Source organism: Gilliamella sp. BG2, assembly GCF_046635645.1.
Classification (GTDB): Bacteria; Pseudomonadota; Gammaproteobacteria; order Enterobacterales; family Orbaceae; genus Gilliamella; species Gilliamella bombi.
Genome location: NZ_JBIDFF010000002.1, coordinates 1 through 115,343, shown reverse-complemented (window position 1 = coordinate 115,343; position 115,343 = coordinate 1). Strand labels below are relative to the sequence as shown.

105 protein-coding genes, 6 pseudogenes, 1 CRISPR repeat array and 1 riboswitch (1 of these 113 running past the window's edge) are annotated in these 115,343 nt (G+C 34.0%); of the genes and pseudogenes, 63 read left to right on the top strand and 48 right to left on the bottom strand.

What is annotated here, in order from left to right; genetic code table 11:
• The 3 genes in view from ACGH6Q_RS01585 to ACGH6Q_RS01575 are tightly spaced (at most 35 nt apart) and all read right to left on the bottom strand, a layout consistent with a single transcriptional unit that may run on beyond the window.
• Positions 1-169, bottom strand: partial view of a thiamine diphosphokinase gene (locus ACGH6Q_RS01585; protein WP_296301107.1) — the 5' end (the start) only. It extends 452 nt beyond the left edge of the window; only the first 169 of its 621 coding nucleotides appear in the window; the start codon lies at positions 167-169; the stop codon falls past the left edge of the window.
• A 35-nt stretch (positions 170-204) separates the two neighbouring features.
• Positions 205-666: a ribosomal protein S18-alanine N-acetyltransferase gene (rimI, locus tag ACGH6Q_RS01580; protein WP_085165672.1), complete on the bottom strand. Its 462-nt coding sequence runs from the start codon at positions 664-666 to the stop codon at positions 205-207.
• On the bottom strand, positions 635-1,042 hold the full coding sequence (locus tag ACGH6Q_RS01575; RefSeq protein WP_085165670.1) for a DNA polymerase III subunit psi: 408 nt from the start codon (positions 1,040-1,042) through the stop codon (positions 635-637). Before ACGH6Q_RS01575 ends, rimI begins: the two co-directional genes overlap by 32 nt.
• 88 nt (positions 1,043-1,130) lie before the next feature.
• Between ACGH6Q_RS01575 and rsmC the strand changes: the two genes are divergently transcribed.
• A complete protein-coding gene (gene rsmC / locus ACGH6Q_RS01570; protein ID WP_411591579.1) occupies positions 1,131-2,171 on the top strand; it encodes a 16S rRNA (guanine(1207)-N(2))-methyltransferase RsmC in 1,041 nt (346 codons plus the stop codon).
• Between the two features lie 110 nt (positions 2,172-2,281).
• Here rsmC and ACGH6Q_RS01565 read toward each other — a convergent pair whose 3' ends face one another.
• The 3 genes from ACGH6Q_RS01565 to yihI all read right to left on the bottom strand — a co-directional run bounded on the left by ACGH6Q_RS01565 (position 2,282) and on the right by yihI (position 5,487).
• Positions 2,282-3,091 carry a hypothetical protein gene (locus ACGH6Q_RS01565; RefSeq protein WP_411591577.1) on the bottom strand — a complete coding sequence of 270 codons (810 nt, stop codon included), beginning with the start codon at positions 3,089-3,091 and terminating at the stop codon, positions 2,282-2,284.
• Positions 3,092-3,289: 198 nt separating this feature from the next.
• The gene (gene hemN, locus ACGH6Q_RS01560; protein WP_174799457.1) at positions 3,290-4,660 is read right to left on the bottom strand and encodes an oxygen-independent coproporphyrinogen III oxidase; all 1,371 of its coding nucleotides are present in this window, start codon (positions 4,658-4,660) and stop codon (positions 3,290-3,292) included.
• A 326-nt stretch (positions 4,661-4,986) separates the two neighbouring features.
• Positions 4,987-5,487 (bottom strand): Der GTPase-activating protein YihI, encoded by a 501-nt coding sequence (gene yihI / locus ACGH6Q_RS01555; RefSeq protein WP_411591576.1) that lies wholly within the window; start codon positions 5,485-5,487, stop codon positions 4,987-4,989.
• Positions 5,488-5,657: 170 nt separating this feature from the next.
• On the opposite strand from yihI, the gene coaA reads away from it, so the two are divergent.
• The 6 genes from coaA to ACGH6Q_RS01525 all read left to right on the top strand — a co-directional run bounded on the left by coaA (position 5,658) and on the right by ACGH6Q_RS01525 (position 11,093).
• The gene (gene coaA / locus ACGH6Q_RS01550; protein ID WP_411591573.1) at positions 5,658-6,593 is read left to right on the top strand and encodes a type I pantothenate kinase; all 936 of its coding nucleotides are present in this window, start codon (positions 5,658-5,660) and stop codon (positions 6,591-6,593) included.
• Positions 6,594-6,610: 17 nt separating this feature from the next.
• Entirely contained in the window at positions 6,611-7,060 is a 450-nt protein-coding gene (locus tag ACGH6Q_RS01545; RefSeq protein WP_411591572.1) for a DUF1090 domain-containing protein, read from the top strand.
• Positions 7,061-7,225: 165 nt separating this feature from the next.
• Positions 7,226-7,270, top strand: a riboswitch (PreQ1 riboswitch).
• Between the two features lie 3 nt (positions 7,271-7,273).
• The gene (queF, locus tag ACGH6Q_RS01540; RefSeq protein WP_411591570.1) at positions 7,274-7,747 is read left to right on the top strand and encodes a preQ(1) synthase; all 474 of its coding nucleotides are present in this window, start codon (positions 7,274-7,276) and stop codon (positions 7,745-7,747) included.
• Positions 7,748-7,773: 26 nt separating this feature from the next.
• Entirely contained in the window at positions 7,774-8,430 is a 657-nt protein-coding gene (gene queC, locus ACGH6Q_RS01535) for a 7-cyano-7-deazaguanine synthase QueC (protein ID WP_411591568.1), read from the top strand.
• Positions 8,431-8,477: 47 nt separating this feature from the next.
• Entirely contained in the window at positions 8,478-9,158 is a 681-nt protein-coding gene (locus ACGH6Q_RS01530; protein ID WP_411591567.1) for a 7-cyano-7-deazaguanine/7-aminomethyl-7-deazaguanine transporter, read from the top strand.
• A 315-nt stretch (positions 9,159-9,473) separates the two neighbouring features.
• On the top strand, positions 9,474-11,093 hold the full coding sequence (locus ACGH6Q_RS01525) for a hypothetical protein (RefSeq protein ID WP_411591566.1): 1,620 nt from the start codon (positions 9,474-9,476) through the stop codon (positions 11,091-11,093).
• Between the two features lie 107 nt (positions 11,094-11,200).
• Here ACGH6Q_RS01525 and ACGH6Q_RS01520 read toward each other — a convergent pair whose 3' ends face one another.
• From ACGH6Q_RS01520 to ACGH6Q_RS01505, 4 genes and pseudogenes are all read right to left on the bottom strand, one after another.
• Positions 11,201-11,632, bottom strand: coding sequence for an integrase core domain-containing protein (locus ACGH6Q_RS01520; protein WP_411591564.1), 432 nt, complete (start codon positions 11,630-11,632; stop codon positions 11,201-11,203).
• A 174-nt stretch (positions 11,633-11,806) separates the two neighbouring features.
• Complete coding sequence (locus ACGH6Q_RS01515; protein WP_363319045.1) at positions 11,807-11,884, bottom strand: hypothetical protein; 78 nt, start codon at positions 11,882-11,884, stop codon at positions 11,807-11,809.
• A gap of 89 nt (positions 11,885-11,973) precedes the next feature.
• Positions 11,974-12,318 (bottom strand): annotated as a pseudogene (locus ACGH6Q_RS01510) (hypothetical protein); the annotation flags it as partial.
• A gap of 11 nt (positions 12,319-12,329) precedes the next feature.
• Positions 12,330-12,611, bottom strand: a complete 282-nt coding sequence (locus ACGH6Q_RS01505) for a transposase (protein ID WP_411591563.1) — start codon at positions 12,609-12,611, stop codon at positions 12,330-12,332.
• Between the two features lie 216 nt (positions 12,612-12,827).
• Between ACGH6Q_RS01505 and ACGH6Q_RS01500 the strand changes: the two genes are divergently transcribed.
• Complete coding sequence (locus tag ACGH6Q_RS01500) at positions 12,828-13,922, top strand: hypothetical protein (RefSeq protein ID WP_411591561.1); 1,095 nt, start codon at positions 12,828-12,830, stop codon at positions 13,920-13,922.
• A 280-nt stretch (positions 13,923-14,202) separates the two neighbouring features.
• Positions 14,203-15,411 carry an MFS transporter gene (locus ACGH6Q_RS01495; RefSeq protein WP_411591560.1) on the top strand — a complete coding sequence of 403 codons (1,209 nt, stop codon included), beginning with the start codon at positions 14,203-14,205 and terminating at the stop codon, positions 15,409-15,411.
• Between the two features lie 103 nt (positions 15,412-15,514).
• Here the strand turns inward: ACGH6Q_RS01495 and surE are convergent, their stop codons facing one another.
• Together surE and ACGH6Q_RS01485 are read right to left on the bottom strand one after the other, a co-directional pair.
• On the bottom strand, positions 15,515-16,294 hold the full coding sequence (gene surE / locus ACGH6Q_RS01490) for a 5'/3'-nucleotidase SurE (protein WP_411591557.1): 780 nt from the start codon (positions 16,292-16,294) through the stop codon (positions 15,515-15,517).
• 9 nt (positions 16,295-16,303) lie between these two features.
• On the bottom strand, positions 16,304-17,161 hold the full coding sequence (locus ACGH6Q_RS01485; protein WP_065589262.1) for a neutral zinc metallopeptidase: 858 nt from the start codon (positions 17,159-17,161) through the stop codon (positions 16,304-16,306).
• Between the two features lie 211 nt (positions 17,162-17,372).
• On the opposite strand from ACGH6Q_RS01485, the gene ACGH6Q_RS01480 reads away from it, so the two are divergent.
• Entirely contained in the window at positions 17,373-18,254 is an 882-nt protein-coding gene (locus tag ACGH6Q_RS01480; RefSeq protein WP_065589261.1) for a DMT family transporter, read from the top strand.
• A 346-nt stretch (positions 18,255-18,600) separates the two neighbouring features.
• Entirely contained in the window at positions 18,601-20,106 is a 1,506-nt protein-coding gene (gene proP, locus ACGH6Q_RS01475) for a glycine betaine/L-proline transporter ProP (protein ID WP_065559897.1), read from the top strand.
• Positions 20,107-20,366: 260 nt separating this feature from the next.
• A CRISPR array of direct repeats spans positions 20,367-20,634; the repeat unit is 28 nt; unit sequence GTTTACCGCCGCATAGGCGGTTTAGAAA.
• A 217-nt stretch (positions 20,635-20,851) separates the two neighbouring features.
• Here proP and ACGH6Q_RS01470 read toward each other — a convergent pair.
• Complete coding sequence (locus ACGH6Q_RS01470) at positions 20,852-21,718, bottom strand: helix-turn-helix transcriptional regulator (protein ID WP_411591555.1); 867 nt, start codon at positions 21,716-21,718, stop codon at positions 20,852-20,854.
• Between the two features lie 297 nt (positions 21,719-22,015).
• Between ACGH6Q_RS01470 and fsa the strand changes: the two genes are divergently transcribed.
• From fsa to ACGH6Q_RS01455, 3 genes are all read left to right on the top strand, one after another.
• A complete protein-coding gene (gene fsa, locus ACGH6Q_RS01465; protein WP_411591553.1) occupies positions 22,016-22,678 on the top strand; it encodes a fructose-6-phosphate aldolase in 663 nt (220 codons plus the stop codon).
• Between the two features lie 150 nt (positions 22,679-22,828).
• Positions 22,829-23,635, top strand: a complete 807-nt coding sequence (locus tag ACGH6Q_RS01460) for a siderophore-interacting protein (protein ID WP_411591552.1) — start codon at positions 22,829-22,831, stop codon at positions 23,633-23,635.
• Positions 23,636-23,650: 15 nt separating this feature from the next.
• Entirely contained in the window at positions 23,651-24,232 is a 582-nt protein-coding gene (locus ACGH6Q_RS01455; protein WP_411591550.1) for an ACP phosphodiesterase, read from the top strand.
• 67 nt (positions 24,233-24,299) lie between these two features.
• On the opposite strand, the gene ACGH6Q_RS01450 is transcribed toward ACGH6Q_RS01455, so the two are convergent.
• Complete coding sequence (locus tag ACGH6Q_RS01450; RefSeq protein WP_411591548.1) at positions 24,300-26,477, bottom strand: 3-hydroxybutyrate oligomer hydrolase family protein; 2,178 nt, start codon at positions 26,475-26,477, stop codon at positions 24,300-24,302.
• 119 nt (positions 26,478-26,596) lie between these two features.
• Positions 26,597-27,499 (bottom strand): HTH-type transcriptional activator IlvY, encoded by a 903-nt coding sequence (gene ilvY, locus ACGH6Q_RS01445; RefSeq protein WP_085163939.1) that lies wholly within the window; start codon positions 27,497-27,499, stop codon positions 26,597-26,599.
• A gap of 203 nt (positions 27,500-27,702) precedes the next feature.
• On the opposite strand from ilvY, the gene prfC reads away from it, so the two are divergent.
• The 12 genes from prfC (at position 27,703) to ACGH6Q_RS01385 (ending at position 42,891) form a co-directional block, all read left to right on the top strand.
• The gene (gene prfC / locus ACGH6Q_RS01440; protein WP_411591547.1) at positions 27,703-29,295 is read left to right on the top strand and encodes a peptide chain release factor 3; all 1,593 of its coding nucleotides are present in this window, start codon (positions 27,703-27,705) and stop codon (positions 29,293-29,295) included.
• Between the two features lie 176 nt (positions 29,296-29,471).
• The gene (ptrA, locus tag ACGH6Q_RS01435) at positions 29,472-32,318 is read left to right on the top strand and encodes a pitrilysin (RefSeq protein ID WP_411591545.1); all 2,847 of its coding nucleotides are present in this window, start codon (positions 29,472-29,474) and stop codon (positions 32,316-32,318) included.
• 131 nt (positions 32,319-32,449) lie between these two features.
• Complete coding sequence (locus ACGH6Q_RS01430; protein WP_085163942.1) at positions 32,450-33,322, top strand: helix-turn-helix domain-containing protein; 873 nt, start codon at positions 32,450-32,452, stop codon at positions 33,320-33,322.
• A 21-nt stretch (positions 33,323-33,343) separates the two neighbouring features.
• A complete protein-coding gene (gene aroA, locus ACGH6Q_RS01425; RefSeq protein ID WP_085163943.1) occupies positions 33,344-34,624 on the top strand; it encodes a 3-phosphoshikimate 1-carboxyvinyltransferase in 1,281 nt (426 codons plus the stop codon).
• 1 nt (position 34,625) lies between these two features.
• Positions 34,626-35,306, top strand: coding sequence for a (d)CMP kinase (gene cmk / locus ACGH6Q_RS01420; protein WP_411591543.1), 681 nt, complete (start codon positions 34,626-34,628; stop codon positions 35,304-35,306).
• Between the two features lie 111 nt (positions 35,307-35,417).
• On the top strand, positions 35,418-37,100 hold the full coding sequence (gene rpsA, locus ACGH6Q_RS01415; RefSeq protein ID WP_085163945.1) for a 30S ribosomal protein S1: 1,683 nt from the start codon (positions 35,418-35,420) through the stop codon (positions 37,098-37,100).
• Between the two features lie 98 nt (positions 37,101-37,198).
• Positions 37,199-37,489: an integration host factor subunit beta gene (gene ihfB / locus ACGH6Q_RS01410; RefSeq protein WP_034912930.1), complete on the top strand. Its 291-nt coding sequence runs from the start codon at positions 37,199-37,201 to the stop codon at positions 37,487-37,489.
• 353 nt (positions 37,490-37,842) lie between these two features.
• A complete protein-coding gene (locus ACGH6Q_RS01405; protein ID WP_411591541.1) occupies positions 37,843-40,125 on the top strand; it encodes a DNA internalization-related competence protein ComEC/Rec2 in 2,283 nt (760 codons plus the stop codon).
• A gap of 92 nt (positions 40,126-40,217) precedes the next feature.
• On the top strand, positions 40,218-41,231 hold the full coding sequence (gene lpxK, locus ACGH6Q_RS01400; RefSeq protein WP_411591538.1) for a tetraacyldisaccharide 4'-kinase: 1,014 nt from the start codon (positions 40,218-40,220) through the stop codon (positions 41,229-41,231).
• Complete coding sequence (locus ACGH6Q_RS01395) at positions 41,228-41,413, top strand: Trm112 family protein (protein ID WP_065560220.1); 186 nt, start codon at positions 41,228-41,230, stop codon at positions 41,411-41,413. The genes lpxK and ACGH6Q_RS01395 overlap by 4 nt, the downstream gene beginning before the upstream one ends.
• Before the next feature lie 17 nt (positions 41,414-41,430).
• Entirely contained in the window at positions 41,431-42,195 is a 765-nt protein-coding gene (gene kdsB / locus ACGH6Q_RS01390) for a 3-deoxy-manno-octulosonate cytidylyltransferase (RefSeq protein WP_411591537.1), read from the top strand.
• Between the two features lie 3 nt (positions 42,196-42,198).
• The gene (locus tag ACGH6Q_RS01385) at positions 42,199-42,891 is read left to right on the top strand and encodes a DUF2461 domain-containing protein (RefSeq protein WP_085163948.1); all 693 of its coding nucleotides are present in this window, start codon (positions 42,199-42,201) and stop codon (positions 42,889-42,891) included.
• Between the two features lie 23 nt (positions 42,892-42,914).
• Here the strand turns inward: ACGH6Q_RS01385 and ACGH6Q_RS01380 are convergent, their stop codons facing one another.
• Positions 42,915-43,577, bottom strand: coding sequence for a MarC family NAAT transporter (locus ACGH6Q_RS01380; RefSeq protein ID WP_065589244.1), 663 nt, complete (start codon positions 43,575-43,577; stop codon positions 42,915-42,917).
• Positions 43,578-43,852: 275 nt separating this feature from the next.
• Positions 43,853-44,371: a single-stranded DNA-binding protein gene (locus ACGH6Q_RS01375; protein WP_065589243.1), complete on the bottom strand. Its 519-nt coding sequence runs from the start codon at positions 44,369-44,371 to the stop codon at positions 43,853-43,855.
• Between the two features lie 217 nt (positions 44,372-44,588).
• Between ACGH6Q_RS01375 and corA the strand changes: the two genes are divergently transcribed.
• From corA to ACGH6Q_RS01355, 4 genes are all read left to right on the top strand, one after another.
• Positions 44,589-45,530: a magnesium/cobalt transporter CorA gene (corA, locus tag ACGH6Q_RS01370; RefSeq protein ID WP_034912903.1), complete on the top strand. Its 942-nt coding sequence runs from the start codon at positions 44,589-44,591 to the stop codon at positions 45,528-45,530.
• Positions 45,531-45,717: 187 nt separating this feature from the next.
• Entirely contained in the window at positions 45,718-46,680 is a 963-nt protein-coding gene (locus tag ACGH6Q_RS01365) for a glucokinase (RefSeq protein WP_296302693.1), read from the top strand.
• A 24-nt stretch (positions 46,681-46,704) separates the two neighbouring features.
• Positions 46,705-46,953, top strand: a complete 249-nt coding sequence (locus ACGH6Q_RS01360; RefSeq protein ID WP_081296761.1) for a YcgL domain-containing protein — start codon at positions 46,705-46,707, stop codon at positions 46,951-46,953.
• Complete coding sequence (locus ACGH6Q_RS01355; protein ID WP_034912894.1) at positions 46,950-47,372, top strand: YcgN family cysteine cluster protein; 423 nt, start codon at positions 46,950-46,952, stop codon at positions 47,370-47,372. The genes ACGH6Q_RS01360 and ACGH6Q_RS01355 overlap by 4 nt, the downstream gene beginning before the upstream one ends.
• Positions 47,373-47,405: 33 nt before the next feature.
• Here the strand turns inward: ACGH6Q_RS01355 and ACGH6Q_RS01350 are convergent, their stop codons facing one another.
• Together ACGH6Q_RS01350 and ACGH6Q_RS01345 are read right to left on the bottom strand one after the other, a co-directional pair.
• Entirely contained in the window at positions 47,406-47,963 is a 558-nt protein-coding gene (locus ACGH6Q_RS01350) for a YggT family protein (protein WP_034912890.1), read from the bottom strand.
• A 36-nt stretch (positions 47,964-47,999) separates the two neighbouring features.
• Positions 48,000-48,701, bottom strand: coding sequence for a YggS family pyridoxal phosphate-dependent enzyme (locus tag ACGH6Q_RS01345; RefSeq protein WP_296302691.1), 702 nt, complete (start codon positions 48,699-48,701; stop codon positions 48,000-48,002).
• Positions 48,702-48,738: 37 nt separating this feature from the next.
• On the opposite strand from ACGH6Q_RS01345, the gene ACGH6Q_RS01340 reads away from it, so the two are divergent.
• The 8 genes from ACGH6Q_RS01340 to ACGH6Q_RS01305 all read left to right on the top strand — a co-directional run bounded on the left by ACGH6Q_RS01340 (position 48,739) and on the right by ACGH6Q_RS01305 (position 63,195).
• Complete coding sequence (locus ACGH6Q_RS01340) at positions 48,739-49,680, top strand: type IV pilus twitching motility protein PilT (RefSeq protein WP_085163951.1); 942 nt, start codon at positions 48,739-48,741, stop codon at positions 49,678-49,680.
• 493 nt (positions 49,681-50,173) lie between these two features.
• Complete coding sequence (locus ACGH6Q_RS01335; protein WP_411591535.1) at positions 50,174-51,772, top strand: hypothetical protein; 1,599 nt, start codon at positions 50,174-50,176, stop codon at positions 51,770-51,772.
• Between the two features lie 951 nt (positions 51,773-52,723).
• Positions 52,724-57,880: an alpha-2-macroglobulin family protein gene (locus tag ACGH6Q_RS01330; protein ID WP_411591534.1), complete on the top strand. Its 5,157-nt coding sequence runs from the start codon at positions 52,724-52,726 to the stop codon at positions 57,878-57,880.
• 133 nt (positions 57,881-58,013) lie between these two features.
• On the top strand, positions 58,014-60,311 hold the full coding sequence (pbpC, locus tag ACGH6Q_RS01325) for a penicillin-binding protein 1C (RefSeq protein WP_411591533.1): 2,298 nt from the start codon (positions 58,014-58,016) through the stop codon (positions 60,309-60,311).
• A 19-nt stretch (positions 60,312-60,330) separates the two neighbouring features.
• Positions 60,331-60,753, top strand: coding sequence for a nucleoside-diphosphate kinase (gene ndk, locus ACGH6Q_RS01320; protein ID WP_085163956.1), 423 nt, complete (start codon positions 60,331-60,333; stop codon positions 60,751-60,753).
• A 190-nt stretch (positions 60,754-60,943) separates the two neighbouring features.
• Positions 60,944-61,777, top strand: coding sequence for an ABC transporter substrate-binding protein (locus ACGH6Q_RS01315; protein WP_411591620.1), 834 nt, complete (start codon positions 60,944-60,946; stop codon positions 61,775-61,777).
• A gap of 2 nt (positions 61,778-61,779) precedes the next feature.
• Positions 61,780-62,505 (top strand): amino acid ABC transporter permease, encoded by a 726-nt coding sequence (locus ACGH6Q_RS01310; protein ID WP_034911070.1) that lies wholly within the window; start codon positions 61,780-61,782, stop codon positions 62,503-62,505.
• A gap of 6 nt (positions 62,506-62,511) precedes the next feature.
• A complete protein-coding gene (locus ACGH6Q_RS01305; RefSeq protein WP_065589688.1) occupies positions 62,512-63,195 on the top strand; it encodes an amino acid ABC transporter permease in 684 nt (227 codons plus the stop codon).
• A 603-nt stretch (positions 63,196-63,798) separates the two neighbouring features.
• Here ACGH6Q_RS01305 and fis read toward each other — a convergent pair.
• Genes fis through ACGH6Q_RS01280 form a run of 5 tightly spaced genes read right to left on the bottom strand, consistent with a single transcriptional unit; the run spans position 63,799 to position 67,683 of the window.
• Entirely contained in the window at positions 63,799-64,095 is a 297-nt protein-coding gene (fis, locus tag ACGH6Q_RS01300) for a DNA-binding transcriptional regulator Fis (RefSeq protein WP_034883623.1), read from the bottom strand.
• Positions 64,096-64,102: 7 nt separating this feature from the next.
• A complete protein-coding gene (dusB, locus tag ACGH6Q_RS01295) occupies positions 64,103-65,110 on the bottom strand; it encodes a tRNA dihydrouridine synthase DusB (protein ID WP_065589687.1) in 1,008 nt (335 codons plus the stop codon).
• Between the two features lie 28 nt (positions 65,111-65,138).
• Complete coding sequence (prmA, locus tag ACGH6Q_RS01290; RefSeq protein WP_085163959.1) at positions 65,139-66,014, bottom strand: 50S ribosomal protein L11 methyltransferase; 876 nt, start codon at positions 66,012-66,014, stop codon at positions 65,139-65,141.
• Positions 65,989-67,440, bottom strand: coding sequence for a sodium/pantothenate symporter (gene panF, locus ACGH6Q_RS01285; protein WP_411591532.1), 1,452 nt, complete (start codon positions 67,438-67,440; stop codon positions 65,989-65,991). Before panF ends, prmA begins: the two co-directional genes overlap by 26 nt.
• Positions 67,441-67,446: 6 nt before the next feature.
• Positions 67,447-67,683, bottom strand: a complete 237-nt coding sequence (locus ACGH6Q_RS01280; RefSeq protein ID WP_085163961.1) for a YhdT family protein — start codon at positions 67,681-67,683, stop codon at positions 67,447-67,449.
• Positions 67,684-67,855: 172 nt separating this feature from the next.
• Between ACGH6Q_RS01280 and ilvC the strand changes: the two genes are divergently transcribed.
• Together ilvC and ACGH6Q_RS01270 are read left to right on the top strand one after the other, a co-directional pair.
• On the top strand, positions 67,856-69,334 hold the full coding sequence (gene ilvC / locus ACGH6Q_RS01275) for a ketol-acid reductoisomerase (RefSeq protein ID WP_085163962.1): 1,479 nt from the start codon (positions 67,856-67,858) through the stop codon (positions 69,332-69,334).
• A gap of 302 nt (positions 69,335-69,636) precedes the next feature.
• A complete protein-coding gene (locus tag ACGH6Q_RS01270; protein ID WP_085163963.1) occupies positions 69,637-70,209 on the top strand; it encodes a cell division protein ZapC in 573 nt (190 codons plus the stop codon).
• Here the strand turns inward: ACGH6Q_RS01270 and ACGH6Q_RS01265 are convergent.
• A complete protein-coding gene (locus ACGH6Q_RS01265; protein WP_411591530.1) occupies positions 70,199-71,302 on the bottom strand; it encodes a YcbX family protein in 1,104 nt (367 codons plus the stop codon). The genes ACGH6Q_RS01270 and ACGH6Q_RS01265 overlap by 11 nt on opposite strands.
• Before the next feature lie 102 nt (positions 71,303-71,404).
• On the bottom strand, positions 71,405-71,887 hold the full coding sequence (greB, locus tag ACGH6Q_RS01260) for a transcription elongation factor GreB (RefSeq protein WP_411591528.1): 483 nt from the start codon (positions 71,885-71,887) through the stop codon (positions 71,405-71,407).
• Positions 71,888-72,220: 333 nt separating this feature from the next.
• On the opposite strand from greB, the gene ACGH6Q_RS01255 reads away from it, so the two are divergent.
• On the top strand, positions 72,221-73,660 hold the full coding sequence (locus ACGH6Q_RS01255) for a hypothetical protein (RefSeq protein ID WP_411591527.1): 1,440 nt from the start codon (positions 72,221-72,223) through the stop codon (positions 73,658-73,660).
• Positions 73,661-73,823: 163 nt separating this feature from the next.
• Positions 73,824-76,130 carry a Tex family protein gene (locus ACGH6Q_RS01250; protein ID WP_065609262.1) on the top strand — a complete coding sequence of 769 codons (2,307 nt, stop codon included), beginning with the start codon at positions 73,824-73,826 and terminating at the stop codon, positions 76,128-76,130.
• Positions 76,131-76,444: 314 nt separating this feature from the next.
• On the opposite strand, the gene ACGH6Q_RS01245 is transcribed toward ACGH6Q_RS01250, so the two are convergent.
• The 10 genes from ACGH6Q_RS01245 to ACGH6Q_RS01200 all read right to left on the bottom strand — a co-directional run bounded on the left by ACGH6Q_RS01245 (position 76,445) and on the right by ACGH6Q_RS01200 (position 89,219).
• The gene (locus tag ACGH6Q_RS01245) at positions 76,445-77,311 is read right to left on the bottom strand and encodes a YjjW family glycine radical enzyme activase (protein ID WP_411591525.1); all 867 of its coding nucleotides are present in this window, start codon (positions 77,309-77,311) and stop codon (positions 76,445-76,447) included.
• Positions 77,286-78,833, bottom strand: coding sequence for a YjjI family glycine radical enzyme (locus ACGH6Q_RS01240; protein ID WP_411591523.1), 1,548 nt, complete (start codon positions 78,831-78,833; stop codon positions 77,286-77,288). Before ACGH6Q_RS01240 ends, ACGH6Q_RS01245 begins: the two co-directional genes overlap by 26 nt.
• Positions 78,834-78,847: 14 nt before the next feature.
• Positions 78,848-80,464 (bottom strand): bifunctional UDP-sugar hydrolase/5'-nucleotidase UshA, encoded by a 1,617-nt coding sequence (gene ushA / locus ACGH6Q_RS01235; RefSeq protein ID WP_411591617.1) that lies wholly within the window; start codon positions 80,462-80,464, stop codon positions 78,848-78,850.
• Between the two features lie 99 nt (positions 80,465-80,563).
• On the bottom strand, positions 80,564-81,865 hold the full coding sequence (locus ACGH6Q_RS01230) for a pyrimidine-nucleoside phosphorylase (protein WP_411591522.1): 1,302 nt from the start codon (positions 81,863-81,865) through the stop codon (positions 80,564-80,566).
• Between the two features lie 104 nt (positions 81,866-81,969).
• Complete coding sequence (locus tag ACGH6Q_RS01225) at positions 81,970-82,374, bottom strand: cytidine deaminase (protein ID WP_370738295.1); 405 nt, start codon at positions 82,372-82,374, stop codon at positions 81,970-81,972.
• Between the two features lie 23 nt (positions 82,375-82,397).
• Positions 82,398-84,371, bottom strand: coding sequence for a bifunctional 2',3'-cyclic-nucleotide 2'-phosphodiesterase/3'-nucleotidase (locus ACGH6Q_RS01220; protein WP_411591521.1), 1,974 nt, complete (start codon positions 84,369-84,371; stop codon positions 82,398-82,400).
• A gap of 29 nt (positions 84,372-84,400) precedes the next feature.
• Positions 84,401-85,570 carry an adenosine deaminase gene (gene add / locus ACGH6Q_RS01215; protein ID WP_085163971.1) on the bottom strand — a complete coding sequence of 390 codons (1,170 nt, stop codon included), beginning with the start codon at positions 85,568-85,570 and terminating at the stop codon, positions 84,401-84,403.
• 304 nt (positions 85,571-85,874) lie between these two features.
• Positions 85,875-87,116 carry a nucleoside permease gene (locus ACGH6Q_RS01210; RefSeq protein ID WP_296302465.1) on the bottom strand — a complete coding sequence of 414 codons (1,242 nt, stop codon included), beginning with the start codon at positions 87,114-87,116 and terminating at the stop codon, positions 85,875-85,877.
• A 104-nt stretch (positions 87,117-87,220) separates the two neighbouring features.
• Positions 87,221-87,937, bottom strand: a complete 717-nt coding sequence (gene deoD / locus ACGH6Q_RS01205; protein WP_065589674.1) for a purine-nucleoside phosphorylase — start codon at positions 87,935-87,937, stop codon at positions 87,221-87,223.
• A gap of 52 nt (positions 87,938-87,989) precedes the next feature.
• A complete protein-coding gene (locus ACGH6Q_RS01200; RefSeq protein ID WP_065589673.1) occupies positions 87,990-89,219 on the bottom strand; it encodes a phosphopentomutase in 1,230 nt (409 codons plus the stop codon).
• Positions 89,220-89,619: 400 nt separating this feature from the next.
• Between ACGH6Q_RS01200 and ACGH6Q_RS01195 the strand changes: the two genes are divergently transcribed.
• Entirely contained in the window at positions 89,620-89,871 is a 252-nt protein-coding gene (locus tag ACGH6Q_RS01195; RefSeq protein WP_411591519.1) for a hypothetical protein, read from the top strand.
• 137 nt (positions 89,872-90,008) lie between these two features.
• On the opposite strand, the gene ACGH6Q_RS01190 is transcribed toward ACGH6Q_RS01195, so the two are convergent.
• The gene (locus ACGH6Q_RS01190) at positions 90,009-91,025 is read right to left on the bottom strand and encodes an amidohydrolase family protein (RefSeq protein ID WP_202961539.1); all 1,017 of its coding nucleotides are present in this window, start codon (positions 91,023-91,025) and stop codon (positions 90,009-90,011) included.
• A gap of 561 nt (positions 91,026-91,586) precedes the next feature.
• Between ACGH6Q_RS01190 and ACGH6Q_RS01185 the strand changes: the two are divergent.
• Positions 91,587-91,769, top strand: a pseudogene (locus tag ACGH6Q_RS01185) (putative quinol monooxygenase); the annotation flags it as partial.
• Between the two features lie 47 nt (positions 91,770-91,816).
• Here ACGH6Q_RS01185 and pbpC (ACGH6Q_RS01180) read toward each other — a convergent pair.
• On the bottom strand, positions 91,817-94,156 hold the full coding sequence (pbpC, locus tag ACGH6Q_RS01180) for a penicillin-binding protein 1C (protein ID WP_411591517.1): 2,340 nt from the start codon (positions 94,154-94,156) through the stop codon (positions 91,817-91,819).
• 70 nt (positions 94,157-94,226) lie between these two features.
• Entirely contained in the window at positions 94,227-95,960 is a 1,734-nt protein-coding gene (gene argS / locus ACGH6Q_RS01175) for an arginine--tRNA ligase (RefSeq protein ID WP_411591515.1), read from the bottom strand.
• Between the two features lie 1,042 nt (positions 95,961-97,002).
• Between argS and ACGH6Q_RS01170 the strand changes: the two genes are divergently transcribed.
• The 14 genes and pseudogenes from ACGH6Q_RS01170 to ACGH6Q_RS01105 all read left to right on the top strand — a co-directional run bounded on the left by ACGH6Q_RS01170 (position 97,003) and on the right by ACGH6Q_RS01105 (position 105,719).
• The gene (locus ACGH6Q_RS01170) at positions 97,003-97,587 is read left to right on the top strand and encodes an SMI1/KNR4 family protein (RefSeq protein ID WP_411591514.1); all 585 of its coding nucleotides are present in this window, start codon (positions 97,003-97,005) and stop codon (positions 97,585-97,587) included.
• 315 nt (positions 97,588-97,902) lie between these two features.
• The gene (locus tag ACGH6Q_RS01165) at positions 97,903-98,271 is read left to right on the top strand and encodes a hypothetical protein (protein WP_411591513.1); all 369 of its coding nucleotides are present in this window, start codon (positions 97,903-97,905) and stop codon (positions 98,269-98,271) included.
• Between the two features lie 56 nt (positions 98,272-98,327).
• Positions 98,328-98,810 carry a hypothetical protein gene (locus tag ACGH6Q_RS01160; RefSeq protein WP_411591511.1) on the top strand — a complete coding sequence of 161 codons (483 nt, stop codon included), beginning with the start codon at positions 98,328-98,330 and terminating at the stop codon, positions 98,808-98,810.
• Between the two features lie 417 nt (positions 98,811-99,227).
• Complete coding sequence (locus ACGH6Q_RS01155) at positions 99,228-99,362, top strand: hypothetical protein (RefSeq protein WP_255456993.1); 135 nt, start codon at positions 99,228-99,230, stop codon at positions 99,360-99,362.
• Positions 99,363-99,671: 309 nt separating this feature from the next.
• Positions 99,672-100,010 carry a hypothetical protein gene (locus ACGH6Q_RS01150; protein ID WP_411591510.1) on the top strand — a complete coding sequence of 113 codons (339 nt, stop codon included), beginning with the start codon at positions 99,672-99,674 and terminating at the stop codon, positions 100,008-100,010.
• A gap of 190 nt (positions 100,011-100,200) precedes the next feature.
• Complete coding sequence (locus ACGH6Q_RS01145) at positions 100,201-100,596, top strand: hypothetical protein (RefSeq protein ID WP_085166131.1); 396 nt, start codon at positions 100,201-100,203, stop codon at positions 100,594-100,596.
• A 246-nt stretch (positions 100,597-100,842) separates the two neighbouring features.
• The gene (locus ACGH6Q_RS01140) at positions 100,843-101,289 is read left to right on the top strand and encodes a type IV secretion protein Rhs (protein ID WP_411591508.1); all 447 of its coding nucleotides are present in this window, start codon (positions 100,843-100,845) and stop codon (positions 101,287-101,289) included.
• A gap of 254 nt (positions 101,290-101,543) precedes the next feature.
• On the top strand, positions 101,544-101,837 hold the full coding sequence (locus ACGH6Q_RS01135) for a hypothetical protein (protein WP_085166133.1): 294 nt from the start codon (positions 101,544-101,546) through the stop codon (positions 101,835-101,837).
• Between the two features lie 448 nt (positions 101,838-102,285).
• The gene (locus tag ACGH6Q_RS01130; RefSeq protein WP_065610599.1) at positions 102,286-102,897 is read left to right on the top strand and encodes a hypothetical protein; all 612 of its coding nucleotides are present in this window, start codon (positions 102,286-102,288) and stop codon (positions 102,895-102,897) included.
• Between the two features lie 143 nt (positions 102,898-103,040).
• Positions 103,041-103,187 (top strand): hypothetical protein, encoded by a 147-nt coding sequence (locus ACGH6Q_RS01125; protein ID WP_167370129.1) that lies wholly within the window; start codon positions 103,041-103,043, stop codon positions 103,185-103,187.
• 132 nt (positions 103,188-103,319) lie between these two features.
• Positions 103,320-103,736 (top strand): hypothetical protein, encoded by a 417-nt coding sequence (locus ACGH6Q_RS01120; protein WP_085166134.1) that lies wholly within the window; start codon positions 103,320-103,322, stop codon positions 103,734-103,736.
• A 327-nt stretch (positions 103,737-104,063) separates the two neighbouring features.
• Positions 104,064-104,417: a hypothetical protein gene (locus ACGH6Q_RS01115; protein WP_411591507.1), complete on the top strand. Its 354-nt coding sequence runs from the start codon at positions 104,064-104,066 to the stop codon at positions 104,415-104,417.
• Between the two features lie 140 nt (positions 104,418-104,557).
• Positions 104,558-104,815 (top strand): annotated as a pseudogene (locus ACGH6Q_RS01110) (RHS repeat domain-containing protein); the annotation flags it as partial.
• Between the two features lie 322 nt (positions 104,816-105,137).
• Positions 105,138-105,719, top strand: a complete 582-nt coding sequence (locus tag ACGH6Q_RS01105) for a hypothetical protein (RefSeq protein WP_174799412.1) — start codon at positions 105,138-105,140, stop codon at positions 105,717-105,719.
• A gap of 573 nt (positions 105,720-106,292) precedes the next feature.
• Here ACGH6Q_RS01105 and ACGH6Q_RS01100 read toward each other — a convergent pair.
• From ACGH6Q_RS01100 to ACGH6Q_RS01090, 3 genes are all read right to left on the bottom strand, one after another.
• On the bottom strand, positions 106,293-106,589 hold the full coding sequence (locus ACGH6Q_RS01100; protein WP_411591504.1) for a hypothetical protein: 297 nt from the start codon (positions 106,587-106,589) through the stop codon (positions 106,293-106,295).
• A gap of 12 nt (positions 106,590-106,601) precedes the next feature.
• Positions 106,602-107,381 carry an RHS repeat domain-containing protein gene (locus ACGH6Q_RS01095; RefSeq protein ID WP_411591502.1) on the bottom strand — a complete coding sequence of 260 codons (780 nt, stop codon included), beginning with the start codon at positions 107,379-107,381 and terminating at the stop codon, positions 106,602-106,604.
• A gap of 708 nt (positions 107,382-108,089) precedes the next feature.
• On the bottom strand, positions 108,090-108,680 hold the full coding sequence (locus ACGH6Q_RS01090; protein ID WP_202115344.1) for an imm11 family protein: 591 nt from the start codon (positions 108,678-108,680) through the stop codon (positions 108,090-108,092).
• Between the two features lie 111 nt (positions 108,681-108,791).
• On the opposite strand from ACGH6Q_RS01090, the pseudogene ACGH6Q_RS01085 reads away from it, so the two are divergent.
• Positions 108,792-109,865: pseudogene (locus tag ACGH6Q_RS01085) on the top strand (IS3 family transposase).
• A gap of 13 nt (positions 109,866-109,878) precedes the next feature.
• Here ACGH6Q_RS01085 and ACGH6Q_RS01080 read toward each other — a convergent pair.
• The 6 genes and pseudogenes from ACGH6Q_RS01080 to ACGH6Q_RS01055 all read right to left on the bottom strand — a co-directional run bounded on the left by ACGH6Q_RS01080 (position 109,879) and on the right by ACGH6Q_RS01055 (position 112,245).
• A complete protein-coding gene (locus tag ACGH6Q_RS01080) occupies positions 109,879-110,040 on the bottom strand; it encodes an NTF2 fold immunity protein (RefSeq protein ID WP_174799422.1) in 162 nt (53 codons plus the stop codon).
• A complete protein-coding gene (locus ACGH6Q_RS01075) occupies positions 110,031-110,210 on the bottom strand; it encodes a hypothetical protein (protein WP_065609568.1) in 180 nt (59 codons plus the stop codon). Before ACGH6Q_RS01075 ends, ACGH6Q_RS01080 begins: the two co-directional genes overlap by 10 nt.
• A gap of 30 nt (positions 110,211-110,240) precedes the next feature.
• Complete coding sequence (locus ACGH6Q_RS01070) at positions 110,241-110,603, bottom strand: hypothetical protein (protein WP_065609570.1); 363 nt, start codon at positions 110,601-110,603, stop codon at positions 110,241-110,243.
• Between the two features lie 228 nt (positions 110,604-110,831).
• On the bottom strand, positions 110,832-111,176 hold the full coding sequence (locus ACGH6Q_RS01065) for a hypothetical protein (RefSeq protein ID WP_411591501.1): 345 nt from the start codon (positions 111,174-111,176) through the stop codon (positions 110,832-110,834).
• A 325-nt stretch (positions 111,177-111,501) separates the two neighbouring features.
• Positions 111,502-111,754 (bottom strand): annotated as a pseudogene (locus ACGH6Q_RS01060) (RHS repeat domain-containing protein); the annotation flags it as partial.
• A 140-nt stretch (positions 111,755-111,894) separates the two neighbouring features.
• A complete protein-coding gene (locus tag ACGH6Q_RS01055; RefSeq protein ID WP_065588565.1) occupies positions 111,895-112,245 on the bottom strand; it encodes a hypothetical protein in 351 nt (116 codons plus the stop codon).
• A 380-nt stretch (positions 112,246-112,625) separates the two neighbouring features.
• On the opposite strand from ACGH6Q_RS01055, the pseudogene ACGH6Q_RS01050 reads away from it, so the two are divergent.
• From ACGH6Q_RS01050 to ACGH6Q_RS01035, 4 genes and pseudogenes are all read left to right on the top strand, one after another.
• Positions 112,626-112,871 (top strand): annotated as a pseudogene (locus ACGH6Q_RS01050) (integrase core domain-containing protein); the annotation flags it as partial.
• Positions 112,872-112,975: 104 nt separating this feature from the next.
• A complete protein-coding gene (locus ACGH6Q_RS01045; RefSeq protein WP_065609576.1) occupies positions 112,976-113,404 on the top strand; it encodes a hypothetical protein in 429 nt (142 codons plus the stop codon).
• 440 nt (positions 113,405-113,844) lie between these two features.
• Positions 113,845-114,234: an Imm50 family immunity protein gene (locus ACGH6Q_RS01040; protein ID WP_065609578.1), complete on the top strand. Its 390-nt coding sequence runs from the start codon at positions 113,845-113,847 to the stop codon at positions 114,232-114,234.
• A 569-nt stretch (positions 114,235-114,803) separates the two neighbouring features.
• The gene (locus ACGH6Q_RS01035; protein WP_085166087.1) at positions 114,804-115,097 is read left to right on the top strand and encodes a hypothetical protein; all 294 of its coding nucleotides are present in this window, start codon (positions 114,804-114,806) and stop codon (positions 115,095-115,097) included.
• The last annotated feature ends 246 nt before the right edge of the window (positions 115,098-115,343 follow it).

Below are 115,343 nucleotides of genomic sequence, written 5' to 3'. Positions count from 1 at the left end.
TATAGCTATCTAAATCGCCAATAATAAAGTTTGGTTCGATTGACAAAGTCGACAGATAATTATGATAAGCCCCATCTGTGCAAGCAATATAAGTATAATTATCCAAATGTTGAAAGTCATGTTGTGGTGGCTCGCCATTAATAAAAAGTAAAGCTCTATTTTGTGACATTACACTTTTTTCCTTTTGCTCATTTTATTGGTAAATCATAAAGCCAAAGTATATGCCATGATAATAGCGTCTTCTTGTTTACCATTAGTTGTTGGGTAATAATTTTTTCTAATCGTTATTTGGTTAAATCCCAGCGTGTGATAAAGCTTAAGTGCTGCCGTATTTGATTGTCTGACTTCAAGCCAAAGGGTTGAGATTGGATAGGGCGATTTTATCGTTATTAACGCATCTATTAAATGATTGAGCAGCTCTCTTGCTAGTCCTTGCTTTCTGAAATCGGGATGTATTGCAATGTTAAATAAATTTGCTTCATCTGCTACATGTTGGCAAATACAAAACCCAACTATTTGGTTATTAATCGTTATTTTAAAATTGAGATAACGTTCACCTTGGTTTGAAAAGAATGTTTGTTTTGACCAAGGAATTGCATGGCAAATCTTTTCTAATTCAAAAGCTTTTTTTAAATCATGTTCGGTGAGGATGGAAATAGTTTTCATATTGACATAATTGTTGCCATAGTAGGCGTTTTTGTTGTGGTGCTTTTGCAAGCTGATTTAAACTGGTTGTTTGAATAGTTAATGGGTTAATCCAAGACTCATCCAAGGTAATATCAATAAACCAAATTACTGTATTAATTTCATCAGCAGGAATAATTAATTGTTGTGGCGTTAAAAACAATACTTGTTTTTCAGTTAGATGGATAGCATTTAAAATATCATAATAGATTTTTTGTGTTGGTTTTTGTTCTGCAACTACAATCAATCTAATTTCTTCACTTATTTGTGTCGCTATTTCACCTTTGAAAACATTAGCATTCCTCAAAACGTATTGAGTTATGTTGCACTGTTTTAGATACCAATCTTGTAGTGTCATTATTGACTTACTGTTTTTTATTAGAGATTAAAGATAGTTAATTGTATAATCAATGCATCAATTTATAAAGGTTTTTCATTGAGGAAATATGGCAACATCTGCTTTTACCCCAGCAAGTCAAGTACTTGAGCGTCACCAAATATTTTTTAACGATAAAAATGTGCTGATAGCTGGTGATATTCAGGATAGTTATCCATCTATTATGTCGGCAAATCAAGTTAAGATTCATTGCACACAATTTCATACTTATTTACGTCTAAAAGCTAGTGCACGAGGCAATCACACCTATTTTTCATTATTGCCAGAAGCGGATTTTTACGTAGGAATGAATACACTGATTTACTATTGGCCAAAAACTAAAAGCGAAGCACAATTTCAGCTTTCTTATTTATTGCATAATATGCCAAAAGGTAGTGATATTTTTATCATAGGTGAAAATAAAACAGGTGTAAAAAGCGTGGAAGCTTTATTGAATGATTTTGGTACAATTCAAAAAATCGATAGCGCAAGACGTTGTGGTTTATATCATTTTCAGGCAGATAGCCGTTTAGTATTTAATCTTGATGAATGGTGGTTAAGTTATCATTTAACTATTGAAAATCAGAATATTGAAATAAAAAGCTTACCTGGTGTTTTTAGCCAAAAAGGGTTAGATGCTGGTAGTGAATTATTGTTAAATGCATTGATGGATCGTACTGATATTATTAAAGGTAATGTATTAGATGTGGGATGTGGTTCGGGCATTTTGTCCACGGTGCTAGGTAAATTAAATCCTGATATAGCACTAACGTTATCTGATGTAAGCTGTGCAGCAATTGAATCAAGTAAAGCCACGTTAAACCGTAATCATGTTAATGCCACAGTTGTAGCGAGTGACGTTTTTTCAAATCTAAATGATAAATATCATCTTATTGTTTCGAATCCACCTTTTCATGATGGTAAACAGACTAATTACACGGCCGTTAATACGTTAATCAAAGAAGCAAAAAAACACCTAAAATTAAATGGTTATTTGTGCATTGTGGCAAATTCATTTTTACCGTATCAAACCATTTTAGATGAAACATTCAAAAGCGTTGAAGTGATTGCCCAAACGACGAAATTTAAGGTTTATCTAGCAAGCCATTAATAAGTGCTGTTTATTTTGTTTAAAAAAATAGGGCGATGTTATCGCCCTAGGTATAAAATTTAAATATTTAAAAACAAACTGACTTCACTATTCTTGATATCATATCTGGATTAAGAGAGAGCTTCTTTTAATGCCTGGATTTCATTATAGGTAAAATCACAGCGCATAAATTCTTGGTCAAGAAGAATAGGAACAGAGTTGCTTTCTCCAACTACGGCCAACACATTACATTTATTTCTAATCTTATCACCTATAATGATTGGTCCACCGTTTGAGTCTTTATTAAAATTGGCTGCATATTTAGCATTTATTCCTTGTGCATTGCTTGCACGATATAAGGCAGTTATTATTTTACCATAAGAGACTAGTTTAACTGGTACAATAACAGGTGTTAATTTTTGCCCGTTAATTTCCTTGATAACTTTTATCATTTTATGTGTTCTTAAGAAACATCCTAAACTCATCCATGTAACCAACAACAACAAAAGAATAAGACCAGTAGTAGCCACAAATACAGTCCGCATATTATCAATAGCTAAATTGATTGTTACTAGTGATGGATCATCGGCCGAAGCTACAGTTACAACTTGATAATTTCCTTTTTCCCCCCCAATGAAAGTATAATCACGCTTAATAACTTGTCCTGTATCAGTAGTAATTTTCACTGAACAGTTATCAACCATACGTCTTGCACGACATGTTCCTTCTACATCATAGTCAACCACAACAGGATTCTGTGATATTTTATAATCATCAATTAATCCAGGATAATTTCTTATGGCCATAAATAAAGCTAACGCAAAGAGAATTATTGCTGCAAGTAATCTTCTTATTTGATGCATTGAGCCTTCTTGCTTTAAATTCATGACTTTTAAAGGGCGAGTTGGAAATACTTCTACTAATTTATTCATCAATGCCATTTTATCAATATACTCCTTATTAAAAATAAAAATTTCATGTCTAAGGCTAAAATTGTGAATTTAAAAGCTAACCTTTAATCACAATAAAATAAATAATTTATTTATTATTTTTTATTAAATTAGAATAAATATTATCATAATATTTACTTTGTAGGAATTACTCATATTGTTTACGGCAATTTGACAAACGACTTCAAATTAAATAACCCTAGAAAACTGCTGCTGCCTTGCCATTTTTCGCATATAAATATCAAAGCACATACAAATATTGCGTATCAATAAATGTCCTTTAGGTTGGACTTCGATTATATTGTTATTGATTGTCACTAATCCATCTTTTTGCAATGGAGCTAGTAATTTTAAATCTTCGGAAAAATAATCATCAAATTGAATTTGGTATTGCTGTTCAATGACATTTTTATCTAAATGAAAATGGCAGATAAGCTGTTTTATCACATCACGACGAATTTTATCGTCACGATTTAAGGTGAATCCTTTCCATAATCCATGTCCTTTTTGCTCAACCTGAGTTTGATAGATTTTTATATCTTTCTGATTTTGCGCATAACTATCACCTAACATACTAATGGCCGACACACCAAGTCCAAGTAAATCAGCATCGCCTTGAGTTGTATACCCCTGAAAATTACGATGCAATTTATTTTCTTGTTGAGCAATAGCTAATTCATCAGAGGGCTTAGCAAAATGATCCATACCGATAAAGTGATAACCAGCTTCGGTTAACTTTTTAATGCTAGTTTGTAGGATCTGCAATTTTTGATTGGCATTAGGCAAATCATCATCTTTAATTTTTCGTTGGGCAGCAAAACGGCTTGGTAAGTGGGCATAATTAAATACACTTAAACGATCGGGAGAAATCTCAATCACTTTATTAAGCGTTTCGGCAAAACTTTCAATGGTTTGTTTTGGTAGGCCATAAATTAAATCTAAACTAATTGAGTGAAAATTATTTTTACGTGCTTGATTAATAAGAGACCGTATTAATGTTTCATCTTGTTCGCGATTAATTAGGCTTTGGATTTCGTGATTAAAATCTTGAATTCCCATACTTAGCCTATTAAAACCAACACTTGCTAAATGGTCAATTGTTTGTGGTGTAATTTCACGCGGATCAATTTCGATGGATAGTTCGGCATTAGCAACAAAATTAAAATGCTTTTTTAACGAGGTAATCAATCGAGTAATTTCAGCATCGTTTAAAAAAGTTGGTGTACCACCACCCCAGTGCATTTGTGTTACCGTGCGATGTTTAAATAATTTTGCACGTTCGGCAATTTCAATATCTAAAATATCAAGGTATTTGGTAACTTTTTGTGTTTGGCGAGTAATAAGTTTATTACAACCACAAAAATAACAAAGCTTATGACAAAACGGAATATGTACATAAAGCGACAACGGCTTTGTAGGATAACGAGTTGCTGCCGATAAAAATTCCTGCTCATTAAATTTTTCGTTAAATTCAAGTGCAGTAGGGTAAGAGGTATATCTTGGGCCAGAATAATTATATTTTTCAATTATCGCTTGATCCCATAATTGCGTATCAGTCATGCTTTTTACTTCCACTTATGTCTATCTTTAGTGTTGTTATTTTTATGAATTTTTACTATTGCTTTTTGTTGGTTCTTGATTTTGGTTTTAATTTTGATTCGATTAGTTTTATTTAAATATAACAATGTGCAAATCAACAACCCAAAATATAAACTTAACATAATTAATATTGGCACTATGATTTGCTCACTGTTAATTATTAATTGACTGAATAAAAATAATGGATTCTAAGCTTAAATTATCAGTAGGAATATAATCCAATAGATTATATTCCTACTGATATCAAGACACACACTATCACGATTGCCGATTATATTTTACTATCATTAGTTTCGTTTTAATAAACTAACAATATCTTCTTTCTTTTCGTATAATTCTTCAAAATCATCAAAGTCTTCATCAGTATAACCAAGCTTTTGCATCAGTTCATCGATACGATTCAATTTTCTATCAAGATAAATTTGTTGATCTTTAGTGAGTTTGACATTTTGCTCGACTAGATCAAGTAACATATCTAATTTTGGATCGTTCTCTAACTGTTCTAATTCTTGTTGTGGCGATAAAATCGTTTTAATTGGTTTAGATTGTTTAACAGGTTTTTCTATATTGTTAGAATCTTCAACAATTAAAGAAATAGGTTTTTTGCTACCCACTCTTGGATCTTTGGTTGTTTTTGTCGAATTTTTATTTTTATTATTATCTAGCTTATTAAAGCGATAGCCACTTGGTAAACCTTTGTGTTTGCGTTTACGCTTCAGTTCCCGAGATTCTTCATTAATCTCTTGACGGCTTTTTTTAGCTTTCTGTTTTGATTTATTTTTTAACATAAAATCTCTGTCTAATATTAGGGTTAATCATTTTACAAACGTATTTTATCAGTAAGTCCAAAATATAGCTATGATGATGACGTCATGCTAATTTAAGATTGTAAAAAAAGAAATTTATGTATAATCTGAGTCAAATAAATTTGTTAGATCGAATTAGAGAACAATATAAAATGAAAAATCACTTAAGCCCTTATCTGAAATTTAATCGTCAAGAATGGGCTAGCTTACGTAATACTGTACCAATGACTTTAACTGCAGATGAATTAGTTTCGTTACAAGGTATTAATGAAGATTTATCCATGGATGAAGTGAGTGAAATTTATTTACCTTTATCTAGATTACTTAATTATTACATCAGCAATAATTTTAATCGGCAAGCTGTCTTATCTAAATTCTTAGGTAAAAGTCAAAAGACACCTTACATTATTGGCATTGCAGGCAGTGTTGCTGTAGGTAAAAGCACTACCGCCAGAGTGCTACAAGCATTATTAACCCGTTGGCCTGAACATCGCAAAGTAGCTTTGGTAACAACCGATGGTTTTTTATATCCAAATAGATGCCTTGAAGAACGTGGAATAATGAATAAAAAAGGGTTTCCTCAGTCTTACGATATAAAAAAATTACTTAATTTTGTTGCTGATATAAAATCAGGGCAGGCACAAGTTAAAGCACCCGTTTATTCTCATTTAGTTTATGATATTGTCGAAGATGAAGAAATCGTTATTGATAGTCCTGACATTTTGATTCTTGAAGGTTTGAATGTACTGCAAAGTACGCTGAATTATCCACAAGCGAATAATCGTGTTTTTGTTTCGGATTATGTTGATTTTTCAATTTATGTTGATGCTGATGTGTCATTATTACATGACTGGTATGTAAATCGGTTTTTAAAATTTAGGGAGGGTGCATTTAGCGATCCTAACTCTTATTTTAATCATTACTCAAAACTTTCAGAACATGAAGCTACAAATATTGCCAATCGTATTTGGCGAGAAATTAATGAATTAAATTTAGTTGAAAATATTTTACCTACAAAAGAACGAGCGAATCTTATTCTAACTAAAGGTAGAGATCATAAAGTTGATTGTGTCCAATTAAGAAAATAAACTTAAGGAAAATTTATATGAAATCAGTAATTCGGTTAATAAGTAAATTGAGTGTCATTACATTAGCTATCTCATTATCATTTGGTGCTTATGCTTCAAATGAACAACTAAAGGGACTTACGTGTGAAAGCAAAAAACAGGCTATTGAAAAACAGATTGATTATGCTAAAAAAAATAATAATTCTCATCAAATCCAAGGGCTTGAAAAATCATTACGTAACTTAAATAAGCATTGTTCAAATGATGATTTAGAAGCCAAATATAAAAAAGAGATTAACGAAAAATCAAATAAAGTGGCTGAAAGAACTAAAGAATTAGAACAAGCAAAATCAAAATCAAAAGCGAAAGATAAAGATAATGAACAGAAAATTGTCAAACAACAAACAAAATTAGCTGATGCTGAAAAAGAACTTAATAAAGCTAAAACTAAATTATCTGATTTTTATAAAGAATTGGGAGCGAAATAAACGATATCAGGCAGAGTATTTCCCGATTCTTGATTTATTTGCTCTTCAACGATATTTTATTATTAACACCATCAATAGTTATTGTTGACGGTGTTAGTTTTACATTTTTTATAAATCTATTGTCATACTAGACTTTTTAAAGCAAAAAGAGTATGGTGTGCGCCTTGTTACGTGGTTCGTGAACCTCCCACGCTAAAAAACTAAGGAAAAATAATGAGTAAAATTACACTACTAGGCGATCAGTCTGTTCGCTATCCAACAACCTATTGTCCTGAAATACTTGAAACGTTCGATAATAAACACCCGAATAACGATTATTTTGTTAAATTTAATTGCCCAGAATTTACTAGCCTTTGTCCTATCACAGGGCAACCTGATTTTGCGACAATTTATATTTCGTACGTACCGAATATTAAAATGGTCGAAAGTAAATCATTAAAACTCTATCTGTTCAGCTTTCGGAATCATGGCGATTACCACGAAGATTGCATTAATATCATTATGAAAGATCTAATTAAATTAATGGATCCTAAATATATCGAAGTCTGGGGAAAATTTACACCTCGCGGCGGCATTTCGATTGATCCTTATGCCAATTATGGCAAATTGAGTACTCATTGGGAACAAGTTGCGGCTAACCGATTAGCTAATCACGACATGTATCCAGAAAAAGTGGATAATCGCTAATTTAATCTATCTTAACAGGAACATTAATGCAAATTCGTAAAGCACTAGTTATATTTTCTGGTGGGCAAGACTCAACCACTTGCTTACTGCAAGCCATTGCTGATTATGGACGTGAAAACGTTCAGGCAATCAGTTTTCGCTATGGTCAACGCCACGCAATAGAGCTTGAAAAAGCCAAATGGATCGCAGATGATCTTGGTATTGAGCAAACTGTCATTGATACATCAGTTATCAAACAAACTACAAATAATGCGTTGATTGATGACGCTCAAGAAATTAAAGCCGCTCAAGATGGCGATTACCCTAATACCTTCGTTGATGGGCGTAATATGCTTTTTTTACTTTTGGCTGGCTGTCATGCTAAGCAACAAGGAATTTCTGACATTATTATTGGAGTTTGTGAAACCGATTTTAGTGGTTATCCAGATTGCCGTGATGTCTTTATTAAATCAATGAATGTATCAATGAATTTAGCTATGGACTATGCGTTTAATCTCATCACGCCACTGATGTATTTGACAAAAGCGCAAACGTGGGAAATGGCTGATAAACTAGGTTATCTTGATTATGTCCAAAAACATACCCATACCTGTTATTACGGTGTTGAAGGGGGATGTGGTAAGTGTCCAAGTTGTTTATTGCGCAATAAGGGCCTACAAGAATATATGGCTCAAGCTAAATAAATTCATTCATCATTGGGTTCTCTCACCCCCATTAAAAAGGAAAAAAGATGTACTTAAATGTTCATTCAGAATCGATAGAAAAAAGTTTTACCCGTAAACAAAAGCAAAAAGCGCTTTACTGGTTGGCTTTTTTTCACATATTGGTTATTGCTTCAAGCAATTATTTAGTCCAAATTCCATTCGAAATTTTTGGTTTTCAAACAACTTGGGGGGCATTCACTTTTCCGTTTATCTTTTTAACTACCGATCTGACTATTCGAATTTATGGGGCTAGTTTAGCCAGAAAAATCATTTTTGTTGTAATGATTCCTGCATTGTTATTTTCATACCTGATTTCGGTACTATTTTTTGAAACCCATTGGGTTGGATTATCAGCATTGACGGAATTTAATAGCTTCGTATTTCGAATTGCATTGGCAAGTTTTGCCGCTTATTTAGTTGGTCAACTAATGGATATTACTGTTTTTAACTATTTAAGAAAAAACAGATCATGGTGGGTTGCCCCAACAGCATCGGCAATATTTGGTAATGGTATTGATACTATTGTCTTTTTTGCTATCGCATTTTATCAAAGTAACGATGAATTTATGGCAAATCATTGGATCGAAATTTCGTTAATGGACTATAGTTTTAAAATTCTAATTTGCGGATTATTCTTTTTGCCACTTTATGGTGTCATTCTCAATTTTATCCTAAAAAAGTTAGTTGCAATGCCTAAAAACAATTAATCATTAAAATCTAAATTTTAGTTACTCACCTAAATAAACATAAACTCATTTATTTTTTTGATGAGTTTTATGTTTAATATTGAAAAATACACTAATATTTCACAACACTCAAAGGTCAATATAGCCTTTTATTCTGCGTCGGGCTGCTGAAGGCTTCATTCTGCATTCTGTGCTAGGTTTTTAGAAAATTTTGCCAAAAACTGGCGCTTTAGTATTTAGTTAGCTATAATTTTGATTATTTTATGGCAAAACGCAGCTCATTAAAAAATAAACAACTATAAAAATAAAACACAAATTAACAGGAGGTTAGATATTGTGTGCTATAATAATAACAGGCATTGGCAGTGCTATACCTTAAATCTATTTAAGTTTTACCGTAATCAAAAACAAACTCCATTTTGCTTTTTATTATCAAATCTAGCGAAATCGCCAAGATTGCCGTCGATTTCCAACTTGTTATCCAAATTAGCCATAGTTTTTGCACCATTGTTGTTATTGCCATATTCAGTGAGTTCGCAGGCGTTGTTAGCTCGGACCTCACAGGTTATTAACGGCTCTGCGCCGTATTTGACGCTTGATGGTGGCGTCACTAAATTAACTACAACTGATGATTTAATAAGTATTAAGTTATCGGACGGTCAAGTTTTCACTCCACAAAATAATAACTCAGCGATGACGCCAATTCATTTACCTAATGCAGGTGATACGCTTGCTAATATTGAAATGATAGTTCCACCATCAACCGACTCTGTGAGTATAAGTAGCTTGGTAACACAAGGTAATTGGGGAGATGATGATGGAGATGGACAGGGAGCTAATAGTGTCACTGCGACAGGGAATATATCAGTATCGTTTACTGATAAAAATAGTAATGCCGTTAGTCGCAGTGATATATTAGATATTTGTAATGCACCTTATAGGATAACATTAAGTAGTACGGATGCTACTTTAGAAACAAAGTATGGTGTGCCAAATAGAAGTACTTTAAACGGAAATACGGTGTCATATTATATCAACCCAAATTCACAGCAGCCTAAAGTTTGCTATGTAAGCCCTCGTTTGATATTTGGTGGTACTAATTTTGCTGGAGATAATCCTCGCTTTGCGGGGCCATCTAGTATATGGGATCCTACTAAAGGTTTTTTAACACAGTCAATTAATCCATCTTCTTATAACCTTAATTTTCCTACTACGGGGGCTGATGGATTATATTTTGATTTGGATATAGGTGGGGTAGATGCAAGTCAGTTGACCTGGTCTTCAGAAACTCAAGGAGAGATAACAGCAACAGTGAATTGGGTAAAACCCCGTTCAGACTCATTCACCATTCCATGCCGATGGTGCACGGGCATTACTACATATGATGATTGGATTACAAATAAATCCAAAAACGTAACGCGAGTAACGTTAAATGGCCCTAGGGCGAATAATATCCAAATACAATCAAGTAATCCTAGTCGACTTACTGTGCCATCTTTGCCGCAACTATTTGTGTTGGAAGGGAAGAATAGCAGTGGTGTGGTTGTTAAATATGGATTTGAGCTAAAGCAGTGGTTTGTCCATCGGGGAGAGAAATATACTACTGTTCCTGAGCAAGCAACTTGGTGTAGTAGTTTGGGTTATCGTTTTTCGAAGATAAGAGATTTAAGCAATGCGAAATGTGGTGTGAATGATGCTTATTTTCCATGTATAAGCGACATAGATGGCTCCACGCCGTCGTCCGGTAGTTTATATTACCAACGTCAAATAGGGGCAGGATTTTTAAGTGAATGGAGTGATGTATCCTATTACGGTGATGTGGCAGGTTTTGGTCGTGGTGATATTTGGACAAATGATGCGGTATCAAATACAACTCACTTATATATTCACCGTAATGGTTATGTGGATCAGTGGGGCACCTCTGGAGGTGGCTATGCTGTTTGCACCGTACCTTAGTGTTTAGTTCTTAATCCTTGAACTGTGGGAAGTTTATATGTAAATAGAGAATAATCAACCAAAGAACTGTAAATCCCCCAAACTTAGTACACAACTCACGTAGAAAATTAAGCTGCTTGTTTTAATGTTTTATATTCGAGCAGTGTCATGTTATTTAACGCCTCATGTGGTCTTTCGGTGTTATAAATCGTTAGCCATTCTTCGGTTATTCTCCTTGCTTGTGCTAAGTTGTTAAAAAGATATAAATCGAGTACTTCAGTACGATAGGTACGATTAAATCGTTCAATATAGCCATTTTGATAAGGGCTACCGGGCTTTATATAATCAATGACTATATCATGTGATTTAGCCCAGTTTATAAAGGTTTTTCCTGTAAATTCTGGTCCATTATCGACCCGTATTTTTAATGGATATCCATGATATTCGGCCAGTTTATCTAAGTAACGGGTAATTCTTTCTGCCGGTAAACTGACTGCAATATCAATGCCTAGCGCCTCACGATTAAAGTCCTCTATCACATTGAATGTTCTCAAGTTCACATTGCGTTAATCTTTGCCTCTAGTTAGTATTTCGATTCATTCTATGCTGAACATTTTTCTTAGATACTTCTTTTATCAAAGTAATAATTGATCTTTGCAAAAATATTAGACAGTGCCCACCGCTATCATTTTATTGTTTTGGTAAAATTGCTATTCATATTGCTGCGGCGATATCTAGCCTTTGGCTGAATGACGACGAATACGATTATAATAGATTTCAATATATTCAAATAGTGCTTTATTAGCCTGCATCCTCGTTTTATAGTAACAACAATGAATAATATGGGGTTTGAGTGTATGAAAAAACTTTCAACAACAGCATTATCAAAGCAGTTTCCTCTTCGACTCATGCTTTGCCTTAGTTCATATTGTAACAATAATTGCTTGAAATCAGCACTGGAATATTGAATTCTTTGGTCACTATGAATGAAGACATTTTTAGGAAAGTGACGCCGAAACAAAGTTTGCTTTAATGTATTACACACTAAATAGCCTGTATCCCTAACATCATGAAGCAGGCTTGGTGCACCCAAACGGGCTTTATGTTGCCAATACTGTTTTTGGATATACTCGCTGAGTTTGGCGGATTTGTTTGCTCTTTTTAACCAAGCATAATAACCTGATGAACTGACACAAAGTAATGAGCATATCCTAGTAACCGGATAGCTGGTTAAATGATTTTTCATATAAGTGTACTTCACCGACTTGGATTGTTGATGATATGCACATGCGCCTTTTTTAGTATATCATTAGCCATTTTCAGTTCTTTAATCTCTTTTTCTAACGCCATAATCCGCTGTTGCTCAGCGGTTAACTCCCGACGGCTGGTTTTATTCGGGGAAAGTTGCCTAATCCATTTATCTAGGGTTGATTTACCCACACCTAGATGGTTGGCAAGTTTGCTGATAGAAAGGTGTGCATTAGATAACGCATAATCCACTGATTGTTGTTTAAATTCGATACTAAATTTTTTGACCATGATATTTGTCTTCTATGATTTTGTTTATATCATAGAGGCGACTTTTGTCCACTTTTTTGGCGAGGATCAGTTTTCATCTTTACATTTCTTTACAAAAAAGTCCGCCAAAAAACTAGCCAACTATTTCTTAAACGGCTATACTTTAATCGCTTTAGAAAGACAAGCTTATTAAATAAGCGAGTAGTTATAAAAAATCCAAATAAAACAAAATATTACTTGACTGGTGGAACAAAATGCAGTACCATTTTAGGCACAAGGCACTGGCAAACCTATGTCTTAAATTTATCAAATAATCCTATTCGACGAGTTTTTACACAAAACTTATTTATATCTTCGAAATTATCGCTCAAATCACCTAAAACAGCTTTGCTAGTATTAGCATTGTTATTATTGTCATCTTCATCGAATTTACAGGCATTGAATGGTAAAATAGCTCGAGCGGATAATCGTAGTGATGCGATAATTTTACCTTCAACGATAGTTGCAGTTATTGATTATGCAAGGCCATATCTACGTGATGGTACGGGAAAATTTGCAGGCCCAGCTGACATATGGAATCCTGATAAGGGCTTTTTAGTACAATCAATCAATCCTGAGTCATACAGCCTAAATTTTCCGACTACAGGTGCGCATAATTTATATTTTAATTTACTTATAGCAGCAATAGATGTGAGAGACTTGACATGGGAACCGGTCACGCATGAGGGAATTACAGCAACAGTGACAAATGATGTAGTTTGTGACAGTTGGAATTCTTATGAGGGTTGTAAAGAGTGGGTAGTAGGTGTTAAGTTAACAGGTCCAGAGGCAAGCAATCAATGGAATAATCCAAATCCTAGCCGAATTGCTGTACCAAAGTTACCGCAAACGTTTGAGTTAGTGGGTAGAGATATATATGGCGTTGAGGTAGTAAAATATGGATTTGTATTAAGGCAGTGGTTCGTCAATCGTGGTTTTCAATTGAAAACTTATAGTGACCATTTAGCATGGTGTAATAGTTTGGGTTATCGAATGCCACGGGTAAGAGATTTAACCAATGCAGTTTGTTCTGGTTGGAGTTCAGGAAGTTGGTGTCAAGGCGCAGTAGGTGCCACACCTAGCTCATCAGGTAATAATTACCAGCGTCACATAGGCGCTGGCTTTTTCACGGAGTGGGGCATCACGGTCGGCTACGCTGCGGGCTTCGCCTCCACCTTCTACTGGACGAGCGACGCTACAGGTAGCGACCAGTTCTATGTCTACTCGAGCGGCGGCAGCGCCTACAGCGGCAGTGCCCGCGACACCCGCTATGGCCTTTGCACCGCACCTTAGCTTTTAGCGTTTAGTTCTTAATCCTTAGGGAGCAGAAGGTCTTATGGTGCCTGAGAGGACAATATAGATAAGAATAAAGCCCCCGCGCAAGTTGGGGCTTTTAGCAGGCAAAGCTTGCGAGCCTTGCAAATTTATGGTTCGCCAATAAGTAGTTAAATGTTGATTATTATCCGTAATAAATCAGCAAAAAATTAATCAACTTTATTTTAGCCTTAATTTTGTTACGTTTATGCCGATTTTATGTATATAATTAACGTAAATTCATCTATTGTGTATTATTATGGCTAATGTATCTTCGTTTCGCCAAAAGCAAAGCACTATTTTTGTCGCATTTCTAGTCACAACTTTTATTGTTGGTATTGCTGGTGCTTTACAATCTCCTACTTTAAGTCGATTTTTAACTTTTGAAGTTAATGTTAATTCACGGCTAGTTGGACTTTTTTTTTCTGTTAATGCTTTAGCAAGTATTGTGGGTAGCTTTTTATTGGCTAAATATTCCGATAAAAAAGGCGATAGGCGTTATATTGTTATATTTTGCTGTTTAATGGGCATTGCTAATAGCATTACTTTTGCGTTTACACGTCACTATTTGGTGTTAATCACGCTGGGTGTTTTGTTTGCTGCGTTATCGTCTGCTGCTATGCCACAAATTTTTGCTTTAGCACGCGAATATGCCGTTAAAACTGGGCGTAATGTTGTGGCATTTAATTCACTTATTCGAGCTCAACTTTCGCTTGCTTGGGTATTTGGCCCACCAATTTCTTTTGGCTTAGCTATTAATTTTGGTTTTACGGCAATGTATTTAACGGGCATGTGCATGTTTATGGTCGCGATGCTGTTTGTTGCTATTTTTTTACCTTCGGTTGAAAAAAATCCTACCTCACAACTAAATAACGAAGCAGAGTTACAAGCAGCAAATCAACCACTTTGGAAGAATACAAATGTGCTTTGTTTATTGCTATCTACGGTATTTATGTGGACAGCAAATATGATGTATATTATTGATATGCCAATTTATGTTGATGTTGTATTACATCTTTCAGATTCATTGCCGGGTGTATTGATGGGGCTTGCTGCTGGTATCGAAATTCCAGTTATGCTCATCGCTGGATATTTAGTACCCCATTTAGGTAAACGAAATCTGTTTTTTATTGCGATTGTTTGCGGTTTGATTTTTTATCTTGGTATGATTTTTTGTACTGGTAAATATGCCTTATTAGCATTACAGCTCTTTAATGCTCTATTTATTGGTATTGTAGCTAACATTGGTATTATCTATTTTCAGGATTTATTGCCTACCCGAATGGGAGTGGCTTCTACTTTATTTAATAATGGTGTTATTTTCAGCATAATTATAGCTGGAATGTTGCAAGGATTTGTATCAGAAGCCTATGGACATGAGGTTATCTATTGGATTGCGTTAGTAATGGTTGCGATATCATTGTTATTCTGTACGTTGGTGAAAGATGTAAAAACTAACGTGGGCTGAAAGTAGATGAATAGTTAGATAATTAATAACAAAATCAATAGTAAATAAATAATTAAGTGTAATTTGTCTTCTTAATAGTTAGGAAGACAAATTACTGAAACAATTAAAGATTAGATGTGTTTAACAGTTTTTCATAAAAGGCATAATCGGTCCTTTCATAACCCAATGGCGTAATGGCAATAAAGTTGGCATTAGCGGCATCAAGTTCTTTATTGTCATCAAGTATTTGTAAATTGCGTTTTGCTCTAAACCAAAAGTAATCATTGCCTTCGGGATCTTGTGTTGGTATCACCATAAAACGACTTACATCGCTATTGCCTTGTTTTGTTATTTTCAAACCTTTAATTTGTTGTGCTGTACATGCAGGAAAATTAACGTTAAAACAAATATTTTGCGCAGATGGTAACGAAAGTAATTTAGCAATAACTGTTTGAGCGTGATGTTTAGCACAACTCCAGTCAGTTGGCTGGTTATCTTCACTGGTTAATTGACTCAATGCAATTGCAGGAATGCCCAAAGTCATAGCCATCATTGCCGCACCAACAGTGCCAGATAACACTGTTTCAAATCCTACATTTGAGCCATTATTAATTCCAGATAGTACTAGATTGGGTAGGTTGTTAGCCATCAAATATTTAATTGCAAATAGTGAGCAATCGGCAGGAGTGCCATAAACGGCAAATTCTTGTTTTCCACGTTGAACAACTCTAAATGGCGTTTTTAAGCTCACTGAACAAGATACTCCACTTTGATCTATGGCTGGTGCAACTACCCAAACCTCGTGAGCTATCTTTTTTGCCACTTCTTGCAATAGTTTAATACCTGGTGCATCAAAGCCATCATCATTGACTAGTAAAACGCGATTAACTAACTTTTCTAACATATTATTTCCTTATTGAGCAAATGTATTACATTCGTTAATTGCACCACTATCAAACCCACGTTTAAACCAAGTATAACGTTGCTTAGATGTACCATGGGTAAAACTATCAGGTACAACATAACCTTCACTTTGTTGTTGCAAGCGATCATCACCAATGGCTTTTGCGGTGTTTAAAGCTTGTTCAATATCACCTTCATCCAGCCGATTTTGCTGTTGCATTGCATTGCCCCACATGCCAGCAAAACAATCGGCTTGGAGTTCTAATTTAACCGACAATTGGTTATTTGTGATTGTGGACTGACCTTGTTTTAATTGCTCAACGTGGCTAAATGTGCCCAGCAAATTTTGTACATGATGACCAACTTCATGCGCAATTACATAACCTTGAGCAAAGTCGCCACCACCACCAAGTCGCTGTTTCATCTCTTGATAGAAAGACATATCTAGATAGACAGTTTTGTCAATACTACAATAAAATGGTCCCATAAAGGTTTGACCAGTGCCACAAGATGTTCTTGTAGAGCCTTTATAAAGTACTAACTTAGGGGGAGTATAGGTTTTACCTAAACGTTGAAATTCTTGATGCCAATAATCTTCAGTACTTGCTAAAATGATAGACGTAAATTTGACGGCATCTTCATCATCAATTGAATATTGATTAGTATTTTGTTCGGTACTGTTCGTATCAATTAGTGTTGAATCTAGCAAGCCAGTTAAATCAACACCATAATAGCCAGCAATTAACACTACAATAAATAAAACAATCTTACCTTTACCACCAATTGGAAGTCTTGTTCCTATTTCACTTCCTGATTGTGAGCGACGATCTTCAATGTTATCGCTCTCTCGTTGGTCTCTCCAGCGCATAGGAATTACCTTGTCAGTTTTAGTTTAATTATTTTAATGGATAACAAATAAGTATTCTAGATTAAGTTATTAGCGTTGTTATAAATTGAACCAATTAACTGTATAAAAATAGGTAAAGTATTTGTTTGTAAATTTGGTTATTTCTTGCTTTTTTTAGGTATATAATAGAATTCATACCAGTATATTTTCATATTAATGTTTGGGTATTGTTATGCCATATTTATTTCTTACTTTGGCGGCTTGTTTTTGGGGGGGTAATTACGTTGTTGGACGTGTTTTAGTTACTCAAGCTGATCCTATGGTAATATCCGAAGGTCGTTGGGTTATTACTGCGCTGTTATTATTGTGTTTATATCAACGTCAAGTTCGTAATGACTTATCCAAAATTAGAAAATCAATTGGTCCCATTTGTTTGTTAGCCATTTTCGGGCAGATTTTATTTCCATTAACACTTTATGTTGGATTGCAATATACCTCATCGCTTAATGCATCAATTTACCTTTCTGCAACACCATGTATGGTGTTGGTTATGAATAAATTGTTATTTAATGATACGATTTCAAAAAATAATATTTTAGGCGTGCTATTTAGTACAATTGGCGTTATTTATTTGATTTTACAAGGAAATTTAACCAATTTAAGTGAGTTGAGTAATATTAATAAAGGGGATTTGTGGGCAATGGCATCAGCAATGAGCTGGGCTTGTTATAGTGCATTTATACGGTTAAAAGATAAATCTATATCTGGCAATGCTTTTGTGACTGTTAGTGCCGTGTTAGGTTCGGTCATGTTACTTCCTGTTGCGTTAGTGTATTTTTATTTTTACCCAGTTTCCAACCTAGCGCATTATACCTCAACAAGTTTTTTGCTTGGCTTATTATATATTGCTATTTTTGCGTCTTGGTTATCTTATTTATTTTGGAATAAAGGTATTATGGATATTGGCGCAACACGTGGGCAAATCTATACTCATATTATCCCTTTGTCAGCAGGAATTTTCAGTATTCTATTTTTACATACGCCAGTTGCGTATTTTCATATTGTGTCGATAGTACTAATAGTTATTGGGATCTATTTTTGTTCACGGAAATAGTTAATAGTACAAACAATCGTTTTTAAAATAGCTTTAGTTTTGACTTAGAAATCAAGAAAATTTTACAAAATGAGGTTATTTTGCTATAATTAGCACTCAATTTTCACAAAAAGGAATTGTTTTGTTGTTATTTAGTAGAAATTAAAACAAACAATAAAACATTAGTTTTTGCTTTTTTATTATCCTCTTTTTTTATCTTTGCTGTATTTTGCTTCAATTTTAATTAACTGATAAACACTTTTTCAAAGTGTAATCTAAAAAGTATTGTTCTTTGTGTATTAAAAGGTAACCGTTTACCTTGTTGCATCATTCCTTTTATTATTTGTATGTAAACAGGCGGTATTTTATGAAAAAAATAAGACAGTCCCAAAATAAACCATTAAACATCAACGATATTACTATAATTGATGATAGCAAGTTAAAAAAAGCCATTACCGCAGCAGCACTTGGTAATGCGATGGAGTGGTTTGATTTTGGTGTATATGGCTTTTTAGCCTATGTTTTAGGGCAAGTATTTTTCCCTGATGCATCCCCTAGTGTGCAAATGGTTGCTGCACTCGCCACGTTTTCCGTACCATTTTTAGTTCGGCCGTTAGGCGGTTTAGTGTTTGGGATCCTTGGTGATAAATTTGGACGCCAAAAAGTATTATCAATAACCATCATTATTATGTCGTTAAGCACTTTTTGTATTGGTTTAATTCCTTCTTATGCCTCGATTGGTATTGCTGCACCAATATTATTATTGCTAGCTAAATTTGCGCAAGGATTTTCAATAGGGGGTGAATATTCTGGTGCGGCTATATTTGTTGCCGAATATTCGCCAGATCGCAAACGTGGTTTTATGGGGAGTTGGTTAGATTTTGGTTCGATTGCTGGTTTTTTAGTTGGAGCAGGTTTAGTCGTGCTTTTATCTAGTATTCTTGGCAAAGTTGCATTTCATGATTGGGGCTGGAGAATTCCATTTTTATTCGCTTTACCGCTAGGACTAATTGGGCTTTACTTACGTCATGCGCTAGATGAAACACCGGCATTTCAACAGCATACCGATTTGATGGATCAAAATGTTCGCGATCATATTACTAATCAACCTAAAATGACTTTCAAACAGATTATTATCAAATATTGGAAAAGCCTATTAGTCTGTGTAGGGTTGGTGATTGTTACTAATGTGACTTATTATATGTTGCTTACCTATATGCCTAGTTATTTATCTCATAACTTAAATTACGATACAGATCATGGCGTACTAATTATTATTGCTATCATGATAGGTATGTTATTTGTTCAACCATTAATTGGTTTTATTAGCGATAAAATAGGTCGCAGACCGTTCATTATTGGGGGAAGCTTAGGTTTATTAATTCTTGCTTATCCGTCATTTGTTATGATCAATAGCGATATTATAGGTCTTATCTTTTTAGGATTATTGATTTTAGCTGTATTACTTAACTGTTTTACTGGTGTTATGGCCTCAATTTTACCGGCTATCTTTCCGACTAGTATTCGTTACAGTGCTCTAGCTATATCATTTAATATCTCGGTATTAGTTGCTGGTGCTACTCCAACAGTGGCGGCTTGGTTGGTTGAAGAAAGTAATAATTTATACATGCCAGCTTATTATTTAATGGTTGTAGCATTAGTGGGTTTACTTACAGGCATAAAAATGAAAGAAACCGCAAACCGTCCACTCCGCGGCGCAACGCCTGCAGCATCAGACAGGTCAGAGGCAAAAGAAATATTATCAGATCACTTTGACTCAATAGAACAAAGAGTCGAAGATATAGAACAGCAGATCGAAACATTACAACAACAGCGTCAGAATTTAGTCGATCAACATCCTAAGTTAGATTGATTTTTTTATTTTTTGGGTTTTGTATATTTTGTTTAACATACAAAACCCAAATTTAATAAAATCAAAACGATACATAAGTATTTTTTAACGATAAAATTGACACATCATAGAAATAGCTAAAACACTGCCAACCCTTTTTTTATTAATAAATAAAAGTAAATAAAAACAAAGTATTATAAAACCGCTATAAAAAAGGGCTTTTGAAAACAGAAATCCTATTTGCCTTTTGCTAAACAGGGTTTATAGTATATCGGTTTCTAGTTTACCGCCGCATAGGCGGTTTAGAAATAGTCAATCAGAAGCGGATCTTAGTTTGATGTGTTTACCGCCGCATAGGCGGTTTAGAAAGCTACCCGAGGAGTAATTATGTCAGAAAAAATGTTTACCGCCGCATAGGCGGTTTAGAAATACACGTTCAGGAAAAGGCGTTGGTATTGTAAGTTTACCGCCGCATAGGCGGTTTAGAAACCTTAGAACGTGTGTACCAGTCAAATCTAGGTGTTTACCGCCACATAGGCGGTTAGAAATTCTGGCATTATTATTTTTAACAGCATGACGTTCACAGCTATATAATAGCTTGATTTTATTCAAAATTATTAAGTTAAAAAATAAAATCAATATTCTACCTGATTGATTTTATATAAAAATGTACCGATAATTAAGTGCGCTAAACAAGAGCGATAAATATGTGTAATTTTGGCACAATGTAAAAAATAAAAGAGTTTGAAAGTTTACTGTGAAAAAACTATTTGCGCATTAACTTACTATGATATTGTCGACGATATTCGGTTGGTGTTCGTTCTGTCTTTTTTTTAAAAATCCGACAAAAATAATTACTATCTTTAAACCCCGATGCTAGAGCAATTTCTTTTATATTTAGATCATAATCCTTTAGTAGCGATTTTGCATATTCTAAGCGAATATGATTTAGATATTCATTTACCCCTCTTTTTCCCTCGCTTTGAAATAGATGTGATAAGTAATTGGGTGAAATGTAAAACATATTAGCTAAAAAGTCGCGTGTAATATCTTCACGAAAGTGAGTATCAATATATTGGCGAATGGCTTCATATAGGCAAGTAGTTTTGGATGATGTTTTGATATTGATATTTAACAAATCGAGTGTGTTGCTAAGTAAACTGTGAATAAGATAGTAAGCAGTTTGATTTTGTTTACATGATTGGTTTTGCCAGATAAGTTCGGTCAGCGCTTGAATAATAAATGTACCAACCCGCGGGCCTCGTCTTGGTGTGTTAATTTGCCCAAGCGGAATTAGTTGTGTGCCATCCCAATGCAATAGGCTTATACCAATTTGTTGTTTACCAAACAATATGTTTAATGAAGTAACAGGGTTTGTCCAAATGGGTTTGTTCCAACTTTGAGCGGAAATATATAAAAGATCATTAATTGATAATATTTTTTCAATAACTTTGCCATTACTATCCGCCCATAGCATCTGTTGCTTTCCTTCTAATATAATTTCAATTCTAGGAAAGTTGACTTGGTAGGCAAGTGAAGGCGGACAAGCATTACTATTGGCAAAATAGATATGATTGATTGACTCTTGGTTATTGACTAGTTTGGTTAGTTTTTCGTTAATGATTTTTGTCATAAATTAAGTTAATGATAAATCAAGTGTGTACTATCGTTTAGATTATATACGCATATGGAAAAGATGAAAATAAGTATAAATTTTTCTTTTATTTAATAAGTTAATGTTAATTTTTCGTTGTGTGATCTAAATCTCAATTTCTTATTTAGCGTACAAAAATCCAGTAAATGACAAAATTGTCTTCTAGGCGGTTGGATCAGTTTTTTTTTACTATAGCTGTAACGCAAAATTTGTAATACAAAGAGCGTTATATGTATACGTTAATAGATATTTGTTGGTTTTAGCTAGGAGTTAACCATGGAATTATATTTAGATACCGCCGATCTTGTCGCCATTAAACGTTTAGCTAAGGTGTTACCTATTAGTGGGGTTACCTCTAATCCAAGCATTGTAGCAAAATCGGGCAAGCCAATTTTTTCGTTATTAGATGAACTACAGGGAGTATTGGGTTCAGATAAATTACTATTTGCTCAGGTACTTTCAAGTAATGCTGATGAAATGATAAAAGAAGCTCATCAGCTTAGAAAAGCAGTACCATCGATTGTGACTAAAATTCCTGTTAATGCTCAAGGATTGATTGCAATTAAAGAATTAACCCAGCAAGGAATTCCAACTTTGGGAACGGCTGTTTATGGTGCAGGGCAGGGATTTTTAGCTGCATTAGCAGGGGCTAAATATATTGCACCTTATGTTAATCGCATTGATGCTCAAGGCGGAAATAGTAAAGATACAGTACTGGAATTACAAAAATTGTTAGATTTGCACTGTCCACAATCGATGGTGTTAGCCGCAAGCTTTAGAACGCCAAGGCAAGCGTTAGATTGTATGCTTGCTGGTTGTAAGTCTATTACGTTGCCAGTAGATGTGGCTGAGCTATTTATTTCTGATCCAGCTGTTGATGCGGCGATTACTAAGTTTGATCAAGACTGGTGTAATGCTTTTGGTGCGTTATCGTTTTAAATTTATTTTTTAATTTGATTTTTTCTAAACTTGTTTCATCGCTTTTGGGTTAAACAAGTTTATCTATTTTTTCAATTATAAAAATAGCATTATTCTAATATATTTTGTTGTATGATGATGCCATTTAGCAATAAATATAAGGATCAGCTGATGGATGAAAAAATAGGAAAAATCAAATTCAATAAGAAAGTCATCGTCAATGCGTTATTAACAGTATTGAATATTGAAAAAATATCTCCCAGTTTTATTCGCATACAGTTTAGTAGCGATAAACCAGTAAATATCGATCCATTATGGATTTGTCCGTATTTAAAATTGCTTTTTCCTGATCCTTCGACCAATGTAATTACTTTCCCTAAACTTGATGATAATAATAAAATCGCTGTTGATGATAAGCAACGTCAGCTAGTCCGTAGTTATAGTGTGCGCGAATTTGAGCGTGCCTCTAATCAATTTTTTGTTGATTTTGCTATTCATGATACAGGATTGGCTTCAGTGTGGTCGCAAAAAACTAAGATTGGTGACCAAATTGGTTTGATTGCGGCAGCCAGCAAGTTGCGATTTACTGATAATTGTTTGGTGTTAATGGGGGATATTTCGGCTGTGCCCGCCATATGTTTTACGCTTGAACATCTTCCTCAAAATCAGAAGGCTTTTGCCTTTATACAGGTTAATCATAAAAGTGATATAGTGCCGTTGCCAGATAATAAAAATATTAAGGTGAATTGGTTTATACAAAATAGGGATAATCCCTTTCAATTAGTTGATGCGGTAATTAATGCTGATTTATCAGAGCAAAATAAGCTGTTGTTTTGGGGAGGGATGGAGCGTTCGTTGGCACAATCTGTTCGTCATGCTATTAAAGATAAATATATACATTTGTCGCCTGATGCTTTTCATATTACTAGTTACTGGCGAGAAGGTTTCGCCGAAGGCGAATTTAAACATCGTGAATAATTAACGGTTACTTTTATGAATATTCTTGCTCATTTGCATTTGGCTACGTTAGCACGTAGTTCGTTGATTGGTAATACAGTTGCTGATTTTGTTAAAGGTGATCCTTATTTAATTTATAACTCTAATATTGCCGATGGCATTATGCTACACCGTAAAATTGATAGATTGACCGATAGCCTGCTTGAAGTTAAGAAAGCCAAGCTGCTGTTTAGAAAATCGCATCAGCGAGTTGCACCCATTACATTAGATATTGTGTGGGATCATTTTTTGTCAAAGCATTGGGCTAATTATGGTTTGTTGTCGAGTGTGTCTCAATTTAATCAAGTAACAAAAGCTCATATCCAACCTTATATTGACGTTTATCCGGTAGATTATCAGCATTTTATGAATTCAATGTGGCAAGGGGAGTGGCTCGAAAATTATGCTTCTATTGACTTTGTTGGTAATGTCCTTAGTGGCATGGCAAATAGACGACCAAAATTATATTTGTTAAAAGAAACAATTGTTGATGTTAAGCAGCATTATGCTCAATTAGAGTCGTTATTTTTTTTGTTATATCCCAAAATCTGTTTAATAGTAAAAGATAGCACCAGCTAAACTGGATTTTGGTGCTACCAGTTCAAGCCGCTATGCTTAAACTAGTAGTGTTTTAGATTATTTGCTGTTAATTTGGCAATATCAGTTTGCCATCTGCTTTTTGGATAATGCTGTTGCTATTTGGCGTTTGAGCTATCGGTTTTAGGTTGTTGTCGGTTATTTGTGGCGCATAACCGCTTTTACCTCCACGAGTTTTGGTACGTACAACTTGGCTTACTGGTAGCGTAGCGTTGTTGGTTAAGTTAGCCCATAACCACTCGATGGCATCTTCGCCATAATAATCAATTGGTAGTAATGTGTTGTCAAATGGGGCTCGGCCATCTAAGTAGCTGGCGTTTTCTACTTCAATATATCGCAGTTGTGATTGTTTACCTTCAACCAAGCTATTTAGTGCGACATAAGCGCGCGATGTATAATTTGGTAATTGTTTAACATTGTTCCGACCATGGACAATAAAGGTTTTTATACCATGTAAGTTACCCGATGCCATAACTTGTTTTATGCCTTCTTTAATGCGTGGTTCTTGTGATTTTTTATAAACACAGATCGATCCTTTAGTGCCGTAATCGATTGTATTTTTCGTTTGCGAGCTAGAATAAAATTCACGTCTTGGGGTGTTGAGATCTTCGTTTTCAACTAGATCCAAAACCGTTGCATTACGGCCATTCCAAAGCGGTAAATGGCCGTTAGCCATTCCCCATATTTGTTCAAACGAAATTTCTTTTAATGGTGCAACTTTTCCTGTGTTGTTAATTGGGTTTTGCTGGGTGCTTGCTACCGAAAAATTGCACATATTTTCGGTGACACTATATTTGCCATAGGCACTAATATATTGATATGGTAGACCAATAGATTCAGTGTAGTAAAAATAGGGTAGTTGAATATCCATTTCTGGTGTCCAACCATTTTTATGTAGTTTTTCTAACGCTTCTTTTGGTTTTCCTGTAGTAAGTAACTTTGCTTTTTTAAGGGCGTTACAGCGCTCTTGTGAATAAAGAAAATAATCAGCATAAGGTACATAAGCATCGTCTTTATAAGCTGTTATGGCTGGTATGGCACATGGTATATATAACGCACCATAAGCACTGTAATTAGCAATAGATTTGGCTTCTAACTTTTGCGAGTTGTTGTTGCCGATTTTGAGTTTAACTGAGGCTTTGTCAAGATTTGGTTGAATTTGTGGATTAACTGCAACAATACCGTCAATCATATTTTGATCATCTAATTCGCCAGCTTTTAATGCTGCTCCACCACCATCGCTTGCGCCATAGACTAAAACCAGAGTGTTGTCTTTGTTAAATATAGCTTGATCATTCGGTGAAAACATAATATTAAGTTCATAAAAAGCAAATTCTAGGGATTTTAATACGTGTTCCCCCCAGCGGGCTTCGGCATTGAGTTGCGAGTGTAGTTGTTTTATAGCATAGCGGTGGGGATATTTTTTAATATATTTTTCTTCATTATTAATCCAAGGAGAAAATAAGATGTTACCATTTTGCACTTCTCCCCATACGGTGAACCCAAGTTTGCGTTCAATATCATAAATGCCGTTACCTAGCCCTTTGTCGTTATATACTACTGCACAGTTGTGACGGAGTCCCCACAATCCACGAATTTGTATATCTTTGGTATTAAATACTCCATCCGAATCACTAGCGGGAACCGCAACAATGCAAGGTTTATTTTTGTTAAAATCAAGTGGAATTTGTAGCAACATGCCAACACCGTCTTGTCTTTGTACGGCTGATATTTCGGTACCTGCAATTTTACCGTCAAACAAAGGAGTTAGTTCTTGCTTTCTAAAACCAAATAGTGTTCCTTCACCAATTTTGGTGTCAATATAGCGATTTAGTTTAGCTTGTCGGCGTTCTTGAAAGTTTGGTTTAGCTGGAATTTCAACTTCTGGTACGATAGTGGTGGTTGATAATGGGGTAAACCCAAGCCCAGCTGTAACAAGGTCATCACTATCACCATCATAATAAGCCAATGTATTGCGGACTAGCCACTTTGGCTTTTTAATTGTGTTATCAATTGGGGATGGCGTGCTGCTGTTAGTTTCAGTATTGGTTGTTATAGTTGTGGTTGACGTTGCCGTTTTGCTGTCAGCTTTTGTATTGTTTTTGCCAGTACCAGCGTTTATGTTAGAGGTGGTTGGTTTTGTGGTATTGGACTGTGCCATTAATGGCATAGTAACAGCGGCAAAAAATATCAATGAGGCTAACGTTCTTAATTTTATCTTTTTCATTTTCAATACCATGCAATGTTATTCTGCTACATAAAATCTTAATAAAAAATTAGGTATATGCTAGTTAACACGTTATATAGTTTTAATTTTTTGAGGTGTAATTATACACTATATTTTTGTTATGCGTTATTAGGTAAATTGAGATTGCAAATTGCCCAAAAGGCAGCAATGATTTTCTCTGATAATCTTCTTTTTTGTACACAAATACCAACATCAAACGGTTCCATTAAGTTTGTTGACCATTCGGTTATGCGCTCTCTTATTCGTTCAGGGCTATTGTCCATTACGACTTTAGGTAATAAGGCTACCCCACAACCTAAAGCAACCATCGATACAATGGCTTCGTGTCCTGCGACCGTAGCATAAATTTTGGGATTGGAAATTTTTCTTTGCTTAAACCATAAATCAATACGGTGGCGACTAGGGCCATGTTCAGGCAATATAAAGGGAATATTATGCCAGTCAGGCTGTTTTTGATGTAATCTGTCACTAAACGTGCTATTAAGTTTAGGTATTAGCAATACCATTTCAATTTCGCCAAATTTTAAAAACTCAATACCAGTAGGGAGCTGTTTTGGTTTGCCTGCTATAGCTAAATCGGCTTCATTTGCTTGAATTTTCTTTACAGCGTCAGCAGCATCACCCGTTGATAGTTTGATTTCAACTAGAGGATAGTGGATCCTAAAGCGATCAAGTATTTCAGGTAGATGGCTATATGCAGCGGTGACTGAACAAAATAGAGTGAGTTCGCCGACAATTTGTTGGTTAGATTGATCTAAATCATATTTTAGTTGTTGGTGCATGTTTATTACTTGTTGAGCAAAACGTTTAACTTTTTCGCCCTCCGAAGTGATTTGTACTTGCCTATTGTCGCGAATAAATAGCGCGTGACCAAAATGTTCTTCAAGTCGTTGGATCTGCCTTGATAAGGTTGATGGACTAACATGCATAGCATTTGCCGTTATACCAAAGTGACAGGTTTCGCATAAATGTAAATACAATTTTAAATCACGAATGTTCATAGCAAATCCCAGTTTTTATACTTAAACATATAGTTACCTGAAACTTTTTAACAAAAAGCAGTAAATAGTGCATTACTTATTAAGTCAAATATTATGCATAGATAAATAAATAAGGCAAATAACGTTACATATAACATCAATAGCAAAACAGACAGATACCTGCTAAAATATGTGATTATTTTTGTGTGAGTTAAAACAGTTTTATGACAGAACAAGCTTATTTAGACGAAGTTAATGCACGTCGCACTTTTGCAATTATTTCTCACCCCGATGCTGGTAAAACAACCATTACCGAAAAAGTATTGTTATTTGGTCATGCAATTCAAACAGCTGGTACAGTTAAAGGCCGTGGCGCTAATGCCCAGCATGCTAAGTCAGACTGGATGGAAATGGAAAAGCAACGTGGTATTTCAATTACTACATCTGTGATGCAGTTTCCTTATAATGACTGCTTAGTTAATTTATTAGACACTCCAGGGCACGAGGATTTTTCTGAAGATACTTATCGTACGCTAACAGCGGTTGATAGTTGTTTGATGGTAATTGATGCAGCAAAAGGGGTTGAAGATCGTACTCGCAAATTAATGGAAGTGACACGATTACGCAATACACCAATTTTAACTTTTATGAATAAGTTAGACCGTGATATTCGCGATCCAATGGAACTGCTTGATGAGGTTGAAAACGAGTTAAATATTATGTGCGCCCCTATTACTTGGCCGATTGGTTGTGGCAAGTTATTTAAAGGTGTTTACCATTTAGCGAAGGACGAAACTTACCTTTACCAATCAGGGAAAGGTCATACAATACAAGAGGTCCGAATTATTAAAGGGTTAACTAACCCTGATTTGGATTTAGCGGTGGGTGATGATTTAGCGCAGCAACTGCGTGAAGAGCTTGAATTAGTGCAAGGCGCATCAAACGAATTTGATTTAGATGCTTTCTTGTCAGGCGATTTAACGCCAGTCTTTTTTGGTACGGCATTGGGTAATTTTGGCGTGGATCATATGCTTGATGGTTTAACAGCTTGGGCACCAACTCCTCAACCTCGTCAAACCGATAAGCGTGAAGTCGAATCATCAGAAGAAAAGTTCAGTGGTTTTGTTTTTAAAATTCAAGCCAATATGGATCCTAAACACCGTGACCGCGTTGCATTTATGCGCATTGTATCAGGTAAATATGAAAAGGGCATGAAGTTACGACATGTACGTATTGCTAAAGATATCAATATTTCTGACGCCTTAACATTTATGGCAGGTGATCGTGAACATGTTGAAGAAGCCTATGCTGGTGATATCATTGGTTTACATAATCATGGCACGATTCAAATAGGTGATACTTTTACACAAGGTGAAGATCTGAAATTTACAGGCATTCCTAACTTTGCACCAGAAATGTTTCGTCGAATTCGTCTTAAAGATCCACTTAAACAAAAGCAGTTATTAAAGGGGTTAGTTCAATTGTCCGAAGAGGGTGCTGTACAAGTGTTTCGTCCATTAACCAATAATGACTTAATTGTGGGAGCTGTAGGGGTGCTACAATTTGATGTGGTGGTTGCTCGTTTAAAATCAGAGTATAACGTTGAAGCCATTTATGAGCCAGTTAATGTGACAACAGCGCGTTGGGTTGAGTGCTCAGATGTGAAAAAACTGGAAGAGTTTAAACGAAAATGTGAACAAAATTTGGCCTTAGATGGCGGGGATAATCTATCTTATGTGGCACCAAGTATGGTTAATTTAAATTTAACTCAAGAAAGATATCCTGATATTGAGTTTAGAAAAACTCGAGAACATTAATTGTATTCATCACAAAATAGCGGAATCTATCATTATGTTTAAGCATTTTGATACATCCGCTTCTTTCTTTTTAACCGTATTTTTTTGATGATAAAGTCAAGCGAGTGAATATTATGGATTTGAAAAATAAAAAAATAGTCAATTTAATAATTAGTAGTGTTATTGGATTATTAACTATGACTACTTCACCGATATTGTTTGCTATTGAAAATAAGCTTGTGAGCCCAGTTTTGTTAGAAAAAGTTCAGCAAAGCGAGCGCGATAAGCGCCAATATGAAGTGGTTGAGCTAGCAAATAAAATGCGAGTGTTACTTGTTTCAGATCCTAATGCTGTAAAATCACTGGCATCATTAGCACTGCCTGTCGGCTCGTTGCAAGATCCCAAAGAGCAACAAGGGTTGGCTCATTATGCTGAACATATGGTATTAATGGGATCGAAAAATTATCCAGAACCAGCAAGCTTTTCTCAATTTTTAAGTCGTCATTCGGGAAGTTATAATGCTAGCACTGCGGCACATAGAACAGCTTTTTATTTTGAAGTTGAAAATAGCGCATTTGATAAAGCACTGGATTATTTAGCTGATGCTATTGCTGAGCCCAATTTAGATCCTAAATTTGCCGATAAAGAACGTAATGCAGTTAACGCTGAATTGACAATGGCCAGATCAAATGATGGTTTTAGGATCGGGCAAGTTGATTCTGAAACAATTAATCAAAACCATCCAGCTTCTCAATTTTCAGGCGGTAATTTAGAAACGTTAAGTGATAAAGAAAATAGTAAATTACAAGATGCTTTAGTGAATTTTCATAAAGATTATTATTCAGCCAATATTATGGTTGGAGTGATGTATAGCAATCAGTCGATCAATAAATTGACAAAATTAGCTGAAAATAGTTTTGGTAAAATCCCTAATAAAAATATTAATGCCCCAATAGTTGATAAACCCGCTATAACACCAAATGTGTTAAATAAACAAATTTCTATGGTACCAGCACAACCCAAAAAGCTATTGTTTTTACAGTTTCCGATTGAAAATAACTTGGCTAAATTTGCTGATAAAACCGATGAGTATATTACTTATTTAATCTGTAACAGTAGTCATAATACGTTGTCTGATCAGTTACAAAAACAAGGTTTAATTGAAGGAATTAGTTCATCTATCAATCCTATCCGTTATGGTAATAGTGGTATATTGAGTATTAATGTGAGTTTAACCGACGATGGACTTTCTCAAAAAGATAAAGTTATTGGCGCTATTTTTAATTATTTACAGTTGATTCAAAAAGAGGGCATTTCTGACGCTTATTATCAAGAGATTCAAAAGGTATTAGCGTTAGAGTTTAAATATCAAGATGTCGAGCGTGATATGTCATATGTAGAATGGCTATCAGATCAAATGTTGTTGTATCCAGTTCAAAATGTGTTAAATTCAGATTATGTTGTTACTCATTTTGATAAATCAGCTATTACGGCACGTTTAAAAAGTTTGACTGCCAATAATGCTAGAATTTGGGTGATTTCGCCAAACCAAACTACCAATAGAACTGCTTATTTTGTAGATGCGCCTTATAAAATTGATAATATCACTAGCGAGCAAAAAGCAAGTTGGTTAGCACTAGGCAAAAATTTTACATTTAGTTTGCCTGAGCTCAATCCTTATATACCTGATAATTTTACGATTTTAAAACAAAATCGTAATCAAGCGCAACCTGAAAAATTTAGTAAGCGCGGTAATCATATTCATTTTGCTAGCCAGTATTTTAATAATGAACCTAAAGCTGCTATTGTTGTTTCATTACGCAATAATCAGGCTACTAGCGACGTAAAAGCTGTGGTTGCTTTTAATCTGCTTGATTATATTGTTAGTCGTAATTTAGAACAATTACGATTTCAGGCTGGGGTTGCTGGTATTTCATTATCAACTGGTAATGATAATGGCTTAATGATTTCAGCCAGCGGTTTTAGTCAGCATTTACCAAAAATGGTTACGGCCATACTTGATAACTATCGCAAGGCCACTATTGATGAGCAAAGTTTAGCATTAGCTAAATCTTGGTATTTGCAAGAATTGGATAAAGCCGATCATGCTAAGAGTTATCGGTTAGCGGTTAATCCTATTAATGCATTGTCGGTATTACCGCATTATTTTGAACGAGATGAAAAACGACAAATTACAGCAAATATGACCATTAATGATGTATTAGCTTACCGTGATAACTTATTAACTCACTCAGTACCTTATATGCTTAGCTTGGGTAATTTGTCTAACGAGGACTCTTTAGATCTTTATCATGCCATCCAGAAAACATTAGTGCGTGATGTTGAATTTACTCCTGTTAATAATATTCAGATTAAAAACTCGTTAGAGGCTAAAATAACTCAACATGCAAAAAGCACTGATAATGCTTTAATGATGAGCTATATTCCAATGGGTTATGATCGAATTAGTAGTAGCATGATAAGTTATACTCTTTCTAAAATTATTTCACCTTGGTTTTATGATCAGTTACGCACCAATGAGCAACTTGGTTATGCTGTATTTGCAGAGCCTATTACGGTTGGTGATTCGTCGGGAATGAGTTTTATTATCCAAAGTAATCAATATGATCCGGCTTATTTAATTAAACGCTACCAAGAATTTTATCCAGTTATGCTGAATAAATTGCAAGCATTATCGAAAAAAGATATTGAGCAATATAAAAAAGCGGTACTTGATGAATTGAAAATGCCTCCGCAAACATTGGATGAGGAGTTTGGTCGTTATATGCCTGACTACCGTAATTCACGTTTTGCGTTTGATTTAAAGGATAAAAAAATCGAGCAATTGCAAAAAATTACTAAGCAAGATTTGATTGATTTTTATAAACGTTCAGTAATGCAACCTAACGGATTTGTAATGGCATCACAAGTACTTGGCAATACAACTGATATATTAAAGCAGCCACAAGCAATAACTGAGTATACCGAATATAAGAATGCATCAGCTTTGCAGGCTATATTACTACAGTCACAAACTAAATAAATTGTTATAAATAATAGAAAAGTTAATTCAATAGGAGAAAAAACTTAGATAGGAATAAAACATTTTGCCAAAAATTGGCATTGCTATCACCTTGTGATACACTGCCAAAATCCTAATAGTTTGAGTGTATTATGATTACTGGATCGATTGATTATTGTGCTATAGGTCAGCGTCTGCGTGCGTATCGGATTGCTGCCTCTTTGAAGGCTGAAGATGTTGCAGAAAGTCTTAAAATTTCAAGAGCAGCAGTATATCGGTTAGAAAAAGGTGAGATCGTTAAAATTGAAACTCTAGAGCGATTGGCTTCCTTACTTGATACGTCTTTTGCTAGTTTACTTGGCATTGATACTGAATACTATTCGAGTGGTGAAGGCTTTTTTGAACGTATGCGTCAATTAGAAGAGCAATCAACTCATATCTATTCTCATTTCGATCCTTTTTCCTTTTTATTAACTTCTTCTGATTATTTGTCTCATTTAGCAATGATGTTAAATGAATCGAGTAACCCCGCTGATCCTCAAAAATATGCCACTACCTTATCCATTTTAAAAGATCGTAAAACTCAGTTCTGTCAATCAATTCCAAAAGTTATTAATTTAATCAGTTTACGTAATGTAGAACGTTTTTTACATATTGGTTTGGTTGGTAATTTAACCATTTCGCCGGGTAAAAAATCGGAAAGAATGCTACTAGCACGCAAAGAAGTTTATCACTTAATTCAGTTAATTGAACAACAATCTCTTGCGCCAACAATTGCTATTACACAAGAAGCTATTCCGTCAATTGCTTTTCAGATTTTTTATCAAGATGGGAATCCTATTTCATTAGCAATGAGCCCATTTCGATTAGGTGAGTTACCTAATGTTACTACCGGTATTGCATCGATTACGTCATCTTATGATGCAATTAAACGGTATCGCCATTTATTTGATAAGTTATGGGAAAATAGTGCTAAAGATAAGCAAGCAATTGATTTATTGAAAGCGACGTTAGAGAAATTTTAAAGAATATTAAAGAGAGTCCTTATGTTATCCTTAACATTACAACCGATAAAAAGATTTAATGGTACTATCAATTTGCCTGGTTCAAAGAGTGTTTCTAATCGTGCTTTATTACTATCAGCATTGAGTAAAGGTAATACACGGTTAAAGAATTTACTTGATAGTGATGATGTGCGTTATATGCTTGATGCGCTTGCAGCGTTAGGTGTGAAGTATCAGCTATCACACGATCGCACGATTTGTGATGTGCAAGGTGTGAGCGGTATTTTGCAACCCGACCATGCATTAGAGCTTTTTTTAGGTAATGCTGGCACAGCAATGCGTCCTTTAGCTGCTACGTTATGTCTTGGAAATAATAATATTGTGTTAACGGGCGAACCTCGCATGAAAGAACGCCCAATTGGTCATTTGGTCGATGCTTTGCGACAAGGTGGAGCTAAAATTGATTATCTTGAAAATGAAGGCTATCCACCACTACATATTCAAGGTGGTTTTACAGGTGGTGATATTAAAGTTGATGGTTCGGTCTCTAGCCAATTTTTAACTGCACTATTAATGGCTGCGCCATTAGCAAAACAAGACACAGAAATTACTATTATTGGTGATCTTGTTTCTAAACCTTATATTGATATTACAGTCAAAATGATGGCTATGTTTGGTGTTTTGGTTACCAATCACAATTATCAAAAATTTACTGTTAAAGCTAATCAGTGTTATCAATCGCCGGGAGATTATTTAGTTGAAGGGGATGCGTCTTCTGCTTCTTATTTTTTAGCAGCGGCTGCAATTAAAGGTGGTAGTGTTAAAGTAACTGGCATTGGAAAAAATAGCTTACAAGGCGATACCCAATTTGCTCATGTGCTTGAAAAAATGGGGGCTAAAGTTATTTGGGCTGATGATTATATTCAATGCTCTCGTGGTGAATTACACGGTGTTGATATGGATATGAATCATATCCCAGATGCAGCAATGACTATTGCCACAACAGCGCTGTTTGCTAAAGGTCCAACTACAATTCGTAATATTTACAATTGGCGAGTTAAAGAAACTGATCGTTTATATGCGATGGCAACAGAATTAAGAAAGGTTGGCGCAACTGTTGATGAAGGTCACGATTATATTACTATTATTCCTCCAGTTAAATTAAACCATGCCGAAATCGAAACCTATAATGATCACCGTATTGCTATGTGTTTTTCGCTTGTGGCGCTTTCTGATACTTCTGTGACGATATTAGATCCTAAATGCACAATGAAGACTTTTCCTGATTATTTCGAACAATTTAAACGATTAAGCGAAGAATGAAATGAATAAATCTGTTCCCGTTATTGCTGTTGATGGACCAAGTGGTGTCGGTAAAGGTACGTTATGTCAAGCATTAGCCAATCATTTTAAATGGCATCTTTTAGATTCTGGTGCTATCTATCGTGTGCTAGCACTTAGTGCGCTTAAGCAAGATATTGCGCTAGATGATGCCAATAAACTTGAACAACTAGCTCTTAATTTGCCACTAACGTTTGATACGCAAGGTTATAATGTTAAAGTGTTATTAGATAAGATTGATGTGACTAAAGAAATCCGTACAGAACAGACGGGGGGAGCCGCATCAAAAGTGGCGGCAATTAATTCGGTTAGAGTAGCTTTATTACAACGTCAACGTGACTTTAAGCAAGCACCTGGATTGGTTGCAGATGGTCGTGATATGGGCAGTGTAGTATTTAGTGATGCCCCTGTTAAGATATTTCTTGATGCTAGTGCCCAATCTCGTGCAGAAAGGCGAATGAAACAGTTGCAAGATAAGCAAAATAATGTTAAATTCGCCGAAATTTTGCAGGAAATAACTGCGCGTGATGAAAGAGATCGTCATCGCGCCGTTGCGCCACTTAAACCTGCAATTGATGCTCTAATAATTGATACTACATCACTGTCTATTGAAGATGTTTTTAATCAATCTATTAAGTATATAAACGAAAAACTTGCGTTGTAACTTAAATTATAGCGTGAAACTAGCTCCATTATAAGGATGTATGGAGTATTATAAACAACCCCACAAGACAGGATGTAATGTGGACGTTAAAATTAACTTAAGTATATAAATATGACTGAATCTTTTGCTCAACTCTTTGAAGAGTCTATCAATCAACTAGACACTCGTTCTGGTAATATGATCCGTGGTACTGTCGTTGCAATCGACAAAGATGTTGTTTTAGTTGACGCTGGTTTAAAATCTGAATCAGCGATTCCAGTAGAGCAGTTTAAAAATGCCCAAGGCGAATTAGAAGTTCAAGTCGGCGACGTTGTTGACGTTGTGCTTGACTCAATCGAAGATGGTTTTGGTGAAACTATCTTATCTCGTGAAAAAGCTAAGCGTCATGAAGCATGGCTTACACTAGAAAAAGCAGTTGAAGATGCTGCAACAGTTTTAGGTGTTATCAATGGTAAAGTTAAAGGTGGCTTTACGGTTGATCTTAATGGCGTTCGTGCGTTCCTTCCAGGTTCACTTGTTGACGTTCGTCCATTACGCGATACTTCTCATATTGAAAATAGAGAAATCGAATTAAAAGTTATTAAATTAGATCAAAAACGCAACAACGTTGTTGTTTCACGTCGTGCAGTTATTGAATCTGAAAATAGTGCAGAAAGAGAACAACTTCTAGAAAATCTACAAGAAGGTTCCGAAGTTAAAGGTATCATCAAAAATCTTACTGATTACGGTGCATTCGTTGATCTTGGTGGGGTTGATGGTTTACTTCACATTACTGACATGGCTTGGAAACGTGTTAAACACCCAAGTGAAGTGGTTGAAGTTGGTCAAGAATTACTTGTTAAAGTACTTAAATTTGATAAAGATCGTTCACGTGTATCACTTGGCTTAAAACAATTAGGTGAAGATCCATGGGTTTCAATCGCTAAACGTTATCCAGAAGGTACTAAAGTAACAGGTAAAGTAACTAACTTAACTGACTACGGTTGTTTTGTTGAAATTGAAACAGGTGTTGAAGGTTTAGTTCATGTTTCTGAAATGGACTGGACAAACAAAAATATTCATCCATCTAAAGTTGTTAGCTTAGGTGATGTTGTTGAAGTTGTTGTGCTTGAAATTGACGAAGAACGTCGTCGTATTTCTCTTGGCCTTAAACAATGTAAACCAAACCCGTGGTTACAATTTGCTGAAACACATAATAAAGGTGATAAAGTTAGCGGTAAGATCAAATCAATCACTGATTTTGGTATCTTTATCGGTTTAGAGGGCGGTATCGACGGTTTAGTTCATCTTTCAGACATTTCTTGGAATATGCCTGGCGAAGAAGCTGTTAAAGCTTATAAGAAAGGTGATGATATCGAAGCTGTTGTTTTACAAGTTGATGCAGAACGTGAACGTATCTCTCTAGGTATTAAACAATTAGAAGATGATCCATTCAGTAGCTTTGCTTCTAACTATAAAAAAGGCACAATAGTTAAAGGTACAGTAAGTGCAGTTGACGCTAAAGGTGCAACCATCGAAATCGCTGAAGGTATTGAAGGCTACTTAAAAGCACAAGATATCGCTCGTGAGCGTATTGAAGATGCAACAACTGCATTAAAAGTTGGTGATGAAGTTGAAGCTAAAATTGTTAACATCGATCGTAAAACTCGTGCAATTTCGTTATCAGTACGAGCGAAAGATGAAGCTGATGAAAAAGAAGCTCTCGCAGCAGTAAACAACACAGCAACTCAAGAAGATGCATCATTTACTAATGCAATGGCAGAAGCATTCAAAGCTGCATCAAAAACTGAGTAAAAAATATTTATGTAAAGAGTAAAGAGGGCTTGCCCTCTTTTTCTTTTATGGGATAAAATGAAATAGTTACATGCCACATAAATAAATTAGGAGTGATCATGAACAGATCAGATTTAGTAGAACGAATTGTTAACTGGCGAACACACCTCCCTGTTCAACTAGTTGATGATTCAGTTAGAGATATCATTGAACAGATCGCTTTAGCTATGGAAAGTAACGATCGTGTGGAAATTCGAGGTTTCGGTAGTTTTAGTTTGAACTATCGAGCTCCACGTAAAGCAAGGAATCCAAGAACTGGTGGTAATGTTGAAGTGAAACATAAATATATACCTCACTTCAAACCGGGTAAAGAATTACGTGAAAGAGTAAATAATGCTGCAAACGCATAATCTTTAAATTTCACACCTAGATGGAAGCCTTTGAGTTAAATCAAAGGCTTTTTTGTTTTAGCTAGTTTAATTTCTATCATCTAGTCGTACTTACTTATTTAAATAACCTTTACCATTTATCATTAAGGAAAAACCAGTCAACGTTATGTTGATTTAAGTCGTTAAATCCCTCTTTTAAAATATGCAATATTGCGAATAATTTCAGTAAATTTCATTAAGATTAATGATTAAAATGGAACAAAGATCGAAAAATTCAACATCAATTATTTTTTTATAATATCAAGTGATAAACTTATATTGTTCAATTTAAAGATGGTAAAGTGCTAGTGCAAAAAATTTGTTCTTTGGATTTAATGGCTATCATGTTTTCATTAGGTTGTTTGCCATTACTCTTTTTGCCCCATTTATTGTCTGATCTATATTGGTGTTTACTTGCTTTTATCTTGTTTTTAATTGTGTTAACCGTTCCTGTTAATTTTCGTTGGTATTTATCTGTTTTTGTTGCATTTAGTTTAGGTTTTTTGTGGTCAACTGCTTATTCTAAACAATATTTATCCAACATTTCTCCTTATATTGATAAAACGCTAGTTGTTCATGCCAAAGTAGTTAATATCAATACTCATCAGGCAGCAACGGTCAACGGACCTTATTACATGTCATTTTCTATTTTTTCCATTTCAGATGTTACGCTTGCAAATGATATTCCGATTTCTGTTTACTGGGATAGGTTAGATCCTCCTAAATCTGGGGAAATTTGGCAATTGACACTAAAAACAAAAGTTGTACATGGATACTTAAATGATGGAGGATTTGATAGCCAACGCTTTTCGATAGCAAATCGTAGCTTATTATCGGCTAAATTGGTTGATGCCAAGTTATTAAATGATAAATCTGACTTAAAACAATATATTACTGATTTGGCTATACCTTATATCGATTTATTTAGTTATAAAGGTATTTTGCTAGCCCTTGCTTTTGGTGATCGTTCTCAATTAGATGACGAGCATCGTATGGTAATGATGCAAACAGGTATTGCTCATTTAATGGCTATATCTGGTATGCATATTTTAGTTGTTTATGGACTTAGTTGCTTTTTGGCTAAAGCTATACTGTTTTTTATTCCAAAGCGTTTTATCTATTTTTTTGTACCAATTATAATAGGGTGGTTATGTGCATTTCTTTATGCATGGTTGACAGGTTTTAATCCGCCTACTTTGCGAGCTATGGTTGCTTTGTCAATTTGGATCTATTTTCGTTATAAAAAATATAAAATAAGTTCATGGCAAAAAATCAATCGGATCATTGCGTTGTTATTATTATTTGATCCATTGATGATTTTATCTGAAAGTTTTTGGTTATCTTGCTATGCAGTAATAACTTTAATTTTTTTGCATGATTGGGCGCCGCTTTCCAAAGCAGTAAGGCATAAAAAACGTTGGTATATAATTAGGATATTGTATTTGCAGTGTGGGTTAACCTTATTGCTGCTTCCAATTCAGTTTTTTGTTTTTCAAGGTGTTAGTGGAGTTTCGATTTTAACAAATCTAATTGCAATTCCTGTTATTTCATTAGTTACATTTCCTACCATTTTATTGGCGTTAATATTTAGTATTTTTGATTGTTTTTCTATTGCCTTATGGTTTTGGCTAATTGCTGATAAATCTCTAGAATGGCTATTTTTGAGTTTAAATTGGCTTAATCAATTATGGATTAACATCCCTTCAGATTTTTATTTATTAGGTCTTTTAGGTTGGTTAACTTTAGTGATAATCCGTACAGGTGTTTGGCAACGCTTTAGCATTACTTTGCTCGTAATTTTGATGATACTGGCTACCCCTTTTTTTAAACAGCAACACTATCGTTGGCGGTTAGACATGTTAGATGTAGGTCATGGATTAGCTATCGTTATCCATGATGGTAAGTCTGCAATTTTGTATGATACAGGAGCTAAGTGGGAAAAAAGTTCCGCTATGGAAAGGGTTATTATTCCTTTTCTACAATGGCATAATTTGAATGTACAAGGTATTATTATTAGTCATCAACATAATGATCATGTTGGCGGTTTGAAATTAATTCAACTTATTTATCCTGAGGCATGGTTAATGAGTTCGTCTTCTGACTTTAATAATGATTATCAATGCTTAGCAGGTAATAGTGTTATTTGGAATGATCTGACGTTTAATGTGCTGTGGCCTAATCAGCTGGTTAGCGATGCTCAAAATAAGGATTCCTGTGTGGTGCAAGTTACCGATGGACATTTTTCTGTATTGTTAACCGGAGATCTAGAACGTAATCAGGAATATCAATTAGTTACTAAATATCGAAATCAGCTAACGTCTACTATTTTACAAATCCCCCATCATGGTAGTAGTACATCGTCAAGTTATACATTTTTAAATCATGTTAAACCAGTAAAGTCATTGGTGTCTACATCTCGTTATAATCCTTGGAAACTCCCCTCCAATAAGGTAATGGCAAAGTATAAAGATTTACAATTAGACTATTATGTTACTGCTAGAACAGGTCAAATAAGTCTTTTTTTTGATAAACAAACATGGAAGCTAAAAACTATGCGAGGTGAAATTAAACCTAGATGGTATCATGATTGGTTTGGTAGTTTACCAAATTATGAGTAAAATAGGCTATCGTTTGCTATAGGCAACTATAATAATTGTTATATTGAGATATAAAACAATTTTACTAAATGTAATTGAGTGATGTTAAAGTTATGATTGAAAAACTGTGGTATGGTAAAAATCGTTTATTTTGGTTATTCATACCATTTTCCTTATTATATGGTTTAATTGCTATTTTCCGTCGCTTTTTATATCAAGTTGGTATTTTAAAATCTTGGCGATCTCCTGTACCTGTTATTGTTATTGGCAACTTATCTGTTGGTGGTAACGGTAAAACGCCACTAGTTATTAGTTTAATTGAATTGTTAAAACAGAAAGGATTACAGGTTGGAGTCGTTTCACGAGGATATGGAGGCAAGGCTGATAACTATCCGCTTATTTTAGATAATACAACCACAACTGAACAAGCAGGTGATGAACCAGTGCTTATTTATCAACGTACTAGTGTACCTATTGCTGTCTCACCTTATCGCTCTGAGGCTGTTCAAGCGTTATTAAAGCACTACCAATTAGATGTTATTTTGACTGATGATGGTTTACAACATTATGCTTTAGCGCGTGATATTGAAGTGGTGGTGATTGATGGAAAGCGCCTATTTGGTAATGGATGGTGGATGCCGGCAGGGCCAATGCGAGAGCGTGAAAGTCGGTTAAAATCGGTTGATCTTATTGTCATCAATGGTGATAGTGTAAATAATTTAGCGCAGCAGTATCCTAATAAAACCTTTACTATGCAATTAATGCCCCTGTATGCAGTGAATTTACTTACTCAAGAAAAAAGAGCGTTATCTTCGTTGTCAAATATATGTGCTATTGCTGGTATTAGTAATCCAAAACGTTTTTTTGATATGTTAAGTAAATTGCAAGCGGATGTGGTTGAAACCGTTTCTTTTGCCGATCATCAAAAATTTACTTTACCGTTGTTAAACAATGTTGCACGTAATAAACAAACACTTTTAATGACTGAAAAAGATGCAGTTAAATGTAGACAATTTGCTCAACAAAATTGGTGGTATCTGCCCATCGATGCGGTAATACCTGTGCAAGTTATTGATCAAATCTGTTTATTACTAGCTAAGACAAAATCCCAAGAGAAGAAAAAATGAAAGATATCCTATTAAACGCACTTGCTTGTCCTAAATGCCATGGTCAATTGCAATATAATGCTACTAATCAGCAGTTAATTTGTCATACAGATAATTTAGTTTATACAGTTAAAGATAATATTCCGGTGTTGTTAGAATGTGAAGCTAAACCACTTAACCAATCTGAATGTATTCAAGAATAAATAATAAGGTCTTAATTATGAACTTTTCGGTTATTATTCCCGCTAGGTATGCTTCGAGCCGTTTACCTGGTAAGCCACTAGCGGATATTCATGGTAAACCAATGATTGTTCGTGTGATGGAGCAAGCAAAAAAATCATCAGCCAATCGAGTGATTATTGCCACAGATCATCAACAAGTTTATGAGGTAGTCAAGGAGTATGGTGGTGAAGTCATTCTGACAAGTGATAAGCATAATTCAGGCACTGAAAGGTTAGCAGAGGTCATTAATGCCTATCAATTTGCTGATGATGAAATTATTGTGAATGTACAGGGCGATGAACCCTTAATTCCGCCTGTTATTATTCACCAAGTGGCAGAAAATTTAGTGCAATATAAAACAGGAATGGCAACGTTAGCAGTGCCAATTGATTCTGTTGAAGAAGCATTTAATACGGGTGCAGTTAAAGTTGTGACAGATAAAGATGGTTATGCGCTTTATTTTTCTCGTGCAACCATTCCTTGGGAACGCGATCGTTTTGCGAAATCAGCTGAACAGTTAAAACCATCGAGTATCGGTGATTTTTATCTCCGCCATATTGGTATTTATGCTTACCGTGCTGGTTTTATTCGTCAATATATTAAATGGGCACCATCAACGCTTGAACAAATTGAAATGTTAGAGCAATTAAGAGTACTTTGGTACGGTGAAAAAATTCATGTCGCTGTGGCAAAACAATCTCCTGCAATTGGTGTCGACACTTTCGAAGATTTAGAAAAAGTAAGAGCGTTATTTAAGGAGTAAGCAATGGCAAACTTTACTGGCTTTAGCCAAGCTGGACTTAATTTTTTACAAGACGCTTGGATTAAAAACAGCAAACAGTGGTTTGAAGAGCATCGTGCTATTTATGATAACGATTTAGTTAAACCGTTTAGGCTTTTGGTTGAACAATTAACACCAGAGATGCTCAAAATTGATGAGTGGTTTGAAACTCGTCCTGCTATTGGTAAAACGATTTCACGTATACATCGAGATACTCGTTTTTCAAATGATAAATCACTTTATCGTAGCCGATTATGGTTGACATTTAAACGACCAAATAAAGATTGGAAAGAAGCGCCCGCTTACTTTTTTGAAATTAGCCCAAGCAGTTATCAATATGGGCTAGGCTATTATTGTTCATCAAAACAAACAATGGATATCTTTCGAGACGAAATTCTTAACGATACTAAGAAATTTTTAGCAATGATACGTTGCGTCAAAAAACCATTTGAGCTTGTTGGCGAAAGTTATAAACGCCCATTAATTAAAGAGCAGGACGAAAAAGTTGCAACCTGGTATAACCGAAAAAATATTGCGGTTATGGTGACAAGTAATCATATTGAGGATGTGTTAAATAGCGATTTACCCGATAAACTAATTAAAGGTTTTAAACAGTTAGTTCCACTTTATGATTATTTAATGCGGGTAGAAATGATTAAAAATATACCGACTCTTTAGCTTTGTTGAGTCGGTGTTTAATATTAAATATTAGGAAAATTCAATATAATTTCTTTAATACCATTAATTATGAATTGAGTTCCAACACAAACTAATAAAAAGCCCATAATTCTTGAAGTGGCTTCAATGCCACTTTTCCCCATAAAACGCATTATGCTACCTGCACTGCGCATGCAAAACCAAAGGATAATACATAACAATAAAGGCACTAAAATCGAAGCAGTATAAACAACCCAAGTTGAAACGTCATAACCTCCACTTTTTACTGTTGATGACATGCTTATTATCATTGCTATAGTTCCGGGTCCTGCTGTACTTGGCATGGCGAGAGGAACAAAAGCGATATTATTTGAGATCTCTTTCTTTTTTGCATCTGCTTCAAGAGTTTTGTGTGATGGTTGTTGTGGAAATAACATTCTAAAACCAATAACGCCAACAATCATGCCACCAGCAATACGTAATCCGGGAATCGATATGCCAAATGTGCTCATCACTAGTTGCCCACAATAAAACGATACAACCATAATTATAAACACATAAATACAGGTCAATTTTGATTGGTAATTCCGCTCTTCATTGGTCATATCGCCCGATAGACCTAATAACAGTACCACAGTGGTTAAAGGATTCGTTAAAGGAATAAATAAAATTAAACCAAAGCCGACAGTTTGTATAAGTTCCAACATAGATTTATTTTAAATCCAACAAAATTTGCAGTTAAGTATAATTGAAATAAACAGAAAATGATATATGGAGGTAGTTGTAATTCGGTATCGGATTTTATTACCATGTTTGAAAAAATTGTAGGCACTACACTGATAATTATAGGTCTAATATTAGTAGAAATAATGTCAAGCGTGAATGATTTTTATGCATTAGTAGATAAAATGTAATATCAAATTAAGGTTTGAAAGGAGTAATATTCGACTCCTTTCATTAAATCAAATTGAACTTTTAATACTTAAAATGGAATATCGTCATCAAAATCCATTGGTGGCTCTGGTGTTGCTGCTGGTTGCGCTGGTGTATTTTGCGTTAGAGGACGAGAAGGAGCCACTGGTGCAGATGAAGAATTATTAGCACTTTGTCCCCAATTTTGTGAACCATCGCCCATGTTTTCACCACCATTGCGTGTTGCTAAAATTTGTAAAGTACCACCAATTGGGTTGACTACAACTTCAGTTGTGTAACGATCTTGTCCTGACTGATCTTGCCATTTTCGAGTTTGTAATTGCCCTTCAATATAAATTTGGGAACCTTTTTTTAAGTATTCGCCAGCAATTTCAGCTAATTTACCGAATATAACAACGCGATGCCATTCAGTACGTTCACGGTATTCATTTGTTTGTTTATCTTTCCATGATTCTGATGTTGCAATGCTAATATTAGCAACTGCATTACCATTAGACATATAACGAACTTCGGGATCTTGACCTAAATTACCAACTAAAATGACTTTATTTATTCCTCTATTGGCCATTATTAACTCCTAAACATGACATAAGTATTTTAAGCTGCATATTGTAACATGAGACTGTAGTAATATCAGCGAATTTAATTTAATAATGGAATTTTTCTCCCATTTTATAAAGATATAGAAAGATTGGTTTAAACATAGGAATTTGCTGCCATAGCGAGTATAATGCCAAGCATTTGTTAATGTGATGTTCTAAAAGATTTTTCCTATAGGAGGCCTTATGATTAATGCGTTTGGATTAAAAAACAAACAATTAGTAAAAATTAATGAAGGCGATATAAATAATGCAACTTGGATTGATTTAATTGAGCCAGAAGAAGCTGATCGAGATTTTGTTTTAACACATTTAGGACAAAACTTAGCAACTAGTATTGAACTTGACGATATTGAAGCGTCAGCTCGTTTTTTTGAAGATAACGAAGGTTTACACGTCCACTCTTTCTTTTTTTATGAAGATGCAGAAGATCGTGCAGGCAACTCAACAGTAGCTTTTACAGTGCATAATGGTCGTTTGTTTACACTACGTGAGCGAGATTTACCAGCATTTCGTTTGTATCGCATGCGATCGCGCTATCAAGGAATGAACGATGGAAATCCTTATGAAGTATTACTTGATTTATTTGAAGTTAAAGTTGAACAGTTAGCAGATCAAATTGAGAATATCTATAGTGAACTCGAAGAATTAAGTTTAATTATTATGGATCGCTCAGCTCAAGAGCATTACGATGAAGCTATTACCTCGTTGGCTGAACTTGAAGATACCGCGTGGAAAGTTCGTCTTTGTTTGATGGATAGCCAACGTGCAGTTAATTATTTAGTTCGCCGAGCAAAGATGCCAGTAGATCAACTAGAACAAGCTCGTGAAGTTATTCGCGATATTGAATCGCTTGTTCCACATAATGAGTCATTATTCCAAAAAGTAAACTTTTTAATGCAAGCTGCAACTAGTTTTATCAATATTGAACAGAGCCGAATTATCAAAATTTTCTCGGTTGTATCTGTTGTGTTTTTACCTCCAACGGTAGTTGCTTCAGCTTATGGTATGAATTTTGAATTTATGCCAGAATTAAAATGGGAATATGGTTATCCTTTTTCATTACTATTAATGTTGCTAGCAGGTGTTGCTCCTTATATTTATTTTAAACTTAAAAAGTGGTTGTAGATTTATTGATTTAAATTGAGTTTTTATTCGATAGTTTTTTAATATATTAGATGAAATTCTTATCGTACTAACTGCTTAGGATAATTTAATATAAATAATTATTAATATCAGCAATATACTTTCATCGAGTGATGGGTAAAACTTAATATTTTAACTGAAAGAATTAATTTATCATAAAGGAAGTAACATGAATCAATATGCACTTGTCACCGATATCGGTGGAACTAATGCTCGATTTGCGCTTTATAATTTGGCTACAAATGAGCTATCAGCAATAACTAAAGTTCTTATTGCAAAGGATGATGTATTGCTAAAATTAATTAAGAATTACTTACAAGCCCAATCGGTTACCGTTAAAATGGCGTGTATTGCAATTGCCTGTCCGATTAATGACGAAGATATAATTAGTATGACAAACAATGATTTGTCGTTTTCACGATCTGAATTAGTTAAGGAACTTAATCTTGAAAAACTAGAAGTAATTAATGATTTTACAGCAGTATCAACTTCAATTCCTAAATTATCTAAACAAGATCTTGTTCAGATTGGTGGTGATGAACCTGATTTAGATTATCCAATTGCAATTTATGGTGCAGGTACAGGACTTGGAGTGTCACATTTAATTAAAGTAAATGGACGTTGGATTAGTTTGTCAGGAGAAGGGGGGCATACAGAGCTTCCAATGATAAGTGATGATGAAGACCGTATTTTAGTGCAACTTCGCAAAAAATTTGGGCGTGTTTCTACCGAGCGGTTTTTATCAGGCAATGGTATTGTTAATATTTATCAAGCGTTGTTACAAATTAATAATCAACCAGTAATAGAGATTACCCCCGACATTATTGTTGAGAAAGCGCTATCTAAAAGTTGTCCACTTTGCTTGCAAACTTTAATCTATTTTTGTACTTTTATGGGGCGTTTTGGTGGTAATTTGGCATTAACACTTAATACACAAGGTGGCGTTTATATTGCTGGGGGTATTGTGCCACGCTTTATCGAATTTTTTAAAACATCTCCATTTAGAGATGCTTTTGAACATAAAGGTCGTATGTCCTATTTAGTCAAAAAAATTCCTGTTTATGTAATAACACATGAAGATCCAGGCTTGTTTGGTGCAGGTGTTTATTTACAAAATTGTCTTAATAAATAGTATTAATGAGTAAAGGTTTTATTTATGATGTGGTGTTATATTTACCGAAGTACCAAAAAAGAGAACTGCTATCTATATATGGAACATGAAAATGATTTTTCAACGATTCCTGAAAAAGTAATGTCTATTTTTGGTTCACCTGTTTTTGTCATGAAAGTATTACTTGACGGTAAACGAAAATTTGTAGTTGGTACCGCCACTGAAATAGAAGAAAAGATTAAAACTGATGGATTTTTCTTACAAATGCTAAAAGAAGATGATTTCAAAGTATGATTGAGCCATTTTGGGAATATAAGACATTAGCTCAGATGAGTGATGAAGAATGGGAACAGCTCTGTGATGGTTGTGGTCAATGTTGCTTAAATAAATTGATGGACGAAGATACAGACGAGATCTTATATACTAATGTTGCTTGTAATTTGCTTGACTCCAATACTTGTCAATGTAAACATTATAATAGACGTTTTGATTATGAACCCGATTGTATCAAGTTGACTCGTGATAACCTCCTTACCATTGAATGGTTACCTTTAACCTGTACCTATCGTTATTTTTCTGAAACAGGACAATTGCCTCATTGGCATCCGCTTATTACGGGTAATAAAAAGCTTATGCATAAGCTGAAGATATCGGTTAAAAATCGGATTGTTTATGAAAAAGATGTGATTTGTTGGGAAGACCATATTATTTAAAATAGGGAGCTACAGCTCCCTTTTGATTTTAATTTAAAGCACAATCCATAAATATCCAAATACATCAACAGCGAGCATATTTAAAAACATTAAAATAAATACAAAAATCATAAATGAGATATCAATCATTCCAAGCGGTGGCACAATACGGCGAATTGGTGCTATAAGTGGTTCAGTTAACTGAGCAAGTAATTCATCTGCGTTTGATTGTCCACGGCTAACCCAACTTAGAATTGCTCGAAATAGTAATAACCAGAATAATAAATGCCCAAATGCATGAGCTATGACAGCAATAGCATAAAGTAGGTATTTACTAGTCCAAATTGATTCATTAATCATTCCATAGTAGGAAATAAAAATAATTTTAATGACGGCAACAAAATATAAAAGAACCCATGTAGCGGTATCTATTTGTTTAATAGAAGGAATGACTTTGCGTAGTGGACCGATAACAGGTTGAGTTATTCGTACGATAAATTGGGTAAATGGGTTATAGAAATTTACACGCACACGCTGCATCCATAAACGCAAAATTAAAACATAGAGACATACCGTTAAGATGGTATTACCTAGAAAATAAAGCGATGTCATTTAAGACTCCTTAAAATAAACTATTCGGGCAATATATCACAAATACTGCCTTGCTCCAAAGATCGCTGTACCTATTCGAACCATAGTGCTACCAGCAACAATAGCAGCTTGCATGTCGCCACTCATGCCCATGGATAATGTATCCATAAATGGATAATCAGTTTGTAAAGAACGCAAAAGTTCGTGCATTTTGTTAAAGACGTTTAGTTGTTTGTCAAAATCATTTTCAATTTCAGGGATCGCCATTAATCCACGTAAATTTAAATTGGGTAGTGTTATAATTTGTTTTGCTAAATCAGCAACTTGTTCAGGATAAACCCCCGACTTGCTGGCTTCTTTACTAATATTAACTTGAATAAGTACATTTAAGTTTTCCATATTAGCTGGGCGCTGATCATTTAAACGTTGAGCAATTTTAAATCGATCAATGGTATGCATCCAATCAAAGTGTTCGGCGACTAATTTGCTTTTGTTCGATTGTAATGGACCAATAAAATGCCAAGTTAATAAAGTATTGGGAAGTGTTTGTTTAAAATACTGGATTTTTTCAACGCCTTCTTGAACATAGTTTTCACCAAAAGATAGTTGACCTGCATCTATCGCTTGTTTGATTAAGGTTACTGGTTTTGTTTTACTGACCGCAATAAGTTCGATTGTATTGGGATCTCGTTCGCATTTTTTTGCTATTTCTTGAATTGTGTTTTTTATAGTAAGTAAATTGTCACGTACTGTATTCATGTTAATTCCCAATTAATAAACTAATAGGTAAAATATAATGTTAAAATCGATGTTGTCGCTTAGTGTAACGCAAAAAGCATCCGATTTGCATCTTTCAAGTGGTGAAGTTGCACGCATTCGCATTAATGGACAATTACAGTGTGTATCAAACGAAAAGTTATCGCCGTTAGATTTAGAATCTGAACTATTAGCGTTACTTAATGAATCACAAAAATTACAATTACAGCAAGATAAACAAATTGATTTAGCTTATCAATCTCCTGAAATAGGTCGCTTTAGAGTCAATATTTTTTATCAACAGCGTGGTATTTCGGCAGTGTTTCGAATGATTAAAAAACAGATTCCAGATCTAGATGAAATAGGTGCGCCCGAGGTTTTTAAAAAGCTAATAACGCACGAAAGTGGTATTATTTTAGTGACAGGTGCTACAGGAAGTGGTAAATCAACGACGCTTGCATCATTAATTGAATATATTAACTCAACTCAATCCAAACACATTATTACTTTAGAAGACCCCATTGAGTTTATTTATCATAATCAACATTCATTAATTCAACAAAGGGAGCTTACAAATTTTGATTACGCACTTGATAGCCTTTTAAGGCAAGATCCTGACATAATATTACTTGGGGAATTACGTAATAAAAAATCTATCCAAACTGCATTAACAGTAGCTGAAACAGGGCATTTAGTTTTTGCTACGTTACATACATGTTCTGCTATTCAAAGCATTAATCGTATTATTGATGTATTTGATGAAAATTCGCGTAACTTTATTCGCACACAATTATCAAATAATTTAAGAGCAATTATCAGTCAAAAGCTAATATTAACAAAAAATGGGCGTAAAGCGTTGTTTGAAGTGCTTATCAATACTCCTGCTGTCAGTAATTTAATTAATGAAGGCAAAATTAAACAAATTATTTCCCTTATGCAGACAGGGCGACAACATGGTATGCAAATTATTACGGATCAATAATTACTGAAATTGAAATAATGTTTAATTATAAACTAATTTTATTTATTTACCTGTGACTACAAACGAATTGCAAAGCGGAAAGAGTGATAAAAACTTTGAATTGAGATATGACATAATCAGCAAATATTTATCGATTTAAAAGATAGAAAACAAAAATTTAAACGCTTTATTAATTTTTATAATACCGTTAAAGCACATAGAGCGATTTCAGGGAAAATGCCTTATGATTTTTTAGAGGATTATTTTAACCATGAAGTGTAAACAACTTGGAGTTTTACTAAAATTATCAAAGTTTAAAGCATTTGAAACTAACCAAAAAGCTTAATTGTAAAAAACGTTTACAAATGTTTACAAATCTTTACAAAAAAAATTTCATAAAAGTAGCCAAATTTTCTTTTAATAGCTATACTTTAATAATTGAAAAAAACTCAAAAGATTGAGTGTTAGTAATTGAAATTAGAGTAAAATAAAAAATATCTGACAGAGGGATATTATGTCAAACTATTTTAAATCTCAGCAAATCGATATCTTAGCTTTACAGTGTTATCGTGCTACCAGTATTTTTACGTTCATCTCATTTATATTCTCGACATTGCCTAAAAAATTATTGCCTGATTTAATGCGAAATTTAGTATCAAACGTTATATTTTTAGCTTCATTACTATTGTACTCTTTTGGTTCACAAGCATTAACATCTTATTCTGCCTATTCTATTCAAGGATCTGCACCATATTTTACGGTCGATGGTGGGCAAACTAAGATAACTTCGTCTGATGGGTTATTAGGGATTCGGTTATCTAACGGTACAATAATTACACCTTCAACTAATGATTCAACCATTGCAAATCCAATTGTGTTACCTAAGAGTGGGGAACGTTTTACTGATATTAGTATGTTTGTTCCACTATCAAAAAATTCTAGCGAGCTAAATATACCGTTAAACACACTTGTTACAGAACCATATAACTATTGGGGTGATGATGATGGTGATGGTCAAGTTTCAGCAACTGGCGAAATATCAGTAAAAATTACTGATAAAAATAATCGAGCTGTTAATCGTAGTGAAGTATTAACGATATGTCATGCACCTTATAAAGTAGTATTAAGTAATACTGATAGCACATTAAAAACAAAATATGGCACACCTGACCATATTATGGTTAGTGCTGCCACCACATCGTATTACATTAACCCAAAAGACTCACCAGCTGTTTGCTATGCCAGGCCGGGGCTACATTATGGTGGTTTAGATTATGCAGATAATGAACACTATTACGGCCCAGCAAATATATGGGATCCAGATAGAGGCTTTCTTACCCAAACGGCTACCCCTGAATCATACGCTCGTAATTTTCCAACGACGGGCGGTGATAATGTGTATTTTTATTTAGAAATTGGAGGAATAGACGAAAAAGAGCTAACTTGGTCTTCAGTTACAAAAGAAGGAATAACGGCGACAATAGAATTAGTGCCGCCAGATGATCGCGCTGATAACCAGTTTGACCGTAAAGGGGGAACACGAGTTACTTTAAAGGGCCCAACTGTGGAATGGGATGACATGATTAGTTTTCCTAATCGAATATACAAACCAAATTTACCACAAACATTTGAATTAGTGGGCGAAGATAACCATGGTAATAAAGTAAAATACGGGTTTGTATTGCAAAAATGGTTTGTAGCTAGAGGCAGCTTACCGTATTATGGTGAGAAGGCGCCTATCGATACGTGGTGTAGTCGTTTAGGAGATTATCGTGCGGTAAAAATAGAGGATCTGACCAATGCAAAATGTGGTGTTATAGATATAAATAATCTTCCTTATGTTGATTTTCCGTGTATAGATGGGGTGGATGGTGCGATGCCTTTCTCAAATGGAAATTATTACCAACGTCAAATAGGTGCCGGTTTTTTTACAGAGTGGGGAAATTATAGTAACTACCCGATGTCTAAGTTTAGCTCTAACGGTCACTATATAGGTTATAGTAAGAATAAGGATTATATGTTTTTAATTTACGGGGATAGTGGCATAGTGAATGTTATGGAAAATTATGGAGAAGATATTAGCAATCATCCAGGGTTATGTGTTACCCCTTAACCTTTTAATCTGTAAGTGGATTTATAGTATTAAACAAAAATAACTCTAATAAAAAAACAAAGCCCTAACTGTAAGGTTGGGCTTGATTTATATTTATACTTTTTTAAATAATTATGTAACGATTACCTAAAATAGTGTAACAAAAACTATAAAACTTTTATGATAAAAATAAAAGATAAATAGAAAAGTAGCTGAACATCAATTGCATCATATATTTAAATAAGATAGGTATTTAGGTTGGCTAAATGGTTATGCCATTCCAAATATTGACATAGTTTTGTTATGCTATAATGATATCGATTTGCTTTTAGGGTAGCAAGTTTCGTTCTATTATCAGTGTTGCTTGCTTTAGAATATCGTTTTCCATATGGAGTTGTTTAAGCTCTTTGCGCAAAACGATTAACTATTGTTTTTGTGGAGTGCGATTATCTTTTGTTTTAAATGAGCCACTTTTGTTTGCTTGCGTTATCCAACGATCTCGTGTTGATGGAGTCAAATCATATTCTGTAACGATTTCACTATGTGATTTACCATGTTGATAAAGACTGACCCTTGGTGTTTTAAATCATCTGTGAATGTTCGTCTTTTGCGTTTAATCTTATTCATATTTGTCCCCGTTTTAGTTGTGATAAGTTTACCTTACTCCTTAAAAAAGTTGTATGAATTAGTGTAGCCGATCCAAGTAGGCTAATTAGGGATTGATGAATTTGGTTTTATTAGGTAGATAGAAATTGGTACAAATTTAAATATTTTACAAGGCGAAGATAGTTTAAAAAGGCGAATATTATGGCTAAGACGAGTAACTTTAAGTCGGCTACATTTTTCAGCCAATCCACTATAACTATTCTTACTAAACATCCTTTGCTAAAAGGTCGAAGGTAGTACATAATATGTGGTTAAAATTTAGATAAAAATAATTAGTAATAAGAATTATTGTTTATGGGGTGGAAAATGGGGTTAGTAAAGCATTTAGTTGTATTTAGCCTGCTGTTAGCATTAGCTGGTTGTGATAATAAAGACGCTGAACAAAACACAGGCGCTGAACAGGCAGAAACGCAATCAGAAATAAAAGTTATTGATAATAATACAACAGCTGATATTAGCAATTCTAGTGATGACAACGATATCGTACAAGATGAATCGTCAAAACTAGCCTTTAACCCCACACCAGAATTAGTTGAAAAATATCACGGTAAAGAATTAACTGTTATTGATAGTTCAGAGGTAATTATTGATGGTTCAAGTACTTTAGTTATTACCTTTTCGGTTCCTTTAAATCCTAAACTCAATTTTTCTAATTTGCTTCGTTTAGTTGATCGCCAAACGGGTAATGTTGACGGAGCTTGGGAGTTGTCGGATAACGGATTAGAATTAAGACATCGCTATCTTGAACCAAATCGTCAATTAGATCTCACCATTGATAAGATGTTAGCTGCAATTAATGGCAACAGCTTAAAAGAAGTCTACCAAGCAGAAATTAAAACTCAAGATCGCCTGCCGATGGTGGGATTTGCTAGTAATGGTTTTTTGTTGCCAAGCAAATCAATGACAGGTTTACCTGTTACTACGCTTAATGTTAATAAAATTGATGTTAATTTCTTTAAAATTAAACCTGAACAGTTATCTGATTTTATCGCTGATTATGGTTTTATTAACCAAGTGTCAGCTTGGAATTCAAAGAATATTAATAAATTTGCTGATTTAGTTTATACGTCTCGGTTTGATCTTAATCCTAAGCGTAATTCGCAAGAAACCGTATTACTTAACTTATCATCCATTCCGCAACTTCAGCAAGAAGGGATTTATTTAGCTGTTATGAATCAAGCAGGAAGTTACGATTATACAAATCCTGCATCGCTATTTTCGATCAGTAATATAGGTGTTGCGGTTCATGCTTACAACAATGGTAAATTATCTGTTATTACCCATGGACTTGACAATGGAAAACCATTTGCTGATGTAAATATATCGATTTTATGTAACAAAAGTATTCGAGATAGTAATAAAAACTGTACCACTATTTCGGCTAAAACTGATGCTACAGGTTATGCTGAAGTCACTTTGCCAAAAGATATGGATTATGCACTACTTACGGCAAGTGATGGTAATCAAATTTCTTTGGTGAATTTGGATCGTAGCGCATTAAATTTAAGTGAATATAATTTAACGGGGTCTACTTTTTATCAAAAACAACTATTTGCTTTTGGGCCTCGTGATTTGTATCGCCCACATGAGACGGTCTATTTTAATGCACTTTTGCGTAATGCTGATGGTAAGCCATTGCCTTTGCAACCAATTGTGGTTGATGTTATGTCACCCGATAATCAAGTTGTTGAGAATTTTACTGTCGATGCTAAAGCAAAATCTAACGGTTTATATCAATGGCAATATGTTATTCCAGCTAATGCAGCAACGGGTAAATGGGCATTTCGTTTTAATTTAGGCGACGATAATTACCGTTATGTGTGGTTCCGTGTGGAAGAATTTTTACCAGAGCGTATGGCAATGGAAATTACGACCGCATCCAATAAGCCTATTACGCTTGATAAACGTGTCAATTTTGATGTTAAAGGTTGGTATCTTTATGGTGCTCCAGCAGCAGGAAATAATTTAGAAGGTAATATTTATCTTAAAAAAATTGATTCAATACCTGAACTTGCTGATTATAAAATTGGTAATGTGACTGACAATAGTATAGGTAGACAACTTGATAATATTGAGACGACATTAGATAAAAATGGTAATGCACAAGTTGGAATTGATACTAGCGATTGGGGTAAGTTGAGTTCTCCTATTAAACTTATTTTGCAAGCCAGTTTACTTGATTCAGGAGGACGCCCTATTACTCGTTATGCCAGCCAAATTATTTGGCCAAATCAGCAAATGCCTGCTGTGCGTGCACTATTTTCTCAATCACCTTATTATGATTGGTCATTAGATAAATATGAAACTAGTCCGACAGTTGATAAAGGTGCTAATGCTGAATTTGAAGTGGCTTATGTTAACACTGATGGGCAAAAGCTGGCTGCTAGTCATTTAAAGGCAAGAATTATTCGTGAACGTCATAATTATTATTGGACTTGGTCTGAACATACTGGGTGGTATCAAGCATACAATTCAAGTGAGTTCGTTGTTCAAGAGCAACCGCTGTCTATCGCTGCTAATGGTACAGCTAAAGTGAGTTACCAAACGGATGATTATGGCTTTTATCGTATTGAAGTTGTTGATACTAAAAATAATATTATCAGTAGTTTACGTTTTAGAAGTGGTTATAATTGGGAAGATAATACCAATGGCACCAATGCTGTTCGTCCAGATCAGGTTAAATTAAGCCTGGATAAAACCGCCTATTCGGTTGGTGATACTGCTAAAATACATGTACAAGCTCCAGTAGCAGGCTCGGGTTATATTTCACTTGAAACCAATGATGGTATATTATGGAAAAAAGATATCACTGTTGGTGAAAACGGTCTTGATGTTGAAATTCCAATCCAAGATTGGGGACGCCATGATATTTATATTAGTGCGATGATTATTCGCCCATCAACTGACGCTGCAGTTCAGACAATTAAACGAGCAATTGGGTTACTTTATTTACCAATTGACACTTCAAATCGTCAATTAAACTTGAGCATTGAAGCACCTACGAAGACAGAGCCTGAAAAAACTATTCCAATAAAGGTCAAAATAGATAAAAGTGCAATCCAAAAGGATCATAAGGTTTCAGTATTGCTTTCGGCTGTTGATTCAGGTGTTTTGAACATTACTAATTTTGCAACACCTGATCCTTATAGCGCATTTTTGGGTCGTAAACGTTATGAAGTTGATCTTTATGATGTGTATGGCAAATTAATTGAAGGTAAAGGACGCAATTTGAATGTGAGCTTTGGTGGTGATGCTATGCTTGGTGAATCTGGCCCAGGCGGTAAAAAACCATTAAACGAAGTTAAAATCGTGGCTCAACAATTGCAAACTATTGATCTTAATGATGACGGTGAAGGTTTTGTTGACCTTGCTTTGCCTAATTTTAATGGCGAATTACGCATAATGGCTCAAGCATGGGATGATAGCCGTTATGGTAAAGCGGAAAAAGCCATGATAGTTGCATCGCCAGTCGTTGCTGAGCTATCTACACCTCGCTTTTTATCGGGTGGTGATCAGGCTACCTTGGCACTAGATCTAAATAATCTAACCGAAAAAACACAAACAATGCAGGTCAATGTTTTGACGGATGGTTTGATTCATCAAAATGCAGTTGAGTCTACGAAAGTTACACTTGATAGCAAGCAAAGACAGATTATTCAAGTGCCAGTTGTTGCTGATTATGGTTATGGACAAGGTACGGTGACAATTAATGTCACAGGAATTTTATTGGAGGATGGCTCAAATTATCAGATCAAGCGATCGTGGACGGTCGGTGTTAGACCAGCTTATGCCGTTACCAATAAATATTATGCAGCAGCAATCAATGGTGGTGAAAGTTGGGTTTTACCTGAAGATAGTATAGCTGAGATAATTGAAAACACGGTTGATGGTAAATTAATTGTATCAAATCAGCCTCCGCTTAATATTGCTCAGTATATTAAAGAGTTATTTGCTTATCCATATGGTTGTTTAGAACAAACTGTTAGTGGTTTAATGCCATCGTTATATGCAAACCAAGAGCAGCTTTCTGCATTGGGGATTAAAACTGAATCAGATGACAAACGACGTGAAAAAGTACAACTAGGTATTTCGCGAATTTTATCAATGCAACGTAATAATGGTAGTTTTGGTTTATGGAGTAAAGACAGTGCCGAGGAATATTGGTTAACGGTGTATGCAACTGATTTTTTAATCCAAGCAAGTGAGCGTGGTTATAATGTCAATAATAAAGCGCTTGATGCCGCAATTACCCGCATTAGCCAATATACTTATGATGCCAATGCATTTAATGGGTTACAAAGCTACTATGATAATTCACAAGCAAGCAATTATACGCAATTTGCAACTAAAGCTTATGCTTTAGCTGTGTTGGCAAGGCAAAATAAAATCACTGTGCCTATGCGTAATGAAATTAATCGGATGTATCAACAGATCACTGAAAGTGATTTTAAAGTATTGTCACCATTACCAGTTGCTCAGTTAGCGCTTTCCGCCAAGCTGGCTGGTTTTGATAATATCTATAATAATTTGATGCCTCGAGTATTTACAACAAGTTATGATAATCGCTATTCTTGGTTAGGCGAATATGGTAGTGCTATTCGTGATAATGCATTAGTTTTATCTTTATTGGTAGAAAATAATTTAAGTGTTGATAAGCAAGCTGATTATTTAATTCAGTTATCTGATTTGCTTAATGATACTCGTTATTTTTCAACTCAGGAACTTAACGCATTATTTGTGGCTGGCTGGTCATTAGAACAACATAAATCTTCACATAAATTTAATGTGGTGCTCAACGAGCAGTCAAATGAGGTTGATTCGACTTTATCACGCTCTTTTGATTTTGCTAATTTAGCCAATAGATTAACGATTTCTAATCCAGAAAATGCACAACCACTTTATATTAAATTTACCGTATCAGGCTATGGCAAGAAAGTACCTGCACCAACGAGTGATGAAAATGTTTTAACTATCAATCGTTCTTATTACGATTTGAAAGGTAACAAAATTCAACCTCATCACTTGAAAGTGGGTGATTTAGTGGTGGTATTATTGGATGTTAGAGCACATAAAGAAGTCGTTCACGATGCGTTAATTGTTGATTTTTTACCTGCTGGACTTGAGTTAGAAAATCAAAATCTCACAAATAGTAGTGTGAGTCTACAGGCAATACCGGAAATTGCCAATTTGTTGAAAGATGAAGATAGCAATGATATTAAATATCAAGAATTCCGTGATGATAGATATGTTGCAGCTGTTGATATTAATCACTATGTGAGCGATGGTACTTATCGATCGCAGGTTGCTTATTTGGCTAGAGCTGTGACGGCTGGTAATTATATGATTCCATACCCTTATGTTGAATCTATGTATCGCCCCGATCGGTTTGCAATTGGTCAATCAATTGACTTAATGTCTATTGTTGAGCGCAATGTAGAGCCCAATGAACCTAAACAACAATAGCTAGTATGTATCAATTAAATTTGATTTTTAAAATGTAAACAAATTGATTATCCGCTAACAATTGTTAGCGGCATCTATTTATACTGAAACATATTATACCGAAACATAGTGTTACCTGAAACTTTTTGACAAAATGAAAAAGCACCTACTTAAAATTCTGGCTTTCTTATTTTTTTCTATCCTTTTGTTATTAGGTAGTTTTTTTGTTGCCGATCACTTTTATCCTTTATCAATAACAAAAAATAAAACGACACAAACAATTCTTGCGCAAGATGGTACGCCTCTGTGGCGATTTGCTGATGAAAATGGTGTTTGGCGGTATCCTATCAAGTTAGATGAAGTTCCCAATGATTACCTAGATGTGTTATTAAATTATGAAGACCGCTATTTTTATGATCATTTTGGTATTAATCCTGCCTCTTTATTGAGAGCAGCTTGGCAAAATATCACCAATAAAAGAATTATTTCAGGTGGTAGTACTATTTCGATGCAGGTTGCAAGATTGCTTTATCCACACGATCGCTCCATGGCAGGAAAGTTACAACAAATATTTCGAACACTACAACTTGAATTACATTTTACAAAAGATGAAATTTTAACTTTATATATTAATCGAGCCCCATTTGGCGGGACAATCGAAGGCTTAGGGGCTGCTAGTTGGTCATATTTTGGTAAAGAGCCCAAAGCGTTAACACGTAGTGAGGCGGTTTTATTGGCCGTATTGCCACAAGCACCCAGTCGTTTGCGTCCTGATAGGTACCCCGAACGAGCCAAACAAGCACGCGACAAAGTTCTAGCAAGATTGGCCCAATATCAGGTATGGTCATCTGATATTATAGAGCAAGTTAGAAAAGAAGAAGTATGGGTTTACCCACGTAAAAAGCCACAATTAGCTCCTTTATTAGCTCGAAGGTTAAGTCAACAATATCCTGATGTTGATATTATTCGATCAAATATCGATCTCTCCCTTCAATACAGCCTTGAAGATATTGCTGCTAATCGTAAAAATCAGTTACCTCCCAAAAACTCACTAGCTATTTTAGTTGTCGATCATACGGATATGTCCGTAAAAGGCTATGTTGGGTCGGTTGATTTTAACGATAAAGAGCGATTCGGTCAGGTTGATATGATAAGTTCGCTTCGATCTCCTGGATCGACATTAAAGCCTTTTATGTATGCTTTAGCGATTGATGACGGCATGATTCATTCTGAATCGTTATTGCAAGATACACCTAGAATCAGTTCTGATTATCGACCTACGAATTTTGATGAAGATTTTTATGGACCAATCAGTGCCTCAGATGCATTAAAGAATTCATTAAACTTACCTGCTGTTGAGTTAATTGAGCTTTATGGACCAAAACGATTTGCTGGCAAGCTGTTTAGTATTGGCTTACCGCTTCAATCTAAAGGTAATGATCCTAATATATCGTATATTTTGGGTGGTGCGTCGTTAAGAATGGATAATTTAGTTAGCGCATATAGTGCCTTTGCTCGTCATGGGCAAGTAAGTCCTTTACGATTTACGCAAGCAGATCCCTTATTAAGCAAGCCATTTATTAGCGATGGAAGTGCATGGATCACAAGACAGATGCTAGTTAATAATTATCAGCTTGCCTATAAAACAGGCACTAGCTATGGATATCGTGATGCATGGGCGATTGGGGTCAATCCTCGCTATTTGATTGGCATTTGGGTCGGTCGTCCTGATGGAACGCCCGTTGTTGGTCAATATGGCAGTATTACAGCGGTGCCGATACTACAGCAAGTTAACACGTTATTATTAAATAAAGAGCGACGAATAAATCGCCCACTTCCCTTAGTAACTAAACCGACAACAGTAACCTTAGAAAAAATTTGTTGGCCATCAGGACAAAAGTTACCTGCAACTGATGAAAACTGCCACCGTCAAAAAAATGCATGGGTATTAAATAATATGATACCTCCAACACTTGATACTCTAACGGCACTTAATAATAATATTTATCGTTCAGGGTGGGTGACTATTTGGGTAAATGATGCCGGCAAACGTGTGTCAGCAGACTGTAGCAATGCACATAAAAAACAGGTTGCACTTTGGCCAATAGCTTTAGAAAATTGGCTACTACCCAAAGAACGTCGACAATCGCTAATTCCTGAAGTTGATAATCATTGCCCAGTGTTTGGTAAAGATATCTTTTTGCCACTCAATATTATTGGGCTGCAAGATAAGCAATTGGTAAAACGATTACCTGGGCAGCAAGATGTCACTATCGATCTAACTCCACAAGGTGGTGTTGGTGACAAATGGTGGTTTTTAGATGGTGAACTTATTGAGAAAACATATGGCGATCAAAAGGTAGCTTTGACAGTTACTCATAAAGGTTTACATCATCTATTTTTATTAGATCAAAGTGGACAAATTTCACGAATGACATTTACCCTTGATTAAACCAATAAGGAGCAAACCTATGGCTATTGAAAGAACCTTATCTATCATCAAACCTAATGCCGTTAAAAAACAATTGATTGGTGAAATTGAAACCCGTATTAGCCAAGCAAAACTTAACATTATTGCCTTAAAAATGCTTAGATTAACAAAAGAACAGGCAGAAGGATTTTATGCTGAGCACCAAGGTAAATCATTTTTTGATAAGTTGGTTAAATTTATGATATCTGGGCCGATAGTTGTTCAGATTCTCGAAGGCGATAATGCTATTAAGCGTTATCGAGAATTGATGGGACCAACTGATTTATCTAAAGCAGCCACAGGCACTTTACGAGCTGATTTTGCTGACAGTATGACTGAAAATGCCGTACATGGCTCAGATTCTCTAGCCACGGCTGAAAAAGAAATTGCTTATTTTTTTGTTGATAGCGAGATAGTAGGGTAAATCAATATTATTAAATAAATCAAAATAGTGATATAAGCTGTTTTAGCTTGTATTAGTTTTTTTAATGTCATTAATCGAAAGCTACTACATATAACTTTAAGTTATAACCATGTGAGTATTTGTTATTTATTTATTTTATTCTTTGTTGCTAGACTTTAACGGTATATAACATAACCTTGACTGAGGGAGAATCGGAATGAAATTGTTGACTAAATCACTAGCTGTTGTTGCATTAGTAAGTAGTTTGTTAGGTGCAAATTCTGCTTATGCAGATCGCCTTGATGATATTGAGAAACGAGGAGAAATAAAAATAGCGGTATTTGATAGTAATCCGCCATTTGGTTATATTGATGAAAAGACTAATAAAATTGTTGGTCTTGACGTTGATTATGCCAACGAGATAGCAAAAGCATTAAAGGTTAATGTTGAGCTAGTTCCGACTAATCCGGCCAATCGAATTCCGTTATTAACATCCCAAAAAGCCGATTTAATTGTAGCTAATTTTACCGTTACTGATGAAAGAGCAAAAACCGTTGATTTTAGTCTTCCTTATTTTGCGACTGGTCAGAAATTTGTAGCAAAAAAAGGAGTATTGAAATCAGCAGATAATTTGAAAAATCTTCGTATTGGTGCCGATAAAGGTACAGTTATGGAAATTACATTGCGAGAAAAATACCCAACAGCTAAAGTAATTTCTTATGATGATACACCATTTGCGTTTGCAGCATTACGTAATGGTGTTGTGCAGGCAATTACTCAAGATGATGCAAAATTAATCGGCCTATTAGCGAATTTACCAGAAGAACAACGAGCTGTATTTGAAATTTCACCATTTAGTATTACTCAAGAATATCAAGCTGTTGGTATACCAAAAGGGGAAGATCGCTTGAAAGAAAAAGTGAATCAAATTTTATTAACACTAGAAAAAGATGGTGAAGCATTAACGATTTATAATCGTTGGTTTGGACCTGAAACTGCATCAGCGATGCCTCGTGGTGATTTTAAAATTGGTAAAGGTCAGTAGTTATGTATGAGCAATTACTTGAGCCTCGTTATTTGTGGTGGTTATGGGATGGTTTTTTAGTTACGTTAGCTATCTCATTGCTAACCATTATATTTTCAACATCACTAGGTTTTTTGCTGGTTATTGCTCAACAAAGTCGAATTAAATTCATTCAAGTTATAGTAATGGGGTATAACGCAATTTTTCGTTATTCTCCGTTATTGCCTCAACTCTTTTTTTGGTATTTTGGTGTGGGTAATTTATTACCAATAGAATTTAAATTATGGTTATTTGACGAACCGCAAATCCAGTTGCTGTTTTTTTCACTGAAAATGCCATCATTTGAATTTATAATCGGTTTAGTTGGTTTAACTTGTTATTCCAGTGCTTTTATTGCCGAAGAGTTTAGAGCGGGTATAGCTGGTGTAAGTCGAGGGCAAGAACAGGCTTCATTGGCATTAGGTTTAACTTGGTGGCAAAGTATGCGATTTATTATTTTGCCACAAAGTTTTCGTATTGCATTTCCACCTTTAATTGGTCAGTACATGAATATTATAAAAAATTCGTCGTTAACAATGGCCATTGGTGTGTTAGAACTTTCTTATGTATCGCGTCAAGTTGAAACCGAATCATTAAAAACCTTTCAAGATTTTGCTATTGCAACTTTATTATATATTTTGGCGATAGTGATTGTTGGAACTTTGGGTAATATTTATCAAGCAAAACGATTGCAAATAGGTAAGGTGTAATCATTTATGGAGCTTAAAGGTTTAGAGGTTATTTACCACAATTTCAGTTATATGATGTGGGGAAATTTTCCTGGAGGAATTTTTTTAACGCTGTTAATGAGTTTTGCCGCAATTATATTTTCAAGTTTTTTGGGTATTCTTGCTGGAGTCGGGTTGACTGTTTTAAAAGGAGTTATGCGTTATTTTTTAGTTGGTATACTTGGTTTTTTAAGAGCTATTCCTGTCATTATGCTTATTTTCTGGACTTACTTTCTTCTACCTGTGTTACTTAGTGTAGATGTGCCAGCAATTGCAACGGTAATATTTGCATTATCCTTGATAGGAGCTGCATACATTGGACATTCAGTTCATGCAGGTATGATTGCTGTGGCTAAAGAACAATGGCAAGCGGCGTTTTCATTAGGCTTAACTAAAAAGCAAGTTATTATATTTATCATATTACCACAAGCCCTTAAAATGATGTTGCCGTCTTTTGTAAATCAATGGGTATCACTGATTAAAGATACTTCACTGGCTTATATTGTTGGAGTAGCGGAATTTACTTTTATTGCAACCCAAATTAATAATCGTAGTATGATTTATCCAACAGAAATCTTTCTATTTGTTATAGTTGTTTATTTTATCATCTGCGCCTCGCTTGATTTTGCGGTTACGTTTTTCTCAAAACGCCAATTATTTTGCTTTAAATAAAACAATATTTTCAGAGGGTATATGGGGATCTCACTATTTACTTGAATAACGTTCTCTTAATTTATTGATGTAAAATTCGATTGAATCCTTAGCTTTGGGATGTGTTTCAATATAGCTATTAAATATTATTTGTATAAGTCGAAAAAAATGTGGAAGATATATTATTGAATTTTCATGATCACTAATCTTAAAAGATGCATTTTTAAATGTACTAGCTTAAATTAAATCTGAGCTACTACAACTGATTTCTTGAAGAGCAAGTCCCTTCTCATTGCTCATTTTTTAAAGCAATAATAATTATCTCGATTATATCCTATGACTTTACAGGCTTATTGTGCGTACTAAGTTGCTGATTAATTCTAAAAGCCATAATTTAGGTTTAATGATTTTTCTATTTGATTCAATTATGACACTCCTAGTTACGTTATAAAATAACGCAAATGTCAGATTAAAACTATTCTTATGAGGTATAGAAACCCAGTTTATTTATATATTTTATGAAAGAGGATAATTCAATGAATTTTCTCATTGTGTTCTAAAATAGAAAAAAAGCACCTTATATTAAGGTACTTTTTATATTATAAAATGTTAAATAATAGAAGATTAACTCATTCCATATTGTTTTAATTTTTTGCGAAGTGTACCGCGGTTGATACCAAGCATATTTGCTGCTCGAGTTTGATTGCCGCGTGTATATTGCATAACCATATCAAGGAATGGATGTTCAACTTCAGCTAACACTAATTCATAAAGGTCTGTAGGATCTTCACCATTTAATTGTGATAAATAGTTTTTTAAAGCTTGCTTCACTGAATCACGCAATGGTTTTTGTGTTATTTGGTCTTGAGAATTTACAGTTGTAAATTTAAGTGCTGCAGCTGTAACGCGTTGTTCTGACATAGTATTCTTAACTCTTTGGGTTGTTTCTAATTTTACTAAAAAATGCTTTTAGAGTGTTTACTTGCTCACTTGTATTGCTAAGTACACTAAATAAGCGCCTGAATTGATCGCTGTCAGCATAATTCTTGGTGTACCAATTTACATGCTTTCTGGCAATCCTTAATCCTTTGTATTCTCCATAGAATTGATAAAGATCATCAAGATGTGATAGTACAACTTGTTCTACTTCATCAATACTTTTGTTTTTCTGTAACTGTCCATGTGTTAAATAGAATGCAATTTCTTCAAATATCCAAGGTCGCCCTTGTGCCGCTCGCCCGATCATTATAGCATCAGCCTGCGTATATTGAAAAACATCTTTTGCCTGTTCAGGTGTACAAATATCTCCATTAGCAATTACAGGAATTGTAACATTTTCTTTAACTGCTCTAATAGAGTCATATTCAGCGACACCGTTGAATAAGCAAGCACGTGTTCTTCCGTGAATAGTAATTGCCTTTATACCACAATCCTGTGCAATTTGTGCGATTTCTATGCAATTTCTATTTTCTTTATTCCATCCAGTCCGCGTTTTTAATGTTACCGGAACATCAACTGCACCGACAACTTTCTGCAAAATTTTTTTAATAAGTTCCGGATACTGCATTAAAGCAGATCCAGCCAATTTTCTATTGACCTTTTTAGCCGGACATCCCATATTAATGTCAATCAACTGAGCACCGTGTTTGACATTAAATTCAGCAGCTTTAGCCATTTCGTCGGGATCAGAACCGACAATTTGTACTGCACGAATACCAACATCATCACTCGCTATCATTCGCATAGCTGATTTATCGGTATGCCAAACATCAGAATTTGCTAAAAACATTTCTGAAACAGTCATACCAGCACCAAATCGATGACATAGATTACGAAATGGTTTATCACTTATTCCAGCCATTGGTGCAGCAATTAAATTATTCTTTAATTTTAGTTCACCAATGCTAAGTAAATTAAAGTCGGCTATATTACGCATTTTTTTTCAAACTTAAAAGGGGGTAGCGTTAATTTTTTTTATTTTTTTTACCAGTGATACAACACCACTCGTCAAGTTCAACCACTGGATCTAATTTAAAATTGGGTTGGTAAGCCATGCAAACACTTGATGATTGGGTAGTTAAAATACCAGATAAACCTAGTTTACCTTCAGGTTTTACTAATTTACTTATATGTGGTTCAAGCTCTTTTAATGGTCCAGCTAAAATATTGGCAACAACTATATCTGCTTGCAAATTGTCTGGGATCTCTTTTGATAAATAAAGCTCTAGTCTTTCACTGACATCATTACGCTGTGCATTGTCACGGCTAGCTTGAATGGCTTGAGGATCGATATCAATACCGATTACTTGTTTTGCACCTAATTTTAGTGCAGCAATTGCCAAAATACCAGATCCACAACCATAATCGATAACTAATTTATCTTTAAGGTCTAAATTATCAAGCCAAGTTAAGCATAATGCCGTGGTTGGGTGAGTACCTGTGCCAAATGCTAATCCAGGGTCTAACATAACATTAACAGCATTAGTGTCGGGCACGTCACGCCAACTAGGACAAATCCAAAGTCGCTCACCAAATTTCATAGGATGAAAGTTGTCCATCCATTCACGTTCCCAGTCTTTATCTTCTAATTGTTCAATTTTATAAGAATATTGTTCAAGATTTAATATTGCTCTTAATTCATCGATATCTGTTTGAGCATCATAAAGCCCAATCACATCGGTATTACCCCAAAGTTTAGTTTCGCCGGGTAATGGTTCAAAGACAGGCGTGTCAAAGGTATCTTGAAAAGTGACTGATACAGCACCAGACTCCTCTAATTGTTCGCTAATTTGTTCAGCAAGATCGTTGGTTGTATTAATTTTGAGTTGAATCCAAGGCATAATTCTTCCTTTTATTGTCAAACATATTGGCTATAATAAAAATAATAAATCCAATAGTTAAAGAGGGGACTATTGGGTGTAGTGATAATAATTTAATATTATAACTTGCCAATAATGCATAACTTATAGCTCCTGTAAGCATTGAACAAAGAGCACCAGTAGCATTAGCTTTTTTCCAATATAATCCAAGTACTAACGGCCATAAAAAGACAGCTTCAAGTCCACCAAAAGCGAGTAAATTTAGCCAAATAATCATATCAGGCGGGGTCCATGCTGCCCAAATAAGTAACCCACCAAAAATAAAAGTGATAGTGACCGAAATCCGAGTAAGAAACTTATCACTGAAATTAATATTAGTTTTGATGCTTAAAAACAGATCTTTGATGATAACAGATGATACTTGTAATAATTGAGCATTAATGGTGGACATAATAGCGGCAAGTGGAGCAGCTAAAAAGATTCCAGCAGCAAAAGGTGGTAATACATTTATAATTAATGTCGGTACTATTTGATCAGGAATGGTTAAATCGCTAATAATAGCACGCCCTAAAGCACCAGATAAATGCATAGTTAGCATAATAACAGTAACGACAATGGTGCCAAGAATAATTCCTTGATGTACTGCTTTGCTATCTTTATAGGCCATACAACGAACAGCAGTATGAGGTAAGCCAACCACACCAAAACAAACTAATATCCAAAATGAAGCCATGAACGGAAAGTCCATAAAGTCATTAGGTCCTTGTGGTGTTAAAAGAGCAGGGTCAATTTTTATTAGCTGATCAATTATTGCAGTGATTCCACCACCTGCATAGATAATAGCACCAAGTAATAATATAGCACCTATGATCATCACTAACCCTTGAAAAGCATCATTTAATATACTGGCTCGAAAACCGCCAAATGCGGTATAAATAACCGTACCAATACCAAATATTAATAAGCCCGTATGATAAGGTATACCTACTGATGATTGTAGTAAGCGAGCCCCACCAACAAACTGTACTGTCATTGCGCCGATAAAGGCAACGACAAGGGTAATACTTGCTAGCCAAACAATAGTTTTACTTTTATAGTGAGCATAAAGCATATCACTTAACGTTATAGCATCATATTTACGAGCTAAAATGGCAAATTTTTTGCCTAGAATACCAAGCGAGAGTAATACAGTTGGAACTTGGATCATCGATAATAGCACCCAACCAAGGCCAAATTTATAAGCAGCACCAGGACCACCAATAAACGAGCTGGCACTAATATAAGTTGCGGCTAGTGTCATGGCGAGTAAAAATCCTCCCATGGTGCGATTACCGATAAAATAATCAGTAAATTGATTTACTTTTTTGCGTTTTACATAAGCATAAATTGATAATGCGAATACAAAAACAAGATAGATGACAAGCGGTACAATAATATCTAAATGCATGTTAGATCACTTAGTTTGTTCTAATGAGAAATTTTTAAATTGAAATTTTACAACTAACCAGCAAAGCAATATAAAACCGATAGGCACCATAATGCAAGATAGTTCAAACCACAATGGAAGACCTAAAAATCCTATTTTGTCGTTAATACAGTATGCACAAACGATCCATCCAAGAAGATAAATAAAAGTTAGTAATAAAGAAAGTTTAGCCTCTTTATTTGCTTGTTTATATCGAGCATCCATATTGATTTATTCAAAATTAAGGGTGGTTTAGAGTAAAAGAAAGCATTGAACTTAGCAAGTATATTGCGATTTATGCAATATTATATTTTAAATATATCAATTTTAGCAATATTAAAAGTATTATATAGTGTTTTATTGTTGATTATGAATACCTAAACTCTTGGAGAGAAAAATGTCAAACTATTTTAATACATTGAATTTGCGTGAAAAATTAGAACAATTAGGTCAATGTCGTTTTATGGCTCGTGATGAATTTGCATCAGAAGCTAATTTTTTGAAAGGTAAAAAAATTGTAATTGTTGGTTGTGGAGCACAAGGTCTTAACCAAGGTCTAAATATGCGAGATTCAGGTTTAGATATATCTTATGCATTACGTAAAGAAGCTATTGCTGAAAAACGCGCATCATGGAAGAAAGCAACTGAAAATGGTTTTAAAGTAGGAAGTTATGAAGAATTAATTCCAACAGCAGATCTTGTTATCAATTTGACTCCTGACAAACAACATTCTGCCGTTGTTCAAGCTATTCAACCGTTGATGAAAAAAGGCTCTGCGCTTGGCTATTCTCACGGATTTAATATTGTTGAAGTAGGAGAAAAGATTCGCTCTGATATTACAGTAGTGATGGTAGCACCTAAATGCCCTGGTACTGAAGTTCGTGAAGAATATAAACGAGGTTTTGGTGTGCCGACACTAATTGCAGTTCATCCAGAAAACGATCCAAAAGGTGAAGGGCTAGCAATTGCTAAAGCATGGGCAGCGGCAACTGGCGGACATCGTGCAGGTGTTTTACAGTCGTCATTTGTTGCCGAAGTTAAGTCAGATTTAATGGGTGAACAAACAATCCTTTGTGGAATGTTACAAACAGGATCATTACTTTGTTTTGATAAGCTAGTGGCAGATGGTGTTGATCCTGCTTATGCATGTAAATTACTCCAATTTGGTTGGGAAACGATCACTGAGGCGCTAAAACAAGGTGGAATTACTTTAATGATGGATCGTTTATCAAATCCAGCTAAATTGAGAGCAAATGCTTTAGCAAAAGAATTAAAAGTGATCATGACGGATCTTTATCGTAAACATATGGACGACATTATATCAGGTGAGTTTTCGTCAACTATGATGAAAGACTGGGCAAATGATGATGCGAACCTTCTTAAATGGCGTAGAGAAACAGGTGAAACCGCCTTTGAAAAAGCTGCTGACTATCAAGGTAAAATTGATGAACAAGCTTATTTTGATCAAGGCGTTGTTATGGTTGCAATGGTTAAAGCCGGTGTTGAACTTGCCTTCGAAACTATGCTTGAATCTGGTATTTTAGCTGAATCAGCTTATTACGAATCATTACATGAGTTACCACTTATTGCTAATACTATTGCACGTAAACGTTTGTATGAAATGAATGTTGTTATTTCTGACACAGCTGAGTATGGCAACTATCTATTTGCTAATGCCGCTGTACCACTATTAAAAGAAAAATTTATGCCAATGTTACAAGCTGGCGATCTAGGTAAAGCGATTCCTGAAAGTAGTGTTGATAATGCACAATTACGCGATGTGAATGAAGAAATCCGTAATCATCCAATTGAAACAATCGGTCGTAAATTACGTAGTTATATGACTGATATGAAACGCATCAATGTTGCAAGCTAAATAGCTATTTATAATTATAAAAAAGGTGCTGAAAAGTACCTTTTTTTGTATCTAAAAATTGAATTTACTGTAAAAAACTTTCAGGTAAGTATATGTTTCAGTATAAAATAATTAGATCTAAAAGGATCTAACTGGATTTAATTTAGATCCAATTTATATTTTTTTGATCCTTTCACTTTATAATTAAATTTTTAAAAATTATATAATTAAATTATTTTTATTTTAACTTTTTATTTATTTTTTATGTAATTTATGTTATCTTTTTGACCAATTTTAAATCAAATGATAAGGGTAACATATTAATGAAAATGACTTTTCGACCAACTGATTGTTGGCGATGGTATTTTGATAGCGAATACGATAGTTTAATGCTTGAAGTTTCATCTGAAATGTTATTTCGTTCTTGTTATCCAAGTAAAATGTTAGTTCCTGATGTTTTTGGTGAGTTTCCATTTTCTGTTAGTGACGCAACGTCTTATTATCAATTTTATAATAGTTGTCAGTTACTTAATTTGACAGATTCACAAAAGATTGAACTAGCTATTAACGCTATTGTTGCAGCTAATTTTTTAAAGCCTCAAATGCCTAAAAGTTGGTATTTTTCACAACAACCAATGTTATACAAGCCCAAAATAGCTGATATTGTTGAGGTAATTTTACAAGAAGATGGACAAAAGGTTTGTTTAATGGTCGTTGAAGCGGGGGAAAATGCATCTCTTTGTATTATTGCACAAGCTTCATTTATTGCAATGAATAAAACGTTTGTGTTTTCTGAAGCAATTAAAGTAATGAATGATAGATTAATATCTGTAGAGAAAAAATTTACTGAACAAAAGCTGACTTCAGATAATTTTGAATTTAAGGCTATTTCTTAAGTAATTTAATTGTAATATCTCTTTTAGGCACACAACTACAGGCTAAAATTTTATTATTTCGCCTAATAGCAGCTTGTGTTAATGCCTCTACTTCACCTTGTTTTAATTCAACTAGACAACGTCCACAAATACCTGCACGGCAAGAATAAGGTAATGCTATTTTATGTTGTTCTAACTGCTCTAAAATAGTTTGCTTATTATTACCTTTAATTATTTGATTTTCAAAATTTATTGTACAAACTTTTGCTTCAGTTTTTATTTCTGTTGGAAAGGTTTTAATATAATTTTTAGCTGGTTGCCGTTCCAATACTTCAATTTTATCGTGAACTGAAATTGTTCCATGATTTCGGGCTATCATATTCATACCAAAATCAATTTCACCTTGCTTATCGGCTCTAAAGTAACGTAAGGTTTTAATTGGTTCATTATCAGCTAAGAATGTTGCAGATTTTATATTCATTGTCGTTATAACACAGCGACTACAGGGTTTAACAATATCAAAAATCACATTGCCAATTTTTATTGTTTTCCAGCCGTCTTCCGCAAAAGGTAGTGCTCCTTGAATAACGATATTTCCACGAAATTGTCTAATATCGAGTTTTTCAGGGCATTGCTGTTGTAAATAATCAAATGAAGCTTTATTTAATAACAAATAAGGATAACCATCAGCAAAACTAACAGGAATTTCAGGATAGCGTTTGGTTCGACGAGTTAATTGTTGACCAACCCATCTTAATTGTACATCTTTATGCAAAATTTGACTGAAAAATTGATTGACTCTTATAGGGGCAATTAATGAAGTAAAATGATTACCCCAAATTTCAGTAGGCTCATAATTCAACGAAAACTCATCAAGATTAAATATTATCATTTCAGTTGGAGATAGCGAAATATGTACTTCGTTTTTTACTATGAATGTTTTGAATTTCAGGAGCTCAGGGTGTTGTCTTGCCGTGATAAAAGTGCCATCGGGTTCACTAAGCATCAATATACGGTCATGCTCAAAGCCTCCATCAACTGTATTTGCTTTTGTTAGTTGTATCCCTTGCATCGATTTGATTGGGTAGATGTATAGTTGATTGACGAAAATCATAATATCTTACATAAATTACAAATGTTTTGATAATTATATACTTAATTACCCATATCTTATAGTTTTTAGATTTAACAAATAGAATGAATAAGTTAAGGCATATTAGCATAACTCGCTATAGCTTATTTCAGTAATATAATATAGTACTTTGCCATTAGGGGTGATAACGGCTATTTCATCATCAACTTTATGACCTATTAATGCTTTTGCTACAGGGCTATTAATTGATATCCAACTTTTTTTAGGATCAAATTCATCGCTACCAACAATACGGTAAATATGTAAATTACCAGATTCATCTTCCAATTTTACCCATGCACCAAAAAATACTTTACCTTCTTGTTTTGGGTGTGGTTCGACAATTGTTAACGTTTCTAGTCGCTTGGTAAGAAAACGTATACGCCGATCAATTTCGCGTAATCTTCGTTTTCCATAAATATATTCTGCATTCTCACTACGATCTCCGAGGGCTGCTGCATCTGATACAGCTTGTGTAACGCGAGGTCTTTCTTCTTTCCATAAATATTTCAATTCACGATTAAGGTTCAAATAACCTTCTCTTGTTATATAATTATTCTTTCGCATATTTTCATTCCCTATAGTAATCTTTATTTTTCGAGTAAAAACTCGATATTTCTTTATTAAAATATATTGTTCGAGTAAAAACTCGACATTTATTTAATAAAATTTATTCTATTTTTTAATATTTATCAAAATAACGTTAAATAATATTTAAAAATCAACATTGAAATGATATTATTTTTTCATTGCTTGTGTTGTGTTTTTTTATTTTATTCTTGGAATATCTCTTGCTCAATAAGTAATTAAGTTAATTATATCGCATAAATAAGTTTAATTTCGCAATTATACAATAATAAAATAAATAAGTTGTTATTATTATCACCATTAGGAATGAATATGACTACACGGAAAGAGCCAATTTGGGGTCTAGTTTGTCTTATTAGTTTTTTTTCAACTAAATCTTTAGCATTATCGGCTGTTACTGCAAATCCTATTAATGGAAATAGTCCTCGTTTTATTAGTTCAATTGAAAATAATATTCAATCCAATAAAGCATTTAATTATTTTGGTGTCATCTATAATGGAAATACCTATTTTTATACAGGTGATTTGAACACAGCATTAGGCTCAGATGTTTCAACTAAAACTCCTGAAAGTTTAGGTTTATTAGCAGCAATTAAACAACCAGAAAACTCTGAGGTTATAGATGTTGATGGTGATGGAGATATTAAATTATCAGAGGACAAGGATAACCCAGTTTCGCTGGAATGGTATTACGAAGACGAAAATAATAAAGAAGTTAAATTAACAGACGATCAAACAAAAACGACATTTGAAAAATTAGTAAAAAGTGGTATTTATCCTTATATTAAAGTTAGTGGTGGGGTAGCATTAACTACAAAATACGGAGTTCCAAATTTTCAAAATTACCCAGATAGTAAGATTGCTATAACAAAAACACCTTATCGAAATTTTAATGTACAAGTAGGTGGTGAAGCTATCAAATATGCTAGTCCACATATGCTTTATAGTGCTCCAGCTTATTCTTGGGGGGATAGATCTGTTTTTGATTGGGTAGACTGGAATGGTTTTGTAGCACAAAATGATTATTTAAATAATTTCCCTTCAGTTGGTGCAAATGGTCTCTTTTTCTATTTAATTACCGAGAATATTGATAATTCATTAAGCACAACAAAATGGATCGTAAGAACATCGGATCCTGATAAAGGATCACCTGGCGCAATTACAGCGACAGTTGCAAAGTCAGAGGCTCCAAGAGCAGTAGTTGTAGGTGGTTTTAAGGCTTATGATGCAAAAAATATGGTTCTGGTTACGTTAAAAGGTCCTGATTCCTCATCTAAAGGTGCTAATCGAGCTACAGCGCCTAAAGCGAATTTACCTGTTGATATTGAGATAATAGGCGAAACCAAACAAGGCGTAATGCTTAGTTACAGTTTCCGGATAACTAAATGGTTTATCAATAGAGGAGAATATATTGATACATATCAAGAGCAAAAAGATTGGTGCAGAAGTTTAGGTGATTATAAATTAGCATCTCTTAGAGAGCTGAGTAATGCAAACTTTCTGCTTCATCAAGATAAATATGGTAATAATCCTGATAACTACTATAAAAGAGCTGTACATGGGGGATTAATTACTGAATGGGGGGGATTAGCGTATTATCAAGGTGATAATTTTTATAATCCAACCTATGGTTGGACTAGTGATATTTCTAATTCTACGGGTTCTCCTATTTATATCAATATGAATGATGCTGCACTAAATGGCGATAGAGATGATCAGCATCCGTATTACGCATTATGTAGTTCTAAATAAAGAAGTTAAATTTGTGGTTAGCTCTATTAAATGTTAGCCAAGCTAAAAATATCCCAATAACTAGCAGTTATATTTTTGGGGGAGGAGATAAAAGGCTCAGAATTGCAACAGAAACAAGGATAGGTATATAATCACTACTTTGCTTAAAATTGTTAAAAATACCATGATGAATAAACAAATTAGCCATATTATAGCCAGTGAGTTAGCCGTAAAGTCAGAACAAGTTCAAGCGGCGATTCAATTATTAGATGAGGGTAGTACCGTTCCTTTTATTGCTCGTTATCGAAAAGAGGTGACAGGTGGGCTTGATGATACCCAATTACGTACTCTTGATAGTCGATTGAGCTATTTGCGAGAACTTGAAGATCGTAAGCAAACAATTTTAAAGTCTATTGAAGAACAAGGTAAATTGACATTAGAATTAAGTAACAGTATTGCACAAACGCTTAGTAAAACTGAACTTGAAGATCTCTATTTACCATATAAACCTAAACGCCGTACTCGAGGTCAAATTGCCATTGAAGCAGGGCTTGAGCCATTGGCGGATGGCTTATGGCAGAATCCCATGCTTGATCCTGTAATTGAAGCCGAAAAATATATCAATTCCGACAAAGGTATTACTGATACAAAATCAGCAATGGATGGAGCTCGTTACATTTTGATGGAGCGCTTTGCAGAAGATGCTGCATTATTAGCAAAAGTGCGTCATTATCTTTGGAATAATGCTCATTTAGTTTCGCAAGTGGTGAGTGGTAAAGAGGAAGAAGGAGCTAAATTCCGAGACTATTTTTCACAAAGCGAGCTGATTTCTAAAATACCATCTCATCGTGCATTAGCAATGTTTCGAGGACGAAATGAAGGCTTTTTACAACTCTCCTTAAATGCTGATCCGCAATTTGAACAAGCGCCTAAAGAGAGTTATTGTGAACAAATTATCACTGAATATCTAGGCGTCCATTTTAATGAACAGCCAGCAGATAAATGGCGCAAAGCTGTGATTAATTGGACATGGCGCATTAAAATTCTGATGCACATGGAAACCGAATTAATGACAACATTACGTGAGCGAGCAGAGGAAGAAGCGATTAACGTATTTGCTGCTAACTTACATGATATGTTAATGGCTGCTCCAGCAGGCATGAAAGTTACTATGGGCATGGATCCTGGTTTAAGGACAGGTGTAAAAATAGCTGTTGTTGATGCAACAGGTAAATTAGTTGCGACTGAAACGATTTATCCTCATACAGGGCAAGCAGATAAAGCAGCTATGGTTATTGCCGCACTTTGTATTAAATATCAAGTTGAATTAGTGGCCATTGGTAATGGTACTGCTTCGCGCGAAACTGAACGTTTTTATCTTGATGTACAAAAGAAATATCCAGAAGTGAAAGCACAAAAAGTAATTGTAAGCGAAGCAGGTGCCTCGGTTTATTCTGCATCAGAACTAGCAGCGCAAGAATTTCCTGATTTAGATGTATCTATTCGTGGTGCAGTATCAATTGCACGTCGTTTACAAGATCCATTAGCAGAGCTTGTTAAAATAGATCCTAAATCGATTGGGGTGGGGCAATATCAGCATGATGTTAGCCAAACTCAGTTAGCAAAAAAACTTGATGCTGTTGTTGAAGATGGTGTTAATGCCGTTGGTGTGAATTTAAACACTGCTTCGATGATGTTACTTGCTCGTATTGCTGGACTTAATAAAGTAATAGCCCAAAATATAATTAATTGGCGTAATGAAAATGGACAATTTACGGATCGTAAACAATTATTGAAAGTGGCTCGCTTAGGTCCTAAAGCATTTGAACAGTGCGCTGGATTTTTACGTATAATGGATGGTAAAAATCCTCTTGACGCATCGGCCGTTCATCCAGAAGCTTATCCAGTTGTAGAACGAATTTTAGAAAAAAATCACAAATCTTTAAAAGAAATTTTAGGTGATACAAACTATTTAAAATCACTTAAAGCAATCGATTACGTAGATGATCATTTTGGTGTGCCAACAGTTACAGATATTATCAAAGAGCTTGATAAACCTGGTCGTGATCCAAGACCTGAATTTAAAACTGCGCAGTTTGCTGATGATATAGAAACGATGGAAGACCTAAAAATAGGTCTGATTATGGAAGGATCTGTTACTAATGTAACTAATTTTGGTGCGTTTGTTGATATTGGTGTGCATCAAGATGGTTTAGTGCATATTTCAGCTTTATCAGATAAGTTTGTTGATGATCCAAGAACAGTGGTAAAAGCTGGTGATATAGTCAAAGTTAAAGTAATAGAAGTTGACATTCCTCGAAAACGTATCGCTTTATCAATGCGATTAGATGATCCTGCAACGTCAAAAACTGATAATCGAAAATTCATTAATGAACGTTCGGTTAACAATACTAAAAAACAACACTCATCTTCAATGACTAATAATGTCATGGGAAATGCATTTGCAACTGCATTTAAAAAGAATAAATAATATTTTTCTAGTTTAAGGGACAATTGTCCCTTTTCTGCATTTAAAACCATTTAGTTAAAGCTACCTAATAGCGATCTACTCAATATAGAACTGAACCATATAATTAAAGCCAACTCAGGTTTATCTTTTTTACTTAATGTAATAGTATTATCAGTTATGATATAAAGTATTATTAATATTATATAATTCTATTGTAAATATCCTTAAACAAGCAGCATAATTTCTACTTGAATCTTGACTAAGTTTGAAGTATTTACACATTGGTATAAATTATCTGTTATTTATTGATACTTAAAAGTAACAAGTTATTACCATTACAAATAAACATTAGGTAATATAATATGTTGTAGGCTATGTTGTTTTAATTGTTCTGCAAACTGTTCTACTTCGGGTCTACTGGCAGGTGGCCAGTTTTTAGCAATACCATATACACCATGATTATGAAAAGCATTAATTCTTATTTGAATATTGGAATCCAAATCAATTAAAAATTTGGCAATATTTTCAACATTATCCTGTAGATCAGTTTGTTTAGGAATAATTAAAAGTCTTACCTCATATAGTTTTTTTATTTTTGCCAGATATTTAATCGTTTCTTTTACTCGTTGATTGTCTCTTCCCGTTAACTTTTTATGCACATCATTATCCCAAGCTTTGAGATCAATCATTGCGCCATCCATCACATTTTCTACTTTTTGCCACCCGGTTTTAGTTAAATAACCATTGCTATCAATAAAACAGGTAAGGTGCTTTAAATCGTTAGATTGTTTGATAACATTGAATAGCTCTTTAATAAAGGGTAACTGCATTGTTGCTTCTCCACCACTTATGGTAATACCATTTAAAAACGGTAGATATTTCCGGATAGTGATTAAAATATCATCTACACTATATCTATAAGTCATTGGTGATGAAGAATGCTTACAAGTATTAATACAAGTATCGCATTGCTGACAATTTGAAGTTTGCCATATAACTTTATTGTTACTAAAACTTAATGCTTTGTGTGGACAAGTATCAACACATTGACCACAATCCTTGCATAATGATATCGTATAAGGATTATGGCAGTTTAAACAACGAAAATTACATCCTTGTAAAAATATAACTAGTCGATTACCAGGTCCATCTACACAAGAAAAGGGTAAAAGCTTATTAACGATTGCCCATGACTTGCTCATGACTAATTACTCGTGGTTTTCGACATAAATAACTATTATTTTCGGTATCGTCGGCAGCCTCAGATCCTAAGAAAGTAGTATTAATTCGTGAGCCTTCTTTTTTATATCTTTTAATATCAGATAATCTCACCATATAACCTGTAACTCGAACAAGATCATTACCACTGATATTGGCAGTAAATTCACGGAAACCAAATTTGAAAGCAGCTTTACAAATTTGTAGCAAGGCTAGGGGATTATTTTTTATGGTCTCATCAATTGTTAAAATATCACTAATACCCGAAGTGAAATACTGGTGATGTTTATACAGTGCCATAATATGAGTGACAGGATCGGGTTCTTGCCCATATGGTATTCTTAATCCAGGTGTTGTTGCTCTATCTATACTAATGCCTGATTGTGAATGCAGCATTGCTTTCCCTTTCCAAGCATAATCTATTGTATGGTTATTAATAAACTTAGCAATTAATTGTGTAATAGTTAATGCAAGTTCATTAGCTTGTTCATCAAAACCATAACGTCCAGCTAAATTTGCTTTTTCTTGCAAGATATTGACTGCTTCAGCCATTCCAAATATACCAAACATTGGAGCAAATCGTTTTGGATCAATTAAACCTTCTTCAACTAAAAAGCTGCTGTTAAAAAAGTTCGATTTATTGTAAAGAAAGTTTGACCTTGCTTGAATAAGATTGAGCTGCAATTGACAGTAGTGAGGTAAGATATTTGACAAAAAGTCTTCTATATTTTTACTACGTACTGCAACTTCTTTTAAATTGATTCGTGAAAGCGTGCTTCCTCCTCCAGCAACAGGTAGTGAATTATAGCAACTTACAACACCGTATCCTTGGCCATCAAAATCTTTTTGGATCATATTATTGTTTGCAATATGAGGTTTGCTTGTTTCACAAATATTTTCAATTGCCACTAATAATAATGATTCTGGTGTAATGTCTTCATCATAGATAAAGGTTAAATTTGGAGCAACTTGTTTGAGCTCTCTATCTATACGCAAGATTACCCGACAGATAATATTATCGGTTGGTCCAATGTTTGCATGCATAAATGCATCAGGTAAATTACGATCAAGCATGATCCAAAAATGCTTTAATCGCTGATAAATCTCATCTTCAGTAAGATTACCAACGTAAGGAAGTAAAATTTGATCTAAGCATCCTAAATAAACAGGCATACCAGTTACTGAAGGAACATGATGATAGATGATGATAAGCAAATTTAATGCATCATTAAATGTTTCAGCTGGATTAAGTTCTAGCCACTGTGATCCTTGTTTTAAAAATTTTACATAATCAGGTAAAACATAACGAGGTTTATAAGGTGCGTGACCTTCGTACATATCACAAATAACGCGGTCATTTAAAGCTTGTTGTGTTTCTTCATCCAGATCTACATAAGGTAAATTATTTTCTGCTGCTAAGGCGAGCAAATTTGATTTTTGTTTGGGTGACAAATTGGGGTCTGTCACAATATTATAACAACTTTGTTGAAATTCGGTCATGCTCATAATTATCTCAATATTTATTTCTCAATAATAAATTGTTTTGGTTCATAATCAGACGCAGTAATTGGCGAATGGTTCTCAAAATACTGTTTTACTACATCGGCATCGCGATAACCCGTATCAACGTAAGTCGGTGATGTATTAGTTATTGGATAGCCATCTCCACCAGCGGCTAAAAAGTCAAGTGTAGCAACGCGATAGTTTTTTTGTAAATCGATCGGTTGATCATTAATTTTTACATCTTCAATATTGTTCCCATTTCTTGTTAGGTTTATATTTTTCAAATGTGCATACCCACCCGAACCTTGCTTTTTACTTAATGCAACTTTTAGATAATCAATTAATTCATTGCCAGTTAATTCGAAATAAACTACACTATTACCAAAAGGTTCTACTTTTAAAATATCACGATAAGTAATATCACCTTCAATTAATGAGTCACGAATCATCCCCCCAGACATAATGCCAACGTTTGCATTAGTTTTTTCAACAAAAGCACTGAGTAAAAGTTGTCCCATATTGCTTTGTTGGTATCTAACAACATCTCGATTACCTTCTAATCGTCCTTTTAACTCGCCACTTTTCACTAATAACTGCTGTTTACCTAATTCTTGATAAGGTCTTAAATTTTCAAGTAAGGATTTATCTTGAGGAATTTCTTGCGTGTAATATTCAAGGCGTTTGGTACTGTTACCATTATCAACCTCTTTTTTAAGGTTAATAGGAATTAATTGGTAATTTTTTAACGTTATTTTGCCATTTAAAAAGACAAAATCTGCACGTCCAACATATTTCCCCCATTCGTGGGCCTGCACAATCCATGTGCCATTTTGTTGATCTGGCGCACAAGGTGTACCTGGTACATATTCGGTAATACGTTTATTAGGACTAGCCATACACACAGGGTTTTGTGAGTGTCCTCCCACTATCATATCTAAATCGCCGGTCTGTAAATTTCTGGCTAATTCAACATCACCCGGTGCCATTGTGCCATGTTCACCATTTTCATAATGCCCCATATGAGTGACAGCAATAATCATATCAGGGTGTTCATTATCTTTTAACTGTTTAATTATTTTTTGTGCTTCGGGTAAGGTTTGTCGAAATTCGACGCCTTCCGTATTTTTGGGTGAAGCAAGAAAAATGGTATCGTCAGTGGTTAAACCAAACACAGCAACTTTAATACCATTCAAATCAAACATTTGATAGGCATCAAATACACGTTTATCTGTGCCTTTAAAGTAAGTGTTTGCCGATAAAAAAGGAAATTTTGCCCATTTTTGTTGCTCACGAATAATAGTCAAAGGATGATCAAACTCATGATTACCCACAGCCATAGCATCGTAACCAACCGCATTCATGCCAATAAAATCAGGTTTGGCTTGCTGTACATCAGATTCAGGGACACCAGTATTAATATCACCACCTGATAGCAGCAGTAATTTCCCTCCTTTTGCCGTAACTTCTTTTCGAATTTCATCTACTACGGTTTTTTGAGCAGCAAGCCCATACTCACCAATATCATTTTGCCAAAAACGGCCGTGGTGGTCATTGGTATGCAAAATAGTAAATTGATAAGACTTGTCTTTTTCTAAAGTTGGAACTGATGAGCTTTTTGTGGAAACAGCGGCCATGCAAGAGGCTGAAAATAGCCCCATACAAACAAGTAATGATAATTTTTTATTAAACTGATAATAGTACATGGTATCTCCTAAATCCTTATATAACAGCTATTATCCTGTAATCACCTTGTAAATAAGTTGTGGCTCAGTTGCGTTATCACTAATGGTAATATTGTCATATAATTTTTGCTTGATAGTATCAAGCTTATCAGTATTGGCGTGTATCGTTAATAAAGCTTCACCTTCAGTAACTTTGTCGCCTACTTTTTTATGTAACACGATTCCAACAGCGGGATCAATAATATCTTCTTTGGTTGCACGACCAGCACCTAATTGCATTGCAGCGATCCCGATTTGATCTGCGATAATTTTTGATACATAACCTGACTTAAGGGCTGGTAGGGCAATTTGGTAAGGTGCACTAGCCAATTTTTCAGGATGATCAACGACCGAACTATCACCGCCTTGTGCTTCAATTAGGGTTTTAAACTTCTCGATAGCTTTACCATTTTTAATGACTTCTTGAAGTTTTATTCTGGCTTCTTCTAATGTTTTTGCTTTATCGGCAAGTACAACCATTTGACTACCTAATGTTAAAACCAGTTCGGTTAAATCGGCTGGACCATGACCTTTTAACGTATCAATTGCTTCTTTTACTTCAAGAGCATTACCAATTGCAAAACCAAGAGGTTGAGACATATCCGAAATAATTGCCATGGTTCTACGGCCAATTTGATTACCAATATTTACCATTTCATGGGCTAATTTTTCTGAATCGGCCATATCTTTCATTAGCGCACCATCACCTGTTTTAACATCAAGAACGATGGCATCAGCACCCGCTGCCAATTTTTTACTCATAATTGAACTTGCAATAAGAGGAATAGAGTTAACAGTACCTGTTACATCACGTAACGAATAAAGTTTCTTGTCTGCTGGGGTTAAATTGCCTGATTGACCAATAACTGCAAGGCCTTTATTATTAACTTGATTAATAAAATCTTGTTTACTTAATTCAATTTTAAAATCAGGAATCGATTCAAATTTATCTGTGGTGCCGCCCGTGTGACCAAGCCCTCGTCCGGACATTTTTGCTACAGGAACATCTAAAGCTGCTACTAAAGGAGCTAGAACTAATGTTGTAGTGTCACCTACACCGCCAGTTGAATGTTTATCAACTTTAATGCCTTTGATTGAAGACAGATCAACAGTATCGCCAGAATACATCATCGCCGAGGTTAAATCTGCGCACTCTTTGGAAGTCATACCTTGATAATAAATTGCCATTAATAAAGCACTAACTTGATAATCGGGGATAGTTCCATTGGTATAATTAGTGATAACAAATTGGATTTCATCAGTGGTTAATACATTGCCGTCACGTTTTTTTTCTATAATATCTACAAATCTCATTACTATTCTCTCTTACTATCAATAAATAAAATTAGTGTATTGCTTTGTTTATACAAAATAAATTTTAAGTCATGATTATTATTTTTTATTGTTAAAAAATAATGTTAATCAAGATCACTTGGTGAAAAAGACCAAGGTAATAATTCTCCAACTGTTGTTTCTTGAATTTTTCCCTGCATGTTGGTCAAAATAACAGGCATATCTTTAGCGCAAAACTCACTAATAACTTGACGGCAAGCTCCACATGGTGAAATAGGCCCATCAGTATCTCCAATTACCACCAATTTTTTAAATTTTGTTTTACCTTCAGAAACCGCTTTAAAAATTGCCGTTCTTTCGGCACAATTTGCTAGTCCATAAGATGCGTTTTCAATATTACAACCTAAAATTGCTTCATCATCTTCAGTAATTAGCACGGCACCAACCTGAAATTTAGAATAAGGTACATAAGCTTTAGAACGGGCTGTTTTAGCAAGTTCAATCAGTTTTTCAATTTTCATATTAATAATCCTTTTGGCCGTAATAAATCTAACTAAATTTTAGGTTGAGTGTTAACAGGAGACTGCAAATCTATCTTATAAACACCAAAACCAGATGTATCTGTATCGATAAAATGAATAGGGTATAGTGAATGTTTCTCGATATAGGTTTTAGCTTCATCAGTTGGTGATGATTCAAAGCGAATATCTAATTTTGTGTTACTAGTAATTGGAGAAATTTGCCAATTATTGTCGATGGTAACATTCGTTATACTATATTTTTGGGTAGTATTGGTAATATAGGCTGAAAGAATTACTCTTAGATCGTCAGGAGAATTAAATTTGACATTTTTTTCACCAGTACCTGGAAATATACCACTATAAGCACGATAATTATTGGTGGCAATTAAGAATTCTTGGTTAGGAGCAATTGTTTTTTGTTGATAAGCCAGATTCCTAATTCTTTCAGATGTAGGGTTAATTAACTGGCAATTTGCATCATAACGGGGTGGCTTTGTTACATCTATTTGATAATTCACTCCATCAATAATATCAAAATTATAGGTTCTGAATTTATCCCAATTAATTAAATATTGTGGTTGTGATGAATTAGTATTAATTTGATTATATACACCAGCTGAACACTCTAACCACTCTTTGACATCTTTACCTGTAATTTTCACAGCAGACAAAATATTAGGATAAAGGTAAATATCTGCAGCATTTCTAAACGACAAATTACCTGCTTTAACATCAACAAAAGCGCTAGGATCGTTTTTCCTGCCGCCAGCTTTAAATGGTGCAATGGCCGATAAAACGGGCAAACCATCAAGATCAGGATCCCCTTTAATAAACTGCTTAACGTAATCGATTTGTGCATCATTAATAATTTGTAAGGCAGATGTATCTTCAACCAATGCTAGATAGCTCGTAATATCGGTTGAAACTTTACCTATTGGTTTACTAACAAATTCACGTGTTCCTTGGTGATCTTTGTTTAGAATGTCGACGATTTTTTGATCGGCTTTAACAAGTGCCTTTTTAGTTTTTACATCATAGATTGGTCTAGCTTCTGATTTACCTGAAATCACTTGCCATTTTGATTTATCACCATCAAGAACTAAGTCCACCACTCCCAAATGGCTACCCCAATGTCCGGGCATAACAGCAGGCACATGATTAATGTTACCAGTTTTGATATCAGTATTTGGTAATGATTTGAAATCTTCACTAGGAAATATGCCGTGAGAATGACCAAACATAATTGCATTAATACCCTCTACTTGACTCAAGTAGTAAACCGAATTTTCAGCTAATGCTTTATAAGGTTCAGCTGAAACACCAGAATGTGGAATAGCAATAATAACATTAGCGCCTTGTTTTTTCATTTCAGGCACTAATAGTTTGGCCGTTTCTGTAATATCTTTGACGACAACTTTGCCATCAAGATTAAGTTTGTCCCATTGCATAATCTGTGGAGGGACAAAACCAATATAGCCGATTTTAATCGTGTGCTTATTGCCGTTTCTATCAATAACAGGAGTATCTAAGATAATATATTGTGTAAAAAATGGCTTTTGAGTTTTGGCATCATAAACATTAGCGTTGATGTAAGGAAATTTAGCCCCAGAAAGACTTTTTTGTAGAAATTCCAATCCAAAATTAAATTCGTGGTTACCAATATTACCCACACTATAATTAAGTGTATTGAGCGCTTTATAAACAGGATGAATATCGCCATCATTAAAACCCTTCTTTACGGCATAATCAGCCATTGGGCTACCTTGAATTAGGTCACCATTATCAACAAGAACACTATTTTTTACCTCACTTCTTGCTTGATGAATTAAATTAGCAGTTTTTACTAATCCAAAAGAATCAACAGACTGATCTTTGAAATAATCATAATTCATCATGTTTCCATGCAAGTCAGTTGTTTCAATAATCCTTAAATCAACAGTTGCGGCATTAACAACGCCAGATATAAATAGGGTTAAAAAGGGTAAAATTAACTTATTTTTTTTCATGCAAATCTCCTATTATTCTGACAAGTAAATTAGTTAACGGGTATGGCTAGTAACAGCTTCTGATATTCTAAAAATCGTTCAATGATTGCTGGATGATATTTTTTGTCATTAATAAATTTTTTAAGCAATTGTCTATCATCAGATGAAAAACATAAAAGAACTTGCTCAGTTAAACGACTTTTAACCATATCTTCAACAAATGCGGCTTGAATGCCACATAGCGTTATATCAAGCAATTCTAATCGTGAAAATGCAAATATGGATTGGGCGATACTATATTCTTTTTCAATATCAGTACCAAAAATCCCTGCATCATCGGTATTTAAGGTAATGCGAACACCTTGGTCATAAAGTTGCCTTATTGGATGTTGATAAATATCGCCATGCAATTCATTCACTAAAATCCGATTACTCGTTAAAGCAATTTCTAGAGTAATTTTTTTTTCGACCAGCTCACAAATAAGCGCTTTGTTTTCAATGGCACGAATACCATGACCGATTCTGATTGCACCGTGTTTAAGAGCTTGAATAATGCTCTCATCTGAATCAATTTCGCCAGCATGATACGATTTTTTTAAGTTCAGCTGAGTAGCCAACTTATGTGCATCTTTAAAATCATCAAAATGCCCAGCCATTTCGTTACCAGCAATATTAAATCCCGTAATAAAAGGGTGATGATTTTGCTGAATAAAACACAACGTATCATAAACAACTTTAGCGCCTAGGTGTCTAACACCAATAACATGATATCTAACTGTAATATCATAGTCGTTTTGTACTTTTATAATCGCTTTGTCCATGTAGAAAAGAGTTTTATTAAACCTTTCTTTATCCCAAATTAATTTTCCATTAACTTCGGTTGTGCAAATATGATAGGGGGACAAAAATAGCTCGCAATAAATTAACCCTTGTTTAGCATTTCTATTAAGAAAATCGTAAGTAATAGAATAATAATCTTCAGGATCTTTTAGAAAGCTAGAAACGGTATCATATGTATTAATAAATTCTTCAAATTTGGATTCGTCATACAAATATCTACCATTTTTATATTCTTTGGCATTGTATTGACCTGATTTGTAACATAGTGTACTAGGAAAAGGAATATTATTTTTTTGCGCTAACTGATGAGCCATGACAGGGGTAATGCTGCCTTCAACATGTTCGTGCAATATAACTTTAGGTATCATTTGATCGTTCATTAGGTATTTAATCTATTTTTAAATGAGCTAAATTGGCTTTAGTAACATTGGTTTTACTAACAATGACATTAAACGCTTATTAAAAAATTTTTAATAACATGTATATCATTGTTAATTGGGTTATTTTAACTTGATAAGATACTTATCTGCTATATCTTTTGCATCACTTATTTATATTTTTGTGCGGTAAATCAAATTTTTACGATAATTAATTGTTAGTAAAAAGGCAACAAAATGTATTGTTGCCTACATATTGATTAAGTGGGAAAAAGCTCCACCACACAAAGAATAATTAATTAATGATTTAAATAGTTTTTGGATTAGGCTTTTCGTTTTTAAAGATCAACATAAATACAATTGCTAGAACCAAAGCATAACCTGCAAAAATAAGCCAAACTGTTTGCCATTCTGTAACGTTTCCAACTGTATAATAATCGACTACATAACCACTGCCTACCGAACCTAAATAAGCACCGAACCCATTAGTCATGGTCATAAATAATCCTTGAGCACTATTACGAATGGTTGGCGATACCGATTTTTCAACATACATTGAGCCAGATATGTTGTAAAAGTCGAAAGCACAACCATAAACAATCATTGAAAGGAGAAGTAATACAGAACCGAAAAGAGATGGATCGCCATAAGCAAATAAACCAAAACGAGCAACCCAAGCAAGCATACTAATTAGCATAACGTATTTAATACCTAAACGTTTCATAAAAAAAGGTACAAATAAGATAAATGCGACTTCTGACATTTGAGAAATAGACAACAGTATAGAAGGGTATTTAACCACTAAACTATCAGCATATTCAGGGAATCTTTCAAAATCATGTAAAAATGGATTACCAAAAGTATTGGTTATTTGTAAAATACCGCCTAATAAAACCGCAAATAGAAAAAATATAACCATTCGTGGTTGTTTGAATAAAACAATAGCATCTAACCCTAATGCGCTAATGATGTTTTTTTCTTCAGTTTTATTTTTTGTTGTTGGAATCAATGGTAGCAAGAATGAATAAAGGCTGAGTAATAAAGCAGATGCAGCTGCAATATAAAGTTGCATGCTACTCAGTTCTAATTTTAAAAGACTCACAAGCCACATAGCAACAATAAATCCAATGGTGCCAAAAATTCTGATACAAGGGAACTCGGTAATAACATCAAGTCCACGTGATTCTAAGCAAGAATAAGCGATTGAATTTGAAATGGCGATGGTTGGCATGAAAGCTAGGCAATGAATCAATATCACAATCATCATCATGAAAGGAGATGTTACTGAAGCCGCAATAAATAGCGTTAAAGCACCGATTAAATGACAAAGCATATACAAACGGTTAGCAGGTATCCATCTATCCGCTACAATCCCAAGTAAGCCAGGCATAAATAAAGAAGCGATACCCATTGTTCCGTATATTGATCCTACTTCAAGACCAGTAAATTGTAATTTACGTATCATATAAGAACCGAGAGTTATTAACCAACTTCCCCAGATAAAATATTGTAAGAAAAATATAACCCTAAGTTTAAAATGAATATTCATTTATAATTCCTTAATAAACGAGATTTACTATAATCTAATATCTAAATATCAATAAAATAATTATTTGATCAAAATAAAAAATGGCAGATTAACCTGCCATTTTTTTAGTTTTGATTTAATAAAACAGACTCCAGTGCAACAGTGATCATTTCTTTGAACCCTAATTGTCTTTGTTCTGCTGACATTGCTTCGCCTTTTCGGATATGATCCGAAACTGTACAAATAGCCAGTGCTTTTGCACCATATTCAGCCGCAACGCCATAAATGCCAGCAGCTTCCATTTCGACGCCTAAAATATTGTATTTTTCCATAACATCAAACATATCAGGTTCAACACTATAAAAAAGGTCAGCAGAAAAAAGGTTACCAACTTTAACATTCACACCCAATTTTTTAGCTGCATTAACGGCATTACAAGTTAAATCAAAATCGGCGATAGCGGCAAAATCATGATCTTTAAAACGTAAACGGTTGACTTTTGAATCGGTACAAGCACCTAACCCAACAATAACATCCCCCAAGTTGACATTAGGGCTAATTGCACCACATGAACCAATACGAATGATGTTTTCAACACCATAAAATTTAATTAGTTCGGTTGTATAGATTGAACAAGATGGAATACCCATTCCATGCCCCATAACTGAAACCTTTTTATCTTTGTAATAACCAGTAAAACCCAACATGGATCTTACATTAGTAACTTCTGTTGCATTCTCTAAAAAGGTTTCTGCAATGAATTTTGCTCGTAGCGGATCGCCGGGCATTAAAACGGTTTTTGCAAAGGCATTATCAACAGCATTAATATGCGGGGTAGACATTAACTTCTCCTGATATTTGTTTTGAAATCGATATTACTTAAACTTAAATTATTTATTTTTTTATAAAAGATTTACCGTAATCCATTGGCGATAAATCAAAATAATCGGCAACACTCTGTCCTATATCGGCAAATGTTTCACGATGACCTAAAGAGCCAACAGGCACACTATCTCCGTAGACAATGACAGGAATATGTTCGCGAGTATGATCGGTACCTGACCAAGTTGGATCACAACCATGATCGGCGCTAATAATAAGCAGATCGCCAGGTTGGATAAGCGCTAACATCTCAGGAAGACGACTATCAAAATATTCTAAAGCAGCGGCATAACCTGAGACATCGCGACGATGCCCATAAGAAGAGTCAAAATCGACAAAATTAGTAAATACAATCGTATTATCTTTAGCCTGCTTAATTTCTTCTAGTGACGCATTAAATAAAGCTTCAAGACCGGTTGCTTTTACTTTTTTGGTAATTCCAACTTGTGCATAAATATCGGCAATTTTACCAATTGACACTACGGTACCTTGTTTTTCATCAACTAGTTTTTTAATCATCGTTGGTGCTGGTGGTTCAACAGCAAGATCGTGGCGGTTACCCGTACGCACAAATTCGCCCGCTTTTTTGCCAACAAAAGGTCTAGCAATAACGCGGCCAATGTTGTAATTACCTTTATTTAGCTCATCACGTGCAATTTCGCAGACTTCATAAAGTTTATCTAAACCAAATGCCTCCTCATGACATGCAATTTGGAATACAGAATCAGCAGAAGTATAAAAAATTGGCTTGCCAGATGCTATATGTTCTTCACCAAGTTCATCAAGAATGACTGTACCAGATGAGTGACAATTACCGAGGTAACCAGGAAGTTTTGCACGAGAGACAATTTTATCTAAAAGATCTTGAGGGAAGCTATTAGTGGTATTAGTAAAATAACCCCAGTCAAAAAGAACTGGCACGCCAGCTAATTCCCAATGTCCTGATGGAGTATCTTTACCTGAGGAAATCTCGCTTGCATAGCCATATGAACCAATAATTTCACCTTCAGTTTGCATACCTTTAGGATAATGACCAGTTGATTCATACGCCGCTTCGATTAAGCCTAATTTGCCTAAATTAGGTAAATTTAATGGACCACTACGACCATGCTCAGCTTTACCTAAAGCACAAGCTTCAGCAATATGTCCTAAAGTATCAGCACCCTCATCGCCATATTTATTTGCATCTTCAGCGCCACCGATACCAAACGAATCTAGGATCATAATAAAAACTCTTTTCATAATTTCCTCTAACTAATAAGCAAAACTTAATTTGTGTACAATCTTTTTTATTAGAATTCTGGTTATAATTTATAAAAACATCGCTTAGTTAGCTATAATACACGATAACAAAAAACAAAAAAGATTTAAGCGTTGCTTTAGCTGAATATTTGTATAAATAATGTGATTAATTTGATCTTAGTCATATTTTTGTATATCAAAAAATTTATAAAACATTTTTTTAAGTGTAGAAATTAGTCATGCTGTTTACACTATTTTGAGAAAAAAACGTAATGAATATACATAAAAAACAAAACATTCTGACTTGGAACATTCTTATTTATAATTCTGTTTATCTGCATTTATATTTTATATAACAGAGCCCAAATTTATTTAACACAATTTAATTAAGGAGTGACTGATGTCATTTGTCAATGCCTATGTCTCAGACGAAGATGCCAAAAAATATGATTTAGATAATTTATGGAATAAGTACCGCCGCTTTGGTACCAAAATGCCTGAACTATTTACCGACTTATATCCGATACAATTTGCTTGGGAAATTGTGTCAATGAACCCGAGTAATTTACCTAGTATGTCGAAGGCGGATTTATTAACCATTTTGAAAGAGGCATTAGCTGTCTATAAATGTAGTGGAATTAGAGATTTATAAGCTAATAATAAATTATTTTTTAAGTTTAATTTGTAATAATCTTTATTTAATCTGACAGGTAATTATTACTCATCGGGAGCATTTTTCAGATAAAAACCGATGAGTAACTTATGTTGATAAGTTTGTTCTATCTCAAATCAATCAATACCTAGCACCATTCGCCCATTCTTAGTTGCCACATTAATCACATTGTCTAAATCGGTATAACGGCATCCTGTTACTAACAATTTAAGTTCTTCCCACATATTACCCGTTGAAAATGGTAACATATAATCACTAACATTATCTGTGCCAATAGCAACAGGAATACCAGCAGCCGCCAGTTCATCAACAGGGGTTAATGAGTTACGAGTAGGGCCTTGTTCTTCACGACGAGGGCTATCGATCCAAGCAAAAGGACAAGCAATAACCATCATTTTGGCCTCTTTCATTTTTTTGTAGAGTTTTTGGCGATATGCTAAACTATGCGCGGTGATAGAAATGCTATGGATAGCAACAACTCGCCCGTGCATACCATGCTCAAGAGTTTTATCGGTAAGTTGTTCTGTTTCGATTTCATCTTGTGAGTTAAATTGGTCAACATGTACATGTACCATTTTGCCTAATGATTTACCTGTTTGCATTAACACATCAAGATGTTTAAGTCCCATACCTTCACCATGATCACGCTCATCTCGACGTGGTAAACCGCCAATAATATCAACTAAATCAGCCCCTTTATCAAACCAATAACGTGCTTCTTTATCAATAACACCTTTAAGTGTTTGATTAACTAATTTTATGGTGATGTCATTTTTATAAGTTTCTCGTGCTCTTAAGGCACCTTTAATTGCTCGTTCTTCAGCAATAGGATCAATATCAACAAACGATCCCATGGCACTTACACCTTGCTCAATCATACGCTCAACCGCCATACTAAAATGGCGATAGTAATCATCTTCGCTCATTGATGCTTTGACTTTATCTAATGTATCCCATTTTTCAATTAAAGTCTGTTTTTGATAGACATCAAAACTATCAACCGAAATAGTAAAAGCACGATCAGCATGCATATGTGCATTAACCCATCCGCCTTTTTGCTTAATATTATTCATTAAATAGGCTTTTAAACTTTGGTCTCTTGTGGTTAATAACATGTTTTTATGTTCAATCATAATATGCCTCTACAATTCAATCTAAATGAAGTTGATAAAATCGGACGCAATAGGCAAAAAAAATCCCCCAAAAAGGAGGATAAAATGGAATCAATAATATTAATGATTAAGATTACTGAGTTACAATTGATCATTGCGCCTACACCGTATCGATAAAAAATTGCAGAAATTCTAACCAAAATATTTTTAATAGCAAGTACTATAATTTATAAAATATATAAATAAATGAAATGGTTAAAGTATTATTTTTTAGATTTCTTACTTCAAAAAATAGTTTTTAATAAAGTTAATTACCAATAAATTAAGAAATAAAATCATAACTAATTATTTAATAACAATAATTAGTTGTCACAAAAATGAGATTATTAACCTTAAATACTGCTTTTTGATATTAGCAGTAGCAAGCGTATACTACACAAGCAACTTATTTTGAAATATAGGTAGTCTACTGACATGAGTCAATTAAATATTATTGCCAGAATCACAGTTAAACCAGAATTCTATGACGCATTTCAGCCAATTTTTAAACCTCTAGTAGCAGGTAGTTGAGCTGAAGCAGGCTGTTTACGCTATGAACTTAATCAAAGTATAGATAATTCAAATATCTTCATAGTGGTCGAAACATGGGTATCACAGCAGGCAATTGATTTTCACAACACAACGCCACATTTTGTTGAATTTGCCAACTTTGCTAAAGAACATACTGATAGATTAGAGATTAATATTGCCAAACAAGTAATATAACTTAAAAGATGATAGTAGCTAACATTTGGGGTTAACTACCATATTAATTAATCAAACAGTTCGATTTTTATATTCCGTGAATCACTTCGACCCATATCGTCAAGCACTAAAATTTTAAAAGTCCCGCTTTGTGTTGGGATCCAGTTAAGAGCCTTCCGTGGCTCGGTTTGCCCAATAAAACTGTTATTAACAAACCAATAAAGTGATTTAACATCACCATCACAATTAGCAGTAAAACTAATTTGTTCATTTTTTTGTTTAGTGGTTCTAAATTGATAAACTACATTTTTAAGAGGCGAAGTTATTTTTGGCGGTTCGCCTAAAAAATTTTGTGATGAATGACAATGTTTTGTTGATGGTGGCGCTTTTTTAGCAATCCCGGCTTTAGCAAAAACAGCGGCTAAATCTGACGGCCAATATTCAAAAACAGCTAAGTGAGAGGTTGCTAAATCATAAGGAGGACAAACAGCTTTACCTGTTTGATTGTCGACCATAACGGGTCTAAAAATGGTATCGGGATTAATTGGCGACACACCCGGAATAAACCACGTTTTACCTTTTGCCTTGCACCATTGAGTCAGTAGATTGCCACTGGTTAGACAAATATCGATACGCTTTAAATTTGGAGGTAATGGGCGATTAGGTTCACGCAAGTTAGGATAATAAGCGTTAATACTTTCAACGATATTAAAAAAGAGCGGTGTGGCGGCATCGACGCCTACAAAGGCATTATTACCACTACCATCAAAGTTACCAAGCCAAACCACCATAGCATAGTTACCAAAAGTTCCAGCTGTCCAAGCATCACGAAATCCCCATGATGTACCTGTTTTCCAAGCAACGGGCACCACCTTTTTTTGCATTTTGCTAAGTACATCTTGTGGGCGGGTATTTTGTTTCAACATATCAATGGTCATAAATGCTGCTTGTGGACTTAACAGCTTTTGTGGTTCGGGTGAGTCGTCGGCTTCAATAAATTGCAATGGCTGCCAACGACCTTCGTTGGCTAGCATGGCATATAACCCGACTAACTCTTGTGCACTAACTTCACCACCACCTAACACTAAAGATAAACCATAATGCGACTCATCGGCGAGTTTTTGGATATGGGCATTGACCAAAAATTGATAAAAAGAGGGATTATGTAATTTAGAGGCCACCGATACAGCAGGAATATTACGGCTATGAATTAATGCATCGGTTGCCGAAATAGGGCCACGAAAATTACGATCAAAGTTTTCTGGCGTGTATGAACCAAAATCAGTGGCCACATCTTTTAAAATTGTACGAGGATGTAAAACACCTTGGTCAATACCAAGCGCATAAATAAACGGCTTAAGTGTAGATCCGGGTGAGCGTTTAGCAAGTGTACCATTAACTTGACCTTGAATAGAATTATTAAAATAATTAGCCGAGCCAATCAGTGCCTTAACCTTCATTGTTTGGGTATCAACCAAAATTATCGACGCATTATTAATACCTTTTATGCGATTTCGCTCAATAAACAAATTGACTTGCCGACTAATGATTTTTTGCAGATTATTATCTAACGTAGTTTTAATTTCTTGAGCATCGCTTTGCTGTTGTTGAATGATTTGATTAATAAAATGCGGTGCACCAAAAGGCATTCGTTCTGGTTGACGCAAAACCAACTTTTGCGAAAAAAGAGCGACAATATTGCTATCAACAAAATATTTTTCTTGCCAACGCTCAAATAATTGATTTCTTGCTTTAACTAACGCTTTGCCAGCAAATCCGGTTTTTCGATCAACTCGATATGTTGGTGATTGAGGTAATACCACCAAAGTTAACGCCTCGGGCAAATTGACTTGTGAAGGTGGTTTATTAAAATAGATAAATGACGCAGCACCAATACTTTCAATATTGCGACCAAAAGGGGCATAATTTAAATACGCTTCTAAAATATCATGTTTAGAATACATCAACTCTAACTGTATAGCCCTAGCAATTTGATGCAACTTCCCACCAATGGTTTTAGTATTTAACCGCCAATGCATTCGCGCAAGTTGCATGGTAATGGTTGAAGCACCTTGACGATTTCCACCACCAAGATAGGTTGCTCCAAAAGCCCTAATTAGACTAAATGGATTAAAGCCAACATGATAATAAAACCACTGATCTTCGTGCAGTAACAAACCATTAACAATATCAGGCGAAATATCTTCTAAAGGTGTCCATAAACGATAACGATCATCATTGGCTAATGTCATTCGAATTAGCTGGTTATTATTATCATAATAGCGCTTTGAAAAAGTAAGTGATTCAGAAAGAGGGGCATGAGGTAACAAACGAATAATAAGGATCGCAATAAATAATAGTAACAAAGCCATTAATTTATTTTGATGACGAATAATAAACCTAAACATATTTAGTCAAAAGCTTAAAACGCATGTATTAAAAAACACCACCAATGCATTCACATCGGTGGTGGTTAAATTACATTTTATCAACAGTCTTAATGCCTAGCATATCAAGGCCAGTTTTAAGTGTTTTAGCTGTTAAAGAAGCTAATTTTAAGCGACTTTGTTTCAGGTTTTCGTTTTTGGCTGCTAAAATAGGGCAGTTTTCATAAAAACTTGAAAACAGCGTTGCAATTTCATAAAGATAAGCACAAAGCACATGCGGTGTACCTTCGCTTGCCACGATTGAAATAGTCTCATCAAATTGAATTAAACGAGTTGCTAAAGCACGCTCTTTATCAGATTCCAAACTAATATTAGCTGTTAAGCTATCTTCAGAAATATTGGACTTTTTAAAAATTGATAACACACGGGTATAAGCATATTGCAAATAAGGTGCGGTGTTGCCTTCAAATGACAACATATTATCCCAATCAAAAACATAATCAGTAGTCCGATTTTTAGAAAGATCAGCATATTTAACTGCACCAATAGCCACCGCATCGACAATTTTTGCAAGCTCACTTTCAGAAAGATCTGGATTTTTGCTGCGAATTAAAGTTGTTGCACGCTCACACGCTTCATCTAGCAAATCATTTAATTTAACAGTATCGCCAGAACGGGTTTTAAACGGCTTACCATCTTTACCTAACATCATACCAAACATATGGTGTTCAAGCTTTAATGATTCTGGTACATACTTAGCTTTGTGAACAATAGCCCAAACTTGCTCTAAATGTTGATGTTGGCGGGAATCAGTATAATAAAGAATACGATCGGCATGTAACGTTTCGTAACGGTATTTAGCACAAGCAATATCGGTTGTTGCATAAAGGTAGCCACCATCACGTTTTTGGATGATAACACCCATCGGTTCGCCTTCTTTGTTTTTATACTCATCAAGAAAAACAACAATCGCCCCTTCACTTTCAACCGCAAGCCCTTTCTGTTTTAAATCGGCAACAATATTAGGTAGCATGCTGTTATAAATGCTCTCACCCATGGTGTCTTCAAGCGATAACGTAACATTTAAACGTTTATAAGTGGCAATATTTTGCGTCATGGTAATATCAACTAGCTTGCGCCACATATCACGACAATATTCATCGCCACCTTGTAATTTCACTACATAATTACGGGCTTTTTCGGCAAACACTTCGTCTTCGTCATAATGTTTTTTAGCGGCGCGATAGAATGACTCTAAATCTGAAAGATCCATATCATTGGCATGTTCATTTTGCATCTTTTCAAGATACGCAATTAACATACCAAATTGTGTTCCCCAATCACCAACATGGTTGGCACGAATAACGTTATGCCCTAAAAACGATAAAACGCGAACGCTAGCATCACCAATAATAGTTGAACGCAAGTGTCCAACATGCATCTCTTTGGCGACATTAGGCGCCGAATAATCAACTACTATAGTTTGCGGTTTGGCGGGTAAAGTAATATTAAGCTTATCACCACTTAAAGCAACTTCATTTTGCTCAGCAATCCAGCTATTTTTCAAAAAGATATTAATAAAACCAGGACCTGCAATTTCAACTTTTTCGGCGATATCATCGATATCTAAATGTTGCAAAACAGCTTGGGCAAGATCGCGAGGTGGCATACCAAGTTTTTTGGCAACTGACATAATGCCATTAGCTTGGTAATCACCAAATTGTGCTTTGTTTGATTGCTTAATTAAAGCGTCACAGTTCTTATCTGCACCTGCCATAATCATAGCTTGCGAAACACGTTGCGTTAATAATTGTTGAATATTCACACTAAACCTAACCAATTATAATAAAATGCCCAATATAATACCGACAAAGTGATGAATTGTCACTGATCGCATAAAAAGGGAGGGATCCTTTTTATTAAAAAGAGTGTAAAAAATCAAATAAAATTGATGCTACAGCCAAAATGTTTTAATCAAGCTTTAGTTTTCATCAAAAAACAAAAATATAATGTAATTGTTTGATTTTTCTAAAAAACACCATTTATAAAAACTTCAATAAAATCAATGATCTACCTGAGCAATTTTAGAGCGGAAAAATACTCTCACAACACTGTGTAAGATCAATATGAATTTATGTCCTGACTAATATTGACAAATACCCACTTGGAAAAAGAGATAAAAATGGATACTAAATACAGGCTAAATTGAATAATAAATAAGCGTATTGTAACACGTTAGAAGGTATTTTTTATCAAATTTGAATTGGTTGTCCGTGATGAGATATTTCAATAAAAAACTCACGAAAGGGTCATATTGCTAGTGTCTATAAATATCGTCAATTGGTATAACGATATTAGCATGTTGTATGATACGGTTAAAAATATAAAGAAGGATCATGATGAATACAAAAGCTCAACATCTCCGAGTAATATTTTTATTGCACATTTCTTTTAAAAACATATCTGAATAAGAGCTTAAATTATCTTGATTTTTACCAAGCGGGTATTTTTTCCCTAATTTGAGCAGCCAATCACTAAAATGATGTAAAAATAATTTATTATCATTATCGATTTCAAATATTGCAGAATCAGAATAAGAATCAACTAATAAATCTAATATCTCCAAAAAAGCTTTATCATTTTTTAAAATCTCATCAACTATAATGCTTGAAGATATTTTATTATGTCTATTATCTGAGATAACGTTAAAATAGTTGGACCATTTTTTATATTATTTAATATTTGTTGGATCATAGCATTTATCTAAAAATTAACATCTCATTCTATTTATATAGTAGATGAATTTTGTACTTTTTGAACAATTTTTAGAACGATAATTACAGATGTAATATAATTGGGGAATTGATATGATTAATATAGATAATTTTTATGACTACGAAAAAAAACTGACTGATAAAGATTTAAATGCTTGTGAACAGAAGTTAGGTATCACAATTCCAGATTCTTTAAAACAGCTTTACCTTAATTGTAATGGCGGAATGGTATATAAAGATATTTGGAAAACAACTGTTCCTCCATACAAACTTCAAGTTTTTAATTTTATTCCTATAAAATATAATAAAGCATTTAAAAATGACCCAGATTTTATCATGGAAGGTATTGCCTTCAAACATTGGGACGATAAAAAGTTACCTAAGGAGCTGTTACCTTTTGCTCGCGATTTAAGCAATGGTTTTTTGTGTATAAATATTAATACTGGTGCGATATATCAATATCTCAGACTAGAATGGGACGATACTCTAAATACAGAACAAAATTTTAAAAAAAATAGCATTTATTTATCTGATTCATTAGAAAATTTTTTGAATTCCTTAACTTATGATGAAGAGCAAGATCAAGAAGAAACCGTTGAAGATATTTCTGCATCGATATTAATAATGGAAAAATATACTACTATACTCTTGACACATGGTCAGGCAATTTATCTTTAACGGATAATCAAGATAAGAGTACTCTTTTTCTATGCAATAGCTTTAATGAATTTATTTCTAAATTAGTGTGTGAAGATGATCTAGATGATTTATATGGTTTATAAATAATAGCCGTCAGGTTAATCTGCTCCCAGTTGGTATTGAAGACAATATTTATACATAAAAATTGGCTTATATTACAATACTTTCAGGTATTATGCTCCAGATATTGTCCACTTTGTTCAGCTTGATCCGTTTTAGGTTTTTAGTCAGGTTTAACCTGTGTCAGTGTGTGATGGATTGGCTTGAAACCATCAGTGGGATTGAATAGTGGTAATGATAAACGGAAAAGGAATAGAGGCTTCTCATCAAGTTAAATATGAGGTATTTATGGCTTTGGATTTTATGGCATCAAAAAATGAAAAGAAAATAGATGAAAGCACACCAGTATTTTCATTTAGTAAATTTGATTATGATAAATTACTCAATAATGCGAAACCATTAAGTCAGTATCCAATAATAAAAAAAATTGATGATTATTATGCTGATACTACCATTTTATATGGTGAAATTCAGCCTTTGATAAAGGAATTAAAAAGTCTTATTAAAACAAAAAAATTACATCTTGAAACAATTATTCATTTCATTGATTTTCTGGAAAAATCATTCAATGATGGTTTAAATATATATGTATACTGTGACTAGGTGTTTTTATTAATACCTCAAAGTAAAAATTATGTCATATATTCATGGAAACTAAAATGGAAACCATATTCAATATTAAATATAAAAATCCTATAGACGATATTGATAATGATATAGATGATGAACTAACTCATTTTCAATATGCATTGGAAGAATTGAGAAGATATGTTGATTGTGAGTTTTTTATTAAACTGAAAGAAACTTACAAAGTAAATATTGATCTTTATCCTGATATAACAGTATGTTATGAAGAAATAGTTAAGTCAATCAAACGAGTAAAAAATAATTGGACAGGCAAAGATGATATTTGGTTTTGTGAGCAAGGTTCAGATTTTTACTTCTATTATGACATTAATGATAAAGGTGTAGAACTTGAATATAAGAAGGGACCAGATGTAGGTATATATAATGGAAAAATTCCTGATATGAAACTTTCTATCAGTAAAATAGAGTATGTACAGGTTTGGGAAACATTATTTGAAAAATTATCTATGCTTATTGAAGAAAAACTTAATAAAAAAATTAATTTACCCTTTTAATAATATTTAAAGGTATTTAATTTTTTGTAAAACCTAAAAACATTAAATTTTTACAAGGAGGCCCTCAAGGAACTGCAAATTAGTGTAAAATCCAAAAAAAGTGGTAAAATTTGTTACAAAAAAATTATTCTATTGATTCTAATATCTGTCGTGTAATATGGGTATGACGACACTAAAGGAACAGGGCATAGCTCTTTGCTCCATATAAGCATTAAACGTTCAAATGGAACAATGGTGAGTATCGATATAGATGAATAACTTTTCAATTGAACATTTAATTTCTGTCATAGAAAAAGGCAAGGTTAGAGGATTTGATGAAGTAAAGGAAATAGATGGTGAATGCTATTTATTCCAATACGCACTGAAAAAGAAAAATGGATTATATAATACGTATTTTTTCTATATCATAGAAAAAAGATGGAAATTATTGAGGATTATGGTACAGAAGAAATTAAAGAATTCTCAAATATAATCGATGCTTTTAATTATTTTAAATCATTGGATGTCAATGTTGAGCATTTTGGGAGTATAAAAGGAACTTTGCCGTTTTAACCAAAGAAATAACTTCAAACTATTCTTCTTTAATTAAATCATTTGATAATCAAAAGGCACCACAAGTATCAATTTTAAAGTTGATATTTAAAAATAGAAGCTGACTTACACAATGATTTCATGGGAACTCTCATTTTGATATAAGCAAATTTCTTTAGTTAGGTCTTTAATGAAACATTAAAAATTTCAACAACGGATGTTATTTATAAAAGTGGCCGTGATATGTAGAAGAATAATCAAAATGAATTTTAAATGATTTTATCAGTAAGAAACTTTGTTAAATAATTTCTATTACGGAGTATGAATATTATGCTTGTTAAAGGTAATCTTTATCCAATAAAGGATATTATCTCTTATGTGAAAAGCAATATTGAAAGAGGTGATGATTTTTGTCTCTATAGTGAATCTGATGAAGAATTGCTAAGTAATAAAAGTTATTACATTGATGACTATCCAGATGTAGATGATAATGGAAAAGAAATTTATCCGCCTCTTGTGTTAAAAAAGAAACTAAACTATCTTTACTCAGGTCAACAATTTGCTGATGTAGTCGATTCAGTTATAGATCAGAAACCTTCAGCTACTACAAATGAATTTATAAAAGCATTAAATTATTATTCTGAATATGACAATTTTTTAGATCTCTAATTTATTAAATTTCTGCAATAATATAAATTATTCAAATAACAGGGATATATTTGGCCTTAGCCTCGTTTTTATGGCGATGGCCACCAGCACCAGATAAGTATCATCATCCGATATCAAACATACCATCGGCGCAACCTGATGCAAACCGTGAAATATTGTGGGAATGCAGCTTTCAGTTATGGGGAAATCCATGGGAATTAAACCGGAGAGTCTTAATATGCTAGATAAAGAATTACTTGATATTTTTGGTCAAAAGCTCATTAGTCGTGTTAGAGATCAGTCAATTTTTGAATTTGAAGGAATGGTTCAAGGTAAAATTAAATCTGCAAATATGGTTAAATTAAATAATGAATTAAAAATATTTGATAAACATCAGATTGAAATTTTAAAAAAAGTAGTACTGACTGCTATTGATAGTGTTATTTACAATACATTAGATATGCTAGAACAAAATGAAGAAAGTATAAGATTATTAATATCTCAAGAAGGCAAAAATGAAAAAAATATTGTTGATATCAGTGATGGTTTATCAGGTGAACTATTCACAAAAAAAGGCTGGGTAGAAAAATTTAGTAAATATAAATAATTATTATCTATTAGTAGTATTTTGTTTTATAGCTATACAAGTTGGTGCAAAGGGCGGATTACAAATGAGATAAAACGAGTCAATTGGCACATAAACTAACAGTGGAACAGCATATTTATTATAATTATTATAAAAATAAATAGACGTAGGGAAATGCATCACAGTAGTTTATAGTAAAACTAAATAGCAGTCAGCGACAGTGTAGTAGCTTAGATTTAAACTTCCTTCTAAGCCATGGAGAGTTTCATGACTTTTGATGATGAAATAAAAATTAAACTTTCTCAATTATCAGAACCAGCAGAGTTGATCGATAACTGGGAAAATATTGCATACCAATTATCTAATTCGTTTGAGTGGAAAGGAACCAAAATTGATTGGTCAAAAACTCTTAAACACAAAAGTAATCAACTTTTTGGAAGCTATTTTAATTGGTTATTTACAATAAAAAAATTTATTATAGATAATGATATATCCGCTAAAATTAGAGAAAGCGGAGATATTTACTATATAAATGATTCATCTTTAAATTTTGCAGTACATTTAAAATTTAATCAATTTGATAGTTTTCTAGCTTTTGCTGTAGAAAGCATCCCTCAACATCATTATTTTTTTGATTCTTTAAATAAATGGTGTCTTGTTATAAGTTCTGAGGGATTTATCGATTTTGGATTATCACTAAAAAAGTCTGTTTAATTTTATTATTTGAAACCCAGATATAGGTAAATTTACTCAGCTAGACCTGATTGGGTTATTGGGTAGATTTAATCTGTTTCTGTATGCGCCTAATTCTCTAACGTGAATTAATCGATTAGCAAAGAAAGTTTGGTTGTATAAAAAACGGCAAAGTCTATAGAGTTATTAGACAAGATGAAAACATAACTTTTGGACTTTTTTAACTAAACTCGAATAATATATGGTTGCAGGACATGTAACTAATTAGGTATTTTATGAACATTATAAATTCTGATGTTAATGAAAAGATTATCGACGTAGTTGGAAAAATTAGATTATTAAATAAGTTAGATGAAAAAACAATGAATGATCTCTATTCTTCACTAGATGAAATGGTAACTAATTATAAAGAAAAAGATTTTATTTCAAAGGAATTAGCATATAATCTTTTAGTCCTGCATGATAACTTAGAAGGTGCTTTAAAATTTGGCTCTTATGAAGACATGAAGTATATAAGTAATATTAATTCAAAAGTAAGCGAATATATTGAAAAAATATTTTTAAGTTAAAAAGAAAAACTGAAATTAAATTAGGTTGGCTAATAGTACTACCACTATGACGCTGCACACCACCTGAGCAAAGTCCGCATAGAACGACTGTCCAGAAGAACTGCCCGATGCGAACGGCGAAATACTGAGGAAATGCAGTTTTCAGTTATGGGGCAGGGGTATTCAGGAAATTGAGTATGAATCAATATAGCAAGATTTTATTAGATATCAGAGATAGTATTTAGATAAGGTCTGGATTACATTATAACACTGAAAGACCGCATGAGGCATTAAATAACATAACATCGATTGGGTATAAAACACCAAAACAAGCAGCTTAATTTTCTACGTAAGTTGTGTACTAAGTCTAGAGGTATTTACAAATTTATTTTCTGAAAAGAGCTGGTATTCCTGAAAAAAAACAGATAGATTTTATAAAAAATTAGCAAATGTTGTTAATGGAGATATCATGCAACAAGTATATGAACTTATACCTTCATCAAATGAAAATAGTGGTATCAAATTTGGAGGAGGTGCATTTATTGATGGCAAGTGGCCCCAAAATCCATTAGGTGAAAATTTAACATTATTATTCACAATTGATAATGATAAATTATCTGATTCTATTAGTGGAATTAATCTTCCTAAAGATAAATATATTTCCGTATTTTCAACTTATAATGAAAATAGATATTTCTTAGACGATATTGTTTATTTTGGTGATGATGCAGAACTCGATCACTTAAAATCAGGATTTACAAGAGTAACGTTAACAGGCATATCAAAGCTATGCGAAAATAGTAATAGCCTTGCTCCTCAATATCTTGAATTAAAAAAAACACAATTAAAGAATAGTGATTATCCAACATTTTCTTTTTTGTCTAATAAAATACCCAAGGGAATTGTTGCTTGTGAAAAATTAATGCAACAATATGATTTTATTGGTCAATTATATTCATCAGATATTCCAGTTCATGATGGTGGAGCATTATTTTTATCTGATGCTATTGGGTATTTATTTTTAAAAAAGAAAATTGATGATTTTAATAATGCGGGTCTTTTTTTTGTTCAAATGGCATAATTATTTTAACATAACTATCTGACAGCATCGAAAAGTATTATACCCTCTCTGGTGCTAAATACCAGTTTAAAAACGGTCGCAAAATCCGTCTGCAATGCAAAGCCAGGAATAAAAGCATAGCAAAAAGCAGTAGAAAATTAAGAATGACTAGAGTATATGTAACTGATAATGATGGCAATAACATTCACAATATACGTGTTCCAAATGAGCGCAATACTCGAGAGCTAATTGAAGATATTTTTGGTGAAGGTTTTTCACATAATAAACTACACCCTAAAACTGTAAACTGAGGCTATGAATATCATAGAATTCCAGAATCTACAGTTCCATTCGATAATGATCTTCAACATATAAAATGGTATGACTGGCAGACTAAATAAGGGGCAGACGGACATGTATTTTATGATATATGGAATTAATTTATGGACCTATTATTTTCGACATATACCAATTTTTTTGGTACAAACATTGAGAACGATAAAGCAATAGAAATTAGAAAAGTTATTATTCATACTTTCAGAAAACCTTTTGTTAAAAAAGATATAAAGACTCATGGTCCTTTATGGAATCACTATATAGCGCCAAAAGGGGCGATTGATATTACTAATCTTGATATAGATAAAAATATACAGGGTTATGTATTAGTCGATGGAAAAGGAAAAAATATGTACTTATTTTTATCTTCTTTGAAAAACTTTTTATCATATCTTGAAAATAGAAATGATGGTTTATTTCCTGCTATCTATTTTGTTAATAAAGACTTTACCTTTTGTCTTGGAGAAAATGGCGAAAGAGGAACAATGCAACCTATTTATGTTTATAAAGGAGGGGAAATCTAATAAAATATCGATATATGTGCCAAATAAAGAGAAATAGCAAACAATTGAAGGGCTGAGCCTAATCGTTTCTCAAGAGCTAGATTTAAGTATACTAGATTTAAGTATACTAGATTTAAGTATAAGGGTGATGGATATCAAATATATGGACATGGCACGGATTTTTCCGCGGAAGCCAAATGGCTAACATCTAACTTAGCAAATGGTCTAATGGCTTGTATTACCAATACCTTAAATAAGCAGAATCATAGAACTGATGTAATATGGGAACCTTTTCGTAGTAACAATAATGGGGCTCAGATTTTATTAAATGGATCAGGATATTAATTTATGAACGAGAATATACTATACAATTTTTTGAAAAATAAACCATCCTTTTTAGATTATGATGATGAACTAAAGCTAATGGATATTATGACTAAACTACCTATGAGTTGGCTCATTAAAAATAAAGATGAATTTATTTGTGCTTTAGACCAATTACATGACTCACATACGATAGGTAGTGGATTTTTATATCAAGAGGAATGTGACGATATTATATTTGATAATTTTTGTGAATGGCTAAAAGAAGTAAATAATAAAACTGGCATAGCGACATTAATCTATATTAAAGATTTGAGTTCGGAAGGACTAGATGAATTTAGAAAAAATCTTAGAAAAGATGAAAATACAGATAAGTAAGATCTAAATAATGTTAGATCTAAATCTTTATACGTCTTGAATTGGTATTCAGGGGTGTTATTATCATAATTTATTAAGAAAAATGTTTAGTCAATAAATATTTAACAAAATAAAAGGCTATTCATTAATACTAGAAAGTACCGGAAGAACTAACCGATGCAAACGGCGAATTACTGTGGGAATGTAGCTTTCAGTTATGGTGAAAGCGGATTCATGAAATTGAACATGAATCAGTAGAGCAAAACCTCAGATATCAGGGACAATATTTAGACCGAGAAACTGGCTTACATTACAATACCTTTAGGTATTATGATCTGGATATAGGTAGATTTACTCAGCCGGATCTGATTGGGCTGTTGGGTGGCTTGAATCCGTATCAGTATGCACCTAATGGTTTATTGGGTGGAACTGTGGGGGGCTGCTTGTCCAAATCATTGTAATGGAAAAAATACGATGGATTAGCTCATAATAATTTTATTGACAATATTATTAAGGATGCTAAAAATCACGGTGCTAGAACCATCCGAAAGTAGATATTAAAAGGTAATGTAGTTGGTAAAAATAGACCAGATATTCAATTTGATTTAGATTGTAAACACCATAATATTGAAGTGGATACAATATTAAAGGGTAGCCTTGGACATCAAAATATAATTCCAAGACTTGATCCTAATGCCAGAAATACATTTTAGTTAATTGACGATTCAGGAAATATTTTAAATGGCTTTTCAAGATATGAATAAGATGTTAGCGTTTTCCATAGTTAATAGTAATCTCACAGAGATTGAAAGTATTATTCAGAATGGATTAAACTGGTTGTATGAGCCTCAAAAAAGTAGAAAACTAATTGAAGAAATACATTTGAATATTCAAAAAGGTGGCTATTTCCCACCAGTAGGAGCTTTTTATTATTCATGTGTGAATGATAATAAATTAATCTTTGTATCTAATTTATCTGATGGTTGGGATTCCTTACTTTATTGTATAACGGAAGCAAACCATTCAAGCTATCTATCATTTAGGATACTAAGTGGAGCTTACCCTTTAATAGAGATGAGTTTTACTGATTCTGGAGAAACTGTCCGCTTAGTTAGGGCAATGAAAGAAGATAAATGGCTTTTTTATGAAAAAGGTGATCTTTTGTGGTTTGAAGACAAAGAACAATATAATAAAAAGCGAATTAGAGATAGGGTTACCTATGATCTATTACTTTCATATTCAAAAAAGAATGATATCGACTTTTCTTCCTCTAATTTTTTTAAAACAAAAAAAGAATCATTATGGGTATATACAATACGATAGTTTTAAAATAGCGAAACAATAAAGGTTACTAGCACAGCTGTAAAAGTAAGCTTTACCTAACCCACGAAGGCAAACACTACAACCGTACCTGTTCCTGTGGGACTGTTTAAGGATAGCTTAGGAAACAGGCCGAATTATCCTACCAGCTTGTATTCCTATACTAACCTGAACGGCAGCCAGAAAGAACTACCAGATGTGAATGGCGAAATACTGTGGTAATGCAGCTATCAGATTTGGGGTAAGGGCATTCATGAAATCAAACACGAATCATTAGAACAAAACCTTAGATATCAGGAACAATATTTAGACAGAGAAGACAGCTTATGTAAATACCCCAAACTTAGTACACAACTCACGTAGAAAATCATGCTGCTTGTTTTAGTGTTTTATACTCAATATTTACGGCACAGCTCTTTAACCGGAATACCCGCTTCAGCTTCTTTTAAAATAGCCACGATTTGATGTTCAGTCATTTTTTTCATAATTAAATCCTCTGAGGGTTAATGAAGAGAATTTTCTACTTTTGGCTGTACTATTTTAGGGGATAGTTACAGATTCATTACAATTTAAAGGTTATTTATTCATAGTTCTCTTTTTTAATAGCTGAATCCATGGATTTCCATTTTCTAATAGTTGCTTATCTACTGAAAAATCGGCACTCGATTCAATAAGATGTAATAGTGACCAAGCTAATCCATAACTTTCATCATTACCAAAGAGTGTAATTAGTTTAGTCGCTTCTTCATTTGATAAAGGTGGTTGAATGCTATGTAAAATATTCTGATATTTCTGAATAAAGTCAATATCAGAACTTTCCTCTGAAGAAGGCAAAGGCCCCATTTTAATAAGTTCATTAACAGATCGTCTCATAGAATCTCCAAATCATTTTTTCATTAATTCTGGATAGTTTGTTTTGTAATATTTAATAATATCTCGAATACCCTCATCATATTTAGAGCCAACAATATTTCTTATATCTTTAATATCTTTTGCAAGTACTTGCCGGAATGATAATCCAAAGTCCTGTACCTTAGTTATCGCACCTTTGTATCCATAAGTCCTTGTTAAATAGTGTTCTGATTCGGTTATTACAAGTGCGCCACCATCTGCTTTTGAAGTAAATCCTGCCGCAGCTTGAGGCATATGGTGAGGAGTCAATTTATCACCTTTAACCCCACGAGCATTTAGTTTACTAAATTTACCACCTTCACCAGCTTTTACAGGTTTACAAGATGTTAACCCCCACGGATCAATCCAAGTCAACCCATTAGGCGCATACTGATACAGATTCAAGCCACCCAGCAACCCAATCGGGTCTGGCTGGGTAAATCTACCTATATCCGGATCATAGTACCTGAACGTATTGTAATGTAAACCAGTTTCTCTGTCTAAATATTGTCCCTGATATCTGAGGTTTTGTTCTACCGATTCATGTTCGATTTCATGAATCCGTTTTCCCCACAGCTGAAAGCTGCATTCCCACAGTATTTCACCGTTTGCATCGGTAAGCTCTTCCGGACAGCCGTTGAGGTCGGTGTGGAAGTACATGACTCTTTCTGGGTCATTACCTCGTTTATCTATCCGCGCCAGTGGTTCGTAGCTGTTCTGGTCGGTATAGATATACAGGCTGGTGGGGTGATTCGGGCCGGTTTCCTGAATCATTCTTAAGCCGTCCCACAGGAAGCGGGTACGGTTGTAGGGTTTGCCTTCGCGGTCTAGCAGATGCTTTTCGATTCGCCGACCTAAGGCATCGTAGACGTAGCCGTAACGTTGGCTGCGGTCTGACTGTTCGATGCGTACTTCGCTCAGGCGGTGTTCGGCGTCGTAGTGGTAGTGCTAGGTGGCGCCGATGCTCTGTTTGGTTTGGGTTCGGCCGTGCTCGTCGTGGCGGTAATCGGTTTGGCCGTGTTTGCTGTGTTTTTTGCTTACCATCCTGTCTAGGTTGTCGTGATGTATTTACTTTCTATATGTATAATTAAATAAAACTAAGGTTCATATAAATAATATGAATCTTCTGTTAAATATAGAACTTCCTTTTTACTATTGGTCGAAATCGGTGAAATCAGAAATTCTCGCATATCACCCATATCTATTGATTTTTGAATAAAATTTATTAGTTCACTTTTTGAAACTTTAAACATTTCTCCTTTTATTATTTTTTTTCCTTAGAATTGCGACAATCTTTTGCAGCCTATGCTTATTGGTACAATCACAAATGGTTGCATTCATCGTTATGTTATTTGCCACCGATAGAGTTTAACTAACAACCACTCCTTAATTTTGTTGTTTGAATATGTGTTGCCATTCCACTATTTTAAGGGATAGTTACAATTTTAGAATTTTTTATAACTAATCTAATTGAAAATATATTCAACTCGATTCACATATAGTCCGATCTTTATATGTCAAATCAATTTCCTTACAGAATTTAATTCCCTGTAAGCCAGCACTTAAAATAGCCGATTTTACTTTATTATTGATCACAATTAAATTTGGTTGTTCTTTGCATCTAACAATATTATAACCATCAGGTATATCGTCTAATATTACTGTATATAAAAACATATAGGCAGGATTATTTGGATCGAAATTAGTCAACTGATATTCGCTTTTGTTCATATCACAACAATCTATCTTTATTATGGGATTTATCACACTAAAACCATCAAAAATTTCATTTCCATATATTATTTCGGCATTAAAAAATTCAACTTCTGTTGGCACTACACTTTCAAGAATAGCCCTGAGCTTCAGGCTAACTAACTCAGGTCCAGTAGTAGATAGCATGTGACACTTTTTTAATTTATTAAAACAGGATTTATTCTTAGCTTTATATTTTAAAGTACAATCAAGACCTTTAAGGCTAATCCCCTCATTAAATAGTGAGAAATCCATGGATATATCATGGAGATAATCAAGCATATTATATGTATTTTCTTCTATTGAAATTATATAGCTCATCTTTTCACCACCTAAATTCAACAAGCATTATTTAACTTTGTAACTATCCCCTAAAATAGTACAGCAAAAAAGTAGAAAATTCTCTATGATAAAAGAAAAGGGGATTTAATTATGAAAAAAATGACTGAACATCAAATCGTGGCTATTTTAAAAGAAGCTGAAGCGGGTATTTCGGTTAAAGAACTGTGCCGTAAATATGGCATGGGTAATTCAACTTTCTATAAATGGCGAGAAAAATACGGCGGAATGGAAACTTCGGATATCAAACGCTTAAAGGAGCTGGAGGCTGAAAACCGCAAGCTTAAGCAGATGTTTGCCGAACTGAGTTTAAAATCCCAGCTGCAGGAAGAAATCATAAAAAAGCTTTAGTGCCCACAAAGGCACGTAAAACGTGGGCACAGCAACTACAACAAAATCATTCAGTTACTATTGCTATGAGTTGTGCCATTGTTGGCTTAAGCCGTTGTGCTTACTATTATCAACCTAAGTTACAGGATGATTCGGTGATTGTTTCGGTGTTGAATGCTATCACGGACAGGCATTTACGCTGGGGCTTTCCTAAATGCTTTAATCGTATCAAAAAGCTCGGCTATAAATGGAATCATAAACGGGTGTATCCGGGTGTATTGCCAATTAAAGCTTAATCTCAGGATAAAGCGTAAACAGCGCATTCCTCCACGAAGCCCAGAAAGGCTATTAGTCCCCAATAAACAAGGTGAATGCTGGTCAATGGATTTTATGAGTGACAGTAGTCGTAATCAGCGTCGCTTTAGGACATTCAATGTTATCGATGACTTTAATCGTGAAGCGCTAGGGATTGATATTGCAGTAAGCTTACCAGCAGGAAGGATTACCCGTTACTTAGATAAACTGGCTGAATATCATGGGTATCCATTAAAAATACGGGTCGATAATGGGCCAGAATTTACAGGAAAAACCTTTATAAACTGGGCTAAATTACATGATATAACCATTGATTATATCCAACTCGGTAGTCCTTATCAAAATGGCTATATTGAACGATTTAATCGTACCTATCGTACTGAAGTACTCGATTTATATCTTTTTAACAACTTAGCACAAGCAAGGAGAATAACCGAAGAATGGTTAACGATTTATAATACCGAAAGACCGCATGAGGCATTAAATAACATGACACCGATTGAGTATAAAACACTAAAATAAGCAGCATGATTTTCTACGTGAGTTGTGTACTAAGTTTGGGATATTTACAAAATTGATCTTCTACCCCATTTTGTTCTTGAGTATAAATAGCTGCTTTATTGCCTTTTAATTCCTTAGTTTTTAATATCTTTTCATCTGGCGAATATTCAGGCGGATTTCCACACCCTAATGAAATTTGCCTACCATATTTTCGTTCTTTTTTTGTACAAAATTTAAATTATTAATCATTTTTAAACGAACATCATTCGATAAATCATTTTTTACTAATGGATAATAATGGACTTCCCAGTGATTCATCGCCATAATAAATTCTTTTAATGTATTTTTTGCATTTTCTAAATTCATTTAGTTTAGTTCTCCTATTTGTTAAATATTTTACTCAACACAATCTTTCCATTTTTCACCTCTAACATAAGCTATTAGTTCATCTGGATTTTGTGGTTCATCAGGAATTTTCAAAATTGAACCATAGCTACAATAACCAATAATTGATGTTTCTATATCACTTAAATAATCAAAAGCAACCGCGGGTATATCATTGTAATCCAAATCAGATAAGTTATCTTTTATATACACAAATGTAAAATTATATATCTTTTTTCTATTCCATTTAAATTGGATTAGTTTTTCGAAAAATTCATCCATTAATTTCTCTGAGTTATCATTCAGATTCCATGATCGCATTATTCTTTTTAAATCTGTAAATGCTTCTTTTTCATCAATAATAAGTTTCGCCATTTATAAGTTAATTCCATTCAATTCGATTAAGTAGCTTTTGATATTCACCAAATTTCATATCATTGGCGGGATAAGTAGCGATGTGCCCTGTGGGTTATAATAATAGTGTAACAGTATGCTCTAGGTATCGTTTTTTTAATTAGCCGCTAATCTTTGTTATTATTAAATAATTAGTGAATTAATTAATGGATGAGCAAAAGAATTAGAGTAATTTTGCCAAATTTATATTTATGTTCTAAATGTATCATTATTTCGATAATAATTTATTTCATCAATCAGCCAGTTATTATCATGCTCAAAGTCTGATTTATTTTGGGTTACATAGTCTAAAGAACCAACCAGCATCCATCCTCTTAAATTTAATCCTTTAACAGCAAGAGGCATTTCCATATCTTCTTCATCAAGATATATCTCATCATCATCTAAATTTTGAATGTAATCCCATGGAATATAATAAAACTCTGTATATTCTGGATTACTATTCCACGAATTTAAATTTGCATAAATCCATTCCCCTTGGTCTAGAAGATTAAGGTTCTTTATTAATTCATATATAGATTTAAAGCTATTCATTGGTATCCTCAAATTTTACTACAATACGAACCACCGCCCCATGAGTTCTTTCCTTCATAAGCCTTTAAGGTGATAATCAAGATATCTAGAGTTATGATCTTTCTTGCCAACTAACTGCAATAAACCACCGACTCTTTCATGATGGTACCATGTAGTTGACCAATCAATCCCAGCCAGTGCTTTTCCTAGGAAAACACCATTTTACCGGATAAAACTATCTCCAAAATTCCTGGATATTTACTTTCAATAGAAGCCTTAAGTTGAAAATCGTTTTATACATATCTTCTGGTAAACTCCCCCACCACAGATCAATTCAAACCACCCCATTAAACGCATACTGATACAGATTAACCCCCTTCCAGCAACCCAATCGGATCTAGCTGGGTAAATCAGCCTATATCCGGAGCATAATACTTGAAAGTATTGTAATGTAAACTGGTTTTCCTGTCTAAATATTGTCCCTGATATCTGAGGTTTTGCTCTACTGATTCGTGTTCGATTTCATGAATCAGTTTTCCCCATAGCTGAAAGCTGCATTCCCACAGTATTTCGCCGTTTGCATCGGTTAGTTCTTCCGGTACTTTCTAGTATTAATGAATAGCCTTTTATTTTGTTAAATATTTATTGACTAAACATTTTTCTTAATAAATTATGATAATAACACCCCTGAATACCAATTCAAGACGTATAAAGATTTAGATCTAATATTGTTTAGATCTTACTTATCTGTATTTTCATCTTTTCTAATACTTTCTCTAAATTTATTAAGTCCAACACTTGAAAAATCATCAATATACACTAATGTCGGTATGCCGGTTTTATTATTTACTTCTCTTAGCCATTCACAAAAATTATCAAATATAATATCGTCACATTCCTCTTGTAATAAAAATCCACCATCCGTATGTGAGTCATGTAATTGGTCTAAAGCACAAATAAATTCATCTTTATTTTTAATGAGCCAACTCATAGGTAGTTTAGTCATAATACCTATTAACTTTAGTTCATCATTATAATCTAAAAGGGATGGTCTATTTTTCAAAAAATTGTATAGTATATTCTCGTTCATAAATTAATATCCTGATCCATCTAATAAAATCTGAGCCCCATTATTGTCACTACGAAAAGGTTCCCATATTACATCAGTTCTATGATTCTGCTTATTTAAGGTATTGGTAATACAAGCCATTAGACCATTTGCTAAGTTAGATGTTAGCCATTTGGCTTCCGCGGAAAAATCCGTGCCATGTCCATATATTTGATATCCATCACCCTTATACTTAAATCTAGTATACTTAAATCTAGCTCTTGAGAAACGATTAGGCTCAGTGTAACTATTCCCTAAAATAGTACAGCAAAAAAGTAGAAAATTCTCTATGATAAAAAAAAAGGGGGATTTAATTATGAAAAAAATGACTGAACATCAAATCGTGGCTATTTTAGATAAACTGGGCTAAATCACATGATATAACCATTGATTATATCCAGCCCGGTAGCCCTTATCAAAATGGCTATATTGAACGATTTAATCGTACCTATCGTACTGAAGTACTCGATTTATATCTTTTTAACAACTTAGCACAAGCAAGGAGAATAACCGAAGAATGGTTAACGATTTATAATACCGAAAGACCGCATGAGGCATTAAATAACATGACACCGATTGAGTATAAAACACTAAAACAAGCAGTTTAATTTTCTACGCTAGTTGTGTACTGAGTTTGGGGTATTTACAAATAAGCTCCGAGATGATATTAAATACTGCATTTCCGGATGCAAACAGTTTAGGAGATAAATATATGACTGAATGGACAGGTGTTATGTATGGCTTTTACACTAATAAGTTGATAGATGATGTATTTTCTTCATTGATCAAAAAAATAGCGTCTATTAATTATAAATATAAACAAGATAGTTTTCGAGATGAAGAATTTCTATTTTTCTATAAAAATGATGAAATGCAAGATTATCACCTTGAGAATGGCTATAATTTGGATATTAATGGTGAAGGTTGTTTTGGAGTTGAGGCAAAAAATACAACGTTGAATGGAATCGCTACACTATTTGAATTTGATAATGATTCTGATTTTGAACCTTATGATATAAATTTGCATTTTGATAATGTATTTTATTATGTACTCGTGTTACCTGAAGCAATTGAAAATTCAAATTTTTGCCAGAATATATATAATTTGTTTATTAATATTCTTAATGAAAAAATAAAATAAATACATATTCAACTGCGGACGCTTTATCCTGATAATCTCGATTCAGCTGTTGGGGTAGGTTAATCTGTATCATTATGTGCCTAATGGGTTGATTTGGTTTGATCTATTTGGTTAAAAAATAAGAAAACATCGTATGATGGTAAAAGTCGAAGAGATGCATTTAGATAGGTAAGCGTGGTGTTGGTATACCAATCAATCACCATTACACGGTCATCTTTACGAGATAGCAATATTATGATTGCTGGAAATGGTCAGCAATAAAGTGAATGTATTGATAAAAAAAGAAAATCCACCTTCATTCAAGAGTATAGTTTTGGGTACTCTAAAACAGAACAGAGTCATGGTACTGAATCAAATATAATGTTAGACCTTCAAATAATCAGGATACTGGTTATGTTTCTGGAACTCCTGGTCATCATAATTTCTCTAAAGGAATTGATATGTGGTTTGAAAACGCATTAGGCAGAGAAAAAATTCAATTTATGTTTAATAACGAATTTAATTTTCAATCTATTGAATTGAATAGTGTTTCATTTGACAGCTATTCAGAGTTTAAATGTCATTTAAATTGCAAGGAAATCCCCAAAATTTACCCTAAAAAATGGGATAAAGTTGAATTTAATGCATTAAATTTAATTATTACTTTTAATGAGATAGTTCAGTTAAATATGTCTGGTTCAAAAATTGGTTTTTTCTGTTCACCAACCATCAATTCTTTTACTGATTATTCTGAAATAACAGTTCAACATAACAAATTACAACTTTACTGTAAATCAAAGTTTTTAATTATAGAAAGTATAACTCCCTATATAGATGAAAGATGGAATTAAAAATAAAGATGAAATAAATTTTTATTAGCTCGGTGCATCAAAAACATCAAATAGACCGCAAAGGGAATGCAGCTTTCAACTTTGGGATAAAACGGATTCAGGAAATCGAACACGAATCAATTGTACAAAATCAGATATCAGGGACGATATTTAGATAGTGGAAACCAGCTTACATTACAATACTTTCAGGGTATTATGATCTGGGTATAGGTAGATTTACTCAGCCATATCTAGTTGAATTGTTTGTGGCTTGAATCGTGGGGTTTGAGTTGTTTAAAATTCATTCGCGAATAAGAAAGTAATAATCTTGTTAAAGAAGTCGAGATTACAGGAAAATCGCATTAATCAAGTATCGATCATTTAATAGAACAGCTTTTTAAATAATAAAAATCTAGGTATTGGAACCAACGAATTTCTGAAGCTAGAGATCGATATGGGGCATATGTTTATTTTAGAGAAATAAATGATAGTATAATTGAAATATTAGGTTTAGGTAAATCTAACAAGGCTAACCAGCAAACAGTTATCAATGAAGTTTTAAAAGTATTTGGTATAGGAGCTTAAGTATTTTGAATATTAAAATTTTAAAATATGATCAAGATCTTAATCTGGTAAATGATAATGTTGATGTTGAAGTTTTTTTAGACAATGGAAAGCGGTATACTGCAACATTTTTCACTATCGAAAATATAATTTCTATTTTAAATAAGTATAAAGAAACAAAAGAGTGTTGTAATGGCTTATATTTTTGGGCATCAGATATGATTATTGTTGAAAGTTTAAATGACAAAATAATAAATAAAACGATACAGGATTTGATAAAAAATGAAGAATTTCATCATGCTTTTTCATTATTAGAGTAATTAACAAATGTAGAAAAGATCGCATATCTAAATATTCATAGTTTTTATTTCTTTGCTACCTTATTGTAGAAAATCCGCTATTAGTTTTGAAGTATAATGATACAGAAAATAGTATATGAGCCGATACAATATAATTCATATTATCAAGGATAGAATTTAGACAAGTAACTAGGGACTGTTGATCTTTGCTGTACATAAATTACTCAACAATACATTGGCAGCCACATTAACATAAATGCCAGTGAT

Excerpts from the sequence above, each read along its gene's own strand:
- ACGH6Q_RS01195 (WP_411591519.1), top strand. The coding sequence starts at position 89,620 with ATGTCATTTGTCAATGCCTATGTCTCAGACGAAGATGCCAAAAAATAT.
- hemN (WP_174799457.1), bottom strand. The coding sequence starts at position 4,660 with ATGACTGATACGCAATTATGGGATCAAGCGATAATTGAAAAATATAAT.
- ACGH6Q_RS01240 (WP_411591523.1), bottom strand. The coding sequence starts at position 78,833 with ATGAGCATGACCGAATTTCAACAAAGTTGTTATAATATTGTGACAGAC.
- ACGH6Q_RS01430 (WP_085163942.1), top strand. The coding sequence starts at position 32,450 with ATGATTACTGGATCGATTGATTATTGTGCTATAGGTCAGCGTCTGCGT.
- ACGH6Q_RS01530 (WP_411591567.1), top strand. The coding sequence starts at position 8,478 with ATGTACTTAAATGTTCATTCAGAATCGATAGAAAAAAGTTTTACCCGT.
- ACGH6Q_RS01405 (WP_411591541.1), top strand. The coding sequence starts at position 37,843 with ATGGCTATCATGTTTTCATTAGGTTGTTTGCCATTACTCTTTTTGCCC.
- add (WP_085163971.1), bottom strand. The coding sequence starts at position 85,570 with ATGAACGATCAAATGATACCTAAAGTTATATTGCACGAACATGTTGAA.
- ACGH6Q_RS01200 (WP_065589673.1), bottom strand. The coding sequence starts at position 89,219 with ATGAAAAGAGTTTTTATTATGATCCTAGATTCGTTTGGTATCGGTGGC.
- ACGH6Q_RS01270 (WP_085163963.1), top strand. The coding sequence starts at position 69,637 with ATGAAAATGACTTTTCGACCAACTGATTGTTGGCGATGGTATTTTGAT.
- prfC (WP_411591547.1), top strand. The coding sequence starts at position 27,703 with ATGACAGAACAAGCTTATTTAGACGAAGTTAATGCACGTCGCACTTTT.
- ACGH6Q_RS01565 (WP_411591577.1), bottom strand. The coding sequence starts at position 3,091 with ATGGCATTGATGAATAAATTAGTAGAAGTATTTCCAACTCGCCCTTTA.
- ACGH6Q_RS01140 (WP_411591508.1), top strand. The coding sequence starts at position 100,843 with ATGACTTTTGATGATGAAATAAAAATTAAACTTTCTCAATTATCAGAA.
- ACGH6Q_RS01130 (WP_065610599.1), top strand. The coding sequence starts at position 102,286 with ATGCAACAAGTATATGAACTTATACCTTCATCAAATGAAAATAGTGGT.
- ACGH6Q_RS01090 (WP_202115344.1), bottom strand. The coding sequence starts at position 108,680 with ATGAGCTATATAATTTCAATAGAAGAAAATACATATAATATGCTTGAT.
- queF (WP_411591570.1), top strand. The coding sequence starts at position 7,274 with ATGAGTAAAATTACACTACTAGGCGATCAGTCTGTTCGCTATCCAACA.
- fis (WP_034883623.1), bottom strand. The coding sequence starts at position 64,095 with ATGTCAGAACAACGCGTTACAGCTGCAGCACTTAAATTTACAACTGTA.
- ACGH6Q_RS01380 (WP_065589244.1), bottom strand. The coding sequence starts at position 43,577 with ATGTTGGAACTTATACAAACTGTCGGCTTTGGTTTAATTTTATTTATT.
- ACGH6Q_RS01515 (WP_363319045.1), bottom strand. The coding sequence starts at position 11,884 with ATGCAGGCTAATAAAGCACTATTTGAATATATTGAAATCTATTATAAT.
- coaA (WP_411591573.1), top strand. The coding sequence starts at position 5,658 with ATGAAAAATCACTTAAGCCCTTATCTGAAATTTAATCGTCAAGAATGG.
- ACGH6Q_RS01125 (WP_167370129.1), top strand. The coding sequence starts at position 103,041 with ATGACTAGAGTATATGTAACTGATAATGATGGCAATAACATTCACAAT.
- ACGH6Q_RS01360 (WP_081296761.1), top strand. The coding sequence starts at position 46,705 with ATGATGTGGTGTTATATTTACCGAAGTACCAAAAAAGAGAACTGCTAT.
- ACGH6Q_RS01160 (WP_411591511.1), top strand. The coding sequence starts at position 98,328 with ATGGAAACCATATTCAATATTAAATATAAAAATCCTATAGACGATATT.
- ACGH6Q_RS01265 (WP_411591530.1), bottom strand. The coding sequence starts at position 71,302 with ATGATTTTCGTCAATCAACTATACATCTACCCAATCAAATCGATGCAA.
- ACGH6Q_RS01485 (WP_065589262.1), bottom strand. The coding sequence starts at position 17,161 with ATGCGCTGGAGAGACCAACGAGAGAGCGATAACATTGAAGATCGTCGC.
- ihfB (WP_034912930.1), top strand. The coding sequence starts at position 37,199 with ATGAACAGATCAGATTTAGTAGAACGAATTGTTAACTGGCGAACACAC.
- ACGH6Q_RS01040 (WP_065609578.1), top strand. The coding sequence starts at position 113,845 with ATGTGGTTTGAAAACGCATTAGGCAGAGAAAAAATTCAATTTATGTTT.
- ilvY (WP_085163939.1), bottom strand. The coding sequence starts at position 27,499 with ATGAACATTCGTGATTTAAAATTGTATTTACATTTATGCGAAACCTGT.
- surE (WP_411591557.1), bottom strand. The coding sequence starts at position 16,294 with ATGTTAGAAAAGTTAGTTAATCGCGTTTTACTAGTCAATGATGATGGC.
- corA (WP_034912903.1), top strand. The coding sequence starts at position 44,589 with ATGATTAATGCGTTTGGATTAAAAAACAAACAATTAGTAAAAATTAAT.
- ACGH6Q_RS01460 (WP_411591552.1), top strand. The coding sequence starts at position 22,829 with ATGGATGAAAAAATAGGAAAAATCAAATTCAATAAGAAAGTCATCGTC.
- ACGH6Q_RS01190 (WP_202961539.1), bottom strand. The coding sequence starts at position 91,025 with ATGATTGAACATAAAAACATGTTATTAACCACAAGAGACCAAAGTTTA.
- ACGH6Q_RS01115 (WP_411591507.1), top strand. The coding sequence starts at position 104,064 with ATGAACGAGAATATACTATACAATTTTTTGAAAAATAAACCATCCTTT.
- ACGH6Q_RS01310 (WP_034911070.1), top strand. The coding sequence starts at position 61,780 with ATGTATGAGCAATTACTTGAGCCTCGTTATTTGTGGTGGTTATGGGAT.
- ACGH6Q_RS01375 (WP_065589243.1), bottom strand. The coding sequence starts at position 44,371 with ATGGCCAATAGAGGAATAAATAAAGTCATTTTAGTTGGTAATTTAGGT.
- ptrA (WP_411591545.1), top strand. The coding sequence starts at position 29,472 with ATGACTACTTCACCGATATTGTTTGCTATTGAAAATAAGCTTGTGAGC.
- aroA (WP_085163943.1), top strand. The coding sequence starts at position 33,344 with ATGTTATCCTTAACATTACAACCGATAAAAAGATTTAATGGTACTATC.
- rsmC (WP_411591579.1), top strand. The coding sequence starts at position 1,131 with ATGGCAACATCTGCTTTTACCCCAGCAAGTCAAGTACTTGAGCGTCAC.
- ACGH6Q_RS01105 (WP_174799412.1), top strand. The coding sequence starts at position 105,138 with ATGGCTTTTCAAGATATGAATAAGATGTTAGCGTTTTCCATAGTTAAT.
- ushA (WP_411591617.1), bottom strand. The coding sequence starts at position 80,464 with ATGGCCGCTGTTTCCACAAAAAGCTCATCAGTTCCAACTTTAGAAAAA.
- dusB (WP_065589687.1), bottom strand. The coding sequence starts at position 65,110 with ATGCGTAATATAGCCGACTTTAATTTACTTAGCATTGGTGAACTAAAA.
- ACGH6Q_RS01345 (WP_296302691.1), bottom strand. The coding sequence starts at position 48,701 with ATGAATACAGTACGTGACAATTTACTTACTATAAAAAACACAATTCAA.
- ACGH6Q_RS01245 (WP_411591525.1), bottom strand. The coding sequence starts at position 77,311 with ATGAGCAAGTCATGGGCAATCGTTAATAAGCTTTTACCCTTTTCTTGT.
- ACGH6Q_RS01165 (WP_411591513.1), top strand. The coding sequence starts at position 97,903 with ATGATAAACGGAAAAGGAATAGAGGCTTCTCATCAAGTTAAATATGAG.
- ilvC (WP_085163962.1), top strand. The coding sequence starts at position 67,856 with ATGTCAAACTATTTTAATACATTGAATTTGCGTGAAAAATTAGAACAA.
- ACGH6Q_RS01575 (WP_085165670.1), bottom strand. The coding sequence starts at position 1,042 with ATGACACTACAAGATTGGTATCTAAAACAGTGCAACATAACTCAATAC.
- ACGH6Q_RS01455 (WP_411591550.1), top strand. The coding sequence starts at position 23,651 with ATGAATATTCTTGCTCATTTGCATTTGGCTACGTTAGCACGTAGTTCG.
- proP (WP_065559897.1), top strand. The coding sequence starts at position 18,601 with ATGAAAAAAATAAGACAGTCCCAAAATAAACCATTAAACATCAACGAT.
- ACGH6Q_RS01065 (WP_411591501.1), bottom strand. The coding sequence starts at position 111,176 with ATGAATAGCTTTAAATCTATATATGAATTAATAAAGAACCTTAATCTT.
- ACGH6Q_RS01075 (WP_065609568.1), bottom strand. The coding sequence starts at position 110,210 with ATGAATTTAGAAAATGCAAAAAATACATTAAAAGAATTTATTATGGCG.
- yihI (WP_411591576.1), bottom strand. The coding sequence starts at position 5,487 with ATGTTAAAAAATAAATCAAAACAGAAAGCTAAAAAAAGCCGTCAAGAG.
- ACGH6Q_RS01470 (WP_411591555.1), bottom strand. The coding sequence starts at position 21,718 with ATGACAAAAATCATTAACGAAAAACTAACCAAACTAGTCAATAACCAA.
- ACGH6Q_RS01365 (WP_296302693.1), top strand. The coding sequence starts at position 45,718 with ATGAATCAATATGCACTTGTCACCGATATCGGTGGAACTAATGCTCGA.
- pbpC (WP_411591533.1), top strand. The coding sequence starts at position 58,014 with ATGAAAAAGCACCTACTTAAAATTCTGGCTTTCTTATTTTTTTCTATC.
- ACGH6Q_RS01255 (WP_411591527.1), top strand. The coding sequence starts at position 72,221 with ATGACTACACGGAAAGAGCCAATTTGGGGTCTAGTTTGTCTTATTAGT.
- kdsB (WP_411591537.1), top strand. The coding sequence starts at position 41,431 with ATGAACTTTTCGGTTATTATTCCCGCTAGGTATGCTTCGAGCCGTTTA.
- ACGH6Q_RS01230 (WP_411591522.1), bottom strand. The coding sequence starts at position 81,865 with ATGAGATTTGTAGATATTATAGAAAAAAAACGTGACGGCAATGTATTA.
- deoD (WP_065589674.1), bottom strand. The coding sequence starts at position 87,937 with ATGTCTACCCCGCATATTAATGCTGTTGATAATGCCTTTGCAAAAACC.
- ACGH6Q_RS01055 (WP_065588565.1), bottom strand. The coding sequence starts at position 112,245 with ATGAACGAGAATATACTATACAATTTTTTGAAAAATAGACCATCCCTT.
- ACGH6Q_RS01155 (WP_255456993.1), top strand. The coding sequence starts at position 99,228 with ATGGAAATTATTGAGGATTATGGTACAGAAGAAATTAAAGAATTCTCA.
- rpsA (WP_085163945.1), top strand. The coding sequence starts at position 35,418 with ATGACTGAATCTTTTGCTCAACTCTTTGAAGAGTCTATCAATCAACTA.
- ACGH6Q_RS01340 (WP_085163951.1), top strand. The coding sequence starts at position 48,739 with ATGTTAAAATCGATGTTGTCGCTTAGTGTAACGCAAAAAGCATCCGAT.
- ACGH6Q_RS01095 (WP_411591502.1), bottom strand. The coding sequence starts at position 107,381 with ATGATTCAGGAAACCGGCCCGAATCACCCCACCAGCCTGTATATCTAT.
- ACGH6Q_RS01330 (WP_411591534.1), top strand. The coding sequence starts at position 52,724 with ATGGGGTTAGTAAAGCATTTAGTTGTATTTAGCCTGCTGTTAGCATTA.
- ACGH6Q_RS01170 (WP_411591514.1), top strand. The coding sequence starts at position 97,003 with ATGATTAATATAGATAATTTTTATGACTACGAAAAAAAACTGACTGAT.
- ACGH6Q_RS01070 (WP_065609570.1), bottom strand. The coding sequence starts at position 110,603 with ATGGCGAAACTTATTATTGATGAAAAAGAAGCATTTACAGATTTAAAA.
- ACGH6Q_RS01335 (WP_411591535.1), top strand. The coding sequence starts at position 50,174 with ATGTCAAACTATTTTAAATCTCAGCAAATCGATATCTTAGCTTTACAG.
- ACGH6Q_RS01305 (WP_065589688.1), top strand. The coding sequence starts at position 62,512 with ATGGAGCTTAAAGGTTTAGAGGTTATTTACCACAATTTCAGTTATATG.
- ACGH6Q_RS01395 (WP_065560220.1), top strand. The coding sequence starts at position 41,228 with ATGAAAGATATCCTATTAAACGCACTTGCTTGTCCTAAATGCCATGGT.
- ACGH6Q_RS01450 (WP_411591548.1), bottom strand. The coding sequence starts at position 26,477 with ATGAAAAAGATAAAATTAAGAACGTTAGCCTCATTGATATTTTTTGCC.
- ndk (WP_085163956.1), top strand. The coding sequence starts at position 60,331 with ATGGCTATTGAAAGAACCTTATCTATCATCAAACCTAATGCCGTTAAA.
- pbpC (WP_411591517.1), bottom strand. The coding sequence starts at position 94,156 with ATGTTTAGGTTTATTATTCGTCATCAAAATAAATTAATGGCTTTGTTA.
- ACGH6Q_RS01145 (WP_085166131.1), top strand. The coding sequence starts at position 100,201 with ATGGGAATTAAACCGGAGAGTCTTAATATGCTAGATAAAGAATTACTT.
- ACGH6Q_RS01250 (WP_065609262.1), top strand. The coding sequence starts at position 73,824 with ATGATGAATAAACAAATTAGCCATATTATAGCCAGTGAGTTAGCCGTA.
- lpxK (WP_411591538.1), top strand. The coding sequence starts at position 40,218 with ATGATTGAAAAACTGTGGTATGGTAAAAATCGTTTATTTTGGTTATTC.
- rimI (WP_085165672.1), bottom strand. The coding sequence starts at position 666 with ATGAAAACTATTTCCATCCTCACCGAACATGATTTAAAAAAAGCTTTT.
- ACGH6Q_RS01355 (WP_034912894.1), top strand. The coding sequence starts at position 46,950 with ATGATTGAGCCATTTTGGGAATATAAGACATTAGCTCAGATGAGTGAT.
- greB (WP_411591528.1), bottom strand. The coding sequence starts at position 71,887 with ATGCGAAAGAATAATTATATAACAAGAGAAGGTTATTTGAACCTTAAT.
- ACGH6Q_RS01100 (WP_411591504.1), bottom strand. The coding sequence starts at position 106,589 with ATGAGACGATCTGTTAATGAACTTATTAAAATGGGGCCTTTGCCTTCT.
- ACGH6Q_RS01045 (WP_065609576.1), top strand. The coding sequence starts at position 112,976 with ATGACTGAATGGACAGGTGTTATGTATGGCTTTTACACTAATAAGTTG.
- ACGH6Q_RS01545 (WP_411591572.1), top strand. The coding sequence starts at position 6,611 with ATGAAATCAGTAATTCGGTTAATAAGTAAATTGAGTGTCATTACATTA.
- ACGH6Q_RS01135 (WP_085166133.1), top strand. The coding sequence starts at position 101,544 with ATGAACATTATAAATTCTGATGTTAATGAAAAGATTATCGACGTAGTT.
- ACGH6Q_RS01280 (WP_085163961.1), bottom strand. The coding sequence starts at position 67,683 with ATGGATGCTCGATATAAACAAGCAAATAAAGAGGCTAAACTTTCTTTA.
- queC (WP_411591568.1), top strand. The coding sequence starts at position 7,774 with ATGCAAATTCGTAAAGCACTAGTTATATTTTCTGGTGGGCAAGACTCA.
- ACGH6Q_RS01210 (WP_296302465.1), bottom strand. The coding sequence starts at position 87,116 with ATGAATATTCATTTTAAACTTAGGGTTATATTTTTCTTACAATATTTT.
- ACGH6Q_RS01480 (WP_065589261.1), top strand. The coding sequence starts at position 17,373 with ATGCCATATTTATTTCTTACTTTGGCGGCTTGTTTTTGGGGGGGTAAT.
- ACGH6Q_RS01495 (WP_411591560.1), top strand. The coding sequence starts at position 14,203 with ATGGCTAATGTATCTTCGTTTCGCCAAAAGCAAAGCACTATTTTTGTC.
- ACGH6Q_RS01150 (WP_411591510.1), top strand. The coding sequence starts at position 99,672 with ATGCTTGTTAAAGGTAATCTTTATCCAATAAAGGATATTATCTCTTAT.
- panF (WP_411591532.1), bottom strand. The coding sequence starts at position 67,440 with ATGCATTTAGATATTATTGTACCGCTTGTCATCTATCTTGTTTTTGTA.
- prmA (WP_085163959.1), bottom strand. The coding sequence starts at position 66,014 with ATGCCTTGGATTCAACTCAAAATTAATACAACCAACGATCTTGCTGAA.
- fsa (WP_411591553.1), top strand. The coding sequence starts at position 22,016 with ATGGAATTATATTTAGATACCGCCGATCTTGTCGCCATTAAACGTTTA.
- ACGH6Q_RS01505 (WP_411591563.1), bottom strand. The coding sequence starts at position 12,611 with ATGGTCAAAAAATTTAGTATCGAATTTAAACAACAATCAGTGGATTAT.
- ACGH6Q_RS01385 (WP_085163948.1), top strand. The coding sequence starts at position 42,199 with ATGGCAAACTTTACTGGCTTTAGCCAAGCTGGACTTAATTTTTTACAA.
- cmk (WP_411591543.1), top strand. The coding sequence starts at position 34,626 with ATGAATAAATCTGTTCCCGTTATTGCTGTTGATGGACCAAGTGGTGTC.
- ACGH6Q_RS01350 (WP_034912890.1), bottom strand. The coding sequence starts at position 47,963 with ATGACATCGCTTTATTTTCTAGGTAATACCATCTTAACGGTATGTCTC.
- ACGH6Q_RS01220 (WP_411591521.1), bottom strand. The coding sequence starts at position 84,371 with ATGAAAAAAAATAAGTTAATTTTACCCTTTTTAACCCTATTTATATCT.
- ACGH6Q_RS01120 (WP_085166134.1), top strand. The coding sequence starts at position 103,320 with ATGGACCTATTATTTTCGACATATACCAATTTTTTTGGTACAAACATT.